The 112,370-nt window shown below is 71.2% G+C and carries 109 protein-coding genes, 1 pseudogene and 1 riboswitch (2 of these 111 cut by a window edge); of the genes and pseudogenes, 43 read left to right on the forward strand and 67 right to left on the reverse strand.

The window, feature by feature from the left end; all coding sequences use genetic code 11:
- The 3 genes in view from recC to recD are tightly spaced (at most 14 nt apart) and all read left to right on the forward strand, a layout consistent with a single transcriptional unit that may run on beyond the window.
- Positions 1-3,068, forward strand: partial view of an exodeoxyribonuclease V subunit gamma gene (recC, locus tag V3C34_RS01425; RefSeq protein ID WP_346007860.1) — the 3' portion only. It extends 427 nt beyond the left edge of the window; the window shows 3,068 of its 3,495 coding nt (coding positions 428-3,495); the start codon falls outside the window, past its left edge; the stop codon is at positions 3,066-3,068.
- A 14-nt stretch (positions 3,069-3,082) separates the two neighbouring features.
- The gene (locus tag V3C34_RS01430; protein ID WP_338539198.1) at positions 3,083-6,433 is read left to right on the forward strand and encodes a UvrD-helicase domain-containing protein; all 3,351 of its coding nucleotides are present in this window, start codon (positions 3,083-3,085) and stop codon (positions 6,431-6,433) included.
- Positions 6,430-8,205 (forward strand): exodeoxyribonuclease V subunit alpha, encoded by a 1,776-nt coding sequence (gene recD, locus V3C34_RS01435; RefSeq protein ID WP_338539197.1) that lies wholly within the window; start codon positions 6,430-6,432, stop codon positions 8,203-8,205. The genes V3C34_RS01430 and recD overlap by 4 nt, the downstream gene beginning before the upstream one ends.
- 27 nt (positions 8,206-8,232) lie before the next feature.
- On the opposite strand, the gene V3C34_RS01440 is transcribed toward recD, so the two are convergent.
- The 4 genes from V3C34_RS01440 to V3C34_RS01455 all read right to left on the reverse strand — a co-directional run bounded on the left by V3C34_RS01440 (position 8,233) and on the right by V3C34_RS01455 (position 11,725).
- Positions 8,233-8,727, reverse strand: a complete 495-nt coding sequence (locus V3C34_RS01440) for an ASCH domain-containing protein (RefSeq protein ID WP_068328089.1) — start codon at positions 8,725-8,727, stop codon at positions 8,233-8,235.
- Positions 8,728-8,753: 26 nt separating this feature from the next.
- On the reverse strand, positions 8,754-9,260 hold the full coding sequence (locus tag V3C34_RS01445; RefSeq protein WP_346007861.1) for a hypothetical protein: 507 nt from the start codon (positions 9,258-9,260) through the stop codon (positions 8,754-8,756).
- Between the two features lie 217 nt (positions 9,261-9,477).
- A complete protein-coding gene (locus V3C34_RS01450) occupies positions 9,478-10,275 on the reverse strand; it encodes a M57 family metalloprotease (protein ID WP_068328082.1) in 798 nt (265 codons plus the stop codon).
- A gap of 454 nt (positions 10,276-10,729) precedes the next feature.
- On the reverse strand, positions 10,730-11,725 hold the full coding sequence (locus tag V3C34_RS01455) for an LLM class flavin-dependent oxidoreductase (RefSeq protein ID WP_068329342.1): 996 nt from the start codon (positions 11,723-11,725) through the stop codon (positions 10,730-10,732).
- Between the two features lie 92 nt (positions 11,726-11,817).
- On the opposite strand from V3C34_RS01455, the gene V3C34_RS01460 reads away from it, so the two are divergent.
- The 3 genes from V3C34_RS01460 to V3C34_RS01470 all read left to right on the forward strand — a co-directional run bounded on the left by V3C34_RS01460 (position 11,818) and on the right by V3C34_RS01470 (position 13,440).
- Positions 11,818-12,336 carry a SprT-like domain-containing protein gene (locus V3C34_RS01460; RefSeq protein WP_346007862.1) on the forward strand — a complete coding sequence of 173 codons (519 nt, stop codon included), beginning with the start codon at positions 11,818-11,820 and terminating at the stop codon, positions 12,334-12,336.
- Between the two features lie 85 nt (positions 12,337-12,421).
- The gene (locus V3C34_RS01465) at positions 12,422-12,643 is read left to right on the forward strand and encodes a mycoredoxin (protein WP_068329341.1); all 222 of its coding nucleotides are present in this window, start codon (positions 12,422-12,424) and stop codon (positions 12,641-12,643) included.
- Between the two features lie 2 nt (positions 12,644-12,645).
- Positions 12,646-13,440, forward strand: a complete 795-nt coding sequence (locus V3C34_RS01470; protein ID WP_068328071.1) for a GTPase domain-containing protein — start codon at positions 12,646-12,648, stop codon at positions 13,438-13,440.
- Between the two features lie 12 nt (positions 13,441-13,452).
- On the opposite strand, the gene V3C34_RS01475 is transcribed toward V3C34_RS01470, so the two are convergent.
- Genes V3C34_RS01475 through V3C34_RS01495 form a run of 5 tightly spaced genes read right to left on the reverse strand, consistent with a single transcriptional unit; the run spans position 13,453 to position 19,316 of the window.
- Positions 13,453-14,721: a cyclopropane-fatty-acyl-phospholipid synthase family protein gene (locus V3C34_RS01475; protein WP_346007863.1), complete on the reverse strand. Its 1,269-nt coding sequence runs from the start codon at positions 14,719-14,721 to the stop codon at positions 13,453-13,455.
- Positions 14,718-16,100 (reverse strand): FAD-binding oxidoreductase, encoded by a 1,383-nt coding sequence (locus V3C34_RS01480; protein ID WP_346008543.1) that lies wholly within the window; start codon positions 16,098-16,100, stop codon positions 14,718-14,720. Before V3C34_RS01480 ends, V3C34_RS01475 begins: the two co-directional genes overlap by 4 nt.
- 12 nt (positions 16,101-16,112) lie before the next feature.
- On the reverse strand, positions 16,113-16,811 hold the full coding sequence (locus V3C34_RS01485; RefSeq protein WP_068426464.1) for an alpha/beta hydrolase: 699 nt from the start codon (positions 16,809-16,811) through the stop codon (positions 16,113-16,115).
- Positions 16,812-18,074, reverse strand: coding sequence for a glutaminase (locus V3C34_RS01490; RefSeq protein WP_346007864.1), 1,263 nt, complete (start codon positions 18,072-18,074; stop codon positions 16,812-16,814).
- 48 nt (positions 18,075-18,122) lie between these two features.
- A complete protein-coding gene (locus V3C34_RS01495; protein ID WP_346007865.1) occupies positions 18,123-19,316 on the reverse strand; it encodes a flavin reductase family protein in 1,194 nt (397 codons plus the stop codon).
- 174 nt (positions 19,317-19,490) lie between these two features.
- On the opposite strand from V3C34_RS01495, the gene V3C34_RS01500 reads away from it, so the two are divergent.
- Genes V3C34_RS01500 through V3C34_RS01510 form a run of 3 tightly spaced genes read left to right on the forward strand, consistent with a single transcriptional unit; the run spans position 19,491 to position 21,725 of the window.
- Entirely contained in the window at positions 19,491-20,798 is a 1,308-nt protein-coding gene (locus V3C34_RS01500) for an amidase (protein WP_346007866.1), read from the forward strand.
- A gap of 1 nt (position 20,799) precedes the next feature.
- Positions 20,800-21,072, forward strand: a complete 273-nt coding sequence (locus V3C34_RS01505; protein ID WP_346007867.1) for a hypothetical protein — start codon at positions 20,800-20,802, stop codon at positions 21,070-21,072.
- The gene (locus tag V3C34_RS01510) at positions 21,069-21,725 is read left to right on the forward strand and encodes a response regulator transcription factor (protein WP_346007868.1); all 657 of its coding nucleotides are present in this window, start codon (positions 21,069-21,071) and stop codon (positions 21,723-21,725) included. Before V3C34_RS01505 ends, V3C34_RS01510 begins: the two co-directional genes overlap by 4 nt.
- A 25-nt stretch (positions 21,726-21,750) precedes the next feature.
- On the opposite strand, the gene V3C34_RS01515 is transcribed toward V3C34_RS01510, so the two are convergent.
- The 6 genes from V3C34_RS01515 to V3C34_RS01540 are packed head-to-tail and all read right to left on the reverse strand — an operon-like array spanning position 21,751 to position 26,829.
- Positions 21,751-22,701 carry a PDR/VanB family oxidoreductase gene (locus tag V3C34_RS01515; RefSeq protein WP_346007869.1) on the reverse strand — a complete coding sequence of 317 codons (951 nt, stop codon included), beginning with the start codon at positions 22,699-22,701 and terminating at the stop codon, positions 21,751-21,753.
- A 26-nt stretch (positions 22,702-22,727) separates the two neighbouring features.
- On the reverse strand, positions 22,728-23,492 hold the full coding sequence (locus tag V3C34_RS01520) for an SDR family NAD(P)-dependent oxidoreductase (protein ID WP_346007870.1): 765 nt from the start codon (positions 23,490-23,492) through the stop codon (positions 22,728-22,730).
- A gap of 10 nt (positions 23,493-23,502) precedes the next feature.
- Entirely contained in the window at positions 23,503-23,994 is a 492-nt protein-coding gene (locus tag V3C34_RS01525; RefSeq protein ID WP_346007871.1) for an aromatic-ring-hydroxylating dioxygenase subunit beta, read from the reverse strand.
- Entirely contained in the window at positions 23,987-25,261 is a 1,275-nt protein-coding gene (locus tag V3C34_RS01530; RefSeq protein ID WP_346007872.1) for an aromatic ring-hydroxylating dioxygenase subunit alpha, read from the reverse strand. Before V3C34_RS01530 ends, V3C34_RS01525 begins: the two co-directional genes overlap by 8 nt.
- A 30-nt stretch (positions 25,262-25,291) precedes the next feature.
- Positions 25,292-25,648 (reverse strand): hypothetical protein, encoded by a 357-nt coding sequence (locus tag V3C34_RS01535; protein ID WP_346007873.1) that lies wholly within the window; start codon positions 25,646-25,648, stop codon positions 25,292-25,294.
- A 26-nt stretch (positions 25,649-25,674) separates the two neighbouring features.
- Positions 25,675-26,829, reverse strand: a complete 1,155-nt coding sequence (locus V3C34_RS01540) for an acyl-CoA dehydrogenase family protein (RefSeq protein WP_346007874.1) — start codon at positions 26,827-26,829, stop codon at positions 25,675-25,677.
- 164 nt (positions 26,830-26,993) lie between these two features.
- Between V3C34_RS01540 and V3C34_RS01545 the strand changes: the two genes are divergently transcribed.
- Positions 26,994-28,484, forward strand: coding sequence for a sensor histidine kinase (locus tag V3C34_RS01545; protein ID WP_346007875.1), 1,491 nt, complete (start codon positions 26,994-26,996; stop codon positions 28,482-28,484).
- Between the two features lie 46 nt (positions 28,485-28,530).
- On the opposite strand, the gene V3C34_RS01550 is transcribed toward V3C34_RS01545, so the two are convergent.
- From V3C34_RS01550 to V3C34_RS01590, 9 genes are all read right to left on the reverse strand, one after another.
- Complete coding sequence (locus V3C34_RS01550) at positions 28,531-29,106, reverse strand: nuclear transport factor 2 family protein (RefSeq protein WP_346007876.1); 576 nt, start codon at positions 29,104-29,106, stop codon at positions 28,531-28,533.
- Positions 29,106-30,425: a TRAP transporter large permease subunit gene (locus V3C34_RS01555; protein ID WP_346007877.1), complete on the reverse strand. Its 1,320-nt coding sequence runs from the start codon at positions 30,423-30,425 to the stop codon at positions 29,106-29,108. The genes V3C34_RS01550 and V3C34_RS01555 overlap by 1 nt, the downstream gene beginning before the upstream one ends.
- Entirely contained in the window at positions 30,425-31,021 is a 597-nt protein-coding gene (locus V3C34_RS01560) for a TRAP transporter small permease (protein WP_346007878.1), read from the reverse strand. The genes V3C34_RS01555 and V3C34_RS01560 overlap by 1 nt, the downstream gene beginning before the upstream one ends.
- A gap of 3 nt (positions 31,022-31,024) precedes the next feature.
- On the reverse strand, positions 31,025-32,083 hold the full coding sequence (dctP, locus tag V3C34_RS01565; protein ID WP_346007879.1) for a TRAP transporter substrate-binding protein DctP: 1,059 nt from the start codon (positions 32,081-32,083) through the stop codon (positions 31,025-31,027).
- A 134-nt stretch (positions 32,084-32,217) separates the two neighbouring features.
- Positions 32,218-33,216, reverse strand: coding sequence for a 3-hydroxyacyl-CoA dehydrogenase NAD-binding domain-containing protein (locus V3C34_RS01570; protein ID WP_346007880.1), 999 nt, complete (start codon positions 33,214-33,216; stop codon positions 32,218-32,220).
- Complete coding sequence (locus tag V3C34_RS01575) at positions 33,213-34,310, reverse strand: NAD/NADP-dependent octopine/nopaline dehydrogenase family protein (RefSeq protein ID WP_346007881.1); 1,098 nt, start codon at positions 34,308-34,310, stop codon at positions 33,213-33,215. Before V3C34_RS01575 ends, V3C34_RS01570 begins: the two co-directional genes overlap by 4 nt.
- A 177-nt stretch (positions 34,311-34,487) precedes the next feature.
- Complete coding sequence (locus V3C34_RS01580) at positions 34,488-35,663, reverse strand: endonuclease (protein WP_345913986.1); 1,176 nt, start codon at positions 35,661-35,663, stop codon at positions 34,488-34,490.
- A 118-nt stretch (positions 35,664-35,781) separates the two neighbouring features.
- A complete protein-coding gene (locus tag V3C34_RS01585) occupies positions 35,782-36,819 on the reverse strand; it encodes an NAD(P)-dependent alcohol dehydrogenase (protein ID WP_346007882.1) in 1,038 nt (345 codons plus the stop codon).
- Between the two features lie 39 nt (positions 36,820-36,858).
- Positions 36,859-37,356, reverse strand: coding sequence for a MarR family winged helix-turn-helix transcriptional regulator (locus tag V3C34_RS01590; RefSeq protein ID WP_345913984.1), 498 nt, complete (start codon positions 37,354-37,356; stop codon positions 36,859-36,861).
- A gap of 78 nt (positions 37,357-37,434) precedes the next feature.
- On the opposite strand from V3C34_RS01590, the gene V3C34_RS01595 reads away from it, so the two are divergent.
- Positions 37,435-38,070 (forward strand): maleylpyruvate isomerase family mycothiol-dependent enzyme, encoded by a 636-nt coding sequence (locus V3C34_RS01595; protein WP_068328030.1) that lies wholly within the window; start codon positions 37,435-37,437, stop codon positions 38,068-38,070.
- 27 nt (positions 38,071-38,097) lie between these two features.
- Here the strand turns inward: V3C34_RS01595 and V3C34_RS01600 are convergent, their stop codons facing one another.
- Positions 38,098-39,264 (reverse strand): amidohydrolase, encoded by a 1,167-nt coding sequence (locus tag V3C34_RS01600; protein WP_346007883.1) that lies wholly within the window; start codon positions 39,262-39,264, stop codon positions 38,098-38,100.
- Positions 39,261-40,280: a pyridoxal-phosphate dependent enzyme gene (locus V3C34_RS01605; RefSeq protein ID WP_338539178.1), complete on the reverse strand. Its 1,020-nt coding sequence runs from the start codon at positions 40,278-40,280 to the stop codon at positions 39,261-39,263. The genes V3C34_RS01600 and V3C34_RS01605 overlap by 4 nt, the downstream gene beginning before the upstream one ends.
- Before the next feature lie 91 nt (positions 40,281-40,371).
- On the opposite strand from V3C34_RS01605, the gene V3C34_RS01610 reads away from it, so the two are divergent.
- On the forward strand, positions 40,372-40,755 hold the full coding sequence (locus V3C34_RS01610) for a hypothetical protein (RefSeq protein WP_169702022.1): 384 nt from the start codon (positions 40,372-40,374) through the stop codon (positions 40,753-40,755).
- 15 nt (positions 40,756-40,770) lie between these two features.
- Here V3C34_RS01610 and V3C34_RS01615 read toward each other — a convergent pair whose 3' ends face one another.
- On the reverse strand, positions 40,771-41,178 hold the full coding sequence (locus V3C34_RS01615) for an NUDIX hydrolase (RefSeq protein WP_082807697.1): 408 nt from the start codon (positions 41,176-41,178) through the stop codon (positions 40,771-40,773).
- An 82-nt stretch (positions 41,179-41,260) separates the two neighbouring features.
- Here V3C34_RS01615 and V3C34_RS01620 point away from each other — a divergent pair, with 82 nt between their 5' ends.
- Both V3C34_RS01620 and V3C34_RS01625 read left to right on the forward strand, forming a co-directional pair.
- The gene (locus tag V3C34_RS01620) at positions 41,261-41,935 is read left to right on the forward strand and encodes a GTP pyrophosphokinase family protein (protein ID WP_346007884.1); all 675 of its coding nucleotides are present in this window, start codon (positions 41,261-41,263) and stop codon (positions 41,933-41,935) included.
- A gap of 87 nt (positions 41,936-42,022) precedes the next feature.
- A riboswitch (cyclic di-AMP (ydaO/yuaA leader) is annotated at positions 42,023-42,210 on the forward strand.
- A complete protein-coding gene (locus tag V3C34_RS01625; RefSeq protein ID WP_346007885.1) occupies positions 42,208-43,209 on the forward strand; it encodes a peptidoglycan-binding protein in 1,002 nt (333 codons plus the stop codon). Its footprint overlaps the riboswitch before it by 3 nt.
- A gap of 26 nt (positions 43,210-43,235) precedes the next feature.
- Here the strand turns inward: V3C34_RS01625 and V3C34_RS01630 are convergent, their stop codons facing one another.
- Together V3C34_RS01630 and V3C34_RS01635 are read right to left on the reverse strand one after the other, a co-directional pair.
- A complete protein-coding gene (locus V3C34_RS01630) occupies positions 43,236-43,895 on the reverse strand; it encodes a class F sortase (protein WP_346007886.1) in 660 nt (219 codons plus the stop codon).
- 53 nt (positions 43,896-43,948) lie between these two features.
- Positions 43,949-44,935 carry an excalibur calcium-binding domain-containing protein gene (locus V3C34_RS01635; RefSeq protein ID WP_346007887.1) on the reverse strand — a complete coding sequence of 329 codons (987 nt, stop codon included), beginning with the start codon at positions 44,933-44,935 and terminating at the stop codon, positions 43,949-43,951.
- Between the two features lie 144 nt (positions 44,936-45,079).
- Between V3C34_RS01635 and V3C34_RS01640 the strand changes: the two genes are divergently transcribed.
- From V3C34_RS01640 to V3C34_RS01665, 6 genes are all read left to right on the forward strand, one after another.
- The gene (locus tag V3C34_RS01640) at positions 45,080-46,126 is read left to right on the forward strand and encodes a DNA polymerase IV (RefSeq protein WP_346007888.1); all 1,047 of its coding nucleotides are present in this window, start codon (positions 45,080-45,082) and stop codon (positions 46,124-46,126) included.
- A 32-nt stretch (positions 46,127-46,158) separates the two neighbouring features.
- A complete protein-coding gene (locus tag V3C34_RS01645; protein WP_345913977.1) occupies positions 46,159-46,803 on the forward strand; it encodes a class I SAM-dependent DNA methyltransferase in 645 nt (214 codons plus the stop codon).
- Between the two features lies 1 nt (position 46,804).
- Entirely contained in the window at positions 46,805-47,611 is an 807-nt protein-coding gene (locus tag V3C34_RS01650) for a DNA glycosylase AlkZ-like family protein (RefSeq protein WP_346007889.1), read from the forward strand.
- A gap of 89 nt (positions 47,612-47,700) precedes the next feature.
- Positions 47,701-48,183, forward strand: coding sequence for an RNA polymerase sigma factor (locus V3C34_RS01655; protein WP_346007890.1), 483 nt, complete (start codon positions 47,701-47,703; stop codon positions 48,181-48,183).
- Positions 48,180-48,947 carry a hypothetical protein gene (locus tag V3C34_RS01660; RefSeq protein WP_346007891.1) on the forward strand — a complete coding sequence of 256 codons (768 nt, stop codon included), beginning with the start codon at positions 48,180-48,182 and terminating at the stop codon, positions 48,945-48,947. The genes V3C34_RS01655 and V3C34_RS01660 overlap by 4 nt, the downstream gene beginning before the upstream one ends.
- 632 nt (positions 48,948-49,579) lie before the next feature.
- A complete protein-coding gene (locus tag V3C34_RS01665) occupies positions 49,580-49,780 on the forward strand; it encodes a DUF2188 domain-containing protein (RefSeq protein ID WP_346007892.1) in 201 nt (66 codons plus the stop codon).
- A gap of 54 nt (positions 49,781-49,834) precedes the next feature.
- Here V3C34_RS01665 and V3C34_RS01670 read toward each other — a convergent pair whose 3' ends face one another.
- Complete coding sequence (locus V3C34_RS01670; protein WP_346007893.1) at positions 49,835-50,227, reverse strand: ANTAR domain-containing protein; 393 nt, start codon at positions 50,225-50,227, stop codon at positions 49,835-49,837.
- Between V3C34_RS01670 and V3C34_RS01675 the strand changes: the two genes are divergently transcribed.
- The 3 genes from V3C34_RS01675 to V3C34_RS01685 are packed head-to-tail and all read left to right on the forward strand — an operon-like array spanning position 50,226 to position 52,693.
- Positions 50,226-50,801: a DNA glycosylase AlkZ-like family protein gene (locus V3C34_RS01675; RefSeq protein ID WP_346007894.1), complete on the forward strand. Its 576-nt coding sequence runs from the start codon at positions 50,226-50,228 to the stop codon at positions 50,799-50,801. The genes V3C34_RS01670 and V3C34_RS01675 overlap by 2 nt on opposite strands.
- A gap of 23 nt (positions 50,802-50,824) precedes the next feature.
- Entirely contained in the window at positions 50,825-51,247 is a 423-nt protein-coding gene (locus V3C34_RS01680; RefSeq protein WP_346007895.1) for an ankyrin repeat domain-containing protein, read from the forward strand.
- Positions 51,248-51,277: 30 nt separating this feature from the next.
- Complete coding sequence (locus tag V3C34_RS01685; protein ID WP_346007896.1) at positions 51,278-52,693, forward strand: NAD(P)/FAD-dependent oxidoreductase; 1,416 nt, start codon at positions 51,278-51,280, stop codon at positions 52,691-52,693.
- 6 nt (positions 52,694-52,699) lie between these two features.
- On the opposite strand, the gene V3C34_RS01690 is transcribed toward V3C34_RS01685, so the two are convergent.
- Positions 52,700-53,470: a HEAT repeat domain-containing protein gene (locus V3C34_RS01690; protein ID WP_346007897.1), complete on the reverse strand. Its 771-nt coding sequence runs from the start codon at positions 53,468-53,470 to the stop codon at positions 52,700-52,702.
- A gap of 56 nt (positions 53,471-53,526) precedes the next feature.
- Between V3C34_RS01690 and V3C34_RS01695 the strand changes: the two genes are divergently transcribed.
- The gene (locus tag V3C34_RS01695) at positions 53,527-53,871 is read left to right on the forward strand and encodes a DUF2200 domain-containing protein (protein ID WP_346007898.1); all 345 of its coding nucleotides are present in this window, start codon (positions 53,527-53,529) and stop codon (positions 53,869-53,871) included.
- Between the two features lie 209 nt (positions 53,872-54,080).
- The gene (locus V3C34_RS01700) at positions 54,081-54,542 is read left to right on the forward strand and encodes a pyridoxamine 5'-phosphate oxidase family protein (RefSeq protein WP_346007899.1); all 462 of its coding nucleotides are present in this window, start codon (positions 54,081-54,083) and stop codon (positions 54,540-54,542) included.
- Positions 54,543-54,580: 38 nt separating this feature from the next.
- Here V3C34_RS01700 and V3C34_RS01705 read toward each other — a convergent pair whose 3' ends face one another.
- The 4 genes from V3C34_RS01705 to V3C34_RS01720 all read right to left on the reverse strand — a co-directional run bounded on the left by V3C34_RS01705 (position 54,581) and on the right by V3C34_RS01720 (position 62,338).
- A complete protein-coding gene (locus V3C34_RS01705) occupies positions 54,581-57,865 on the reverse strand; it encodes a DEAD/DEAH box helicase (protein WP_346007900.1) in 3,285 nt (1,094 codons plus the stop codon).
- 203 nt (positions 57,866-58,068) lie between these two features.
- Positions 58,069-59,445, reverse strand: coding sequence for an HNH endonuclease signature motif containing protein (locus V3C34_RS01710; RefSeq protein WP_346007901.1), 1,377 nt, complete (start codon positions 59,443-59,445; stop codon positions 58,069-58,071).
- Between the two features lie 122 nt (positions 59,446-59,567).
- Positions 59,568-60,983: an acyl-CoA synthetase gene (locus tag V3C34_RS01715; protein WP_068426521.1), complete on the reverse strand. Its 1,416-nt coding sequence runs from the start codon at positions 60,981-60,983 to the stop codon at positions 59,568-59,570.
- Positions 60,980-62,338: an SLC13 family permease gene (locus V3C34_RS01720; protein ID WP_068327989.1), complete on the reverse strand. Its 1,359-nt coding sequence runs from the start codon at positions 62,336-62,338 to the stop codon at positions 60,980-60,982. The genes V3C34_RS01715 and V3C34_RS01720 overlap by 4 nt, the downstream gene beginning before the upstream one ends.
- 89 nt (positions 62,339-62,427) lie before the next feature.
- Here V3C34_RS01720 and V3C34_RS01725 point away from each other — a divergent pair, with 89 nt between their 5' ends.
- The 3 genes from V3C34_RS01725 (at position 62,428) to V3C34_RS01735 (ending at position 67,429) form a co-directional block, all read left to right on the forward strand.
- A complete protein-coding gene (locus tag V3C34_RS01725; protein WP_346007902.1) occupies positions 62,428-63,180 on the forward strand; it encodes an IclR family transcriptional regulator in 753 nt (250 codons plus the stop codon).
- 155 nt (positions 63,181-63,335) lie between these two features.
- Positions 63,336-65,150, forward strand: coding sequence for a calcineurin-like phosphoesterase family protein (locus V3C34_RS01730; protein WP_346007903.1), 1,815 nt, complete (start codon positions 63,336-63,338; stop codon positions 65,148-65,150).
- Positions 65,151-65,335: 185 nt separating this feature from the next.
- On the forward strand, positions 65,336-67,429 hold the full coding sequence (locus V3C34_RS01735; RefSeq protein ID WP_346007904.1) for a heavy metal translocating P-type ATPase: 2,094 nt from the start codon (positions 65,336-65,338) through the stop codon (positions 67,427-67,429).
- Positions 67,430-67,441: 12 nt separating this feature from the next.
- On the opposite strand, the gene V3C34_RS01740 is transcribed toward V3C34_RS01735, so the two are convergent.
- The 8 genes from V3C34_RS01740 to V3C34_RS01775 form a co-directional block, all read right to left on the reverse strand.
- Positions 67,442-67,780 carry a TraR/DksA family transcriptional regulator gene (locus V3C34_RS01740; RefSeq protein WP_338539158.1) on the reverse strand — a complete coding sequence of 113 codons (339 nt, stop codon included), beginning with the start codon at positions 67,778-67,780 and terminating at the stop codon, positions 67,442-67,444.
- Positions 67,781-67,800: 20 nt separating this feature from the next.
- On the reverse strand, positions 67,801-68,190 hold the full coding sequence (locus tag V3C34_RS01745; protein ID WP_068426532.1) for a type II toxin-antitoxin system VapC family toxin: 390 nt from the start codon (positions 68,188-68,190) through the stop codon (positions 67,801-67,803).
- Entirely contained in the window at positions 68,187-68,456 is a 270-nt protein-coding gene (locus V3C34_RS01750; protein ID WP_346007905.1) for a type II toxin-antitoxin system VapB family antitoxin, read from the reverse strand. Before V3C34_RS01750 ends, V3C34_RS01745 begins: the two co-directional genes overlap by 4 nt.
- Before the next feature lie 33 nt (positions 68,457-68,489).
- Complete coding sequence (locus V3C34_RS01755; RefSeq protein ID WP_338539157.1) at positions 68,490-69,851, reverse strand: MBL fold metallo-hydrolase; 1,362 nt, start codon at positions 69,849-69,851, stop codon at positions 68,490-68,492.
- 24 nt (positions 69,852-69,875) lie between these two features.
- A complete protein-coding gene (locus tag V3C34_RS01760) occupies positions 69,876-70,466 on the reverse strand; it encodes a rhodanese-like domain-containing protein (RefSeq protein WP_346007906.1) in 591 nt (196 codons plus the stop codon).
- 24 nt (positions 70,467-70,490) lie between these two features.
- A complete protein-coding gene (locus tag V3C34_RS01765; RefSeq protein WP_338539156.1) occupies positions 70,491-71,300 on the reverse strand; it encodes a sulfite exporter TauE/SafE family protein in 810 nt (269 codons plus the stop codon).
- 70 nt (positions 71,301-71,370) lie between these two features.
- The gene (locus V3C34_RS01770) at positions 71,371-71,559 is read right to left on the reverse strand and encodes a hypothetical protein (protein ID WP_068426549.1); all 189 of its coding nucleotides are present in this window, start codon (positions 71,557-71,559) and stop codon (positions 71,371-71,373) included.
- A 34-nt stretch (positions 71,560-71,593) separates the two neighbouring features.
- Positions 71,594-72,970: an MBL fold metallo-hydrolase gene (locus V3C34_RS01775; RefSeq protein ID WP_346007907.1), complete on the reverse strand. Its 1,377-nt coding sequence runs from the start codon at positions 72,968-72,970 to the stop codon at positions 71,594-71,596.
- Between the two features lie 76 nt (positions 72,971-73,046).
- Between V3C34_RS01775 and V3C34_RS01780 the strand changes: the two genes are divergently transcribed.
- Positions 73,047-73,448: a DUF302 domain-containing protein gene (locus V3C34_RS01780; protein ID WP_346007908.1), complete on the forward strand. Its 402-nt coding sequence runs from the start codon at positions 73,047-73,049 to the stop codon at positions 73,446-73,448.
- A 31-nt stretch (positions 73,449-73,479) separates the two neighbouring features.
- Positions 73,480-73,746 carry a metal-sensitive transcriptional regulator gene (locus V3C34_RS01785; RefSeq protein WP_068327954.1) on the forward strand — a complete coding sequence of 89 codons (267 nt, stop codon included), beginning with the start codon at positions 73,480-73,482 and terminating at the stop codon, positions 73,744-73,746.
- Between the two features lie 13 nt (positions 73,747-73,759).
- Here the strand turns inward: V3C34_RS01785 and V3C34_RS01790 are convergent, their stop codons facing one another.
- Positions 73,760-73,960, reverse strand: a complete 201-nt coding sequence (locus V3C34_RS01790) for a hypothetical protein (RefSeq protein ID WP_346007909.1) — start codon at positions 73,958-73,960, stop codon at positions 73,760-73,762.
- A 118-nt stretch (positions 73,961-74,078) separates the two neighbouring features.
- On the opposite strand from V3C34_RS01790, the gene V3C34_RS01795 reads away from it, so the two are divergent.
- Positions 74,079-75,251, forward strand: coding sequence for a ScyD/ScyE family protein (locus tag V3C34_RS01795; protein WP_346007910.1), 1,173 nt, complete (start codon positions 74,079-74,081; stop codon positions 75,249-75,251).
- 22 nt (positions 75,252-75,273) lie between these two features.
- Here V3C34_RS01795 and V3C34_RS01800 read toward each other — a convergent pair whose 3' ends face one another.
- Together V3C34_RS01800 and trxA are read right to left on the reverse strand one after the other, a co-directional pair.
- Positions 75,274-75,633, reverse strand: coding sequence for a rhodanese-like domain-containing protein (locus tag V3C34_RS01800; RefSeq protein WP_346008544.1), 360 nt, complete (start codon positions 75,631-75,633; stop codon positions 75,274-75,276).
- A pseudogene (gene trxA / locus V3C34_RS01805) lies at positions 75,610-75,963 on the reverse strand (thioredoxin); the annotation flags it as partial. The gene V3C34_RS01800 and the pseudogene trxA, both read right to left, overlap by 24 nt.
- Before the next feature lie 154 nt (positions 75,964-76,117).
- Between trxA and V3C34_RS01810 the strand changes: the two are divergent.
- Entirely contained in the window at positions 76,118-76,336 is a 219-nt protein-coding gene (locus V3C34_RS01810) for a hypothetical protein (RefSeq protein WP_068327945.1), read from the forward strand.
- An 838-nt stretch (positions 76,337-77,174) separates the two neighbouring features.
- Here the strand turns inward: V3C34_RS01810 and V3C34_RS01815 are convergent.
- Positions 77,175-78,293 (reverse strand): TIR domain-containing protein, encoded by a 1,119-nt coding sequence (locus V3C34_RS01815; protein ID WP_346007911.1) that lies wholly within the window; start codon positions 78,291-78,293, stop codon positions 77,175-77,177.
- Positions 78,294-79,228: 935 nt separating this feature from the next.
- Between V3C34_RS01815 and V3C34_RS01820 the strand changes: the two genes are divergently transcribed.
- Together V3C34_RS01820 and V3C34_RS01825 are read left to right on the forward strand one after the other, a co-directional pair.
- On the forward strand, positions 79,229-83,521 hold the full coding sequence (locus tag V3C34_RS01820) for a hypothetical protein (RefSeq protein WP_346007912.1): 4,293 nt from the start codon (positions 79,229-79,231) through the stop codon (positions 83,519-83,521).
- A gap of 155 nt (positions 83,522-83,676) precedes the next feature.
- Positions 83,677-84,893 (forward strand): IS3 family transposase gene (locus V3C34_RS01825; RefSeq protein ID WP_346007913.1). Its coding sequence is split into 2 segments (ribosomal slippage): positions 83,677-83,961 and positions 83,964-84,893, totalling 1,215 coding nucleotides; the frame shifts between segments, so codons are not numbered across the junction.
- Here the strand turns inward: V3C34_RS01825 and V3C34_RS01830 are convergent.
- The 4 genes from V3C34_RS01830 to V3C34_RS01845 form a co-directional block, all read right to left on the reverse strand.
- Positions 84,881-85,975, reverse strand: a complete 1,095-nt coding sequence (locus V3C34_RS01830) for a hypothetical protein (protein WP_346007914.1) — start codon at positions 85,973-85,975, stop codon at positions 84,881-84,883. The two genes, V3C34_RS01825 and V3C34_RS01830, sit on opposite strands and share 13 nt — an antisense overlap.
- Complete coding sequence (locus tag V3C34_RS01835; protein WP_346008545.1) at positions 85,972-86,649, reverse strand: TnsA-like heteromeric transposase endonuclease subunit; 678 nt, start codon at positions 86,647-86,649, stop codon at positions 85,972-85,974. Before V3C34_RS01835 ends, V3C34_RS01830 begins: the two co-directional genes overlap by 4 nt.
- Before the next feature lie 624 nt (positions 86,650-87,273).
- A complete protein-coding gene (gene dnaB, locus V3C34_RS01840; RefSeq protein WP_338539287.1) occupies positions 87,274-88,650 on the reverse strand; it encodes a replicative DNA helicase in 1,377 nt (458 codons plus the stop codon).
- Between the two features lie 276 nt (positions 88,651-88,926).
- Positions 88,927-89,202: a DUF2277 domain-containing protein gene (locus V3C34_RS01845; protein ID WP_068327878.1), complete on the reverse strand. Its 276-nt coding sequence runs from the start codon at positions 89,200-89,202 to the stop codon at positions 88,927-88,929.
- Positions 89,203-89,256: 54 nt separating this feature from the next.
- Here V3C34_RS01845 and V3C34_RS01850 point away from each other — a divergent pair, with 54 nt between their 5' ends.
- Complete coding sequence (locus tag V3C34_RS01850; RefSeq protein WP_345913507.1) at positions 89,257-90,714, forward strand: DHA2 family efflux MFS transporter permease subunit; 1,458 nt, start codon at positions 89,257-89,259, stop codon at positions 90,712-90,714.
- A 49-nt stretch (positions 90,715-90,763) separates the two neighbouring features.
- Here V3C34_RS01850 and V3C34_RS01855 read toward each other — a convergent pair whose 3' ends face one another.
- From V3C34_RS01855 to V3C34_RS01865, 3 genes are read right to left on the reverse strand one after another with little or no spacing between them, the layout of a single operon-like run.
- Positions 90,764-91,975, reverse strand: coding sequence for an MFS transporter (locus V3C34_RS01855; protein ID WP_346007915.1), 1,212 nt, complete (start codon positions 91,973-91,975; stop codon positions 90,764-90,766).
- A complete protein-coding gene (locus V3C34_RS01860) occupies positions 91,972-93,018 on the reverse strand; it encodes a LacI family DNA-binding transcriptional regulator (protein WP_346007916.1) in 1,047 nt (348 codons plus the stop codon). The genes V3C34_RS01855 and V3C34_RS01860 overlap by 4 nt, the downstream gene beginning before the upstream one ends.
- A gap of 1 nt (position 93,019) precedes the next feature.
- The gene (locus tag V3C34_RS01865) at positions 93,020-93,520 is read right to left on the reverse strand and encodes a lysoplasmalogenase family protein (RefSeq protein WP_346007917.1); all 501 of its coding nucleotides are present in this window, start codon (positions 93,518-93,520) and stop codon (positions 93,020-93,022) included.
- A gap of 35 nt (positions 93,521-93,555) precedes the next feature.
- Between V3C34_RS01865 and V3C34_RS01870 the strand changes: the two genes are divergently transcribed.
- Together V3C34_RS01870 and V3C34_RS01875 are read left to right on the forward strand one after the other, a co-directional pair.
- Positions 93,556-94,038: a glutathione peroxidase gene (locus V3C34_RS01870; RefSeq protein ID WP_346007918.1), complete on the forward strand. Its 483-nt coding sequence runs from the start codon at positions 93,556-93,558 to the stop codon at positions 94,036-94,038.
- A gap of 6 nt (positions 94,039-94,044) precedes the next feature.
- Positions 94,045-94,329: a sulfurtransferase TusA family protein gene (locus V3C34_RS01875; RefSeq protein WP_068426001.1), complete on the forward strand. Its 285-nt coding sequence runs from the start codon at positions 94,045-94,047 to the stop codon at positions 94,327-94,329.
- A gap of 109 nt (positions 94,330-94,438) precedes the next feature.
- Here V3C34_RS01875 and V3C34_RS01880 read toward each other — a convergent pair whose 3' ends face one another.
- The 4 genes from V3C34_RS01880 to V3C34_RS01895 form a co-directional block, all read right to left on the reverse strand.
- The gene (locus V3C34_RS01880) at positions 94,439-95,851 is read right to left on the reverse strand and encodes an alkaline phosphatase PhoX (protein ID WP_346007919.1); all 1,413 of its coding nucleotides are present in this window, start codon (positions 95,849-95,851) and stop codon (positions 94,439-94,441) included.
- Between the two features lie 113 nt (positions 95,852-95,964).
- Positions 95,965-96,450: an SRPBCC domain-containing protein gene (locus V3C34_RS01885; RefSeq protein WP_346007920.1), complete on the reverse strand. Its 486-nt coding sequence runs from the start codon at positions 96,448-96,450 to the stop codon at positions 95,965-95,967.
- A gap of 29 nt (positions 96,451-96,479) precedes the next feature.
- The gene (locus V3C34_RS01890; protein WP_346007921.1) at positions 96,480-96,812 is read right to left on the reverse strand and encodes a metalloregulator ArsR/SmtB family transcription factor; all 333 of its coding nucleotides are present in this window, start codon (positions 96,810-96,812) and stop codon (positions 96,480-96,482) included.
- Positions 96,813-96,862: 50 nt separating this feature from the next.
- Positions 96,863-97,255: a YciI family protein gene (locus V3C34_RS01895; RefSeq protein ID WP_068327843.1), complete on the reverse strand. Its 393-nt coding sequence runs from the start codon at positions 97,253-97,255 to the stop codon at positions 96,863-96,865.
- A 52-nt stretch (positions 97,256-97,307) separates the two neighbouring features.
- Here V3C34_RS01895 and V3C34_RS01900 point away from each other — a divergent pair, with 52 nt between their 5' ends.
- From V3C34_RS01900 to V3C34_RS01915, 4 genes are all read left to right on the forward strand, one after another.
- Complete coding sequence (locus V3C34_RS01900; RefSeq protein ID WP_346007922.1) at positions 97,308-97,922, forward strand: DUF5701 family protein; 615 nt, start codon at positions 97,308-97,310, stop codon at positions 97,920-97,922.
- Positions 97,923-98,057: 135 nt separating this feature from the next.
- On the forward strand, positions 98,058-99,230 hold the full coding sequence (locus tag V3C34_RS01905; protein WP_346007923.1) for a phytanoyl-CoA dioxygenase family protein: 1,173 nt from the start codon (positions 98,058-98,060) through the stop codon (positions 99,228-99,230).
- The gene (locus V3C34_RS01910) at positions 99,230-100,000 is read left to right on the forward strand and encodes an SDR family oxidoreductase (RefSeq protein WP_346007924.1); all 771 of its coding nucleotides are present in this window, start codon (positions 99,230-99,232) and stop codon (positions 99,998-100,000) included. The genes V3C34_RS01905 and V3C34_RS01910 overlap by 1 nt, the downstream gene beginning before the upstream one ends.
- 1 nt (position 100,001) lies before the next feature.
- Positions 100,002-101,027: a Gfo/Idh/MocA family protein gene (locus V3C34_RS01915; protein WP_346007925.1), complete on the forward strand. Its 1,026-nt coding sequence runs from the start codon at positions 100,002-100,004 to the stop codon at positions 101,025-101,027.
- 1 nt (position 101,028) lies between these two features.
- Here V3C34_RS01915 and V3C34_RS01920 read toward each other — a convergent pair whose 3' ends face one another.
- Complete coding sequence (locus tag V3C34_RS01920) at positions 101,029-102,252, reverse strand: NAD(P)/FAD-dependent oxidoreductase (RefSeq protein WP_346007926.1); 1,224 nt, start codon at positions 102,250-102,252, stop codon at positions 101,029-101,031.
- 121 nt (positions 102,253-102,373) lie between these two features.
- On the opposite strand from V3C34_RS01920, the gene V3C34_RS01925 reads away from it, so the two are divergent.
- A complete protein-coding gene (locus V3C34_RS01925; RefSeq protein WP_068425976.1) occupies positions 102,374-103,183 on the forward strand; it encodes an alpha/beta hydrolase in 810 nt (269 codons plus the stop codon).
- A gap of 127 nt (positions 103,184-103,310) precedes the next feature.
- Here V3C34_RS01925 and V3C34_RS01930 read toward each other — a convergent pair whose 3' ends face one another.
- The 4 genes from V3C34_RS01930 to V3C34_RS01945 form a co-directional block, all read right to left on the reverse strand.
- On the reverse strand, positions 103,311-104,822 hold the full coding sequence (locus V3C34_RS01930) for a CoA-acylating methylmalonate-semialdehyde dehydrogenase (protein WP_346007927.1): 1,512 nt from the start codon (positions 104,820-104,822) through the stop codon (positions 103,311-103,313).
- A gap of 65 nt (positions 104,823-104,887) precedes the next feature.
- Positions 104,888-106,315, reverse strand: a complete 1,428-nt coding sequence (locus tag V3C34_RS01935) for an MFS transporter (protein ID WP_346007928.1) — start codon at positions 106,313-106,315, stop codon at positions 104,888-104,890.
- Entirely contained in the window at positions 106,312-107,202 is an 891-nt protein-coding gene (locus V3C34_RS01940; RefSeq protein WP_346007929.1) for a carbohydrate kinase family protein, read from the reverse strand. Before V3C34_RS01940 ends, V3C34_RS01935 begins: the two co-directional genes overlap by 4 nt.
- 6 nt (positions 107,203-107,208) lie before the next feature.
- Positions 107,209-108,120 carry a pseudouridine-5'-phosphate glycosidase gene (locus V3C34_RS01945; RefSeq protein ID WP_068425964.1) on the reverse strand — a complete coding sequence of 304 codons (912 nt, stop codon included), beginning with the start codon at positions 108,118-108,120 and terminating at the stop codon, positions 107,209-107,211.
- A 103-nt stretch (positions 108,121-108,223) separates the two neighbouring features.
- Here V3C34_RS01945 and V3C34_RS01950 point away from each other — a divergent pair, with 103 nt between their 5' ends.
- Entirely contained in the window at positions 108,224-109,111 is an 888-nt protein-coding gene (locus V3C34_RS01950) for a LysR family transcriptional regulator (RefSeq protein WP_346007930.1), read from the forward strand.
- Here V3C34_RS01950 and V3C34_RS01955 read toward each other — a convergent pair.
- The 4 genes in view from V3C34_RS01955 to V3C34_RS01970 are tightly spaced (at most 4 nt apart) and all read right to left on the reverse strand, a layout consistent with a single transcriptional unit that may run on beyond the window.
- On the reverse strand, positions 109,108-110,130 hold the full coding sequence (locus V3C34_RS01955; protein ID WP_346007931.1) for a Gfo/Idh/MocA family oxidoreductase: 1,023 nt from the start codon (positions 110,128-110,130) through the stop codon (positions 109,108-109,110). The genes V3C34_RS01950 and V3C34_RS01955 overlap by 4 nt on opposite strands.
- Positions 110,127-111,017 (reverse strand): ATP-binding cassette domain-containing protein, encoded by an 891-nt coding sequence (locus tag V3C34_RS01960; protein WP_068327809.1) that lies wholly within the window; start codon positions 111,015-111,017, stop codon positions 110,127-110,129. The genes V3C34_RS01955 and V3C34_RS01960 overlap by 4 nt, the downstream gene beginning before the upstream one ends.
- Positions 111,014-112,054, reverse strand: coding sequence for an ABC transporter permease (locus V3C34_RS01965; protein WP_346007932.1), 1,041 nt, complete (start codon positions 112,052-112,054; stop codon positions 111,014-111,016). Before V3C34_RS01965 ends, V3C34_RS01960 begins: the two co-directional genes overlap by 4 nt.
- 4 nt (positions 112,055-112,058) lie before the next feature.
- Positions 112,059-112,370, reverse strand: partial view of a substrate-binding domain-containing protein gene (locus tag V3C34_RS01970; protein ID WP_068425954.1) — the end only. It continues 660 nt past the right edge of the window; 312 of the gene's 972 nt are visible here — the last part of the coding sequence; the start codon falls outside the window, past its right edge; the stop codon is at positions 112,059-112,061.

Consider the following 112,370-nt stretch of genomic DNA (forward strand, 5'->3'; position numbering starts at 1 on the left):
TCCTCCACCGCTACGCGCAGAGCCGACCGACGATGCTCACCGACTGGCGCGAGGGGCGGGACACCGACGGCGCCGGCGCCGCCCTGGACACCGACCTGGCGTGGCAGGCCGAGCTGTGGCGCCGCCTCGTCGCGCGGGTCGACGCTCCCCCGCCGGACGTGCGCCACGCCGAGACGGTGGCGTCCCTTCGAGACGGCGCTGGCGCGCCTCCTCAGGGAGCGGATGGAGACGGCGCTGGCGCGCCTCCTCAGGGAGCGGACGGAGATGGGCTCGAGCTGCCGGAGCGGCTCTCGCTCTTCGGCCACACGCGCTTGGCGGTCACCGACGTCGAGCTCCTCCGGGCGCTCGCCCTCTCCCGCGACGTGCACCTGTGGCTGCCGCAGCCCTCGCCCGACCTGTGGGAGCGGCTCGCCCCCTTCGCCGACGAGGGCGTCGTGGACCGCGCGGACGACCGCACGAGCGACCTCGTGCGCCACCCCCTCCTGGCCTCGCTCGGGCGGGACTCGCGCGAGCTGGTGCGGGTGCTGGGGAGCAGCGGGAGCCCGGCCGCCCTTCGAGACGGCGCTGGCGCGCCTCCTCAGGGAGCGCGTGACGGGACGCCTCCTCAGGGAGCGGGTGACGGCGCGCCTCCTCAGGGGGCGGGTGACGGGGTGCCGGCGCCGCCGAGGAGCGTGCTCGAGTGGCTCCAGGCCGACATCCGCGAGGACCACGTGCCCGACGAGGACGAGCGGGCGGCGCGGCAGGTGCCCGTCGACGACCGGTCGATCCAGGTGCACTCGTGCCACGGCCCGGCGCGGCAGGTAGAGGTGCTGCGCGAGGTGCTCGTCGGCCTGCTCGAGGACGACCCGGGCCTCGAGCCCCGGGACGTGCTCGTCATGTGCCCCGACGTCGAGACCTATGCGCCGCTCATCGGGGCGGCCTTCGGTCTCGGTGACCACGGGACCGACGCCGAGGGCGTCGACACCCACCCCGCCCACCGTCTGCGCGTCCGTCTCGCCGACCGCTCGTTGCGCGCGACCAACCCCCTGCTGGACGTCGCCCACCGCGTCGTGGCCCTCGCCGGTGGTCGCCTGACCGCGAGCGAGGTCCTCGACCTGGCGGCGAGCGACGCGGTGCGGCGCCGCTTCCGCCTCGACGACGACGACCTCGCCACCATGACCCGCTGGGTCACCGACTCCGGGATCCGGTGGGGCTACGACCAGGCGCGGCGGGCCCCCTTCGCCATGGAGGTGGAGCACCAGGGGACGTGGCGGTTCGGACTCGACCGGCTCCTGCTCGGCGTCACGGTCTCCGCCGACGGGCCGCTCGAGATCGGCGGGGTCATGCCGCTCGACGACGTCGGCAGCGGCTCCGTCGACCTCGTCGGCCGGGTCACCGAGATGCTCGGGCGCATCGGCGCAGGGCTCGACACCCTCGAGGGCGCCGGTACGGCCGAGCAGTGGATGACCGGGCTCACCGAGACCGTCCTGTCGCTCACCGACGTGCCCACCCGCGACCAGTGGCAGGTGGGCGACCTGCGGCGCACCCTCTCCTCGGCCGCCCGGCATGCCGGGGACGACGTGCCGCTGCGCCTCGCCGACGTCCGCGTGCTGCTGCGCGACCAGCTGGCCGGGCGGCCGAGCCGCGCGAGCTTCCGCACCGGCGGCCTCACCGTGTGCACGATGACACCGATGCGCTCGGTCCCCCACCGCGTCGTGTGCCTGCTCGGGATGGACGACGACTCCTTCCCGCGGCAGCAGACGGTCGACGGTGACGACGTGCTCGCCCGCACCCCGCTCACCGGCGAGCGCGACGCCCGCAGCGAGGACCGGCAGCTCCTCCTCGACGCCGTCCTCGCCGCCCGGGACCGCCTCGTCATCACCTACACCGGCGCCGACGAGCACAGCGGCGAGCCCTGCCCGCCCGCCGTCCCCCTCGGCGAGCTCATCGACGCCGCCCGCGAGACGACCACCGCGCTCGTGCCGGTCCGCCAGCACCCGCTGCAGCCCTTCGACGCGCGCAACCTCTCGGGCGGGCAGGGTGACGACGGACCGTTCAGCTTCGACCGGGCCGCGCTGCAGGCCGCCCGGGCCAGTCTGGGCGAGCGCACCCCGCCCGGACGATTGCTCACCTCGCCGTTGCCCGCCCGCGCCGTCGACGACATCTCGCTCGCCGAACTGATCTCCTTCTACGACAACCCGGCCCGCGGCTTCGTGCGCGAGCGGCTCGGCGTCGGTGTCTCCCGAGAGGTCGACGAGGTGAGCGACCGGTTGCCGATCGACCTCGACGGCCTCCAGAAGTGGGCCATCGGCGACCGCGCCCTGCGCGCCCGGATCGCCGGGCACGACCCCCACGCGATCTACCAAGCCGAGCTGCTCCGCGGCGAGCTGCCGCCCGCCGGCCTCGGCCACCTCGCGCTCGAGGAGATCGGGCGGGCGGTCGAGGGACTCATGGCCCAGGTGGCGCAGGGGCCGGCCGAGGAGCCGCGCTCGGTCGACATCGAGGTCGCCCTCCCCGGCGACCGACGGCTCACCGGCACCGTCGACGGTGTGCGCGGTCACCACCTCGTCGACGTCACCTTCTCGCGCCTGGCCCCCAAGCACCAGCTCGCCTCGTGGATCCGTCTGCTCGCCCTCACCGCCGCCGGGTCGGACGACGAAGGGTGGCAGGCCAGTGCCCTCGGCAAGGGCAGTCGGGGCTCCGTGGCCCGCACGACCCGCGGGCCCCTGCCGCAGGCTGCCGCCCGCTCGCACCTCGCGGCCCTCGTCGACCTGTACGCGCTCGGATTGACCGCGCCCTTGCCGCTGCCGGTCAAGACCGCCTTCGCGTGGGCGGAGGTGGTGCAGCGCAACGGCTCCCGGCGCACCGCTGCGACGAAGAAGGCCGAGGCGGACTGGTCCGCCAGCCACCTCAAGAACGGCACGGTCATCCCCGGCGAGCGGGACGATGCGTGGTGGCGGCTCGTCCACGGGAGCGAGGCTCCCTTCGCCGTGCTCCTGGAGGACGTCGCCGGCCCCGGGACCGACCTGGCCACCCTCGCCCCCACGGTCTGGGGCCCCGCCATCGACAACATCGAGAGCACCGCATGACCGAGGTGACGGGCATGAGCACGCTGACCCCCTTCGACATCACAGCGGACCTGCCGACGGGCACGGTCCTGCTGGAGGCGAGCGCCGGCACCGGCAAGACGTGGACGATCGGCGCCCTCGTCGCCCGCTACGTCGCCGAGGGGCAGGTGCGGCTCGAGGACATGCTCGTCATCACCTTCGGCCGCGCGGCCTCCCGGGAGATGCGCGAGCGCGTCCGCGAGCACCTCCGACACGTCCACCGGCACGTCGCCGACCCGAGGATCGCGAGCGAGGACCCGGTCGTCGCGCTGCTGCGGACCGGGTCCGAGCACGAGGTCGCCGAGCGGGCGCGGCGACTGCGTGACGCACTGACCCACTTCGACGCCGCGACGATCGCGACGACCCACCAGTTCTGCCAGATCGTGCTGCGCAGCCTGGGTGTCGCGGGCGACTCCGACGCCCACGCGCGCCTCGTCGACGACCTGTCGGACCTGCGCGAGGAGGTCGTCGACGACCTCTACGTGCGCGGCTTCGCGGGCGGCGGCGAGCCGGCCTTCAGCCGGCAGCGCGCCGGCGAGATCGCCCGCGCCGTCACCGAGAACCCGCATGCCGTGCTCGATCCCGGCGAGCTCGAGGGGCAGGGCGCCGACGCGCGGGCCCTGCGCTTCGCGCACCTCGTGCGACGTGAGATGGACCGGCGCAAGCGGCGGCTCGGGGTGCTCGGCTACGACGACCTGCTCTCCCACCTCGCCGACGCCCTCGAGGACGAGGACTCGCCGGCCCGCGAGCGGATGCGGCACCGGTGGCGCGTCGTGCTGGTCGACGAGTTCCAGGACACCGACCCGGTGCAGTGGCAGGTGCTCGACCGGGCCTTCTCCGGACACAGCACGCTCGTGCTCATCGGCGACCCCAAGCAGGCGATCTACGGGTTCCGCGGCGGCGACGTCGACACCTACCTCGCCGCCTCCGCCACCGCGACGACCCGGCACACCCTCGACGTCAACCACCGCTCCGACGGCCCGCTCGTGCGCAGCCTCGGGGTGCTGCTCGGAGGTGCCCAGCTCGGCGACCCGCAGATCGTCGTCCACCCGGTGAGCGCGGCCACGCAGGAGTCCCGTCTCGGGACCTCCGGCGGCGTCGCACCGGACGGCCTCCTCGACCCGGTGCGCCTACGGGTCGTGCCGACCGAGCTCGTGCAGCCGCCCGGCGAGCGGTCCGTGGCCATCGCCGCGGTGCGACCGCTCGTCGCGCGCGACTGCGCCGCCGAGATCACCCGGCTGCTGGCGCGGGGCACGACCTTCGTGGGGAAACCGCTGCGCGCCGGTGACGTCGCGGTCCTCGCCCACACCCGCAAGCAGCTCGACGAGGTGCGCAGCGCCCTCACCGAGGTGGGCCTGCGCTCGGTCATCGTCTCCAGCGACAGCATCTACGACTCCCCCGCCGCCGCGCACTGGCTCACCCTGCTCGAGGCGATGGAGCTGACGCACCGCACCGAGCGGGTACGCGCGGCGGCGCTGACCCCCTTCGTCGGGGCGAGCGCGACCGACCTCGACGAGCAGGGCGACGACCTCACCGAGGAGGTCGCCCACCGGCTGCGGACCTGGGCCGCGCTGCTCGGTCGCCGAGGCGTCGCCGCCGTGCTCGCCGCCGCCTCCGCCGACGGGCTCGACGCGCGGGTGCTGCGCCGCACCGACGGCGAGCGCCTCCTCACCGACCTGCGACACGTCGGCGAGACCCTGCACCAGCGCGTCGTCACCGAGGGTGAGGGGCTCGCCTCCCTCACCGCGTGGCTGCGCGAACGCATCGCCGCCGCCCGCAAGGAGGAGCGCGCCCGCCGCCTCGACAGCGACGCCGACGCGGTGCACCTGGCGACGATCCACGCGAGCAAGGGGCTGCAGTACCCGATCGTCATGCTGCCCTTCCTCGCCGACCGGTGGCTGCCCACGCCCGACGTGCTGCACTTCCACCGCGAGGACCGCACCCGCGCGCTCGACATCGGCATCACCTCCGACGACGGCCGCCGCGAGCGCCTCGACCGGGCCGCCGCGGAGGAGAGCGGCGAGTCGCTGCGCCTGCTCTACGTCGCGATGACCCGCGCCCAGAGCCAGGTCGTCGCCTGGTGGTTCCCCTCCGCCCGCAACACCGCGCCGTCCCCCCTGCACCGGATGCTCCTCGGGCGCAGCGCAGGCGAGGGGCCGGTCCCCGTGACGCACCCCGTCCCCGGGGACGAGCACCTGCGCAGCCAGGTCGAGGCCTGGGAGGCCCGCGGGGGTCTGCGGGTCGAGGTCGTCGAGGCCCGGCCCGTCGCCGAGACCGTGGCCCGGCCCGCGCCGGTCGGCGACCTCTCGGTGCGGGAGTTCACCCGCACGATCGACGAGGAGTGGCGACGCACCTCGTACACCGCGCTCACCCGTCCCCTCGACGAGGCGCACCGCCCCGCGACCGAGGAGCTCGTGGCGAGCGAGGCCGAGGACGTCGGGCACCAGGACGACGAGGGGAGCACCCCGCTGCCCGTCGTGGCGGGCTCCGGACCGGGTGCGGGTCACCTCCCGTCGCCCATGGCCGAGCTGCCGGTGGGCGCGGGCTTCGGCTCCCTCGTGCACGCCGTGCTCGAGGAGGCCGACGCGCAGGCGGACGACCTGCTCGTCGAGCTGCGCACACACGTCGAGGAGCAGGTCGTGCGCTGGCCCGTGCCCGACCTCGACCGCGACGGCCTCGCCGAGGCGCTGGTCCGGGTCATCGACAGCCCGCTCGGGCCACTCGCCCCGGGCACGACGCTGCGGGACGTCGGGGCGCGGGACCGGCTGTGCGAGATGGACTTCGAGCTGCCGCTGGGCGGCGGGGACGCAGCAGCCGGCAGCGCCGCGGTGCTCGGCGACCTGGCCGCGCTCATGCGCGAGCACCTGCCGGCCGACGACCCGGTGCTGCCCTTCGCCGACGTCCTCGACGACCCGGTGCTCGGCGACCAGGCGCTGCGCGGGTACCTCACCGGCTCCGTCGACATCGTCCTGCGGGTCGGCGGACGGCACCTCGTGGTCGACTACAAGACCAACTGGCTGGGTCCCGTCGACACCCCCCTGACGACCGAGCACTACGGTCCGGACGCGCTGCGCGCGGCGATGAACCACTCCTCCTACCCGCTCCAGGCGATCCTCTACGGGGTCGTGCTGCACCGGTTCCTGCGGTGGCGGCAGCCGGGGTACGACCCGCACGAGCACTTCGGCGGCGTGCTCTACCTCTACCTGCGCGGGATGGCCGGCCCCGAGACGCCCGTCGTCGACGGGCACCCGAGCGGGGTCTTCTCCTGGCAGCCGCCCATCGCGCTCATCGAGGGCGTGTCCGACCTGCTCGACGGGCGCCGCCCGGGCCCGAAGGGAGCCGCATGACCACCGTGGCCACCGACCCGTACGACCGCCGGCTCGCACTCGCCGCGACGGGTGACCTCGCCGGCCTCAACGCCGCGGGGGTCATCGAGGCGGCCGACGTCCACGTCGCCGTGCGGCTCACCGAGCTCGTCGAGGAGAGCGACCCGCTCGCCCGGCTGACGCTCGCGCTCGTCGTGCGCGCCGCCCGCGAGGGCTCCACCAGCCTGGACCTCGAGCACGCGCGCGCCCTGCTCGAGCCCGTGGACCAGGTGGACCCGCCCACCTCGACCCCGCTGCCGGCGCCGCAGGAGTGGCTCGAGAGCGTCCGCGCGAGCGCGCTCGCCACCGCCGGGGTGCTGCGCGTCGAGCACGGCCTGGTCTACCTCGACCGCTACCACCGCGAAGAGGTCCAGGTCGCCGCGGACCTCGCCCGGCGGGCGGCCGCCGCGCCTCCTGCGGTCGACGAGCCCGTGCTCGAGGCCGGCCTGGCGCGCGTCTTCCCCGGGCAGACGTGGGCCGAGCAGCGCGCGGCCGTGCACGCGGCCGCCCACCGACTGACCACGGTGCTGGCCGGCGGCCCGGGGACGGGCAAGACCTCGACCGTCGCCGGGCTGCTGACCCTCCTGCTCGAGCAGGCCGAAGCGAGTGGCCACCGCCCGCGCATCGCCCTCGCCGCGCCGACCGGCAAGGCCGCTGCCCGCCTGCGCGAGTCGGTGCTCGGGGCCCTCGGCGACCTGCCCGCGGTCGACCGGGAGCGGCTCGGCACCGACATCGAGGCCGTCACCGTGCACCGTCTGCTCGGCTGGCGCCCCGACAGCGGCAACCGGTTCAGACGGGACCGGGGCAACCCCCTTCCGCACGACGTGGTCGTGGTCGACGAGGCGTCCATGCTGTCGCTCACCCTCACCGCGCGCCTGCTCGAGGCCCTGCGCCCGGGCAGCCGGCTGCTGCTGGTCGGCGACCCCGACCAGCTGGCGTCCGTGGAGGCCGGCGCGGTCCTCGCGGACCTCGTCGCCGGGTACGCGGGCCGCGAGGACGGTCCGGTGGCGCGGCTGAGCACGTCGCACCGTTTCGGCCGGGAGATCGGTGCCCTCGCCGAGGCGGTGCGGGTGGGCGACGACGACCGGGTCGTCGAGCTGCTCGCCACGGCCGTCCCCGGTGGACCGGTCGAGCACCTGCCCGTCGACGACGTGCTCGGTGCCGACGCGGCGCTGCGGCCACGTCTGCTCGCCCACGCCCTGCGGCTGCGCGAGCTCGCGCTCGCGGGCGACCACGCGGGCGCCCTGCGCCAGGTCGCCGAGCACCGGCTGCTGTGCGCGCACCGTGACGGCCCGTGGGGCGTCGGGCCGTGGAACGACCGCGTCGAGCGCTGGCTCGGCGAGGCGACCGACTACTCGGGCCGCCAGGTCGTCGGGCGTCCCCTGCTCGTCACGACCAACGACCGCGGCCTCGGGCTGTACAACGGCGACACCGGCGTCATGTCGCTGCGCGCCGATCACCGGGTCGTGGGGGTCTTCGGCGAGCCGGGTACGCCCGTCGTCCACCCCGCGAGCACCCTCGGCGAGGTCGAGACCGCGCACGCGCTGACGATCCACAAGAGCCAGGGCAGCCAGGCCCGCGCCATCACGGTCGTCCTGCCCGACGAGGACTCGCGCCTGCTCACCCGCGAGCTGCTCTACACCGCGATCACCCGCGCGCAGGAGTCCGTGACGCTCGTCGGCTCCGAGGCCGCGATCCGCGCCGCGGTCCGCCGACCGACCCAGCGGGCCACCGGTCTGCGCCACCGCGTCTGACCCGCTGAGCAGGAGCTCTTCCTGCGACTACCGCGCCGGCTCGGCGTGCAGCACCCGCAGCTCCTCCAGCACCACCGGCATGTCCGGGGCGAAGCCGCGGTCGTGGCTCGCGTGCCGCGCGAAGAAGTCCTGGTGCACCGCCCGCCAGTGCTCCAGGGAGAGGTCGCCCTCCCCCTCCGCGCGGGCGTGCTCGGCGTCCACCTCGTCGAAGGGGACGACCCGCACCCGGGTCGTCACGACGAGGGCCCGCGGTGTGCCCGACCCGTCGACGACGATGCCGAGCGTCCCCTCCTCGGGGAGGTCCTCCCCTTCGGCCTCGTAGTCCCACAGCGCCGACGCGGTCGCGGTCTTGGTGCCCGCGAGCACGAGCCCGAGCAGCTCGTCCGCCTGCTCGGGCGTGGCGCCGAAGCCCCAGGCCGGCGGGCGCAGCACCGCCAGCGGGTTCACCCCGGTGTACGAGCTGACCTGCGCGAGGTCGGCGTGCTGCTGCGCCCGCTGCCAGAAGGCTTCGATGTCGTCCATCCGGCCAGTGTGCCCGCCGTCCGGGGTCAGAAGCGGCGGCACTGGCCTTCCTTGTTGCCCTGCACCTTGTTGCGAGCACCCTTGGGCGCCGGGTAGTTGCTCTTGCACTGGAGATTGCCGGCGACCCGGTTGTCGTAGATGTTCTTCGACCCACTGCGGTTGCTGAAGACCTGGATGTCACCGTCGACGTCGTTGGTGCGGATGCTCGCGCCGCCGCCCGCCTCGACCTGGATGTTGCCGTCGATCCGCACACCGCTGATGGCGATGGACCTGTGGCCCTGGGTCTGGATGTTGCCGTCGACGCTCAGCTTGTTGGCCTTGAGGAGGGCGCCGGAGTCGACCTTGATGTTGCCCTTGACCCGGGTGCCGTACATCGAGCACGTCGCGCCCCGCGGGACCAAGATGTCGTCGACGACGACCTTGCCGATGTAGCCGCGGCAGACCCGTTCGTCGGCGGAGGCGCCGGGGGCCACGGCTGCGGCGGCGGTGAGGATCAGACCGCTCACGGCGACGGAGGAGACAAGACGCTTCATGGTGGCGTGCCTTTCGACGTGGCCCGCCCCAGCGGCGCGCCTCACCGAGGAAGCTACGGAGTGTCGATGAGCTCTCGATGAGACGGACATGAGGATCTCCTCATCCGACGTCCGACCTCCCGGGCGCAGCGACCGGACGCGGGGCACGCCCTTCGTCACCGGCGGAGGAGTCCGGGACGAAGGGCGTGCCCCTCCCTGCGTGGTCCTGGGCCGGGGCTCAGGAACCGTAGACCGAGCGGATGCCCTCGCGATCCGCCGCGGTCATGCTCAGGTCGTCGCTCGAGCCGTTGCACTGCGGGTAGTGCATGATCGACGCCGAGTCGTACGGGGTCAGCGGGCGCCAGCTGTTGTCCTCGAAGCAGGTGCCGGCCTCGGGGCGGGTGTGCTCGTGGCGGAAGCCGAGGGCGTGGCCCAGCTCGTGGGCCATGATGTTGGAGGGCGTCCACGAGCCGGCGGTGAAGAGCTGGCTCGTGCTGACGAGGACGTTGCGGCTGCGCTTGGGTGTGCTGGGGAAGAAGGCACGGGCGATGTAGCTCGTCGTGTTGGTCGGCTCCACGGAGAAGACGATGTTGTTGTTGCGGGTGGTGCACTTGCCGTCCTGCGACGAGACGTAGGTGAAGTCGACGCCGGAGCTCGCGGCCTCCCACTGGTTGCCGCCGTCCTGCATGGCCTGCACGACCCTGGCGTGGTCGGTGCCGAACCTGGTGCTCACGCAGTAGGTGAGGTTCTTGGCCTGCGTGGCGCTCCACACGTCGTCCTTGCCGTAAACCGTGTTGACGATCAGGGCGGAGTCGTTGCCGGGGTTGACCAGCTCGTCGTAGAACTCGCGCAGCTGCTTCTCGCCGGACAGGGGGATGTCCCCGTTGACGATGTACTGCTTGTCGGTGTCCTGGACAGTCTGCGACCGGAAGTCGGTGTAGCTCGGGTCGTCAGCGGTCCCCGCGGCGTGGCCGACGCTCGAGGCGCCGAAGGAGACGGTGGCGGCGAGCGCCAGGACGGTTGCGGCACGCTTCATGCGATTCACCCTTCGATGAGGTCCCGTGACGCGGTCGCGCCGACCGGGTGAAGGGAATGTATGACCGTGGAGCGGCCCGCTCGGCCGGGATCTCGTCAGGGTTCGGGAGGCATCGGCCTCTTCTTTGGTCAGCGCCCTGCCAGCCCGTCGACCTCCGGCCGTGGGAGCGCGGCGAGGCACTGCCCCCGGACGCAGGACACCCCCTCCGCGCCGGGGGAGGAGTGGCGCGAAGGGGGGTGTCCCTTCCCAGGGTGGTCACGAACCGGGGGGAGCGGTTCGACGACCGGGACCGAGCGATCCCCTCATGATCGGACTCGGCCACGTCCAGCGGGAGCCGGGGCTCCTGACGTCCACGCTAGGTGGCGCCCGCCCCACGACTCCACCCCCGGGACGTCAGGGTTTCGTCAGTGTCGACGAAGGCAGTGTCGACGACATCACTGCCGGCGAAGGGAGGTCAGCTCGCGTCCTCGCGCAGCCCGGCGAGGATCTCGAGCGTGCGGATCCGCAGGTCCAGCTCGGGCGCCGGGTTGGTGAGGATCAGCTCGTCGGCGTCGGCGAGGGAGGCGAAGTCGCGCAGGCCGGCGGCAACCTCGGCCGCGTCACCGGCGATGGTGTGGGTGAGCATGTGCCGGGCTTGGGCCCCGATGGCGGTGTCCATGAGCGAGTCGACCATCGCGTCGTCGATGTCGCCGCCGCCGACCCGGCCGGCGAGCATCCGCACCCGGGCGCGCAGCACGCGCTGCCGCGCGTCATGGGCCGTCGCGGAGTCGTCGGCGGCGATGACATTGGCCGCGGCGATGACGTGCGGCTCGGCCAGCTGCTCGCTCGGGGTGAACCGCTCGCGGTAGACCCGCACCGCCTGCTCGAGGGCGTCGGGCGCGAAGTGGCTCGCGAAGGCGTACGGGAGGCCGTAGGCGGCGGCGAGCTGGGCCCCGAAGAGCGAGGACCCGAGGATGTACAGCGGCACCCGGGTGCCGCGCCCGGGGTAGGCGTGGATGCCCTCGACGAGGGACTCGTCGGCGAGGTAGCCCTGCAGCTCGCGCACGTCCTGGGGGAAGGACTCGGCCGCCCTCGGGTCCGTGCGCAGCGCGCGCATCGTCTGGCCGTCGGTGCCGGGGGCCCGCCCGAGGCCGAGGTCGATGCGGCCGGGGTGGAGCTCGGCGAGGGTGCCGAACTGCTCCGCGATGACGAGCGGCGAGTGGTTGGGCAGCATGACGCCGCCGGACCCGACGCGGATGCGCTCGGTGCGCGCGGCCACGTGGGCGATGAGCACGGAGGTCGCCGCGGAGGCGATGCGCCCCATGTTGTGGTGCTCGGCGAACCACAACCTCTCGAAGGCGCCGAGCTCGTCCGCGCGTTGCGCGAGGGTGACGGTGTCGGCGAGCGCCTCGCTCACGGGCTGGTTGCGGCCGACGGTGGCCAGGTCGAGGAGTGAGAGCTGTGGGTGCACGTCCTCCACAACCCCGCACTCCCGCACCGGTATTCCACAACGCAGCGGGACGAAGGGGGAGATGTCACCCCCTTCGCCTAATCTCGCCTGCCATGGACCTCGGGGAAGCGCGCACGATGGCGCGGGCACTCATGGACGAGCACGGGTTGGCGGACTGGCAGCTCGTCCTCGACCGCGCCAAGAAGCGGGCGGGCGTGTGCCGCGCCTCGACGTCGACGATCGGGCTGAGCGCCCCGCTCACCCTCCTGCACACCCGGGAGCAGGTGCGCGACACCGTCCTGCACGAGATCGCCCACGCCCTCGTCGGTCCGCGGGCGGGCCACGGGCCGCGCTGGCGGGCGATGGCGGTGCGGGTCGGCGCCCAGCCCGACCGCTGCCTGCCGGAGGATGCCCCGACGATCCCCGGGGCCTGGGTCGGGACCTGCCCCGCGGGGCACCGCGTCGAGCGCCACCGCCGGCCGAGTCGGGTCCTGTCCTGCCGTGAGTGCAGCCGCCGCTTCGACCCGGGAGCGGTCTTCACATGGACCCACCGGGGTCGCCCGACCCCGATGCTGGCCACCTACGTGAGGGAGCTCGCGGCCATCAAGGGCCGTGCCCGAGGGAAGGGTTGAGGACGAAACGTGGTTGGCTGGAGTCGTGAACGTGCGCGAGATCCTGCCCCCCGGAGTCGACCTGCCCACTGACGGCACGGTCACGATGTTCTCGACCTCGTGGTGCGGCTACTGCCGCCGCCTGAAGTCCCAGCTGGACCGCGAGGGCATCGGCTACACCGAGATCAACATCGAGGACACGCCCGGCACCGCCGAGCTCGTCGAGACGATCAACGCCGGCAACCAGACGGTGCCGACGGTGCTCTACCCCGATGGCTCGTCGGCGACCAACCCCTCGCTGGCCGACGTCAAGAAGGCGCTCGGCTGACCATGGCGCGCCTCTCCTCCGCGACCCGCACGGCCGTCGGCACGAGCCTCGCCGGGGGCGCCCTCACCGCACTCTCCGGGGCCCCGCACCAGCTGGGCCACCTCCTGCGCGGCCGCTTCCCGACCGTCGCGGTCACCGGCATGACCGGTGTCGGCAAGACGCGCCTGGCCGACCGGCTCGCCCGGCGCGCCTCCGCCCAGAGCACCGTGGAGGTCGGCTCCGCGACGATGGAGCGCCGCACCCGCCGCTCGGCCAAGGGTCGTGGGTTCCGCTTCCGCGTCGTCCCCGGGGACAACGCCGCGACCCGGCTCGGTGCCCTCGACGACGTCTTCCACGACGACCCGGTCGACGGGGTCATGCACGTCGTCGCCAACGGCTACGCCACCCCGCGCCGCACGGCCGGCACGAGCGGCAGCGCGCTCGCCACGCGCGAGGAGCAGCTCGCGGCCGAGCTCGAGGACTGGGTCATCACCGCCCACCGCATCGCCTCGATGGCGCTGCGCCGCGACAAGCCGGTGTGGCTGATCATCGTCGTCACCAAGACCGACCTCTACCCCGATGACGTCGACGAGGCGGTGCGCTACTACTCCCCCGGCAGCGGGTCCCCCTTCGCCGACAAGCTCGACGAGCTGCGCTCGCTCGCCGGCGGCGCCCGGCTCTCCGTCGACGTGCTGCCGATGTGCAGCGAGCCGGACCAGTCCGGCAGCAAGGCCGCGCGCAAGGACGACACCAGGCGTTGCTCCGCCCTGCTCACTGCCCTCGAGGCGCGCATGGCCCAGCTCGCCGGTCACCTCTGACCGGACGCGGCCTCACCAGTCCGGACGCAGCGGGTAGTCGCTCGCCCCACGATCTGCGACCTTGGTCGCGAGCACGTGGTCGAGCTGGACGTCGTAGCGCTCGAAGCCCACCCGCGAGCCGGCCATGTACAGCCCCCACAGCCGGGCGGTGTCCTCGCCGACCTCGGCGACGGCCTCGTCCCAGTGCGCGACGAGGTTGGCGTTCCACGCGGCGAGTGTCCTGGCGTAGTGCAGGCGGAAGTTCTCGGCGTGCTGCACCTCGAGGCCGACGTCCTGCACGGCCGCGACGATCGTGCCGACCCCGGCGAGCTCGCCGTCGGGGAAGACGTAGCGGTCGATGAAGGCGCCGGTGCGCACGGGGCGGTTGTGCGGGCGGGTGATGCAGTGGTTGAGCAGGCGCCCGCCCGGCCGGAGCCGGTCCCGCAGGAAGCCGAAGTAGGCGGGGTAGTTGGCGATGCCGACGTGCTCGGTCAGGCCGATCGAGCTCACCGCGTCGAAGTCGCGCGCGGAGACGTCCCGGTAGTCCATGTGTCGCACCTCGGCGAGGTCACCGAGCCCCTCGCGCTCGATGGCCGCGCGCGCCCAGTCCGCCTGCTCGCGCGAGAGCGTCACCCCGAGGACGCGCACGCCGTGCTCGCGCGCCGCGTGCAGCACCATGCCGCCCCAGCCGCAGCCGACGTCGAGCAGCCGCGACCCGGGCCGCAGCGCGAGCTTGCGCGCGACGAGCTCGTACTTGGCGTGCTGGGCCTCCTCGAGCGTCGCGTCGGGGGTCGGGTACACCGCGCAGGTGTAGGTCATCGACGGCCCGAGGACCAGCTGGTAGAAGCGGTTGGACACGTCGTAGTGGTGGTGGATCACCTCGGCGTCGCGGGTCCGGCTGTGCCGCACCCCCTCGACGGCCCGCCGCCAGCGCGGCAGGTGCTCCTGCGGCGGGGGCGGCGGCGGGGCGAGGCGTCGGACCCCGAGGCCGCGGACGAGCTCGACGGCCTGCCGCGGGCCCGGGGTGCGCCAGCGTGCGGTGCTCGACATGAGGTCGAGGACAGGGTACGGGTCGCCGGGGTGGCAACCGGTCACCGCGAGGTCGCCGGTGATGTACGCGCGGGCGACACCCAGGTCGCCGGGCGCCGTCATGAGGTAGGCCAGCCCCCGCTCGGTCCGCAGCTCGATGTGGAAGGGGGCGTCCGCCGGTCCCGCCGCGCTGCCGTCGTACGCGGTGAAGCGGACCGGTATCCCCTCGGGCAGGTAGCCGGCGAGGGCGTCGGCGATCCTCATCGCGCTCATCTGCGGTGCACCACCTTGTCGTACAGGGCGACCAGGCGGTCGTCCGGGTCGTAGCGTGCCTTGACCCGCGCGAGGTCGTCACCGCCGTACAGCCGGTCGAACTCGTCGCGGGAGTAGTAGGCCTCGGAGTAGAGCGACTTGTGGCCGCCGAGCCGGCCGAGCTCGGCCTCGACGGCCCGGTTGGTCGGTCCCTGCGGCGCGTCGTCGCCGACCGGCACGGTCCCCCAGAACCCGACGTTGACGTACGTCGTGCGCGGCTGGAGCGGGTAGGACGGCCACGTGCGGGCGCCGTCGGGTCCCTCGCGCAGACGAAGGGGGCACAGCCAGACCGGTCGCATGCCCACATCGGCGTCGAACCACCGCAGGAAGTCGGCCAGCCGGTCGACGGTCACCTCGACGTCCTGGATGACCCGCTCCCGCTGGGGCCGCCCGGCCCACCGGTCGAGCCGGTCGACGAGACCCAGGCGCCGGTCCCAGGCGACCAGCCGGTGGTAGACGTCGGAGCGGCGCCGGCGCCGCGGCCACAGCCGGCGCACGAGCGGGTGCTGCGCGCCGAAGGCTCGCGAGCACCAGAACCAGTCGGTGTCCCACCGCCACAGGTAGTCGTGCATCGTCAGCAGGTCGGTGGAGCGCTCCCGCAGCGAGCGGTAGTAGATGCGCTGCCCGGTGTAGTCGCTCGTCGGCCCCGCGTCCTGGGTCCACGTCGCGACGGTGAGGTAGAGCTCGTCGGGCGCGAAGGCGACCCCGTCGAGCCCGTCGACCCGCACCCCGTCGTGCTCGCGCTCGGTGACGATGCCCTCCAGCGCCTCGGCGAGCGCGTCCACGTCGCCGAAGCGCAGGTGCCGCAGGGCGACCCTCGCGGGGACCGGCTCGAGCTCGATCTGCAGCCGGGTGGCGTAGCCGAGCGAGCCGTAGGAGTTGGGGAAGGCCGCGAAGAGGTCGGCGTGCTCGCCGTCGGGCCGTGCGGCGACGACCTCGCCGGAGCCGGTGAGCACATCCATCTCGAGGACCGACTCGTGCGGGAGGCCGTTGCGAAAGCTCGTCGACTCGATGCCCAGGCCGGTGACCGCACCACCGAGGGTGATCGTGCGCAGCTGCGGGACGACCAAGGGGGTGAGCCCGTGCGGCAGCGTCGCGGCCACGAGGTCCTCGTAGGTGCACATGCCCTGGACCTGCGCGGTGCGCCCGTCGGCATCGATCTCGATGACCCCGGTCAGGCCCGAGACGTCGAGACCTGGGGCGCCGGTCTCGGCTCGAGGACGGAAGAGGTTGGACGTCTGCTTCGCCAGGCGCACGGACGACCCGGTCGGGATCCCGGCATGCGAACGGACGAGCCGCTGGACGGCTGCCTCGTGGGCGGGCCAACCGGTGACCTGCATCACGCCGACATCCTAGACCCGGGCGAAGTCCGCGACGAGGTCGAGGCACTCGCTCGGCGCCTCCCACAGGTCGTTGTGCGTCCGTCCGGGGACCACCACCCGGCGCACCTCGCCGATCGACCCGGCGAGCGCCTCGCTCATCGCCGGCGGGACGAGCGTGTCCCGCTCCCCGTGGACGAGGAGGGTCGGGACACCGATGCGCCCGACGACGGCGTCGGTCTCCCAGCGGTCCGGCACGAGCTGGCGGGGGAAGACCCGCACCACACGACGCACCATGGCGACCATCGAGGTGAACGGCGAGACGAGCACGAGGCGACCGGTGCCCGCCGCGTCGTCCAGGACGCCGTCGGCCGCGAGGTGGGCCGCGACGGAGGACCCGAGCGACTCGCCGACGAGCACGGTGCGCTCGGCCGGCAGGGCCAGGTGGGCCAGCCCGTCGTGGGCCGCTGCGAGGATCGCGCGCTGGCTGGTCCGGGTCCCGGCGGCCGGCCCGTAGCCGGGGTACTCCACCGCCGCGAAGCCCAGGTGGTACCGGGCGAAGAGGCCCGCGAGCGGCGCGACGGAGGCGAGGTCGGAGCCGTTGCCGTGCAGGTAGACGATCGTGCGACCCCCTTCCGGCGCGGGGCGATGGAGGAGGTGGGTGCCACCCTTCGTCGTCTCGTGGTCGGTGGCCGTGTACGGCGGGACCGGGTAGATCAGGCGCCGGAGCATCTACAGCTCCGCGGGGAGCTGCTCGAGCAGGCGCCCGTCGCCCGGGTCTGCGTCGGGCAGCACGCCCTCGGTGTCGATGAGGTAGACCTCGTGGCCGTCGAGACGCAGGCGACGGATCGCCTCGAGGAGCATGACGCGGGCGGGGCCCTCCAGGGAGTGCACCCCACCGAGGTCGACGGCGACGAGCCGCTCGGCCGGCGAGTCCTCGGCGAGCTGGCGCAGCACGCGCTCGGCGCCGGTGAACCCGATCGTGCCGGACAGCTCGAAGACGCGCACCGCGTCCTCGCCGCTGCCGACCACCCGGGTCGCGTGGACGACCGAGCGGGCGGGCGGCGCGACCTCCATGAGGTGCAGGCCCATGTCGCGCGAGAGGCGCTCGAAGACCTCGACGCCGCGCACGCTGTTGCCGTGCGCGTCGAGCCGCGGGGAGAACGTCGCGATGCCGACCTGGCCGGGCAGGGCCCCGATGATGCCGCCGCCGACACCGCTCTTGGCGGGGATGCCGACGGAGGAGACCCAGTCACCGGCCGAGTCGTACATGCCGCAGGTGAGCATCACAGACAGGAGGTGGCGCACCTGGCCGCCGCCGAAGACCCGCTTGCCGGTCACCGGCTGCACGCCGGCGTTGGCCAGGGTCGCGGCCATCATCGCGAGGTCCTCGGCCGTGACGAGCACCGAGCACTGGCGGGCGTAGGCGGAGACGACGTCCTCGGGCGAGTCGGTGATGATGTCGTGGCTGCGCAGGAGGTGGGCGATCGCCAGGTTGCGGTGGGCGGTGTCCATCTCGGAGCGCCACACGTCGTCGTCGACGGCGAGCTCGCGCCCGGCGAGGTCGCACAGCAGCCCGTGGATCGCCTCGAAGCGCCCCATCGGGCTGGCGTCCGGCCCGCCGACGAGCGCGTGGGTCGTGATCGCGCCGGCGTTGATCATCGGGTTGCGCGGTCGCCCGGTCGTGGGCTCGAGCGAGAGCTCGTCGAAGGGGTCACCGGACGGCTCGACGTCGACCTTCGCCAGCACCGCCTCGAACCCCAGCTCGCGCACGGCCAGCCCGTAGACGAAGGCCTTGGAGATCGACTGGATCGTGAACTCCCGCCGGGCGTCGCCCACGGAGTAGAGCGTCCCGTCGACGGTGGCCATGGCGACGCCGAAGAGGTCGGGGTCGACGGTGGCGAGCTCAGGGATGTACGTGGCGGGCTCGCCCGTGCGGGTCGCGGAGCACGCCTGCGCGACCTCGGTCAGGTAGTCGGGCACGGGGGAGTGCATGTCCCGATCCTCTCAGGCTGCCGACGAGCCGGCAGCCCGGGCACAGTGTCAACGGGTCCTGGCCTCCTCGTCGAAGAGCAACCCCTCGAGCTCGCTGACCGCCGCCTTGAGGTCGGCGATCCACCCGAGCACGACCTCGCCGGAGGCACCGCGGGGCAGCTGAGCCAGACGCAGCATCCGTACGGGCCGTCCCTCCGGGTCATGGATCGTCGCGACGAGCATGCCGACGTCGTAGACCTCGTCGACGTCGATGTCGCGCATCTGGTAGCTCACGGTGACGTCGGCGATGGACTGGCGGATCTCCCGCTGCGTCGTCGGGGTGACGCGATCGCCTGCGTACCGCTGGGTCGCGGCGTTGAGCTGGCGGTAGGGGTCGAGCTGACCGGCGGGCAGGAAGGACATGAGGTAGCCGTGCTCACGAGCGAAGCCGAGACGGTCCTCGAAGGTGGCTCGAGCCTCCTCGTCAGCGGCGCCACGATCCAGCCACTCCTGCTGAGCCTCGGGGGACAGCTCCGCGACCCACACGTCGGCGATGGGCGGGATGATCGGCACGCGCGTGCCCAGGCCGTCACCGGGGTTGATGCCTTCGCCCACCGCGGTCGCGATGGCCGCGAGCTCGACCTGGTCGATGACGGTGAGCAGGGTGGCCTCGCACCGATGCCTGGTTGCGAGGGAGGCGAGCAGGTCGCGCGCGTAACTGGCCTGCTGCACCGCCCCGATGATGTCATTGTCGATGCGGGCGAGGAGCGAGGGCACCGCGAAACCGCCGTACCCGCCCTGGAAGAAGATCAACGGCGCCTTGGGGTTGTTGACCGCCATGTCGTCGATGGCGCACAGCGCGATGAGGTGGTCTCCGGCCTCGATGATCTGGTCGACGTGGACGTCCAGCCAGGCGAGCGAACCGTGGAGCATGGGGGCACCGGACGAGCACGGTGACCAGTCGATGCCCTCGAGCTTGTCCTCGGAGCGACTGGCGATGGTGCGCCCCAGGGCCTCCTGCCCGTCGGTGAGGACGTTGATGCACAGGCTCTCGCACTCGCTGAGCCGCTGGAAGGTGCGCGAGGACCGCATCGGCAGGAAGGCGACGAGCGGCGGCTCCATCGACGCCGAGGTGAAGGTCCCGACGATCATCGCCAGTGCTTCCCCGTCGGGGTGCGCACCGGTGACGACGACCACCCCTGTCGGGTAGTGCCCCATCACCTCGCGGAAGGTCGTGGGATCGAATGATGTGGCTGTCGCCATGAGCTGCTGCCTCCCTGTCGCCGGGCGCCGTTACCTCGCCCGCAGTCCGGTTCGACGCGGTGGATCGCCCAGAAGCTAGGCAACAAAAGATTGCGGTGGCAGTAGGGAAACCTTTACTTGATCGGCTCCCGGACAGGCGGCAACCTGATGGCGAGCGATAAGGAGGGTCCTGCGGTGGGCCGTGGTGAGGCAGTGGTCGGTGGGTTGTTCGACGACCTGGACGAGGTCCACTCAGGACGAAGGGGGGCGAGCGACCTCGTCGCGGCCGCGCGAGAACGCGTCGACGCGCAGGAGGCGGACCTGCGGGCCTGGGTCGAGCTCTCGGAAACGGCTCCGCAGACCGCTGCCGAGCTCGACGCCCGCGGGGTGACCCTGCCGCTACGTGGGGCCGTGGTCGGGGTCAAGGACATCATCGACGTCGCCGGCCTGCCGACCCGCTGCGGTTCCCCCGCGACGACCTCCCCCAACCCCGCCGTCACGAGCGCCACGATCGTGCGTCGCCTCGAGGCCCTCGGCGCGGTCTGCCTCGGCAAGACGGAGACGACGGAGTACGGTTACTTCGCCCCCGCGCCCACGGTGAACCCGGTTGCGCCGGAGCGCACCCCGGGTGGGTCCTCGAGCGGGTCGGCGGCTGCCGTTGCCGCTGGCATGGTGCCCCTCGCGCTCGGGACACAGACCGCCGGTTCGACGACGCGGCCGGCGTCTTACTGCGGGGTCGTCGGCATGGTCCTCGCGCACGGCACCGTCGACCTGCACGGGATCACCGGGCTGAGTCCCTCTCTCGACTCCCTGGGCCTGCTCACGCGCACCGTCGCCGATGTCGCCCACGTTCACCAGCTGTTGACGCGGTCATCCAGCGTCGCCCTCCTGCCCGACCGGATCCCGATCCACGTCTGGCGAGGCCACGACTTGGCCGTCGGTGCGTCGATGTCCGCGGCCGTCGAGGCCGCGGCCGCCGGCCTGTCCGACGCAGGCCACCCCGTCGACGAGCTCGAGTGGGACGACCACGTGTTCACCCTCCTCAGGGACCACCCGGTGATCATGGCCCGGGAGGCTGCGGTCTGCCGCGGGGGGCTCCTCGATCGTCGGGAGGACATCAGCAGCCAGCTGGCTCAGCTACTCGAGCAGGGTCTGGCGACCGGCGAGGAGGCCTACCACCAGGCGCTCGTGCGCTGCGCGACCTCCCGTACCCGCCTCGAGCAGTTCCTCGATGGCACCGGCGGGGTCATCATTGGGCCCGCCGCCCAGGGACCGGCCCCCGAGAGGTCTACCGGCACCGGGTCGCCCGAGCTCAGCCGACCTTGGCAGGCGATGGGCCTCCCCGTTGTCACCGTGCCGGGAGCCCGCACTGCAGAAGGCCTGCCCTTGGGCATCCAGGTCATGGGTGTCCCCGGCCACGAGGTGCGGGTCTTCGCGGTGGCGCAGGCTCTCGAGCGCGTGCTCGGCCAGGACCAGACGACTTCCCCGACAGCAAGGGTGTGACATGGAGACGCTCATCGACAACGACCACATGTTCCTCATGTGCTACGAGGACACCTTCGGCTACGGCTGGCACCACGTCGACCTCTTCGTCCACGACGAGGAGGGCCGCGAGGTCAACTGGGTGCACTGGACCGTCGACGCCGATGGCCCGGAGGCCGCCGACGTGTCCATCGCCCGGGTCGAGCCGCTGCTGCGGCGCACGACCGACTGGCAGCACGCGGTGAGCGCGTCCGGGATGAATTACTGGACCGCCGACGCCGCCTGGACGACATGACCGAGGGCGGCTCGATCGACCCCGACGACCGCTTCGACGGCGCGCCGGAGACGGTCGTCTACGTCATCGACGACGACGTCGCCGTGTGCGAGTCGGTTTCGTGGCTCCTCGGGAGCATCGACATCACCCCACGGATCCACCACCGGGCCGACAGCTTCCTCGAGGAGTACGACGGGTCGCACCCGGCGTGCCTGGTCCTCGACATGCGGATGCCGCGCATGAGCGGTGCCCGGCTGCAGGCGGAGCTCAACGACAGCGCCCCACACGCGGCGATTATCTTCGTCTCGGCGCACGGCGACATCAGGATGTCGGTGACCGCGATGCAGGAGGGCGCGCTGCACTTCCTCGAGAAGCCCTATGAGCCCCAGCAGCTTCTCGACCTGGTGCAGCAGGGCTGCGTCGTCGCGCGTGAACGCTTCATCGACCACTCGACCCGTCTCGACGTGCAGCGCCGCGTCGACTCCCTCACCCCCCGGGAGAAGGAGATCCTGCGCTCGGTCATCGAGGGCCTGCCCAGCCAGAACATCGCCCGGCAGCTCGGCATGAGCGTCAAGACCGTCGACGTCCACAGAGCCCGGATCAAGTCGAAGACCAGGGCTGGCAGCATCAACACGCTGATCCGGGACGTGCTGCGCTACCAAGCCACCGTCTGACGGCAGCGCGGCCCGGTTCCCTGGCTCAGTAGTAGTCGAGACGCAGCAGCGGCGAGGTGCAGCGCGAGACGCAGACGGTGATCAGCTCACCGGACTCCTTCTCGGACTTGGTGAGCACGCTATCGCGGTGGTCGATGTCCCCGTCGAGAACCTGCATCACGCAGGTGCCGCAGATGCCCTCCTGGCAGGAGGTGTCGACGTCGACACCTCCTGCCCGCAGGACCTCGACGATCGTGCGGTCCGCCGGGACGTGGAAGGTCTCACCCTCGAGCTCCACGTCGAACTCCGTGTCCGGACCGTCGGACTGCGTCTCGGCCGGGCGGAAGTTCTCCTTGTGGATCGACTCCTCGTCGAGGTACTCGATAGCCACCTCGGTCACCATGTCCATGAAGGGCTCGGGCCCGCACATGTACAGGTGGGTGCCCTCGGGCAGGTCCGCGAGCATCTCCCGCAGCAGGACGTCGTGCTCCTCGAGCGGAGTGCCGAGGTGCGGGTGCAGCTTCTCGGGGCACTTCTCCTGGAGCAGCCCGAGGAAGGCGGCGTCCTCCGTGCTGCGCGCGAAGTAGTGCAGGTCGAAGTCACCGTCGTGGACGTCGAGGTATCGGGCGATGCTCAGCATCGGGGTGATCCCGATCCCCGCGGCCATGAGCACGTGATGCCGGGCCTCCGGCACGATCTGCAGCAGGTTGCGAGGGCTGCTGATCTGGATGACGTCACCCACCTGCAGCGCGTGCAGGGCCTCTGACCCCCCGCGGGAGTGCGGCTCACGCTTGACCGCGACGACGTACGACTCGGGGTCGTCTGGGCGGCTGCACAGCGAGTACTGCCGGGTGATCGCCGTCGGTCCAACGACGTCGACGTGCGCGCCGGCCTCGTACACACCGAGCGGCTGGCCGTCGACGCGGACCAGACGCAGCGATTTCACGTGCGTCGACTCGTCGATGATCTCCGCGACGCGGACGTCGATCAGGCTCATGCCACTTCCTTCCTGGAGACCTGCGCTCAGCGCAGGTACAGCCCACCGTTGATGTCCCAGACCGCACCGGTGACGAAACCGGCGTTGTCCTGCACGAGCAGAGATACCGTGTCCGCGATGAAGGCCGGGTCGCCCAGGTGCCCGACCGGGATCGTCGAGACCACGGCCGCGAGCTTGTCCTCCGGGACGGTCAGGTGCACGACCGGCAGGTCGTGCGGCCCCGGGGAGATTGCGTTGACCGTGACCCCCGAGCCAGCCAACTGCCGCGCGAAGACCTTGGTGAGGGTGATGATCCCGCCCTTGGACGTCGCGTAGTGCGCGCCGGTTGCCGTGCCGCCGTTCTCGCCCGCGAGCGAGGCCATGTTGACGATCCGGCCATAGCCGGCCTCCGCCATCGCCGCGCCGAAGACCTGGCAACCCCAGAAGACGCTGCCGCTGTTGACCGACAACACGTCGAGGAACTCGTCCGCGTCGAGGGTCATCGTGTCGGCCGCGCGGGTGAGCGCCGCGTTGTTGACGAGCACGCTCGGCTCGCCCCACCCGGCACGCAGGTGCGCCAGGGTCTCCTCGAAGTCCGCCTTGCGGGAGACGTCCAGGCGGTGGAAGGTGCACGACGACCCGTCGGGCGAGAGCTCCTGCGCCAACCGTGCTCCGGCGGCCTCGTCGAGGTCGGTGACGAGCACGCGGAACCCGTCACGGTGCAGGCGACGGCTGATCGCTTCGCCCATCCCGCCGGCCGCCCCCGTGACGACGGCGACCGGCTCCCCCTTCGCTCCTGCTGCCTGGCTCATCGTCACCACCTCAGAGAAGGAATCCGGCGGCGGGAACGTGCTCGTCGCTGTTGAGCAGTCGCACGACCTTCTGCGCGATCCGGTCACCGGAGTCGGACAGGGCGATGCGGTGGGTGACGTTGGCGCCGAGCGTCAACGTGTGGCCCCGCTTGTAGGCGACGAGGATCTGCGCCGAGCGCAGTGCGACCTCGGTGTCGGAGACGTCGCTGACGCTGAAGCGCGAGAGGGTGCGCACGGTGCGGGCGGCCGCGACGGCCGATGGCGCGTAGCCCTGGACCATGCGCTCCACGCGCATCGAGCGCATCCGCGAGTCGTCGTAGACCATGTTGAGCGAGGACGCGAAGTCGTCGCCCTCCTGGTCGATCGGGATGACGTACATCGCGTCGTCGGTGTACAGCTTTCTCCAGGTCTCGTACTGCTTGTCGTCGAGCAGCTCGGCCTCGTGCCAGACCAGCTCGATCGCCCGGGCGACCCGGGAGTCCGTGAGCACGAGCTCAGTCATCGCTCATCATCTTCTTCCACATCGCGTAGGCACCGCGCATGCCGGTCTCATCCGTCACGTGCGACGTCAGGTGTCCGTCGACCTCGGTCTCGCGCTCGAGGCCCCGGTTGAGCAGGATCGGCATGTCTGGGTCGCCAGCGGCGCCCATCTGTACCCGCTCCCAGCCCTCGGAGTCGTCCGGGCTGCCGAAGCCGAAGGGCCCCTGGAAGTGCTCGTGGATGCGCAGTCGTTCCTGGTTGACGATCTCGGGGCCACCGTCCATGCCGAGCGACAGGTGCCAGATCTCGGTCTCGTCGACGGAGATCGGCACGAGCACCCGCAGGAAGGAGATCGACATCGAGACATTGGGGAAGGTGTTGAGGTTGAACCCCGCACCGTGGATCGAGCGCACGAAGCGCCGGATCTGCTCCTCCGTGTACTCGCCGCTCTCGCGCAGGTCGGCGACGACGTGGTCGAAGCGCGGCTGCAGCGGGGCGCCGTCGTCGATGTCGAGGTCGGAGTTACCGGGTGCCATGATCGCGACCGCGTGGCCGTTGCCGAGGTCTTGCGTCACGGCCTCCGGGTCGTTCATGAACGACATCATGTTCGCCGTCTCCTCGTCCACGGACGCCATCCACGACTTGTGCACCATCGGGAAGTGGTAGCCGTCGGTGGTGTTCTCCAACTGGATCTTCCAGTTCCCCTTGAAGCGGAACTTGTGGATCCCCGTGACCTTCGTCGGGTAGCCGTTGCTCTGCTTGAAGAACCGCTCCATCCACGGCATCGCGTCGCCGAGGAACTCCTCGAGCGGCTTCGCGTCGTGGTTGAAGGTCGCCCAGATCATCCCGAGGTGGCTCTCGGTGCGCAGCCGGTGCAGCGGGAAGTCGCCCTTGTCGACGACGCCCTCGTAGCCCTCGGGGTAGGGGATGCCGCGCAGTCGCCCGTCAAGCGCGTAGGACCAGTTGTGGTAAGGGCAGGTGAAACCGTTGGCCTTGCCGTTCGGCTGGTCGCACACGGTCGCACCGCGGTGGCGGCAGCGGTTGACGAGCGTGTGGAACTGGTCCTTGCGGTCGCGCGAGACGATGACCGGCTGCTGTCCGACCTGGGTGGTCTTGAAGGACCCCTTTTCCGGCAGCTCGCTCTCGTGCGCCACCCACACCCAGGTGCGGTAGAAGATCTTCTCCATCTCCTCGGCGAAGATCTGCGGGTCCGTGTAGGCACGACCGGCGATGCGGTCCCCTTCGAGCAGACTCGCGTAGTCCGCCTTGGCGGGCTCGACGATGGTCATCAGTTCACACTCCTTGTGTACGGCACCGGGTCAGACGTCGTCGCGGATCGTGAGCGCTCGACCCATCCGGGCCTCGATCTTTGCGTAGCGCCACAGGGCGTGCTCCTCGTCGACCATCGTCGTGCGGAAGAGGTTGCAGGCGGCTTTGACGGTCTCCTGGTCGCGGACGTCGGCGAGGACGTAGCACGTCCACGGCCAACCGTCGCTCGGCCCGACGACGTGGGAGTCGTCGTCCATGTTGCCCAGGACGGTCACGCCGTCCATGTCCTCCATCCCGCGCAGCATCCCGGCGAAGGCGGTCCATACCGTGCCGATCTGCGCCTTGGGCAGGTCGAAGAAGTTCTGGTTGATACCCATGCAGAAGAGCACGCGCAGCGGGTCAGCCATGGTCAGTCCTTTCGGTCGTTCATGGGTCAGGGGAAACTCGGGATGCCGGCCTCGGCACCGAGGAGCATGGCGCCGGAGGCCTCGTAGGTGCCGCCGGCGAGCATCGCGTGCTGCGGCGGCACGAGGGCGTCCTGCACGAAGCGCTGCAGCGGGTGCTTGGTGTAGATGGCGCCGGTACCGGCGAGGTCGAAGGCCGCCATGACGACGGCGCGGCTCTCGTGTGCGGCGTGCGACGTCGCGAGGCGCAGCAGCACCTTCTGCTCGTAGCTCACCTCGTCGCCGGCGAGCACGGTCTGCCAGACCTCGTCGGTCGCCTCGTAGAACCAGGCGCGCGCTGAGCGCAGCCTTGCCTCGGCCCTGGCGACGCCGATCTGGAAGGTGCCGGTCGTGCCCCGTCGGTTGCCGCCGGTGATGCTCGTGCGCTGGCTGCCGACCTCGCGGACGTAGTCGAGCGCGCCACGGGCGGCCCCCACCCCGGTCACCGCGAGGACCTGCGCCGCGTAGGCGAGGGCCGGGTAGTGGTAGAGGGGCTCGTCGACGGTGGACGCGCCGCCACGGATGAAGGTGCGTTCGTGCGGGACGAAGACCCCGTCGAGCTTGATGTCGTTGGACCCCGTCGCGCGCATCCCGGCGACGTCCCAGTTCTCGATGACCTCGGCGTCGGCGGGGTCGATGATGGCATTGCGCGGGCGTGGGTCGGTCGGGTCCTTCAGACCCACGCCGAGGATGTCGGCGCCGGCCGAGCCGCTCGCGAACTGCCAGCGCCCGGTGCAGCGGAAGCCGCCCTCGATGACCTCGGGCTCGTGCATGGGGAAGAGCGCGCCGGCGTAGACGATGTCGGGGCCCTGCGCGTAGAGCTGCTCCTGGACCTCGAGCGGCAGCGCGGTGAGGTAGGTGAGCGAGGACCCAAAACTCGCGACCCAGCCCGTGGCCGGGTCGACGGCAGAGATCCGCTCGATGCGGTCGAGGAAGTCGGTCGGCGCCATCGGCTCCCCGCCGAACCTCTGCGGGGTGGAGGCCCGGTAGATCCCCGCCCGCTTGAGCAGCTGGAGGAAGTCCCGGGGCACGTGCCCCTGGGCTGCGAACTCGTCCCGGCGGTCCCGCAAGGCGTCGAGCGCCTCCTCGAAGGCCTTTTCCCGCGCCGGGCCGGCAGGCTCGGCGAGCTCGTACTTTGCGGCCACCAGCGTCTCCGTTTCGTGTGCGTCTTCCAGCGAACACGTTCAACCTAGGAGTGCCCGGACCTGCCTCGCCATTGGTACTTCCTCGGCCCCGGGTAAGGGAATCACCTAGGGGAACGGCGGCGGTTTCGGTGGGACGATGGATGTCGAAGAGTGAGGAGCGACGAGTGTTTCCGACCGGCAAGGACTTCGCGCAGATGACGCTCCACACCTCGACGGGCGTCCTCATCCACGAGGCGGTCTCGAAGAACATCCTGTGGGCCAACCCGGCGGCGTGCCGGATGTTCGACTTCACCCTCGAAGAGCTCAAGCCACTCAAGGCCCACCACATGAGCGGCCAGGAGAAGCAGTACCGCCGCGCCGTCGGCGTGGCCTGGCTCGAGGACGCCGTCGTGCATGGCCGGAGCCACCGGCAATGGATGTACCGCCGCCGCGACGGGCATGAGTTCCTCACCGACGCCGTAGCCGTGCGGATCGAGCTCGAGGACGGCCCGGCCGTCATGGTTCAGTTCCGCGAGATCGCCGAGGAGGTGGGGATCCGCGAGGAGCTCGAGCGCGCCACGGGGTACCTCCAGCGGATCCTCACATATGCCTCCGCTGGAGTCATCCTCCTGGACGAGGACACGCACATCGTCGATACCTCGCCGCTCGTTGCCCGGTTGTTCGGCGCCCCCAAGGAGGCGGTCCTCGGGTGCCGCCTCGACGAGGTCGTGACCGTGGACCCGCCTCTGGACGACCCGGCCGTCCGCGCCGCACTGACCGAGCGGTCGCGCACGGTCGAACTGCGACTGCAGCCACGCTCCAGTGACAACCCGCCGTGGCTGTCCGGTCAGCTCGAGACCGTCGCCCATGACGGCATCGAGTCCCGGATCCTCGCGGTCCGCGACATCACCGGCAAGGTCGCGCTGGAGGAGGCGGCGGCCCACCGCGACGCGGAGCTGCAGCGCGTGAGCCGGGAGAACGCCATGGGCGACATGGCGATGACGATCGCCCACGAGCTCGGTCAGCCGCTCGCCGCGAGCAACAACTTCCTCAGGGGGGTCGTCGCGCGCATGGACGCCCCGAACCCGCGGGAGGCAGCGGTCCGGTACGGGATCGACAACGCGCTGCAGCAGCTGGCCCGAGCGTCGGAGATCGTCGCCAGCGTCAAGCGCTATGTCCAGCGCACCGAGACGCCCTCCTCGCCGGCGGACCTCACCGACATCGTCCGCGACAGCCTGTACTTCGCCGGGATCTCCGCGGCCGAGCAGAGCGTCGTCCTTGATACGCACCTCGCCGCCAGCCCGTTGCGTGTCACGGGGGAGAGCGTGCTCCTCGGCCAGGTCGTGCTCAACCTGCTCACCAATGCCATCCGGGAGGTCACGCCGCTGTCGGCGGACCGCCGGTGCATCCAGGTGCGCACCTTCGAGGAGGACGGACGAGCCTGCTGCTCCGTCGTCGACGAAGGGAGGGGTATGCCTGCCGGTCCGGACGGTGCCACGCCGAGCGGCTTCGTCCGCAGCACCGGCGGCGGCGCCGGGATCGGCCTGATGCTGTGCGAGCGCATCGTCGAGCGCCACGGGGGCGAGCTCGAGATCACACCGAACCATCCCTTCGGCCCGGAGCGCGAGCCTCGCGGCACTCGGGCCACCGTGCGGATCCCGCTCGACCTCGCGTAGCCCGAGAGGTCGAGCGGGACCGGGGTGTGGCGCGGCTGTGGACGCATCAGGGGTCCATGAGGACCGACGCCGAGGGCATGTCGTGGACGAGTCCCTGCGGGAGGTCGGCGATGAGGACGTTCTCCGTGCGGGTGCGGGTGATGAGCCAGCGCTCCCCTTCGCGACGGAAGGCGTTGTTGAGCCGGCTCGAACGCACCCGGGTCGTGCCGTCGGCGAAGACCCACGGCTGCATGTGGATCCACTGGCCGTCGGCCTCGTCTCCGCGAACGTGGATCTGCTCGGCGGTGAGGTAGTGGGCGTTGAGGACCAAGGTGGGGTCCTGCTTCTCGCCCCAGAAGCGCGCGAAGTGCGCCCGGATCTGCGTGGCGCCCTCCGCCCGACCGAACTGGCCCTGGTAGTACTCGCCGACGCCCTCCCAGACGGCATCGTCTGCGTAGAGGTCCATGATCAGGTCGATCCGGTGGGCGTCGTCGACGACTCCCGGCTCGGGGCACGGCGTGTCGCACAGGAACATGTAGCGCGCCTGCACCCGACGGATCTCGGCCTCGGCCTCGAGACCCGTGACCCGATGCTCGAGGGCCGCGAGCCGCTGGGCCAGCTCGTCCGGGGTCGCGGCGGCCACTACGACATCATCCCGGGCAGGAAGAGCACGATGCTCGGGAAGATCGCGAGGATCGTGATGACGACGAGGTCGGAGACGATCCACGGCAGCACCGACCGGTAGAGCAGGGACATCTTCAGGTGCGGCGCCACCCCCTTCATCACGAACAGGCTCATCCCGAACGGCGGGGTGGTGTTGGCGATCTGCAGGTTGATGAGAAGCAGGATGCTGAACCACACCGGGTCCCAGCCGAAAGCACCGACGATCGGCATGAAGAGCGGGGCCGTCACGAGCATGATCGAGACCTGGTCGATGAAGGCACCGAGCACGAGCAGCACCGCCATGATGACGAGCAGCATGAGGACGGTGCCCGACACGGCGCTCGTCACGGCGTCGACGAGCCCGCTCGTCGCGCCGGAAAAGCTCATCAGCTGCGCGTAAAGGGTCGAGCCGAGGACGATCGCGAAGATCATCGTCGTCGTGCGCACGGTCCCGACGCACGAGTCGTAGAGACCGCGCCAGGTGAGCTTGCGCATGCCGACGCCGAGCACGAGCGAGGCCACGGCACCGATGGCTGCCGCCTCGGTCGGGGTGGCGATGCCGAAGAAGATCGTGCCGAGGACGGCGACGACGATGACGCCGGGACCAGCGGCCCGCTTGAGGCCGGAGCTCAGGGCCTCGGCGAAGCTGCGCCGGCGCGCCGCCACCTCCTCACCGTCGGCGCCGCGTCGGCTCCACACGAGGATGATGAAGACGTAGCCGAGGGTCATCATCAGGCCGGGCACGATGCCCGCGATGAGCAGCGGACCGATCGGGACCTGCGCGACGCCACCCCAGAGGATGGCCAGGGCGCTCGGCGGCAGGATCATCGCGAGACCACCGGCGGCGAGGATCGAGCCGACGGCCAGACGGGGGTCGTAGCCGCGCTTCTCCATGTCGGGTAGCAGGGTGCGGCCGAAGAGCGCGGTGTTGGCCAAGGTAGATCCGGAGAGCAGACCGAAGGCCGCTCCACCACCGACCGCCACCATCGCCAGGCGGCCCGGCATGCGTCTCATGGCGATCGAGAGCTCGTCGAGGGCCTCCTGTGCCACCGAGCTTCGGAACATCAGCTCACCCATGAGGATGAAGAGCGGGATCGCCGTGAAGGTGAAGGTCGTGACACTGCTGAGGATGCTCAGTCCGATCTGGTTCAGCGCGGAGTTGACGTCGCCGTAGACGACGAGCGCCCCGAGCGCGCCGGTCCCGAGCATGGCGAAGGCCACGGGGACACGCAGGATCAGCAGGAGCAGCAGGATGGCGAGGAAGGAGCCCAGGAAGGCAAACCACGACATGTCGAGCATCAGTCATTGCCCCTTCGGATGACACGCAGGTCGACGACGATCTTGCGGATGAGGACGACAAGGACGAGCACGAAGCAGATGACCGCCACGCCACTCACCCACTTGCGGGGGATCGCGAGCTCACCACTCAGCGTGGTCCCGGTCAGCAGATCGGACCGTAAGACCTCGGACAGCGCGTAGATGACGACGGCCGTGACGAGGATCTGGACGACGTCGACGAAGATCTCCAGTCGCTGGATCCCCCTCCTGCCGACCGCGGTGTCGATGATCTCGAGGCGCACGTGCTCGTCCCGGTAGGACAAACCCGCTGCCCCGAGCACGACGACGACGAGCATCGACAGGGAGGCCAGCTCGATGAGCCCCAAGACCCCGTGGCCGGCGTAGCGCAGGAGCACTCCGCCGCCCACGCCGACCATGAGGAGGAAGACCACGAGCGCTCCGACGGCCTCCGGGATCTTGGCGGGGAGCCAGTCTGGGTGCGCGATCGCGTCCTGCTCAGCCTCCGAGTGGTGCAGGTGGGAGGTCGCGAGGAGGTCATCGGGAGCGGGCTCCCATTCCACCTCGCGCCCCGGGTCACTGCGTCCAGAGTCGGTCATGGGTCACTTCTCGGGCTCGATGATCGTGCCACCGGGCACGACGCTGCTGAGGTCCTCGCCGTAGCCGGCCTTGAACTTCTCCCGCATCTGCTCGGCCTCGGGGCCCTTGGAGGAAATACGCTTCCAGTCCAGCGCCTCCCAGGCGTCGACGTAGGCGATTTTGAGGATCTTCTGCGAGTCCTCGCCCGTGAACTTGATGGGCTTGACGCCGGTGGCCTGCCAGTCGGCGGTCTCCTTGGCGGCAACGTCGCCGAAGTGCTCGAAGATCTTCGGCTCGAGCTCGACCATCGTGTCGGTGATGGCCTGCTGGGTCTCCTCGTCGAGCGACTTCCACTTCGTGTCGTTGATGACGGTGTTGGCCAAGGAGTCGTAGAAGCGTGGCTGGATGTAGAACTTCGCGACCTTGGAGATGCCGAGGTCTTGGGCGCCGACGGACGTCCAGGCGGAGCCGTCGATGACCCCGCGCTCGAGGGCCGTGTAGATCTCCCCGCCGGGGAGGTCGACCGGCGTGCCGCCGAGAGCCTTGACCATGTTGGAGGTCGCGGACGAGGTGCGGATCGACTTGCCCTTGAAACTCGGGCTGTCCACCTTCTCGTTGAGGAAGATCACCTGGGGGATCCCCGAGATGCTGTGCCCGACGTAGTGCAAGCCGGCGTCCTCGTGGATCTTCTCCCATAGGTCGGAGACACCTTCCTTGCGCTCCTCCTGCGGGCTGAAGGGGGAGAAGCGCGCCAGCTCCAGGGCCGGCACCTGCTGGACGTAGTAGTCACCGGGCAGGGCCGCGCCGTCGATGGCGCCGGACTGCACCCCTTCGATCATCTGGGAGGGGTCCATCGTCTCCGGGCCACCCTTGTACTTCACGGTGATCCACGGAGCCTTCTTCTCCAGCTCCTCGCTGAACATGAAGAAGCCCTTGTTGAGCGGGTGGTCCTTGGCGAAGGACGTGACGAACGACAGCTCGACGTTCTTGTGCCCGTCCGTGGTGCCGCCGCCCGAATCACCACACGCGGCGGTGGCTGTGGCGAGAGCGGCAATCATCGTGGCCGCAAAGATCCTCTTCATGAGATACTCCTTTGTTCCCATTCGTGCGGGAGGGGGCATTCCCGAAATGCATCGGCGTGCAGAGACGCGAGATAATGACGCTGTGACTTCGGGAGGTTATCGACTGGTAGGTTTCCCTGGTATTGGGGATTCCTTTAGTGCTGGACCGTGGATTGCGCGGTCCGCTCCGGTGCCGCGCCCAGCAGTTCCTGCGCGCGCAGCAGGCGGGTGAGGACGTCGGCTCGGTAGGCCTCCTGCTCCTGCGCCGGGTACTCGTGGAAGCCGACGCCATCGCGCAGACCGTTACGCCCATCCATATGACGCTCGACGATGTCCGGCACCGCGTACCGGTGCTCGTCGACGTGCTCGGCCAGGTAGCGGCCCGCGTGAAAGAGGGTGTCGTTACCGCCGTAGTCGATGAACTCGAGCACCCCCATGCTCGCGAAGCGGAAGCCGAGCCCGTAGCGGGTGGCGGTGTCGACGTCCTGAGGGTTCGCGACGCCCTCGTCGACGAGGCGGGCCGCCTCGTTCATGATGAGCGCCTGCAGGCGGGGGACGATGTAGCCCGGGGTCGGGCCGCAGACCACGGGCACCTTGCCGATGGCCTCCAGGTGCGCCCGGACCGCGGCGACGATCTCAGGGTCGGTGCCGGGGTGGACGCTCAGCTCGACGAGCGGCACGACGAAGGCGGGGTTGAGCCAGTGCGTGTTGAGGAAGCGCCCGGGGTGGGTCACCTGCCCGGCGAGCTCGGTCACGAGCATGGCCGAGGTCGTCGACCCGACTGGGGTGCCCGCGGCGACGTGCTCGCTGATCAGGGCGAAGGCCGCGCGCTTGGCCTCCTCGGTCTCGGGGACCGCCTCGTACACGAGGCCGGCGGCGGCGAGGACCTGTGCCGTCTCGTCGGGCCGGGCCACGCCGACCAGCGCGGCGCAGCGCTGGGACCGCTCCGGGGCGAGGGCGCCGAGCCCCACGAGGCGCTCGAGGTCACCGCGCACGTCGGCGTGCACGGCCTCGGCGAAGGCCGCGGCGCCGGCGGCGTCGCGCTCCTTGACGTCCAGGAGGGTGACGGGGATGTCGCCCAGCACGTGGGCGACTGCGATGCCGCGGCCCATCCGCCCACCGCCGACGCAGACGACGGGACCGAGGACGCTCATCGTCGAGCCTCCGTGAGCAGGGCAGTCATCTCGTTGCGGGACAGGCCGGCCAGCCCCAGGGTGGGGAGGCTCCGCTCCCCGTCGCGCAGGTCCTCGCCGACGACCGCGCCGGCAAGCGCGAGCAGGCCCGCGGCCACGGGGACATCGACGCCGGCCCAGTCGGCGACGGAGACGAGGAAGGCCAGGCCGAGCGCAGTGTCCTCGCGCATGTAGCGGTGCTCGTGCAGGTCGATCTTCTCCCGCCAGTCACCGCTGTCGACGAGCTTGGCGTGGGAGGAGGTGTCGCCGTACATCCACTGGTCGTTCTCGTAGTGGTCCGCGAGCGGGAAGTGCGGCGCGGCGTAGCCGAGCGCCTCGCGCACCCGGATCCGCTCGTGGTCGAGTGCGGTCGTCACGGCCCGCACCGACGGCTGCGTGCCCTCGTTGTGGATGTCCCAGGCGGGAAAGTGCTCCAGCGGACCGGCGTTCATGAGGATGAGCGGCGGGTGGATGATCGGTCCTGCGTTCATCAGCGCACCGGACAGTGCGTCCTCGCACCGCTCGACCGAGGGGAAGGCAGCACCGATGACCTCGAGCGCCCGGTCGGTGTCCGCGGCCGGGTAGACACCCGTTGGCAGGCGGGTTGCTCGCGCCGAGATGTTGATGACCGCGTCGCCGTGCTTGCGGGCGAGCCACGGCAGGGTGCCTGTCTCGGCCCAGCTGACGCGGGCGGTGCTGCCCTGCTCGCGCACGATCTCGCTCATGATCCAGGCGCCGAAGGTGCCGGGCGGCAGGAAGACGACCTGGCCGTCTTCGAGGTGGGGCGCCATGGCGACGGCGATGTCCCGCTGGGCCACGCCCGGGACCGGGACGACGACCAGCTCGGCACCTCTGACCGCCTCGCCGATGTCGGTCGACACTCGTGCGATCTGCACCTCCCGCGACCCCCGCTCGTCCTTGAGCGTGATCACGCGTCGCTCCAGGATGGGAGCCAGCTGCTGCGCGTCGCGGCGCCACAAGCGCACCTCATGCCCCTGCTCACTCAGGTCCGCTGCGGCTGCATAACAGCCGTGCCCCCCACCCAGTACCGCAATTCTCACGCCTACTCCGATCATGGGAACCAGAAGAAACAAACTCTGGCTCGACCCTAGGAGTGCTTTAACTGGGACTCAACGGAAAAGGCATAACGAGGTCCTTCAGGAAGATAGGGAATTCCCTTATCTGCGGAACCCCGAGGATCGACCGCGTGCGCCCAGGGCGAGGAGTCACGCCACTGCGCGGCGCATGATGCGTCACCAGATCGACTCGACCCACTCCGGGTGGTCGATGAAGGGGTTGCGGTTGCCCTGCCAGTTGGCGTGGATCCGCTCGTTGCGGCGCTGCTCGAAGGCGTCCGGCGGGTCCTGCTGGCTCCACTGCTTGAGCACCGAGACGCGCCCCATGTACGGGGTGGAGCCGTTGCCCACGCGGTCGTTGACCTCGAGGTCGACCACGTCGCCGACCTCGTAGCGCACCGACATGTAGAAGATCATCCGGGCGACGTCACCCTTGACCGCGTCCCGCGGCTCCCAGGAGTCGCCGTCCGAGTAATTGCCGGGCGCCTCGGTGCTCTCGCTGCCGCCGTCGTCGAAGTCGAGGTTGCCGCGGGCGCTGTTGACCGTCACGTCCGTCGGACGCAGGTGGTGCAGGTCCGTGCCGGGTCCGGCGGTCGTGCCGAAGTCGCCGTGGCTCTTGGCCCACACGTGCTCACGGTTCCAGTTGTCCACTCCCCCACCGTTGTTCGACTTCGGTGAGCTCGTGCCCTTGTAGAGCAGGACGACGTTGTTGGTGTTGCGCGGGTCCTCGTCGACGTCCTTGATGCCGTCCCAGACCTGGTCGTAGGACAGGACCCGGTTGTTGCTGATGATCTGGTGCAGCCGCGCCTCCAGCTGGCTGCCGGTGAGGCCGGCGGTCCCGTCGTAGTAGCTGCCCGGGTCGGTCGGCTCGCCGGGGTCGGTCGGGTCGCCGGGGTCGCTCGCGCCCGCGGGCGAGATCGCGCTCGTGCTCTTCATCCCCGGGTGCGAGAAGTACGCCGACAGCGCACCGGTCGCGTCGATCTGGTCGCCCATGCGGTCGGGGTTGGACGCCAGCCCCCACTGCGAGCGCAGCGCGCTCGGCAGCTGCACGTAGAGCATCCGCGCGGTGTCGGTCTCGGACGGGCTGGCCGCGATGGCCAGGGCGTAGTCGTTGGGGAAGCCGCTGCGCACGACGGTGCTGGTCGCCGTGGGCTGCCCGACGACGTACCCGCGCACGGTCTGGGTCGACCCGTCCTGCCGGCCGATCGCGTCGGCGACGGTGAGCGGGGTGGTCGCGACGGCCACGGCCGAGGTGGGTGCAGCCGGGGTGACGGCCTGCGAAGGGAGGGACGGGACGGCGACGAGCAGCGCGGCGGCGCCGACACCGGCCAGCCGAGCGAGCATGCGGGACATGGGTGGACCTCACGGGTGGGGGCTGGGGTGTGCCCAGCCTCACCGCCCGTGAGGTCCGGTGGGTGAACTCCTGGTCAGGGACGGGTCGAGGTTCTCCCCCTTCGTCCCCGGCGCGGGATCAGATCGTCGCCGCGTCGATGACGAAGCGGTAGCGCACGTCCGAGGCGACGACCCGCTCCCAGGCCTCGTTGACCTGGTCGGCGGAGATGACCTCGATCTTGGCGCCGATGCCCTGCTCCGCGCAGAAGTCGAGCATCTCCTGGGTCTCGGGGATGCCTCCGATGTTGGAGCCGGCGAGCGAGCGGCCGCCCACGATGAGCGAGAAGGCCGGGACCTCGAAGGGCTCGACCGGGCCGCCGACGTTGACGAGCGTGCCCTCGGGCGCGAGCAGGCCGAGGTACCGCTTGATCGGCAGCTGCGCGCTCACGGTGTTGAGGATGAGGTCGAAGTGCCCCGCCAGGTCCTCGAAGGTCGACGCGTCGCTCGTCGCGCGGTAGTCCGTGGCGCCGAGCGCGAGGCCGTCCTCCTGCTTCTTCAGCGACTGGGACAGCACGGTGACGTCGGCGCCGAGCGCGACGGCCAGCTGCACGCCCATGTGGCCGAGGCCGCCGAGACCGACGACGGCGACCTTCGAGCCCTCGCCGACGCCCCAGCGGCGCAGCGGCGACCACGTCGTGATGCCCGCGCACAGCAGCGGCGCGGCGACGTCGAGGTCCAGACCCTCGGGGATCTTCAGCGCGAAGTCTTCCGTGACGACGACGTGCGTCGAGTAGCCGCCCTGGGTGATGGTGCCGTCACGGTCGGTCGCGTTGTACGTGCCGATCGACTGCGGGCAGTACTGCTCCTTGCCGGCCCTGCAGGCATCGCACTCGCGGCACGAGTTGACCAGGCAGCCGACGCCGACGCGGTCACCGACCCGGTGCTTGGTGACGTCGGAGCCGACCTCGGCGACGGTGCCGGCGATCTCGTGGCCGACGACGAGCGGGTACGGGGCCTGGCCCCACTCGCTGCGCGCGGTGTGGATGTCGCTGTGGCAGATGCCGGCGTAGGCGATCTCGATGAGGACGTCGTCGGGCCCGACGTCACGTCGCTCGATGGTGGTGGCGGACAGGGGGGCGGTGGCGGACGTGGCCGCCCATGCCTTCACGGTGCGCACGGGGGTTCCTCTCGGACGACGAAGGGGGGACCCGCCCAGTCAACTCCTGCCCTCCCCCTGCGACCAAACGACCGCTCCCGACCCGGCACTGCCCCGGGGCAGTGCGGACTCGGGGTCGACGACGTCGCGGAGGTCGTCGAGGGCGGCGCGCAGGGCGCGAGCACGGCGGGCACCGAGGACGGCGGTCCACTCGTCATCGGTCTCGGCCTCCGCGCGGCGGGCGTGCGGGATGAGCCCGCGACCACGCTCGGTGAGCACGACGAGGCGGGCGCGTCCGTCGCTCGGGTCGAGCTCGCGCGTGACGTACCCCGCTCGCTCGAGGCGGTCCACGAGCGCGACGGCGGTCTGCTTGGCGACCCGGGCGCGCTCGGCGAGGACGACGAGGCGGGTCCCCCCTTCGTCCATGCCGGCGAGCAGGCGCCCCTGCGCGCGGGTGATGTCGTCGTGCCCGGCCTCGGCGAGGCGCGCGAAGACCCGGTCCTCGGCCGCACGGTGGGCGAGGAACATCAGCATGCCGAGCGGCAGCTCACGGGGCACGGGCACCTCCTGGTGGGTCTCCTCAGGGACCAGATGTAGTCCTATGATCGTACTATCACGTCGCGAGAGGGGACGGCCATGGACACCGAGAGCATGTGGAGGGCCGTCGACGAGGGCCGGACCCGGCTCGCGGGCCTGGTGCGGCCGCTCACCGCACCCCAGTGGGCCACGGGCTCGCTGTGCACGGGCTGGACCGTCCGGGACGTCCTCGCGCACGTGACCATGCCGCTCATGGGCAACGGGGCCCTGGCCGCGATGGCGCTGCGGCACCCGGGCGGGATCAACCGGCTGATCCGAGAGGGCTCCCGGGAGATCGCGCGGCGCCACACCCCGGAGCAGCTCGTGGACCGCCTGGAGCAGCTCGTGGGCAACCGCCGCACCTTCCCCGGGCTCAGCGTGCGCGAGGTCCACCTCGACCTCCTCGCCCACACGCTCGACATCGCGCTGCCGCTGGCGCTGGACCCCGACCTTCCCGTCGACCACCTCCGGGTGGCCGCCGACCACGCCCTGCACCTGGCCGGGGGCAGGAAGGGCAAGGTCTTCGAGCACCTGCCTCTCGACCGGGTGCGCCTGCAGGCGACCGACACCGACTGGTCCCACGGCAGCGGCCCCGAGGTCACCGGCGCGATGTCCGACCTCTACCTCCTCGTCACGGGCCGGCGGGCGGGCCTCGGACGGGTCACCGGACCCGGGGTCGCGGCGCTCAGTCCCTGAGCCTCCCCGAAGAGCGTCCCCGTCGCGTCACGGCGCCTGCCGCAGCTCCTCGAGCGCGACCGCGACGAGGTAGCGCACGCCGTCGGCGAGGATGTCGTCGTTGATGTCGTAGTCGCTGCTGTGCAACGGGGTCCCCCCACGGCCGGGCTGTGTCCCGTTGCCGAGGAAGACGAAGCACGCGGGGACGTGCCGGGCGAAGACGCCGAAGTCCTCGCTGGGCATGGCCGGGTCGCAGTCGCCGTCCACCCGCTCGGCGCCGAGGACCGCACGGGCCGCCGCCACCGCCCGCGCGGCGGCTGCCGGGTCGTTGAGCGTCGGCGCGAACTCGTGCGTGTACGTCACCTCGGCTCTCGCCCCGTGCGCGGCGGCGATGCCCGTCGCGAGGTCGTGGATGCGCCGCTCGAGCAGCTCCTGCACCGCGGGGTCGAAGCTGCGCGTGTCCCCGCTGATCCGCACGGTCGTCGGGATCGCGTTGCGGGCCCCGTCGGTGACGAACCCCGTGCAGGACAGCACTGCTGGTGCCGCCGGGTCGATGCTGCGTGCGACGACCGTCTGGAGCGCGAGCACGATCTCGGCGCCCACGACGAGCGGGTCGACGACTGCGTGGGGCCGGGCGGCGTGGCCGCCGCGGCCGGTGACGACGATCTCGAAGTCGTCCTCGCTCGCCATGAACCCACCCGCCCGCGTGTGCAGGTGACCGGCCGGGATCCCCGGCATGTTGTGCAGCCCGTACATCGCGTCGACGGGAAAGCGCTCGAAGAGTCGGTCGTCGACCATCGACTGCGCGCCCCGGCCGGGTTCCTCCGCGGGCTGGAAGACCATCCGCACCGTCCCGTCGAAGTCCTGGGAGGCGAGCGCCGCCGCAGCCCCCAGCACCATCGACATGTGCCCGTCGTGCCCGCAGGCGTGCATGCGACCGGTGGTGGCGGACCCGTGCTCGCGGCCGGCGACCTCGGTGATCGGCAACCCGTCCATGTCGGCCCGCAGCCCGACGGCCCGCGGCGATTCCCCCTTCGTCAGGGAGGCGACGAGACCGGTCCCGCCCAGGCCCCGCACGACGTCGTAGCCGAGGTCGGCGAGGACGGCGGCCACGCTGTCGGAGGTGACGGCCTCCTCGAAGGCCGTCTCGGGGTGGCGGTGCAGGTGGTGGCGCCACGCCCGCAGCTGCTCCTCGTCCACGCGAAGGGGGTTCACGCCGGCATCCCCTCGGTGCTGAGCAGGACGATGGTCGCGTCCTCCGGCAGGTCGAGCTCGGCGCGCCGACCGGGGTCGAGGAGCGCTGCGCGCACCCCGGCGAGCGTCGACGACCCGGAGGGGCCCGACGAGATCCCGAGCGCGGCCAGGTCCCGCGAGGCCGCGAGCGCGGCCTCGTCGGTCACGGTCACCGCGGCATCGCACCCGTCGCGCAGCACCGGCCACGCGAGCGTGGAGACCGTGCCGCAGTTGAGGCCGGCCATGACCGTGCTGCCCGTCTCGACGGAGACCGGCGCCCCCGCCTCCAAGCTGGCGAGGACGCACGCCGCCGTGTCCGGCTCGACGCTGAGCACCCGGACCGACGAGCCGCGCCGGTAGTGCGCGACGACGGCCTGGATGAGCGACCCCACGCCCACCCCGACGGCGACGAGGTCGGGCTCGCCACCCAGCTGCTCGTCGATCTCGAGCAGCAGCGTGTCGTACCCGTCGACGATCCACCCGGGCACGTCCTCGTAGCCCGGCCAGGCCGTGTCCTGGACGAGCTCACGCCGGGGGTCCTCGGCGGCGTACCGCGCCGCCACCCGGACCGTCTCGTCGTAGTCCGCGTCCACCCGGACCACCTCGGCGCCCTGGTCCACGATGCGCTGCTCGGCCCCCGCTGTCATGACCGCCGGGACGAAGACCGTCGAGGACGTCCCGAGCAGCCGCGCCAGCCAGGCCACGGCCCGACCGTGGTTGCCGTCGGTCGCGGTGACGAGCTGTGCTCCGGGTGTCCTGTCGAGCACCTGGTGGCAGGCCCACGAGGCGCCGAGCACCTTGAAGGCGGCGAGCTCGAGCCGCTGCGACTCGTCCTTGACGAGGACACGTGCGACCCCGAGCTCCGCGGCGAGCGCCGGCAGGTCGACGAGGGGCGTCGGCGCGTAGCCGGGCAGGGTGCGGTGGAACGCGCGCGCGCCCTCGTGGACGACACCGCCCGTCCACTCACGGGCGGCGGGGTTGCTCCTCCAGGTGCTCATGCCGCCAGCATCGACCGCACCCGATCACCACGTCCAGCGCGGCTCGCCCGGCCACCACCCGCTCGCCCGGTCCACGGCCTACGCTCTGCGGGTGCCCGATGACCCCGAGACCGCCCGGCTCACCCTCTTCGTGTGGGCGGCCTGGGGCTTCGCCGCCCTCGTGGTCCTCCTCCTGCTGACCCTGCTCGCCGGGGGCTGGTGGGTGACCTCGCGGCGGGTCCTCGTCGACTTCGCGCGGGCCCGCGCGGCGGGCGACCTCTGGGCCCCGCTCATGCGCGACGAAGGGGGCGAGTGGGGGCGCATCGTGCGCAGCCAGAAGCAGTCGGTCTTCCGCGCCGAGAGCCGCGGCGATGCCCGTGACCTGTGGCTGCGGTGGGGCCCGCTCCTCGTCCTGCACGGCCTGCTGACGCTCGTCGTCGTGGGCGCCATCGTGTGGATCCCGCTCGCCCTGGCCCGGGTCGCCCTGTCGCTCTAGCGGATCGTCGGGACGTCACCGACGCGCCTCGACCACGAGGTGCAGCAGCGGCGCCGAGTCGTCCGGCAGGGGTTGCGTCGGGTCCACCCAGCGCACCTCCTCGATCTCCGCGGCCGGGGTGATCCGCGGACGGCGAAGGGAGGTCAGGTGCGGGTGCCGGAAGACGGTCGCGACGAGCGCCCGGCCGGGCTCGTTGGCGGCATCGGTGTGGTGGACGGCGACGAGCTCGAGGTCCGCGGGGTCGAGCGCCAGCCCGAGCTCCTCGGCGACCTCACGGATCGCGCAGTCGGCCGCGGACTCGCCCTCCTCGGGCTTGCCGCCAGGGTGCATGAAGGAGGTCGTGCCGCGCTTGCGGACGGTGAGGACGCTCCCTTCCGCATCCTGCAGCTCCACCGCGCTCACGACGATCGGGCCCTGGTCCACGCCGTCACCCTACGGCCGTCCCGGCCGACGCTCAGGCTGGGTCCCTACCCTGTCCGCGATCCCGGACGCCAGGAGGAGGGACATGACCAGCCCGGTCGACCTGCCCGCCGATGCGGTGCAGCGCTTCGCCCGCATCCGCGAGGACTTCACCCGCATGATGCTCGGCTACCGATTCGGCATGGAGCTCGTCGCGACGCGGCTGGAGATCCTGCGCGAGGAGTTCGCCGAGCTGCACCGCGACAACCCGATCGAGCACATCTCGACCCGCGTCAAGAGTCCCGAGAGCATCATCGACAAGGCCGCCCGGCAGGGTGTCGAGCTCGAGATCTCCGCGCTGCGCGAGCACATCACCGACATCGCGGGGGTGCGGGTCATCTGCTCCTTCGTCGCCGACGTCTACCGGCTCGTCGACTCGCTCACCGCGCAGGCGGACATCACCGTGCGCGTCGTCAAGGACTACATCGCCCACCCCAAGCCCAACGGCTACCGCTCGGTCCACGTGATCCTCGAGATCCCCGTCTTCCTCTCCTCCGGGCCGGTGCAGGTCCCTGTGGAGGTGCAGTTCCGAACCGTCGCGATGGACTTCTGGGCGAGCACGGAGCACAAGATCTTCTACAAGTACGAAGGGGACGTCCCGCCCCACCTGCGGCAGCGGATCGCCGACGCCGCGGTTACCGCGGCGCGCATGGACGAGGAGATGGCCGAGCTGCACCGGGCGGTGCACGGGCAGCCGGACAGGTCGCCACATGGCGCGTAGGGGGCGAGCGGAAAGTTTCCACAGGCACCGTGACCATTTCGTGTCCTGATGGCCTAGTCTTCTCGCGACCCCACCACACGAGGGGTCGCTCACGGGTCGCCGAGTCCTGCCAGCCCGTGAGTCCCTGAGGAGGAGTGGCAGGAGCGGGGGACCCACCAGATCCACGGCCCCAGTGCCTCGGGGTGAAGTCCTCGGCGGTCGAACCAGACCGCCAGGGCGGGGTGATCTCCACTCCAACCCGACAGCTAACTCCGCAGGCGTAGGAGAGTTCGATGTCGAAGTTCTACGCCGGGCGTCACCGCGCCCCCAGGACCACCAACCCCCTCGCGCGCCACACGGGCGCCGCCCTCGCCGTCGCCGCCATCGGGCTCGGCACCACCACGGTCGGCGCCTCGTCCGCCACCGCCGCCCCCTCCGTCCAGTCGGCCGGGGCCACCGCGACCTTCACGGGCACCCTCTGGCAGGGTCACCGCGGCGGGCTGGTCAAGCAGGTCCAGCGCGTCGTCGGCGTCACCGCCGACGGCGTCTACGGCCCCGCGACCAAGGCCGCCGTCAAGCGCTGGCAGGCCCGCCACGGCCTGACCGCGGACGGCATCGTCGGCGCACGCACCGGCACCAAGATGCGTCTGGGCTCGACCGCCCGTTCCACACGCACCTCGACCCGCACGAGGGCGGCGGCCGCCCCCGCCCGGTCCCGCTTCACCGGCACCCTCTGGCAGGGTCACCGCGGCGGGCTGGTCAAGCAGGTCCAGCGCGTCGTCGGCGTCACCGCCGACGGTGTCTACGGCGCCGGGACCAAGGCGGCCGTCAAGCGCTGGCAGGCCCGCCACGGCCTGACCGCCGACGGAGTCGTCGGTCCCCGCACCGGGTCCGCCATGGGCATCAAGCGCACGAGCACCCCGCAGCGCACCTCGCGCACCTCGGCGCGCACCCCGATCTCGAGCGGCAACGTCCTCGGCACCGCCTCGCGCCTCGTCGGCACCCCCTACCGGATGGGCGGCACGAGCCCCTCGTCCGGCTTCGACTGCTCGGGGTTCACCAGCTACGTCTTCCGCCAGCACGGCACCTCCCTGCCGCGCACGGCCGAGCAGCAGCGCCAGTCGACGACCCGTGTCTCCTCGCCGAAGCCCGGGGACCTCGTCTTCTTCGGCACCCCGGCCTGGCACGTGGGCATCTACGCGGGCAACGGCAAGATGTACGACGCCGGCAACTCGCGCGTCGACACCACGCACCGCCCGATCTGGACGAGCGCCGTCTCGTACGGCCGCGCCTGATCGGCCGCGCCCGCCGGGTCGGCCCCTCAGGCGGACGGCAGCGCGGTGAGCACGACGTTGTCGCGGTAGTGCCGCTCCCCGTCGATGGTGATCACCGGTCCGCCGCAGGTCACGACGACGAGCTGCCGCGGCCCGTCCACCGCGAAGATCGAGCGCGGCAGCGCGACCTTGGAGTACCGCTGCAGGCTCGAGGTGACGAAGGTGCGGCGCACCCCTTCGCCGTCCGTGACGTAGACGAGCGCTCCCGGCTCGGCCTCGGCGAGCCGCGCCAGGGCCCCGGGGGTGCCCGACAGGTCCACGTGGCCGGCGAGCAGCGTCGTGCCCGACGACGAGGTCAGCGGGGCGGAGTCGATGTCGAGGCCGACCCGCCAGGGCTCCCTCGGGATCGTCAGGCTGCCTCCGCTGAACCGCACCGAGGACAGGCCCGCGTACACCCCGAGCGAGGGGACGTAGACGCGGTCCGAGCCCATGCTGCCCGGCGACATGACGACCTCGCTCGACGCGCTGGCCGCGCTCGTCGTGCTCGGCCTGCTCGTCGGGGTGTCGTCGGGGATCGGGGCGACGGTCGCCGTCCGGGTGCCGTCAGGCGTCGGGCGCGCGACCGCGAAGGTCTGCCGTGGGACGGGCGCGGCGACCGGCTCCTCCCCTGACGTCGACCACCAGATGAGCCCGCCCCCGGCCAGCACGAGGAGTGCGGCGAGGACGAGGAGGACGGCGCGGCGCAGCGCGGGTCCCGGGATCAGTGGAGCCGGCGGGCGCGCACCGCGACGCCCGCACCGGCGAGGACGAGCGCGAGACCGCCCACGAGGCCGAGGGCGCTGGGGCCGGCGACGTCCGGCACGCCGGCGTTGATCGTGCGGGCCTCGTCGCGGTTGGGCGCGGCGTCGTCACCGGCGAAGTGGCTCTCGCAGGCGATCCCGTCGTCGTCGGCGTCGAGACGGTGCGGGTCGGTGGCCGGACCGCCGTTGGTGGTGAAGAAGGTCTGGGCCGCCGCCTGCGTCGGGAAGTCGGCGCAGTCCCTGTCCACGAGGTCCGCGCGGTCCACGGAGTCCGCGGCCCCCTTCGCCTCGGCGGTGGCCGGAGCTGCGGGAGCGGCGATCGCGGGAGCGGCGATCTCGGGCGCGGCGACCTCGGGGGCAGCGGGCGCGGCCTGGGGTACGACGACCTTCGGCGCCGCGGGAGCCGCCTGCGGGAACGCGACCTCGGGAGCGGCGGGCGCGCTCTGCGGGACGACGACCTCGGGGGCGGCAGGCGCAGCCACCGGAGCGGCAGGCGCCGGCGGGGCGGGCTCCGGCGCTGCCTCCACGACGGGCGCGGGCTCCGCGGCGCCGCACGAGGCGTCGAGCAGTGCGTTGACCGGGGTGGCGCCGTCGGTCCACAGGGCCGGCGCCCAGTCGTCGTCGAGCGTCGTCGCGGGGTCGAGCTCACCGGAGGTGAGCGCGACGGCCATGACCGATGCGTCACCGCCTGCGGTGACCTCGCTGGCAGGGGCGATGGTCGCGCTCAGGTCCGGCTCGTCCGCGGCGACCAGACCGCGAGCGGTCAGCGCGTCGCGCACCGACCCGACGAGCACGGGATCCACGCCGTCGGCGGCCGTGACGGAGAAGGTCGTGCCGGGAGCGCACAGGTCGGTCGGCACGGCCGCCTGCGCCGGCGCGGTGAAGGTCAGGGCCAGGCCCCCGCTCATGGCGAGTCCGGCGATGATGGTCCTGGTCGTGTGGCGCACGGTGATCTCCCCTGGTGGCTCGTCACGTTCCCCCGGCCCCGGCGGGCCGACGAGCATGGCGCTGTTATACCAGTGCCACCCCCCGGCGGGGAAGGCTCCGGCCGCAGACCCACCGCTGTCACCCCGAGGCGTCACCATGGGGACATGACGCGCTGGGTGCTGCACGTCGACATGGACCAGTTCCTCGCGGCCGTCGAGGTGCTGCGCCGGCCCGAGCTCGCGGGCCTGCCGGTCATCGTCGGCGGGCGCGGCGACCCGACCGAGCGGGCCGTCGTCTCGACGGCGTCGTACGAGGCGCGCGAGCTCGGCGTCCGGTCCGGCATGGCGCTGAAGATCGCCGTGCGCAAGTGCCCGGACGCGGTCTTCCTCCCCGTCGACTTCCCCGTGTACGAGGCCGCGTCGCAGAGGGTGATGGACACCCTTCGCGCCGTGCCGGGTGCCGTCGTCGAGGTGCTCGGCTGGGACGAGGCCTTCGTCGGGATCGAGACGGATGACCCCGAGGCGGTCGCCCGGGAGATCCACGACGCGGTCCTCGCCGCGACCGGCCTGCACTGCTCGGTCGGGATCGGCGACACCCGCGTACGGGCCAAGACCGCGACCGACTTCGGCAAGCCGCGGGGCATCTTCCGGCTCACCCGCGGGAACTGGCTCGAGGTCATGGGGGCACGACCCACGACCGCGCTCTGGGGTGTCGGCCCGCGGACCGGGACGCGCCTGGCGGGCCTCGGGCTGCGGACCGTCGCCGAGCTCGCCGCCGCGGACGTGGACGGGCTCGTCGCCGAGCTCGGTCCGCGCACCGGGCCGCACGTGCTCGCTCTCGGCCGCGGCGAGGGCAGCTCGCAGGTCGACGACACCCCGTGGGTCGCCCGCGCGCATGGCCACGAGATGACCTACCAGCAGGACCTCGTCGGCCCCGAGACGATCGAGGCCGCCCTGCGCGCCCTCGCGGAGCAGGTCGTCACGGACCTGCAGGGCGAAGGGAGGGCCTGCGCCCGCGTCCACCTCAAGGTGCGTTTCGCCCCCTTCTTCACGGTCGTGCGGGTGCGCAAGCTGGCCGAGCCGACCTTCGACCCCGCGGTCGTCGCGGGGACGGCGATGGACCTCTACCGGGCACTCGACGACGACCGGCCGGTGCGGCTGCTCGGCGTGCGCGGCGAGATGGTGCCGCCGGAGGGCGGCTACGACCGGTGACGGCTGTCCCCGGTCGGTGGCAGGGTGGTCCCATGGGCCACGACGCGCGACACGACCACCCCGGCAGCAGGCGCTTCGACGACAAGGCGGCGACCTGGGACGACGACCCGGACAAGATCCGGCAGTCCGGTGAGGTGGCTGCCGCCATCGCCGAGGCCGTCCCGCTCGCACCCCGCACCAAGCTCCTCGAGTACGGCGCCGGCACCGGCCTGGTGACCATCGCGCTGCTCGAGTCCCTCACCGAGCCGACGATCACCCTCGCCGACAACTCCTCGGGGATGCGCCAGGTCCTCGCCGACAAGGTCGCGGACGGGGTCCTCCCCTCGCCGACCCGGGTGTGGGACCTCGACCTGGAAGCCCATCCCGTGCCGTCCGAGCGCTTCGACCTCGTCGTCACCTCCAACGTCATGCACCACGTGCACGACCTCGACCGCGTCCTCGCCGCCTTCGCCGAGATGCTCGAGCCCGGGGGCCACCTGTGCCTCGCCGACCTCGACCGCGAGGACGGCAGCTTCCACGACGGCGACTTCGACGGCCACCACGGCTTCTCCCGCGAGGACCTCGCCACCCGGCTCGGCGCCGCCGGCCTCACCGAGGTGCGGGTCGGCGACGCCGGCACCGTGCTCAAGCAGGGCCGCGACTACCCGGTCTTCCTCGCGGTCGCCCGCAAGGCCTGAGGTGCGGCTGGTCGACGACCGCGAGCGGCGCGCGCGGCTCGCGACCCGGCACGGGCTGCACCCCGCCCACCGGACGAGCGACCCCGTCACCGCGGCCCGGTCCGTCGTCTGCCTGCACGCGACCGAGGCGGCGACCGTCCACCTCGCGGTCGGCGCGCGGACGTCGGGGGTGACCCCCTTCGCCGTGGACGAGGCCATGTACACCGAGCGCAGCCTCGTCAAGCAGCTGGCGATGCGCCGCACCCTCTTCGCCTTCCCCCGCGACCTGCTGCCCGCGGCTCTCGGGGTCGCCGTCGGACGCATCGCGCCCGAGCAGCGCCGCCTGGTCTCCCGAGACGCCGCGAGGCACGGGGTCGCCGACGACGGGGACGCCTGGCTCGACGCAGCGGGCGCGGCGGTCCTCGCCCAACTCTCCGGCGGCGGAGCGATGAGCGCCAAGGAGCTGCGCGAGGCACTGCCCGAGCTCGCCGGGGCCATCACGGTCAACGAGGACAAGCGGTACGGCGGCACCTTCAACCTCGCGCCGCGCGTCCTCGGCTGGCTCGGGGCGGAGGGCAAGATCACCCGCGGGCCCAACGCCGGCCACTGGCTCCGCGTGCAGCCGCGCCAAGGGCGGGCGCTACCGCGCCCGCCCAAAGGGAAGGGGCCGCTCCGCGGCCCCCCGCTCAGGCGAGCTCGAGCTGGGGGCCTTGCCTCCACTGCTTCGTCGCCTCTTTCGCCCAGGTCCCTGTTTTGGAAATGGTGCCGCAGTGCCAATCGTCACTTTGCGCACCTCGGCCCCTCGTCATTGCGCACCCCGTCACGATGAGCGTTGAGGGGCCAGCCCCGTCAAGGTGGGAAGACAAAGAAAGGTAGTGGCCTGATGGAACCAACGGCCCGTCTCAGCGTCATAAGGACATGAAGTTGCACGATCGCGAGGGCTTGGAGGAGTTGTACTCCGCCTTCTACCCCCGCCTGGTGGGCGAGCTGACAGTCGTGGCGGGCTCACGCACCTCAGCCGAGGACTGCGCCAACGAGGCGTTCACCCGGCTGATCTTGCACTGGAACAAGGTCTCCAGGTACGACAGCCCCATCGCGTGGCTACGCACCGTGGGGTATCGCCTCGCCGTCGACGAACACCGACGATCACGACGTCACCCGCCGCTGAGCGATCACCAGTCCCCAACGACGACCAGAAACGATCACCCGCACAGCCACGAGATCTGGCAAGCGATCCGCGAATTGCCCGCCATCCAGCGGGAGGTCGTGGTGCGCCGCGCCGTGCACGACCTCAGCGACGCGGAAATCGCCGAGGACCTCGCCGTGCCCATCGGGACCGTCAAGTCGCGTCTCTCCCGAGCGCGCACCAGCCTTCGTTCTCGACTAGGAGAGCCATCATGACCCACCCCGACCTCGATGCCGTGCGCACCCTGATCGACGACGAAGCGGACCGCGCGCGCCAAGACATGCCACCCCTGGACGTGCTGATCGCGACCGCAAACGCCCGCCGACGGCACCGCCGAGGAGCAGCACTTGGAGCAGTCCTCGGGGCAACCATGGTCGCCGGGGCGGTGGGCCTGACCTTCGCCTGGAACGATCAACCACCGAGCGTCGACATCGCCTCGACGAGCTCGTCGTCGTCCTTCCAGTCCGCCGGCGACGACCTTCCCGCGCACCCCCGCCCCGACCAGGTCGCAGAACGGTTGGCCGAGATCCTCAACGCCCAGGGCCGCGACGGCGGCGGGACGTGGATCTCCGAAGAGAAGACACTCAACATCTACGTCGCCGGGCCCGCCGCCGGCAAAGACGCCACGGTCGACGAGATCCAGACCTTGGCCGACGACCTGACCAGCGCCGTCGACTTCACCGTCGAAGTACACGCTGGGGGGCTGCGGACCGAGGCGCAACTGGTCTCGACGATGGACGCCGTCGCCGACACCAAGAGCTACGACCCGGACGGGGCAGTGAGAATCCGTGCGATGCGGATCGACCACAAGACCGGCCAGGTCGAGGTGGACGTGACCAGCCAAGCCGCAGCTGACATCGTCGAGAAGACCTTCGGGGCCGCGGTCCGGACCCAGGTCAAAGCCCCCCGCACCCAAGAAGAAATCGACGAGATGTTTCAAGGGGGGAACCCGCCCTCGCCGACCCCTGCTCGCAACTGATCCAACGACACCCTCGACGCGCGACATACACGTCGGGAAACACAGCGACCCTCGTGAAGATCACCGCGAGAAGCAGGTCTTGTAGTCGAGGTACGCCTTCTGGAAATAGTCGTTGTGGTACTTGATAAGCGGCGAATCACCGTAATTAGTGGTGTAAAGGTAGTCAACGTTGACCCAACTCTCGCCCACGGATAGTGAATGGATCTCATTGCCCTGGTACGCGTACCCGACGCGTTCGCTATTCGTGCTCCACGTGTCATAGATTCCAGCTGTTTGTACAACCTCGTATACCCAAACGTTGCACCCAGCATTGGTTCTGGCGTGCTCGTGCTGCGTCAAAGACGCGAACGCCGACACCGCGTACTTGCCGAATCGATCGGGCAAGCGTAGACATGTGCCGGAACAGAAATGACACGGCAGATAGCCATCTAAGAATGTCTCCCTGGCTGGATGCGCGATGTTCAGGTTGTAACAACGTGAACACCACACCACGTGCTGCTCACTCCCCATCCTGACAGTGTCCCGGATGGCTCGACCCTTCCATTACCCGCGTACCGAGGGGTGAGACTCCATCGACTGGCTGAACCGATGAAAGGGAATACTCCGATGGCGAAGAAGAAGAACATCACACAGTGCCGACCAGCGGTGGATGGGCGAATCGTCGCGAGGGCGCGCAGCGTGCATCGAGCACGCACGCCACGAAGGCCGAGGCGCAAGCGGTCGGCCGCGCGGCGGCCAAGAAGGACGGCGTCGAGCACCTGGTGCACAAGAAGGACGGCACGATCGGTGAACGCAACTCGTATGGCAACGACCCCAACCCGCCGAAGGGCTGAGCCGAGGGCCTCGTCTTCAGGCTCGTTCACGTCTCCCTTTGCCGGGCAGCCGAGTCACGAGTCGCGCCCGGGACCGTTGAGGAGGAGCCCGTATGTGGCATTGGCGGTGTCGATGAGTTCCTGAGCCAGGTCACGCATCTTGATGTTGCTCGTGGTAAAGACCCGCACGAGGAACTGGAAGGCGTGGTCCTCGGTGATCTGGTAGCGCTCCATGACCAGCCCGATGGCTTGGCCGATCGCCTTGCGGGTGGCCAAGGCTTCGTTGAGCTGATCCTCACGTCGAGCATGTCCCAGCGCCGTGGCCGCGTGCGCCGCGAACAACTCTGCGGTGTGAACAACATCAGGATCGATGTGATCCGTCGTGGTGGCATAGACATTGAGCCCGCCAAGCGTCTCTTCCGCCATGTACAGCCGCAGACCGCTGTCGAAGCCCGCGTGGACCCTCATGGACGCCTGGCTCGGCGGGCCGGTCGCGCCGCTGCCGCTCGACGCGCCCTACGCGGAGCTCGTGCGGCGGTGGCTGGCGCGGTTCGGGCCGGGCACGCTGGAGGACGTCCAGTGGTGGCTCGGCGCGACGAAGGGGTCGACCCGCACCGCCCTGACGGCGGTCGGCGCGGTCGAGGTCGCGCTGGAGCGCGCCCGCACCGGGTGGGTGCTGGCCGACGACGTCGAGCCCGCCCCGGAGGTCGGGCTGTGGGCGGCCCTGCTGCCGACGCTCGACCCGACGACGATGGGGTGGAAGGAACGCGACCACCACCTCGACCCGGACCACCGGCGGTGGCTCTTCGACAGCAACGGCAACGGCGGCACGACCGCCTGGTGGGACGGCCGGGTCGTCGGCGCGTGGGTGCAGGACGAGGACGGTGTCGTGTCGGTCGTCGAGTGCCCGGGGGTCGACCCAGGGAGCGAGGCGCGTGCGGCGCTGGCGCTCGAGGCCGAGCGCCTGACGGCCTGGCTCGACGGCGTGCGGATCGCCAACGTCTACGCCTCGGCACTGATGAAGGGCGAACCCCTCCCTTGACCTTCACCCGGCAGACTGGGCGCATGAGCGACGAGATCGACGACGCGTACGCGGCAGCGACCGGGGCCGACCAGCCCCGCAACGAGGTGGTCGAGCTGGCCCACCGTCTCCTCGACCTGGCCCGGTCCGGCGACGCCGCCGGACTCGTGCCCTACCTCGACGCGGGCGCCCCCGTGGACCTCGCCGACGAGGCGGGCAACACGATGCTCATGCTCGCGGCCTACCACGGGCACGCCCCGCTGGTGCGCGAGCTCGCCGACCGGGGTGCCGACGTCGACCGCGTCAACGGCCGCGGCCAGTCGCCCCTGGCCGGTGCCGTCTTCAAGGCCGAGCCCGAGGTGGTCGCCGCCCTCCTCGAGCACGGCGCCGACCCCGATGCAGGCACCCCCTCCGCGCGCGCCACCGCGCAGATGTTCGACCGGGCCGACCTGCTGCCGCCGGTCTGACCCCCTTCCACGACGAGCCAAGGAGCCCACGTGCCCGAGGTCCACGAGTACGACGTCGTCGTCATCGGCGCCGGCCCCGTCGGTGAGAACGCCGCGCAGTACGCCATCGAGGACACCGACCTCACCGCGGCCCTCGTCGAGGGCGAGCTCTTCGGCGGTGAGTGCTCGTACTGGGCGTGCATCCCGAGCAAGGCGCTGCTGCGGCCGGTCGCCGTCGCCGACGCGACCGCCCACCTCGAGGGGGTGGGCACCGCCGAGGTCGAGCCCGCGGGCCTGCTCGCCCGCCGCGACACCTGGGTCGGCGGCCGCGACGACAGCGGGCAGGTGACCTGGGCCGAGGGACTCGGCATCACGACCGTCCGCGGCCACGCGCGCCTCGTCGCCGAGCGCGAGGTGGAGGTCGACGGCGTCGACGGCACCCAGCGACTGCGCGCTCGGCGCGCAGTCGTCATCGCCACCGGGAGCGCGCCGGTGGTCCCGGCCCCCTTCGCCGACGTCCGCCCGTGGGGGTCGCGCGACGCGACCGCCGTGACCGAGGTCCCCGACCGCCTCGTCATCATCGGCGGCGGGGTCGTCGCCTGCGAGGCCGCGACCTGGCTGACCGCGCTCGGGAGCCGGGTGACCCTCGTCGTCCGCGGCGCCGGCCTGCTCGAGGGCCAGGAGCCCTTCGCCGGCCCCATGATCGCGGCGGCCCTGCGGGCGAAGGGGGTCGACCTGCGGCTGTCGACATCGGTCACCGCGTGCCACCGCGCGGACGCGAGGGACACGGGCGTCGGGCGCGTTCACGGTGGCCCGGTCACGGTCGTGACGGACCAAGGGTCCATCGAGGCGGACGAGGTGCTCGTCGCGACGGGCCGCCGCCCACGCCTGGATGACCTCGGCCTGGACGCGGTCGGGCTCGGCCCCGACGACGTCCTCGACGGGCGCCTGCCGGACTGGCTGCACGCGGTCGGCGACGCCAGCGGGGAAGCCCCCCTCACCCACTGGGGCAAGTACCGCGCCCGCGTCCTCGGCGACCGCATCGCGTCGACCGCGCGGGGGGTCGACCCCGGGCCCGTGCCCGAGGACGTGCCGGTGCCGCAGGTCGTCTTCACCGACCCGCAGGTGGCGCGGGTCGGCCTGACGAGGGCCGAGGCGGTCGAGGCCGGCCACGACGTGGTCGTCGCGAAGGTCCCCTTCGACCAGGTCGCCGGCGCGGCGTTGCTGCGCGACGACGCACCGGGCGCGGCGCAACTCGTCGTCGACCGGGACAGCCGGCTCGTGCTCGGCGCGACCTTCGTGGGCACGGACGCCGGCCAGCTCCTGCACGCGGCGACGGTCGCGATCACCGGCCGGGTGCCGGTCCACGTGCTGCGGCACGCGGTCCCGAGCTTTCCGGACGCCAGCGAGGTCTGGCTGCGGCTGCTCGAGGAGCTGCCGCACGAGCTGCGACGGCCTGCCGGCTGACCCGGCTCAGGCCCGGTCGGCACGGTCGGCGCGGTCGGCGAGCAGCCAGCCGGCCGTGATCGACAGCCAGGCGTCATCACCGTCGCGCAGTCCCTGCAGGGTCGCGTCGACGTCGGGCAGGTCCAGCTCGGCGAGGGCCTCGATCGCCGGGAGCACGACCTCCTTGTCGTCGTGCTCGATGACGTGGAAGAGGGCCGAGGCGGCCGGACGGGCTGCCGGCTCGCCGATGCCGAGCAGCGCCTCGGCGGCGTGGCGCCGCACCGACGGGACGGGGTCCTCGCGGAGTCGCTGGGCGAGCCCCTCGACGGCTGCCCCTCCGGCCTGCTCGAGGGCGCGGGTCAGCTCGCGCCGACGGAACGTGTCCTCCACACCGAGGTGCCCGATGAGCGTCGCCACCGCTCCCGGGGTGCCGATACGTCCGAGCGCCCACCATGCCTTGGCGGCCACCGCGTCGTCCTCGTCGTCGGTGAGCGGCAGGATCGCGGCGACGGACTGCGGGTTGCGGATCTTGCTCAACGCGTGGAGCACCTGCACGCGGGCGGGTCCGTCACCGTCGAGCTCGACGAGGAGCAACGGGTACGTCGCCTCGGCGCGGGTGACGACGGCCCAGGTGAGCGTCTCGCGGACGTAGAAGTCCGCCTCGCGCACGAGCAGCTCCACGAGCTCGGCGGCGATCGAGGCGTCGCCGTACGTGCCGAGGTGGAGCGCGGCCTGCTGGCGGACCGACGCGTCCCCGTGACGTGCGGCCCGCAGGGCCCGCTCGATGCTGCTGCTCATGGCCGTCGACGCTACCGGGCGACGGCGAGAGGCAGGCGGCGACCTAGGCTCGACCCGTGAGCCACCGGATCTTCACCACGCCCGTCGCCTCGGTCTACCCGCACTACGTGACCAAGGTGGAGAAGAAGGGGCGCACCGTCGCCGAGCTCGACGAGGTCATCCGCTGGCTCACCGGATACGACCAAGCGAGCCTGCAGCGGCACCTCGACGACGAGACGACCTTCGAGGACTTCTTCGGTGCGGCGACGCTCAACCCGAACTCCGCGCTCATCACCGGGTCGGTGTGCGGGGTGAAGGTGCAGGAGGTCGAGGACCCGCTGATGCGCCGGATCCGCTACCTCGACAAGCTCGTCGACGAGCTCGCCAGGGGCAAGGCCATGGCCAAGGTCCTGCGCGGCTGACCCGCTCCGAGGGTCTGCCCTCCCTCGGTGCCGTCGGAGAGAGCGGCGCGGGCGCCCCCTTCGTCCTCCTCGAAGGAGGCGAGCGGTGAGGGGCGCTGCTGCGTGCGCGTGCACGGAGGCTGACCCGGGCGCCCCGCCCTGCCCACCCACCCGGCTGGGACGGCCCGATCCTGCGCTAACCTCGAGATGTCCCCCAGGAGGCGGTGCAGATGGTCCCCACGACCCCGGTCGAAGTCCTCACCCACGACACCTGCTGGTCGCTGCTGCGCACGACCACGGTGGGCCGCCTGGCGGTCCTGGTCGAGGACCATCCCGACCTCTTCCCGATCAACTTCGGCGTCGACCACGGCACCGTCGTCTTCCGCTCGGGTGAGGGGACCAAGCTCTTCGCGGCCCTGTCCACCGCGCGGGTCGCCTTCGAGGCCGACGGCTTCGACCCCGAGACCGGTCGCGCCTGGAGCGTCGTCGTCAAGGGTGCTGCGCGCCCCATCAGCGAGATCGACGAGCTGACGGACACCGTGGACCTGCCGATCTTCCCGTGGCAGGCCGGCGACAAGGGCCACTTCGTGCGGATCACCCCGAGCGAGGTGACCGGCCGACGGTTCACCGTCGCCGACCCGGACGTCTGGCGCACGCCGGCGACCCGGGCCCCGCGCAGCGCCACCGAGTGAGCGCCGCCGAGTGAGCGCCGCCGAGTGAGCGCCGGAGTTCACTCGACGTCGAGCAGCGCCCGGATGTCCTCGTTCGTGATCGCGCCGGACAGCGCGCCTCCGTCGTCGACGACCCGCTGGAAGAGGTCGCGCTTGCGTTCCTGCAGGGCGAGCACCTTTTCCTCGATCGTGCCGGTCGACACGAGCCGGTAGACCATCACCGGTCGCTCCTGACCGATGCGGTGGGCCCGGTCGATCGCCTGCGCCTCGGCCGCGGGGTTCCACCACGGGTCGAGCACGAAGACGTAGTCCGCCTCGGTGAGCGTCAGACCGACGCCGCCCGCCTTGAGCGAGATCAGGAAGGCCGTGGAGTCACCGGTCCGGAACTCGTCGATGACCCCGGCGCGGTCGGTCGTGGCGCCGTCGAGGTAGCTGGTCGTGATGCCCTCGGCGTCGAGCCGCTCACGGACGAGTCGCAGGTAGCTCGTGAACTGGCTGAAGACGAGCGCCCGGTGGCCCTCGTCGCCGAGCTCGCGCAGCTGCTCGACGAGCAGCTCGATCTTCGCCGACGTCACCTGGCCGCGGTGCTCGTCGTCGACGAGCCCGGGGTCCAAGCTCAGCTGTCGCAGCCGGGTGATCGAGGCGAGGATCGCGACCCTGTTGGCCTCGGGGTCGGCGAGCAGGCCGAGCACCCGCTTGCGCTCGCGCTGCAGGTGCCTGTCGTAGAGCCGCCGATGGCCGGGCGTGAGGTCGACCGGCAGCACCTGCACCTGCTTGGGCGGCAGGTCGAGCGCCACCTGCTCCTTGGTGCGGCGGAGCATGAGCGGCCGGACCCGGCGACGCATCCGGTCGAGCAGCTCGGGACGCTCCCCCGACTCGATCGGCTTGCGGTAGTCCCGGACGAACCGCTCCCGGTGCGGGTACAGCCCGGGCGCGGCCAGTGCGAGCAGGGACCAGAGGTCCATCAGCGAGTTCTCCAGGGGCGTGCCCGTCACTGCGAGGACGAAGGGGGTCGACAGCCGCCTGATCGCCTGGTGGGCCTTGGCCCGGTCGTTCTTGACGAACTGGGCCTCGTCGATGACCACGCCGCGCCAGTCGACGGCGGCGAACTCGTCCGCGTCGATGCGCAGGACGGCGTAGGAGGTCACGACGAGCTGTGCCCCGGCGACCGCCTCGGCGACGTCCTGGCCGCGGGTGCGGCTCGTCCGGCCGAGGGCGCGCACCTCGAGATCGGGGACGAAGGTGTGCGCCTCGCTCGCCCACGTCCCGACGACGCTCGTGGGCGCGATGACGAGGACCGGCCGGTCGAGCTCGCCGGCTGCCGCGGCCCGGGCGAGCAGGGCCAGGGTCTGGACGGTCTTGCCCAGGCCCATGTCGTCGGCGAGCACCCCGCCGAGCCCGGCGTCCCACAGCGTGGTGAGCCAGTGGTAGCCCTCCAGCTGGTACGGCCGCAGGGTCGCCCGCAGGCCATCGGGGACCGGCGGCGGCTCGGTGGTGTCGAGGTCCCGCAGGGCCTCGACGCGGGCCCGCCAGTCGTGCTCGCGGGGCACCGCGACGTCGGCGATGCCGGAGAGGTCGTCCCAGAGGCCGACCTGGTAGCGACTGAGGCGCAGCTCGCCCGCCTCGGGCTCGGTGATCTCGCCGGCCTCCTCGATGAGGGCGCGCAGGTCCGTGAGCACCGGGTGGTCGAGACGGAACCACTCACCGGACTCCAGCAGCATGATCTCCTCACCCCGCACGAGGGCGGCGAAGAGCGGCTCGAAGGGCACCGCCACCTCGCCGACGGTCACGCTGACCCGCAGGTCGAGCCAGTCGGAGCCGGCGGCCTCGCCCGCCTCGTGCACGGCGATGACGGGTTCCTCGTCGAGGTGCTCGTACGCCGGCACGTCCTCCCCGTGCTCGACGACGACCCGCTCGTCGACCTCGAGCGCGGGCAGGACCTCGGTGACGACGGCGATCGCGGTGGCGCCGCGCAGCAGGACCTGCGGCACGAGGCGGCGCTGGGTGCTGCCGGTGGCGCGGACGACCGCCCCGGGGACCTCGCGGAGGTCGCCGAGCGCGGTCAGCAGCGCCTGCTCCCCCTTCGCGTCCCGCGGGACGGCTCCGCCGGCAGCCGCCGGGACGACGTGCTCCTGGCTGCCCGCCGCGTAGACGAACCCGAGGTCGAGGCGCAGGGCCTCCCTTTCGCCCCCGACGCGGATGTGCAGGCGAGGCGGGGTCGGCTCGGGCAGGTCCACGCTGCCGTCCGACGAGATGACCGTGACCTGCTCGCGAAGCCGACCGAGGTACATCGCGAGGAAGCGGTCGACGTCCGCCGCGGGGACGAGCACCTCGCCGCCGCGCAGCAGGTCGGTGGTGCCCGTCCCCAACGTCGCGGCGAAGGGGGCGAGGACCAGCTCCCCGTCCACGCTCGCCGAGAGCCCGTGGACGGGGTCACCGAGGAGGTGGACGTCGTCGGGCTCGATCGTGGGGTCGGGCCACACGATCTTCGGCGTCAGGCACACACCGTCCGCGTCGCGGGTGACGTCGACGACCGCCTCGACGGGCTCGGCCAGGAGGCGCGCCGGGTCCCCGTCGTCGCTGGCGAGGAGAGCGATACCGGCCTGCTCGGCCCGACGCAGAGCGATCCAGACCTCCCCGCCGAAGGCGTCGAGGTGGACGGCCGGTTCCTTGACCGCGTAGGACCGGGCCCTGGCGGCGGCCGGGTGCTGCAGGGCGAGCAGGAACCGCACCGCCCGTCGATGGCTCCGCTTGATGGCGACGGCGTTGTAGGACTCGCTGTCGGCCTCCGCCCAGGAGAACTTCTTGGCCCACCGGCCCAGTCGCGTCCACCGCGTGGGCCGGACGAGGAGCTTGCGGGAGTCGGCCGCCCCCCTCCCCCGCCCGGGTTCGATGACCGGCTCGAAGACCAGCGCCAGCACGTCGCCGTCGCGCAGGGGCTCGACCGGCGCGGGCGCCGACAGCCGCTCGAGGGTCGCCTCCCACGGGGCGGCGGGGGCGGTGTCGATCCCCGTGGGGCCCCCGAGGACGTCGCGGACGGTGAGGAGGACGGCCACCGCATGCTTGCAGCGCGCGCCGACCGGGCAGCTGCACCGGGAGCTCCACTCGGTGCGGGGAGCCCGGGAGTCGCCCTCGAGGGAGACGATCGTCTGGTAGGACTCGTGGCCGGACCCCAGCACCGTGGCGACGAGGACGCGACCCCGGTTGAGGGCCGCGGCCTGGGTGACCATCTCGTCCTCGGCGTAGCCATACCCCCGGTCGAAGGTGCCCTCGTCCGTGGCCGCCTCGATGTCGTCGTCCGTCAACGACAGCACCCAGTCGGCGGACTCGACCTTCCAGACCACGTCGTTGCTCCCTTCGCCCTCTGTGCCTGCAACCCACCCTAGGCAGGCCGTCCGTCAACGCTCGGCCCGACCGCTCCGTGTGGACGAAGGGGGTGTGCCGCCGGGTCTGGGGACGGCGCGGCATGTCTGTGGCCGGTCCCGTGGGGGCCGGGTCCGGAGCCCTTCGAGGCTCCTTCGTCGCACCTCAGGACAGCGCGTGGCAGCTAGGTGTGCCAGGTGACGCCGCAGGGGGTGGTGGTGGCGGTGAGGTCGTGTTGGTGGACGTGGGTGTGGTGGCGTTCGCAGAGGAGGGCGGCGTTGGACAGGTCGGTGGCCCCGCCGTGGGCCCAGTGGGTGATGTGGTGGGCGTCGGTCCATTGCGGGGGCATGGTGCAGCCGGGGTAGGTGCAGCCGCCGTCGCGCAACCACAGGGCTTTGCGTTGGCCGGGGGTGAACAGTCGGGTGGTGCGGCCGAGCTCGAGGGGTTCGTGGTTGGTACCCAAGATCGCGGGGATGATCCCGGCGGTGCAGGCCAGCTTGCGGACGGTGGTGGGGGTGAGGACCTGCCCGGTGGCGGTCAGGCCACCGGCGTGGCCCCCGCTGGGAGGGTCGAAGGCTGCCCCGCCGAACATTTGGCCGGTGGCGTCGGGGGCGTGGCCGGACAGGTCCTGCCCGCAGGCGACGCACCGGCCGTGCGCTGAGGAGAGGGCGTGGAGGCTGATGGTCACCAGGATCTGGGCCTTGTCGGCCCGTGGGACGCCTTCGGGCGCGGCGACGCCGCGGCTGATGATCGACAGCAGCGCGTCGGCGCGGCGCCGGGCCGGGGTCCGCTCGTCCGGGGCGCCGTCGGGTCCCTTGACCGGTGCGGACAACGCGGCCAGCGCGGCGTCGAGGATCGCGGCGCCCTCGGGGTCGAGGTCGACGCGGTAGCGGGTCATCCCGCACGGGCCGGGGGCCTTGGTCAACGAGCGGGAGGCCTTGGCTGCGGCGTCCTCGTCGTCCAGGTCCTGCTCCGGGCGCAGCATCCGCCCGGTCTGGGTGATCGCGGCCGCGAGCTTCTTCTCGTCCAACCCGCCGACCCGGTCGGTGACCCGGGCCCCGTCGGGCGAGGTCAGCACCTCGTCCCGGGCGGCCCGGGTCAGGACTGCCAGGTCCTCCTCGAGGAGGTCCGGGTCGGCGACCCGGCGCACCGACTCGTGGAAGCGCACCAGCTGGTCGGCCTTGCCCAACGGCAGGTCACCGGCCTCGAAGGCCTGCGTGATCTCACCCGTCGCCCCTGCAGCGCCGGCGACCCGCACCACCCGCGCGACGTGCTGGGCCGAGGGGCGGGGCGCGCGGCGCCCTTCGTTGACCCCGACCCAGTCGTGCGCCGACCACGACCCCTGGCCCGGCAGGCCCCGCGAGATCCCTTCGCGCACCAGCTGCACCTCGGCGACCTCCAGCAGCTGCCGGGCCCGACCGATCAACGCCAGCCCGTCTGCGACGTCCGGGTCGGGCAGCTGCCAGGCCGTGCCCGGGTCGGAGTACACCAACGAGCGCAGCGCGTCCCGCAGGCCACCCATGAGGCCTGTGTCGCGGTACTGCAGCGGCGTCGCTGTCATGATTCGATCATATGTTCGATGATGTGCATCACACGGGACCGACACGCCGTGTGGACAAGAACCCGCAATCACGGGGTCTGTGGACCCGGCCCGGCGCCCTACGCGGCAGTCACGGGCCGGAGCTAGACCACGCCGTCCAGCTGCTTCTTCTGGATCTTGCCCATCGCGTTGCGCGGCAACGAGTCCGTGAAGCGCACCTCACGCGGACGCTTGTGCCACGCGAGCTCCTCGGCGACGTGCGCGACGAGGGTCGCGGCGACGGCGTCGTCGGCCCGACCGCTCGGCACGACCCAGGCCACGATCCGCTGGCCGAGGTCGGGGTCGGGCACGCCCGCGACAGCGACCTCGGCGACCTCCGGGCGACCGAGCAGCGAGGCCTCGATCTCGCCGGCGCCGACGCGGTAGCCACCGGACTTGATGAGGTCGACGGACTCGCGGCCGACGATGCGATGGAACCCGCCGTCGTCCCACGCGGCCATGTCGCCGGTGACGAACCACCCGTCCTGCGTGAAGGACGCCGCCGTCGCGTCGTCCCTGTTGAGGTAGCGGTCGAAGAGCATGGAGCCCCGCACCTCGAGCCGGCCGATCGTCTCCCCATCGGCCGGGACCGCACGTCCGTCGTCGGTCCGGATGCGGGTCTCGGCGTCACCGACCGGCAGACCGACCCAGCCGCGGCGACGCTCACCATCGGCGCGTGTGCTCAGGGTGATCATGGTCTCCGTCATGCCGTACCGCTCGATCGGCGCCTGCCCCGTGAGCTCACGGATCGCGTCGAAGACCGGCACGGGCAGCGGCGCGCTCCCCGACACGAGGAGGCGCGCGCTGGACAGCGCCCGGGCGGAGGTCGGGTCGGCGGCCACCCGCGACCAGACCGTGGGCACGCCGAAGTACATCGAACCGCGGGCGGCGGCGTAGCGCTCCGGGCGCGGCCGACCCGTGTGGTGCAGCCGGCCGCCGAGGCGCAGCGGACCGAGCATGCCGAGGATCAACCCGTGGGTGTGGAAGAGCGGCAGACCGTGGACGAGCAGGTCGTCGGCGGTCCACTCCCAGGCCTCGGCGAGGCCGTCGAGGCCGGAGGCCATGGCCGCCTGGCTGAGGGTCACGCCCTTGGGGGCCCCGGTCGTGCCGGAGGTGTAGAGGATGATCCCGGTCCGGTCGGGGCCGGGCGTCGGGGGCAGCCCGGGCGATCGCCCGCCCGTGACGTCCACCGGGAGCGAAGGGAGCGACACCCCCTCTTGCGCCGCCCCGACCCAGGCGGTCGCGGCCGAGTCGCGGAGCACGTGCTGCACCTCGCCGGCACCGGCGTCCGGTGGGACGGGGACGGCCGGCACGCCGGCGAGCAGGCAGCCGATGACCGCGACCGCGGTCTCGACGCGGGGCTCGGCGCGCACCGCGACCGGGCCGTCGTCGGGCAGCGACGCGGCGAACCGCGCTGCGGCGTCGACGAGCTGGTGGCTGCCGAGGGTCGTGCCGTCGACGGTCAGGGCGTCGGGTCGGTCCGGTCCGTCGAGCAGGCCCTGGATTAGGGAGGAGGTCATGCGATCACCTTGCCGGGGAGGATGAGCAGGAGCGTCAGGGCGATGGGGCCGACGGCGACCATCGCGAGCCCCCACCGGGTGAGCAGGGAGGTCAGCCGGGGCCGGTCCTCCGCCTCGGCGGTCGCCACGTACGTCGCGCCGACGGTCGAGAAGGGTGAGACGTCCACGATCGACGCACACACGCCGATGGCGCAGATGAGCGCCCACCCGGGGACTCCCCCTTCGCTGATGAGGGGGAGGGAGAGCGGCACGAGCGCCGCCAGCATGCCGGTCGTCGACGCGAAGGCGGAGATGAGCCCGGCGACGACGCACAGGAGGAAGGCGGCGAGGATCGGGGTGCCCAGGGCGGCGGCGCTCTCGCCGAGCATGTCGAGCACGCCCATCTCCTTGAGCACGCCGACGTAGGTGATGATGCCGCCGACCAGCAGCACGGAGCCCCAGTCGATGCGGGTCATGGCTCGCTTGCCGGCCGCCGGGTCGATGACGGCGAGCAGGGCACCGAGCGCGAAGCCGAGGACACCGATGTCCGGCTCGCCACCCGTGACGGCGATGACGACCACGCTGATGACGAGGGCGGCCATCGCCACGAGGGTCACGACCTGCAGGGTGGTCGGCGGGGCGACGGTGCCGTCGGTGACGGCCTCGCGGACGGCCGTGGCCTGCGTCTTGAGCTGGAGCGAGGACTGGCCGTAGCCACCGATCTCGCGCCCGGTCCCGGAGCCTCCGGTCGGGCCGGCGACGGCAGGCTCCTCGGTCACCGGGCGAGGACGACGCCCGAACATCAGGTGGGCCACGGCGAGGAGCACGAGGTTCATCGCGAGCGCCAGGCCGAAGAGCAGCATGGGGTTGAGATCGATCCCGGCACTGTCGGCCGTGCCCCAGGTGATGATGCCGAAGAGGCTCGTCGGGGCGAAGGCACCCGCGGACAGGCCGGTACCCATGGCCAGCGCCATGAGCATCGGGTCGAGACCGCGCCGCGCGGCGACGGTCATGCCCACGGGTGCCATGACGAGGCCGCCGAGCGGGGCGCCCATCGCGGAGATCGCGGCGGTGAGCAGGAAGAAGACGAGAGGGAAGAGCCCGTCCCGGCCTCCGACGCGGCTGATGACGGCGTCGATGAGCCACTCGATCGTGCCGTTGCTGTGCGCGATGCCGAAGAAGTACGTGACGCCGACGAGCAGGACGAGGATCGAGAGCGGGAACCCGCCGATGACGTCCTCGAGGGCCATGTCGGCCAGCCCGAGGCCGACGGCCGCGGCGAAGGGGAACATCACCAGCCCGATGTTGACGTTGCGGATCGCCGCGAGGGCGAAGACGGCGACGAAGGTCGCCAGGGCGAGTAGCTGCACGAGCATGGGCACTCCTTTGTGGTCCACTGTGCGGTCCGTTGGTCTATTGTTTGGACCAGACGCACCGTACTGCCCAGCACGCCGAGGAGCAACACATGTCCGGTAACCAGCCCACCCACAGCGTCGTCAGCGCCTTCCGGGTGCTCGAGACGGTCGCCGACCTGCAGCCGGTCGGGCTGTCCGAGCTCGCCCGAGAGGTCGGCCTGCCGAAGAGCACCACCCAGCGCATGCTCACCACGCTCGCGGAGATCGGGTGGCTGCGGGCCACCCAGGAGTCGCCGACCCGGTGGGGCCTGACCTACCGGGCGCTCCGGCTCAGCCGCAGTGTCGACGGCCGCTCGGGGCTGCGCGATGTCGCGCTGCCGGTGATGAGCGAGCTGCAGCTCGCGACGACCGAGACGATCCACCTCGCCGTCCCGGACGGTGATGCGCTGGTCCTGCTCGAGCGCCTCGACACCTCGCACCGCCTCCGGGCCTTCCTGGCGCTGGGCACCCGCATCCCCTTCCATGCGTCCGCCACCGGCCTCGCCTACCTGTCGGCCTCGAGCGATGCGGAGATCGACGACCGCCTCCGCGCGGACCTGGCGCCGCAGACCCGCGACACCCTCGTCGACCCCGACGCGGTGCGCGCGGCCATCGCCGAGGTCCGGGCTCGCGGTTGGTCCATCAACCCGGGTGGGCTGTCCGAGGGGATCACCGCCGTGGGTGCGCCGATCGTCGACCGCACCGGCCACCCGGTCGGCGCGATGTCGGTCTCGGGACCGAGCAGCCGGATCACCCCGGACCGTTTCGACGGGCTCGGGGCCCAGGTGGCGGCGGCCGCCGGCCGCATCGGCCGCGCCCTCTGAGCCGAGCGCTGACCATTTCCTGGCCGGGAGTTCACCGGCCGTGGCCCGAGGGGCCGCCGGGACTCGTCCCGGACGTCAGGGACGGTTCACCCGGGCGCGGGAGCGTCGAGTCGGCCGCCACGAACGGTCATCCCCCCACCAAGGAGCCCCGCACCATGCCCCTGCACACGCCACGCATCCTCCCGCCCGCCGTCACCGGCGCCCTCGCACTCTGCCTGACCGCCGCCATCGCGGCCCCCCTCGCGACCACCGCGACGGCCTCCCCTTCGTCCGCCGCCGAGCGCCCCGCGAGCGCCTGGTCCGAGACCGCCTACCGCGGCGCGGTCGAGGTCGTGCCCGGCACGGACGAGGCCAAGGACACGATCGACGGCGTCGTCTTCGACGACCGCGACAAGGACTCGACCCAGGACCGCGGCGAGCGCGGCATCAAGGGCGTCACGGTCTCCAACGGCCGCGAGGTCGTCACGACCGACGCCAAGGGTCGCTACGAGCTGCCCGTCGACGACAACACCAATGTCTTCGTCACCCAGCCCGCTGGCTACGAGGTCCCCGTCGACGAGGACAACATCGCCCAGTTCTCCTACGTCCACCTGCCGAAGGGCTCGCCGGAGCTGAAGTACGGCGGCATCGAGGCGACCGGCCCGGCCCCGGAGGCCGTGAACTTCCCCCTCGCGCAGTCCACCGCGACGAAGAAGCCCCAGCAGGACTGCATCATGGGCGGCGACATCCAGACGTACAACCAGACGCAGGTCGAGTACGCGCGCAAGGGCGCGTTCGCCGACCTCGCCGCCCGCGACGACTACACCTCGTGCGGCGCGCTCTTCCTCGGCGACATCGTCGGTGACGACCTCTCGCTGTACGCGCAGACGCGTGAGCTCACCGGCATGATCAACGGTCCCGCCCGCCTGCTCCCCGGCAACCACGACCTCGACTTCGACGCGGCGGACAGCCAGAACCGCTTCGACACCTACCGCTCGCAGTTCGGCGCCGACTACTACTCCTACGACGTCGGCGACCTGCACATCGTCGCGCTCGACTCGGTCCAGTACCGCGCGGGCCAGTCCTACACCGGCGGCCTCGGCGAGGAGCAGCTCGAGTGGCTGCGCAACGACATCGCGGCGACCCCGAAGGACAAGACGGTCGTCCTCGCGGCCCACATCCCGCTCCTCAACTACCACGACCAGGGCCAGACGCGGCACCAGGTCAAGGAGATCAAGGAGATCCACGAGCTCATCGGCGAGCGCGACGCGGTCGGCTTCGGCGGCCACAGCCACACGACCGAGGTCATGCGCGCCGGCGACTCCACCGAGGGCTGGGCAAAGACGTGGGGCGTCGAGGAGCTTCCCTTCGACCACATCACCGCGGGCGCGATCTCCGGTGACTGGTACTCCGGTCGCGTCACCGACGCGGGCTTCCCCACGGCGATCCAGAAGGACGGCGCCCGCCCCGGCGTCCTCACGCTCGAGTCGCGTCCCGACCAGCTCAGTGAGCGCTTCACGGTGACCGGCGGCGACGAGTCCGAGCAGATGGCGGTGGGCGTCAACTCGCCCCGCTACCGCGAGTGGTTCGCCGCCAACCGCGCCAACCGCGGCAAGGCGCCCGCCTTCGAGCGGCCCACCGAGGTCTCCGCGGCCGACCTCGCCGGCGGCACGTACCTCACCACAGACGTCTTCGCGGGGTCGACCGGCACCGACGTCACCGTCGCGATCGATGGCGGCGAGGCGAAGGGGGCCACCCGCACCCAGGAGATGGCCGGCGAGGCCAAGCGGGTCGGTGCCCTCTGGTCCGACCCGGTCGCGGTCCAGGAGCAGCTCGTCCACGGTGGCAGCGTCGCCGAGAGCGGCATGCACCTGTGGCGCCTGGAGCTGCCGGGTGACCTCGAGGCCGGCAAGCACACGGCGACCGTCACGAGCACCGACCGCTACGGCCGCGTGAGCACCGAGACGATCGACTTCACGGTCACCGACTGAGGCCCGACCAGCAGGTGACGGCGCCCGGGGCTGGTTGCTCCGGGCGTCGTCGCGCTGCTCGTCACCCGGCTACCGCGCAGGACCGCCGACGGTCCCCTCCCTCACGGCCAGCTCCAGCCCGTCGAGGAAGAGCCTCAGCGCCACCTTTCGGGAAGATACCCCCGAGGGGTATGGTTGGACACACTATGAGCAGCTCACCCGGCCCCCACCACGCCACCGTCGAGCACCGCGCGGACCCCCACGCCGGTCACGAGCACCACGACGAGCACGCGGGTCACGGAGGTCACGCCGGCCACGGTGACCACGTCGGGCAGTTCCGCCGGCTCTTCTGGATCATGCTCGCGCTGGCCGTGCCGGTCGTCGGGTTCAACGACATGTTCGCCGACCTCATCGGCTACGCCCTGCCGCACGGCGGGTGGGCGCGCTGGGTCTCCCCGGTGCTCGGCACGGTCATGTACGCCTGGGGCGGGTCCCCCTTCCTCACGGGGGCCGTGAGCGAGATCCGCGCCCGCAAGCCCGGGATGATGCTGCTCATCGGTCTCGCGATCACCGTGGCCTTCATCGCGTCCTGGGGCGCGAGCGTCGGCATCCTCGACCACGCGCTGAACTTCTGGTGGGAGCTCGCGCTCCTCGTCGTCATCATGCTGCTCGGTCACTGGATCGAGATGCGTTCGCTCGCCCAGACGACCTCCGCGCTCGACTCGCTCGCCGCACTGCTGCCCGACGAGGCCGAGCGCGTGGAGGGAGACGAGGTCGTGACGGTCCCCCCTTCGTCCCTCGCAGTCGGTGACGTCGTCGTCGTCCGGCCCGGCGCCTCCGTCCCCGCCGACGGCCGGGTCGTCGAGGGCTCGGCGAGCATGGACGAGTCGATGATCACGGGCGAGTCCGCCACGGTCCGCCGCTCCGCGGGCGACGCGGTCGTGGCGGGCACCGTCGCGACCGACTCCGGTCTGCGGGTCGAGGTCACCGCGACCGGTGACGACACCTCGCTCGCCGGGATCCAGCGGCTCGTCTCCGACGCGCAGTCGTCCTCCTCCCGCGCCCAGCGGATCGCCGACACCGCGGCGGGCTGGCTCTTCTGGTTCGCCCTCGGCGCCGCCGTCATCACGGCGATCGTGTGGTCCCTCCTCGGCCTGCCCGACGACGCGGTCATCCGCACGATCACCGTCCTCGTCATCGCCTGCCCCCACGCCCTCGGCCTGGCGATCCCGCTCGTCGTCTCCATCGCGACCGAGCGCTCCGCCCGCGGCGGCGTCCTCGTCAAGGACCGACTGGCGCTGGAGTCGATGCGCACGGTCGACACCGTCCTCTTCGACAAGACCGGCACGCTCACCCTCGGCGAGCCGACCGTCACCGCCATCGAGACGGCCGGCGACCGGACCCGCGACGACGTGCTGGCCCTCGCCGCCGCGGCCGAGTCCGACAGCGAGCACCCGCTGGCCCGCGCCGTCGTCACCGCCGCGCGGCACCGAGAGCTCACCGTCCAGCGGGCCGGCGACTTCTCCTCGTCGCCGGCCGTCGGCGTGCGGGCCGTCGTCGACGGCACCGCCGTGGAGGTCGGCGGGCCGTACCTGCTCGAGCAGCACGGCCTGGCCGAGCTGCCGGTCGCGGAGACGTGGCGCAGCGAGGGCGCGATCATCCTCCACGTCGTCGCGGACGGCGACGTCATCGGCGCGCTGCGCCTGGCCGACGAGATCCGGTCGGAGTCGCGCGATGCCGTCGCCGCGCTCCACGCCGTCGGCGTCCAGGTCGTCATGATCACCGGCGACGCCCGCGCGGTTGCCGAGGCCGTCGCGGCAGAGCTCGGGATCGACCGGGTCTTCGCCGGGGTGCGTCCAGAGGACAAGGCCGCCAAGGTCGCCGAGCTGCAGGGCGAAGGGAGGAGGGTCGCCATGGTCGGCGACGGCGTCAACGACGCACCCGCCCTCGCCCAGGCGGACGTCGGGCTCGCGATCGGCGCAGGCACGGACGTCGCGATCGGGTCGGCCGGCGTCGTGCTCGCCAGCTCGGACCCGCGCTCGGTCCTGTCGGTCATCGACCTCTCCCGCGAGGCCTACCGCAAGATGAAGCAGAACCTCTGGTGGGCCGCCGGCTACAACCTGCTGTCGGTGCCCCTGGCCGCGGGAGTGCTCGCGCCGGTCGGCGTCGTCCTGCCGATGAGCGTCGGCGCGATCCTCATGTCGGCCTCGACGGTCGTCGTCGCGCTCAACGCGCAACTGCTGCGTCGCCTGGACCTGCGGCCGGAGGCGAGCACGGCGAAGCTGCGGGAGTCCGCCTGAGGGCTACCGCGGTCAGCCCGCGGCGCAGACGATGCAGGTGCGGGCCGTCGGCCGGGCCTCGAGGCGGCCCGGCGCGATGGGACCGCCGCACCGCTCGCACGTGCCATAGGTGCCGTCCTCGAGACGCTCCGTCGCCGCCTCGATCTCGACGAGCGCCGCCCGGGCCTGACCGATCAGGGCGTCGAGCTGCGAGCGCTCGAAGGCGATCGTCGCCCCCTCAGGGTCGTGCTCGTCGTCGGCGTTGCTCCCTTCGCTCGCCTCCACCAGGGACGTGAAGTCCCCGGTGAGGGTCGTGAGGCGGGCGAGGGTCTCCCTTCGCTCCGAGTCCAGGCGCGCACGCACGTCGTCCATCGGGCCATCGTGGCACTGCATCACGACACCGCCGGGACCACGTCCGTGTGGGTGAAGTCGTCGCCGACGAAGAGCAGGGGCTCCCCTGCGACGACGGACAGCGCATAGGCGAAGCAGTCACCGAAGTTCAGCCGCGCCCGCGAGCCCGACCCGCGCCCATAGCGCTGGTACGCGCGGCGGGCAATCTCCCCTTCGCGCTCGGTCACGGGCTGGACCTCGATGTCGAGGGCCTCGACGAGCTCGTCCAGGCGTGCACCATGGGCCGCGGACCGTGCATCAGCGACGATCGACGCCTCGAGCCGGGTGGCGACGGACATCCGGCACGGCCCGACGAGGGCCGCCTCGACGAGGGCGCCCGCACCGGGCTCGTCCTCGAGGATCGCCATGAGGGCGGAGGAGTCGACGATCACCGCGGCAGGCCCGTCCGGCCGTCGAAGAGGTCCTCGACCCGCTCGATCTGACGATCAGGATCGGCAGGCGTGCCCAGGTAGGCACGCACGATGCCTTGGACGATGTCGACCTTCGCCGCACGACGCCGCCGCTCGGGGTCCTCGCCGTAGTCCTCGAGGAGGCGCCTCAGCGCCTCCTCGACGGCCCCGGTCTGCGACAGGCCGGTAGCCGCGGCCGCCTGCCTGGCCAGCTCATGGACCCGCTCGTTCTTGATGTTCAGCCCCATGGGACCAATCTACCCACGACGCGCGGTAGACGTCTACCGTGCCGACCAGGCCGCGTAGCCTCCCACGAGATCGCACACCTCGTCGTGCCCCCGCGCGCGCAGCAGGCTCGCCGCGACCGACGAGCGCCAGCCCCCGGCGCAGTGCACGAGCACCGGCCGGTCCGTCGGGAGGTCCTCGTGACGGCGGGCGAGCTCGGCCAGCGGGATGTGGACGGCACCGGGGATGACCTGGTCACCCTCGCGCTCACCGGCGTTGCGCACGTCGAGCACGAGGGTCCCATCGGCGACGTCGTCCCACTGGGTGACCTCCACGCGCTCGACCGAGGTGACGAGGTCGGGCAGCTGCGCGAGGACGGCCGGGCCACCTTCGACGTGGCCGACGACGGCGTCGAAGCCGATGCGTGCGAGTCGGAGCGCCGCCTCCTCGTGCCGGCCGGGCTCGGCGAGGACGAGGATCTCGTCACCGTGGTCGAGGACCATCCCGGCCGTCTCGGCGAAGCGTCCGTCGAGCCCCACGTTGAGCGAGCCCACGAGGTGGCCGGCGGCGAAGTCCTCCGGGGAGCGGGTGTCGACGACGACGGCCCCACCCGCCATCGCCGCGCGCACCTCGGCGGGCGTGAAGGGGACGACGGTCTCGTCCGGGTCGAGCAGCTCGCGCGTGCGCAGGTTGAGGGCCGCGTCGACCTGGAAGTACGGCGGCGCCGACGGCTGGCCGGTGGTGACCATGCCGACGAACTCGTCCACCGGCATCGTCGCGGCGAAGGGGTTGGTCGTCCGCTGCGCCCCGATGTTCGACTCGAGCTCGTCGGACAGGCCGCGGCCGCAGGAGGAGCCGGCACCGTGGGCAGGCATGACCTTCGTCGCGTCGGGCAGCTTCAGGAGCACGTCGTGCAGGGTGCTGTACATGGCCGTTGCCAAGGACTGCGGCGTGGACCCGTCGGAGACGACGAGGTCGGGGCGGCCGACGCCGCCGATGAAGAGGGAGTCACCGGTGAGCACCGCGTGCGGGTTCCCCTGCTCGAGCACGAGGACGCTGATCGACTCCCAGGTGTGGCCGGGGGTCTCGAGGATCTCGAGCGTCACCTCGTCGCCCAGCTCGATGCGGTCACCCTGCGCGAGGGTGCGCACCTCGAACTCGGCCCGCTCGGCGGCGGTCGGCCCGTAGCCGATCCACGCGCCGGTCGCGGCGGCCAGCTCGAGGTGACCCGCGACGAAGTCGGCGTGCACGTGCGTGTTGATGACGCCGACGATGTCGAGGTCGTGCTCCCGCGCATCGGTGAGGTAGTCGCTGATGTCCCGTCGTGGGTCGACGACGACGGCCTTGCGGGTGCCCTCGTCGGCGATGAGGTACGAGCCGTGCGAGAGGCAGCTGAGGTAGTACTGGGTGAGGATCATCGGGGGTTCTCCTTCTGGGGGGCGTCAGGCGCGGTCGGCGCGCAGCTGCGCGAAGACGGTCTCGGGGTCGGGCATGTCGCGACGGTTGTGGGGCAGCTTGGACAGCAGCATCCCCATGGCGCAGGTGTCGGTCAGGGCAGCGCCGGTCAGGCCGGCGCCGATCCCGGCCGCGACCCACTTCGCCGGGGGCAGGACGGCGCTCACGAGCACGCCGGTGAGGACGATCGAGCCGGCCACGAGGCGCACCTGGCGCTCGAGGTCCCACGTCCCCTCGCCGCGGACGACGTCACCGCCGGCGCTCTCCCACGCGGTGATGCCACCGTCGAGCACGTGCAGGTTGGGCAGGCCTGCACCGGCCAGGGCACCTTCCGCGCGACAGGCGCGGGCCCCGGAGCGGCAGACGAGGACGACGTCCTCGTCGAGGTGCTCGGCCAGCTCACGGCCGTGCTCCTCGAGGAGCTCCAGCGGCACGTTGTAGGAGCCGGGGATGTGCACGTCGGCGAACTCGCCCGGCGTGCGGACGTCGACGATGCGGGGGCCGGTGGGTCCGGCCATCCACTCGCGCACCTGCGCGGCATCGAGGGTGGCGGGCCGGGTGGTGGTGCTGGTGGTCATGGGGTCCTTCCGGAAGGGGGGTGGTCAGGTGAGGAGGGCCGGCACGGACTGCACGGCGGTGAAGGCGGCGATGACGAGCACGAGGACAGCGAAGGCCTGCGACAGCGCCCGGGCCGGGATCCGGTCGGCGACGCGGGTGCCGACCAGGCTGCCCACGACGGCCACGCCCGCGAAGCCGAGGATGAGCGGCCAGTCGAGGTCACCGACGCCCTGCTGCGTCCGGGCCGCGAGCGCCGTGGCGCTGTTGACGGCGATGACGAGCAGCGAGGTGCCGACGGCCACGGGCATGGTGAAGCCGAGGACCAGGACGAGGACGGGGACGAGCACGAAGCCGCCGCCGACCCCGAGGAAGCCGGTGAGCAGCCCGACGAGCGTGGCGGCGGTCAGCAGCTTCAGCAGGCGTGGGCAGGCACAGGTCAGGGGGTGGAGGGTGAGGATCGGCTCGTCGGGATCACCCTCGGTCGCCGCGGCGGAGCCGCGGCGACTGCGTCGCAGCATGAGGGTGCCGACCACGACCATGAGGACGGCAAAGGCGGTCATCAGCAGCTCCGGGGGAACCAGCCGTGAGGCGGCCGACCCCGCGATCGCCCCGGCCGTGCCGAGGAGGCCGAAGGTCAGTCCCTGCCCGAGCCTCACCCGTCCGCCGCGGTGGTGCGCCGGCAGGGAGAGGAGGGAGGTGATGCCGACGATGATCAGCGAGCTGGTCGTCGCGGTGACGGGGTCCTGCCCCAGGACGTGCACGAGGGCGGGGACGGCGAGGATGGACCCCCCGCCGCCGAGTGCGCCGAGGGCGAGGCCGATGGCCAGACCGAGGGGGATGACTGCAAGGGGCACGTGAGGACTCCGGGTAGGACCGTCGGGGACGGGGCAGGGGGGAACCCGCCCCCGACGGCGTCTGGGTGGCTCAGCCGCGCCCGATGAGGCGGGAGAGCAGGTTGGGCGAGGAGCCGGGGGCGCCGGCTCCCTTCGCCGGGGTGGCGTGGCCGGGGCAGCGCTGGCTGCCGGGCACGCCCCGCATCACCTGGTCGACGTGCTGGCCGCAGCCGGCCCAGGTGGTCTTGCCGCACTGACGGCAGGTGGTTTGACGGCACATGGTGGGTCTCCTCGTGTGGATTGGGGAAGGGGGGTCAGGCGGGGGTGGTCATGGGCAGACCCGCGGGGGCGGCGTTGTCGAAGTCGTCGTCGACGACGACGACCCGGCGCCCACGGGCGGCGAGGACGGAGGCCGCGATCGACGCGCGGTAACCGCTCGCGCAGTGGACCCACAGCTCGCGCTCGGGGATCTCGTCGAGCCGGTCGAGCACCTCACCGATCGGGACGTTCTGCGCGTCCTCGACGTGACCGTCGGCGTACTCGCCGGCCAGTCGGACGTCGAGCACGTGCACCGGGCGGTGGTGGCGCACCTGTGACAGGTCGGCGAAGGTCGCCCGCTCCAGGGTGCCGAGGGGACCGTCGGTCCAGTCGGCGGGTCCACCGGTGGCGGCGCCGGCGATCCGGTCGAGGCCGATGCGCGTCATCTCGCGCTGGGCCTCGGCCACCTCGTCGGAGCTCTCGCCGAGCAGGGTCACGGACGCGTCCCACGGGATGAGCCAGCCGAGGTAGGTCGAGAACTGGCCGTCGAGACCGAAGTTGAGCGTGCCGGTCACGTGGCCGGCGGCGAAGGCGGTCCGGGTGCGCAGGTCGACGACCCACTCGCCGGCGTCGACGCGCGCGGCCAGGGTCTGCTTGTCGGCGCGCTCGGGGGCCCGCAGGTCGGCTTCGGCGGGTCCGGCGGCATTGACCGGGTTCATGTGGACGTAGTACGCGGGGTACGCGTCGAGGCCGGCGAGCGTGTCGGCGACCCACTGCTCCTCGTCCTGCGTGAGCGCCGGGTTGAGCCGACGCTCCCGGCCGATGGTCGACTCGGTGGCGCCACCGGTCGACCCGGAGGAGCAGAAGGAGCCGAATCCGTGGGTCGGCAGCACGTCGGCCTGCTCCGGCAGCTCGTCCGCCAGACGGTGGATCGAGGCGTACTGGTGGTGGACGAGTGCGCTCGTGTGCTCCTCCCCGAGGAGGTCCGGCCGGCCCGTGGCGCCGAAGAGCAGCGACCCGCCGGTGAAGACCGCCGTGGTCGTGGCCTGGTCGCCGTCGCCGGTCTCCAGCGCGTAGGAGAGGTGGGTGAAGGTGTGTCCGGGTGTGGCGATGGCACGCATGCGCATCGCGTCGGACACCTCCACGACGTCACCGTCGCGGATCGGCTCACGGTCGAAGGAGACCTCGTCCGCGGCGTTGACGTGGTAGCGGGCGCCCAGGCGGCGGGCCAGTGCGAGGCCGCCGGTCACGTAGTCGTTGTGCAGGTGGGTCTCGAAGACGTCCGTGATGCGAACGCCCGCCTCGTCGGCCACCTCCAGGACGCGGTCGATGTCGCGCTGCGGGTCGATGACGACGGCGAGCTCGCCGTCGTGCGCGAGGTACGAGCGGTCCCCGAGGCTCGGGGTCTCGATGGTCATGATCGTCGGCTCCATGGGTAGCAAATTAATACCCCCAGGGGTATGCTGTCAACATGCGGTCGGAGAGATCGCACGACGAAGGGAGATCGACATGCAGTACGCCATGACCACCACGGTGGACGCCTCGTTCGACGAGATGCTGGCCGCCACCCGGGACGCGCTGTCCGAGCAGGGGTTCGGTGTCCTCACCGAGATCGACCTGGCCGCGACGCTCAAGGCCAAGGTCGGTGCCGACATCGAGCCGCACGTGATCCTCGGCGCCTGCCGGCCGCAGCTGGCGGAGCGAGCCGTCGCCATCGAGCCCTCGATCGGGCTGCTGCTCCCGTGCAACGTCGTCGTCCGCGCCGTCGGCGAGGGCCGCACCGTCGTCGAGGCGGTCGACCCCGACATGATGGTCGGCGTGACGGACAATGAGCAGCTGAAGGATGTGGCTGCCGAGGCCCGCACCCGGCTCGACGCCGCCCTGGCAGCACTGCCCGGCCGCGTCGGCTGACGCAGCCGATCACGAGGAGAGAGACACACACATGGTCACGTTGGACATGGAGGACATGGGCCCGGTCATCAACCGGCTGCGCCGCGCCCAGGGTCAGATCGGCGGGGTGATCCGCCTCATCGAGGAGGGTCGTGACTGCAAGGACGTCGTGACCCAGCTGGCCGCGGCCAGCCGGGCGCTCGATCGCGCCGGCTTCGCCATCGTCGCGTCCGGGCTGCAGGAGTGCCTCACCTCGCCCGACGGGGTCAACGAGGACGACAAGGCCGCGATGGAGAAGCTCTTCCTGACCCTCGCCTGATGCGACGCCGACGTCACTCCTGCGGCTTGCGGTAGATCACCTGGCCCTCGGTCGCGCCGACGTCGGCACTCTCGTACCGGACGTCCTTGAAGGCGTCCCGGTAGGGAGCCGACCCTGCCCCCGCGTCGAGCACGAGGAAGTCGGGTCCCGAGGCGCGAACCGCGGCGCGCTCGGCGAACTGGCGGGCATACACACGGGAGGGGTTGACGGCCATGGGTAGACCCTGCCATCCACGAGCCCCGTCGCCCCTTGGCAGGGCCCCCTTCCGGTGGAACTCTGGAGGCGCGGGTCGCCCGCCCAGGGGCGACTCGACCCCTTGAAATGAGAACAGCATGACAACGTCGTCAATAGGTTCTTCCCGGCGCCCACGCCGGTTCATCCTCCCGACCCTGAGCAGCGCGGCACTCGTCGCTGCTCTGGTCGCTGTCCCGGGAGCCGCCACCGCGGACCCGGGCTACCGGGTCGTCGCCAGCGGCCTGGACAACCCTCGCCACCTGTCGGTCGGCCCGGGTCACGACCTCTTCGTCGCCGAGGCGGGCACCGGCGGAGCCGGTCCCTGCCTGGTGGGCCCCGAGGGCGGGGTCTGCTACGGCAGGACCGGAGCGGTCACCCGGGTCGACGTCAAGCACCGCACCCAGAAGCGCGTCCTCACCGGCCTGCCGTCCCTCGGGTCGGCTCCGTCCACCGACCCCGAGGCTCCGCCGCCCGGCTCCCAGGCCATCGGGCCCGGTGACGTCGTGCCCCGGGGCTCCAAGCGCCTCGTCGTGACGATCGGCCTCGGCAACGACCCGGCCATCCGGACGCAGTACCCCGCACTTCGCGACATGGGGACGCTGCGCACCGGCAAGATCGGTTCGTCCCGGACCCATCTCCTCGCCGACCTCGCCGGCCACGAGGCCGCGACCAACCCGGCCCCTCCGGCGGATGCGCCGGACAGCAACCCGGGCGGTTTCACCAAGGTCGGATCGGGCTACGTCGTCGCCGATGCCGGCGGTAACGACCTCGTCGAGGTCTCCAAGAGCGGAGGCATGAAGACCCGGGCGATCTTCCCCGAGCAGATGGCCACCGCGCCGGACTTCCTCGGGCTGCCGCCCGGGACCAAGATCCCGGCCCAGGCCGTGCCGACGTCGGTGGTCTCCGGCCCGGACGGGGCGTTGTACGTCAGCCAGCTGACCGGCTTCCCCTTCGAAAAGGGCCTGGCGAAGATCTACAGGGTCGACAGGCAGGGTCGGGTGAGCGTCTACGCGAGTGGCCTGACCAATGTCACCGACCTCGCCTTCGGGCCGGGTGGCCACCTGTACGCCGTGCAGATCTCCTCCGAGGGCCTCCTCACCGGACCGATCGGTTCCGTCGTCCGGATCCCGAAGGGGGGCGGACACGCGAGTGTCGTCGCCGGGGGTCTCTTCGCTCCGTACGGCATCGCGATCACGGGCAGGACCGGATACGTCACGACCGGCAGCGTGGCTCCCGGTGGCGGGCAGGTGATCGCCCTCCACCTGCGCTGACCCGGTCACGAGCGGACCGGGGTCACCTCGGCAGCTCGCCCGCAGAGACCTCCCGGCCGCTCGCCTGCCAGCCGGTCGTCCCGCCCGCGACGGAGTAGGCCTCGATGCCGGCTCGCCGCAGCGCGTCAGCAGCTGACGCGCTGCGGCCGCCGGTGGCGCACACGACGTAGACGGCGCCACCTGCAGGGAGCTCGTCGAGCGCGCCCTCGAGCGACCCCAGCGGGACGGGGCGGGCTCCGGGGACGTGTCCGCTGGCGTACTCGTCCGGCTCGCGCACGTCGAGGACGGTGGCGCCGGCCGCGAGCGCGGTGGCGAAGGTCTCCAGGTCGACCTCCCGAGGCAGGTCGAGCAGCTCGCGCTGCCGGGCGACCTCCTGCCGGATGTCGGTCATGTCCAGACCCTTGATCCCCTCGATGACCTGCTCCAGGGCGGTGGCGGGCAGGGCTCCCGGCTGCGAGAAGACGAGGATCCCCTCGCGGAAGCCCATGAGGGTGGGGATCGAGCTGATGCCCGCGGCGCCGGCGATCTCCTGCTCGGCCTCCGTGTCGAGCTTGCCGAAGACGACGTCCGGGTGCTGCTCGGAGGCCGCCTCGTAGACGGGCGCGAACGAGCGGCACGGGCCACACCAGGCCGCCCAGTAGTCGACGAGCACGATGTCGTTGTCGAGGATGGTCGATTCGAAGTCGCTGCGGGTCAGGTCCTTGGTCGTCATGAGCTCATCCTATCAATACCCTGGGGGGTATCGTGCAGCCACGCCCCAAGGGCGGTGCGGGTGCCGATGCAGACTGAGGGCCGGCGCATCGACCCGGGCGGTCCCCTTCGCTAGCCTCGGGGCACGTGGACCGACCACGGGAGAGAGGCACCAGATGAGCACCCGGACACCCGACCCCGATGCGGGAGACCTGCCCGACGACGTCCCCGAGGCCGATGCCCTCGACCAGCAGAGGCCGGTCGGCACGGACGACGAGGTGGGCGTGGACCTGCCCGACGAGCCGGTTGGTCAGGTCCAGGACGCCGACCCGGCCGATGTCTGGGAGCAGTCGCAGATGATCCCGGACGGTGAGGACGAGCGGGACCAGGGGTGAGCCAGATGGGACCGCGAGAGGGAGGTTCCTCCCGTTACGTAGCGTCACGCACCGTGCATCTCGACATCAGATGTCGAGGTCAAGTCCAGACTGCACACGACACGCTGCCTACTTTGCATAGTTCGGCCCACAGGTGCCATCGTTCAAAGAAGGCCTCGCGGGCCTGAGGACCCGGATACGACCCACTCGTCCGCTGCAGTAGCTGCCGACTTTCACCTATTCGAGCAGCAGTCCCCAAACACTGCCCGGAGCCGCTTATACAAACTAGGACCCCTCGCTACATTTGAATGTCGAGATGCAGCGAAGACTGCACACGACACGCGGCCACTTTGCACTGATGTCGCGTTGACGAGTGCGCCATGCAAAGTACACGCGTCAGGTCCTGCACGTGCCGCTACGTTGCCGCATCCGCTGCATCGGGCCGTTCCGGAAGAGCATCCGCTTCTGACGGAATGGATCAGAGCATCGAGCGCAGGGCTCCCCCGTATGACAGTCATACGCGGCGAAAAGACGCGGGTGGAATGCGCGCTGTCCGCGGCTGGTCAGCGCACAGGGGCGGGATATCGGCGGGCCCTCAACCCCGAGACCGGGTGTTCTCGACCCGGGGGAAGACCCGTGCCTGTGTTGGGAAGCGGGCAGCGTGGTGGCCCGCTACGCCTCTTAGAAGCAGAGGCGCTTGGGACGATGTCTTCCATCGACTCTTGGTCAGGTCACGGTTGCGACTGTCGTGCGCAAGAGCTTGAAGCCCCGGGCCCTCCGGGCCACCACACGCTCGGCTCGACGTGTGCACGCTGCGGGCGAAGCCGCCGAAGCTGTAGAGACCAGCAAGAGGCGGTGATTAGAGGACGCCCTCGCGCTGTAGAACCTCGCGAATCTCTTCGAACGCTGACTTGATGTTGCCCTTGGGGTACCGGATTTGGCCGACGCCTTCGATGTTGGAGAACTCTTCGCAGCCCTCTTCGAGAAGGATGATTGCTTTCATCCAGCCCAACCGACCCTGAAACAGCCCTACCTCGTGGATCACGTTCGCCCGGGCGTTCATCATGCCCTCGGCATCTTCGTCCTCGGGAGTCATGAGCAGAAATGCAATCTGCGCGTTGCCGAGCATCTCGAGGAGCCGCTCTTTGGTGCTCATGCCGGCAGTGGGCTTCCGGTCGAATACTTCCCAGTCCAGGCCGAGATCGCCGAGCCATACTCCCAGCTTCAGATACTCGGCCGATGCGCCACCGTGTCCGATGAAGACCTTGCTGCCCAACTGAATGACAGCCTTCTCCGCGAGGGGGTCCTCACCCTCCAGGTGCCTGCCCAGGCGCTCGCAAACTTTCGCCAGACTACGAGCCACCCCGTACGGCGACTTGATGTGCATGACATTGGCAATGGCGATCTGGTGACCGGCTGCCTGAGCACCGCCCTCGATCGCTTGGGCATCGCGAGTCATGATCTGTCCTGTCACGCCGCGCATCTGAACGCGCGCCAGCAGTCCGACGTCCGGCAGGATGATGTGCTGCAGCTGCTCGACGTGTTCCTTGACGTAGTCGTCGTGCGGGGCCGGGATCTTGGCGGCAACCGACCGCGCCTGCTGAACCAGGTCCTCGACCTCGGGTCGGATCGCGTCTGACTGGGCTCGCGGTCCACTCAGATCGGGGTGTCCCGCCTTCTCCTCGATGTAGGTCGTGACCTGTTCGACCTGGTGGACCTCCCAGTCGCCGGTGGTGCCCTGGAACATCCCCTGGAAACCCCACTCGCGGCTGAACATCGCGCCGGGTGGCGGCACTTGGTAGTTCTGGTAGTAGACGTTCGCCTGATAGCCCAGGTTGGACTGGGACCATGAGCGTCCTACGTCTTCGGCCGCAGCTTCGAGAGCATCCAGGGGGGCCGTGTCGAGCTCACCCTCGCGGTCAGCCAGGGCGGATGCCCGCTCGGCGATGGCGATGAACTCCACGCTGCGATCTGTCATGGCCGCAAGATTACGGTCGACCGCCGACAACCAAGGTCATTCAGCGCGTGGGACAGCGAGCGGCTCAGACAAGTGCCGCAACCCGTCACCCGGACATCGGCAGTCTCAACGCGCCCTGGTGCGGCGGTATGACGCGCCTGGATCGCGGCCGGTCCGGTTCATACAGCGTTACCGCAGTCGGAGTCTGCTTATCGTCACTACCTCGACAACCTTGTGACCTTCGTTTCGGGTAGGAACCGTCGAATTCGGCAGTGGTGCCAGCACGCAAGAGACTTCGACTCTTGAGCCGATCCGCTCGCGGATCGAAGGAAGCAAACTCCTGGCCATGCGCAGACGCGCGAGTGAGCGCGCCCGACTGGCGGCGTCGCACTCGTCGCGGCGGATCCGGACGTCCCGGTGCGAACCGCTTAAGAGGTCGCCGCTTTCGTGAGACCTTTCGCCATCGCACGAGATGTGCCTGGTGACAGGACGCATTTCGTGTCCTTTGGGGGCTTCGAGTGGTGGCCAATCGGGCTCCGTTCGGATCAGTCGGAGCATGATGGAGCCGTCTGCGCCATGCACCCTCCCACCGCTCTGCTGATAGAGGGACCGTTCGCCTCCGACACCCCGGACCAGATCAGCACCAAGGTGGAACGATCGGCGGACACCGTGACCATCGTCAAGTACGTCTCAGCCACGCCCTAAGGTCTGCCGCCACGCAGACGCGTTCGAGGCACTGGAGCTGAAGGTCCGCTGCACGGACGGTGGGTGACACGGCATGGACGCATCACACTGCACCCTCACCTTCGAGGAGCTCACCGACCGGGCTTGCTCACCGCGTAGCCCGCTAGGACCTCCTCAGCACGACGGAACCGGTCAAGCCGGTGGTGTGAGCGGCGTGTCGGTCCGGTACGGAAGACTGGTGGCCTCTGCCGGCCCGGGACGTGGTGAGATCGATGATGAACGAGGACGAGTACGCGAGCTACATCGCGCTCGGTCAGAAGAACGCCCGCATCATCGACCTGGCGACTAACCACTGCCAGAGCATGCGTTTCATCCAGTCAGGCGGGCAGGGCATGCTCGAAGAGACGACCGGCCTCCCGCTGAACTCCCGCCGGATCGAGTGCGAGGTCGCCATCGGCGACACCTCTGGGATGCAGCTGGAACACATCGCGTTCGACTTCTACACCGACCACTGCATCGGGTGCGCTCAACGTAACCCGAACGGACGGTTGCCGAACCTGGAGACTGAGTACCAGGAAAGTCGAGCCGAAGCCGAGGCACAAGAAGCCGAAGCTGCCCAACGGCGTCACGACCTCGGGGTGCTCCGAACGGCTCGGGTGGAAAAGCGCCGAAGCCTTCGCGCGACGGCGGACCCTGCCGCAGCCAACATTCTGGACGACCTCAACATCCTCGACACCGACCCCGAAGCCGACCCGGACTTTGAGGAGCAGGAGAAGGCCCGGCAGCGCCTGACCGCGGTCGCTAGCCGGGCACATGAACGGTTCGACGACGGCATCGTCGACGAACTCTTCGACGCCGTCGAGACGGGTGGCATCGTCGAGGTCCTCGAACCGTTGCGGCACCTGAGCGCCAAACGACCCGACCTCGCCGAACGGCTGGTAACGACCGCAGTTGAGGTCCTCAGGAACCGCGCGAGCCTGGAGGCCGGCCGGTGCCTGACCGACCACCCCACTAAGGTAACCGGCGACCTCATCGACGGGGACGTCATCCGCAACACAGCGGTCATCGCCGGTTCCAAGACACCCGACGACCACCACTTCTCCGGGCCCAACCCCGTCATCTCAGCTAACGATCCCGGGCCCATTCGAGTCCTCGCCGACCTGGCTCCCGACCTGATCCAGGACACGTTGGCCGCGATGCTTCCCAGACCCCAAAACACGGGTCTCATCCTTGCCCCGAACATCGAACGGCCCCGCGCATCCGACTTCAACCGCCGAGCCGCAGCCGGCGCTATCGAGCACCTCGCAGCAACCCACCTCGACCTAGCGGTCGCCCTGCTTCCCAACCTCGCGACCTCACTCGGCGTGCCTCCCAGCGACAGCTACGACACCGGCACCATGGGTTCAGCCGAACGGACCTTGGCCCGCATCCTCATCGAAGACCCGGCCCGCGTCGCCCCGCTGTTCGAGCAGGCCGGCCAGTACGCCTCCGAAGACATCCGCAAAGGCCTCATCGGATCAGCACGTCACGCCATCGACATGGTCGACCCCGACAACAGGTTCCGTCGACCCCAGGACCCGGTCCTCGACGAGTCCGCGTCACAAGCGGCCATCGACACCGCCTTCGCGTTCCTCATCGCACACACAGACGAGTCATGGGGCCACGACGTCACCTTCGAGGCATGCGAAGCCATCGATAACATCAGCCACCGCTCCAACAACGCCCTCCAACCCCACATCGACACGACCCTCGGTGCGTTCATCGCACTGACCCGTCACCGACTCGAAGCACCCACCCAACGCCTGGAAACGACCGCCGAACCAGACCTACTCGCCGGGCTCAACGCCTACGGCCGCCTCAACAGCCTCTACCAAGGTTCCCGCCGCCTCCTTCGTGCGGTCGAGAACGCCGCAGTGACCGACCCAGTCGCCGTGTGCGCCACCATCTGCACCGTCATCACCGCCGAACGCGACAACAACTTCGGGGTCGAAGTCGTGATGCCACTCCTGGAGACCCTCGGAGACATCGGCCGCAGATACGGCGACGAACCCGACGTCCTCCAAGCAATCCTCCCGACCCTGCACACCTACCTCGTAGACGCCGACCAAGGGCTCAGGTCCTCCGCGGTCGAGGCATGGACAGAAATCGGGTCACGTCACCCGGTCCCCTCGACCGTCTCCGACCTCCTACCTGCACTCGTCACTGACCCGTACATGGTCATGGTCGATGCAGTCCTCAAGGCAGCCACACGGCTCACCTGGACCCGGGAGGAAGACAAGGTCCAGCTCGCGGTCTACGCCAGCCACCTGGCAGCCAACCTCGAACTGCCCGACCGCCTCGAACTCGTCCTCACCGCGCTCTCCGCGCTACGCCGGCACGTCCCCAACCTCGACGCTCTTGCCACGCTCGAGAAAGCAGCACTCGCCCGGATACCTGACCTCGAATGGCACCAAGCCAGCAAAGTCATTGAACAACGCTGGCAACCTGACGCCCGCGTCACCACCGACCTCGCTCGCCAATGGCTCACCGACGCACCCCGCCACACCTACGGCATGCGGCAACACGACGAAGCCGAAGAAGCTCTCAACGGCCTCCTCGACTGCGGCATCGGCCTCCTCGGCATCACCGACAAGCTCATCGACGTCGGCGCCCGCCACTCACCCGAGTCTCACTACGGAGCCCTCGAGTACGCCGAAGTTCTCGCCCGAGTCGAAAGCCGCGACGCCGCCGTCAAGCTCCTCCAAGACGCCTACGACAACAACCCCGACAACCAAGCGCACGCCTCCCAACGAGCGCTCACCAACCTCGCCCTCACCACCGCAAGGCTCCACACCGCCCTCACCAGCCGCGATACCAACAACAACCCCACCAACGACCCCGCCGTCGTAACCGCAGCACTCGACGACCTCGCGACCGCCCTCCAGTTCAGCCAAGCCCTTACCGGCGACGACAAGAAGTGGCTTCAACCGTTCGAGCACGCGACCGCAACCCGTGCCGCAACCGTCTGCGACCTCCTTAACCTGCCCTACCCGGACGCCGTCGCCGCCGCCCTGGCCAGCCAAAACGTCACGGCGTCTGACCCCGCCGAACAGCTCACCAACCGAGCCAACCGCCTGCGCGAACACGCCAAAGCGCTACGCAACGCACCCAAGTCGAGCGGCACCGCCACCCACCGTGGCCTCAACGTCACCACCAAACTCCTCGAAGCCGTCGCCCACCACCTTGAAGCCGAAGCCGCAGACCTCAACGCCGACCTCGCTCAAGCCCAAGCACACCGCACCGCCGCACAACGCCGAGCCGCCGCGATCGACCTGACCGACTTCCGGCTCGACGACCCCCTGCTGATGCGGGCACGCGAACTCCACGAAACCCTCGCCGCCAGCAACGACCCCCTCGAAATCGCGACCATCACCAACCAAGCCGCACAGCTCCCCACCCCGCTGCTGTTCATCCGTTCAAGCGAGCACACGCGCACCCGCGGCCGCCCCTGGATACCCCCAGCCGACCCCGAACCCGAAAGCCCAAACGTCGCCGTCGCACTCGTCTCCATCGACGACAAGCTCCTCACCGGACCAGCCATCATCGACCCGAACCTCACCCACACCCTCACCCTCAACGTCCAAACAGACCCCTGGCCAGACTGGGCCACACGCCTCGACGCCGAACTCATCAGCACCCTGAACCACGCCGAACTCGAACGCCCAGCGCTGACCTGGACCCGCAACGAACACACCGGCGACCCCCAAACCTTCGAGGGCACCGGCTCACTCCACGTCCGCTACTCCGTCCCCACCCCGCAACACGCACCGCCCGTCCTCATCCGCCTCACCTGGCGCGGCACCGACACCGACGGCAACCCCGTCAGCCAAGACCTAGACGTCGCCGGCCACCGCGAAATCCGCATTCGCCCCTACGACCACGCCCGCGACGCCACCACCGAGTACGAAGTGTTCGACGAACGCCTTCACGCCATCTACGAAAACCTCGCCGCCGCCGGATACCCCCACGGACACCTCCAAGCGTTCGCCCGACTCCTCAACGCCATCTCCCGCATCGGGCTCGCCATGACCTGGAACAAGAAGTACCGCCGCGGCCAGTACATCCGCGAACGCGACTTCCACAACGACCTCCACACCGCGCTCCTCGCCGACCCCACCCTCGAAGGCCGCGTCGAACGAGGCACACCACTCGCCCTCGGGTTTCTCGACACTCGCCACGACGGCATCACAGCCGAACTCAAAGTCGCCCGCGACCAACCGGTCACACCCGAAACCGCACCCAAGTACATCGGCCAACCCACCCAGTACGCAGCCGCCGACGGCACCCGCCTCTCCATCCTCGTCATCCTCGACATGAGCCGAAAAGTGCTCCCCATCGGCACCCCAGAGAACTACCTCTTCGTTCTCAACCCCCAACAACACGGCATGACCGAACCCCACTCCCCATCAGTCGTCGTCACCCTCGTCGTCAACGGCAATCTCCCCGTCCCCAGCAGCTGGTCCCGCCACAAAACACCCACAGTCGAAACCAGCCCTTCGGGGCCAGAAGGCCCGGCGACCGACTGAGGCTGACCGCAAACGCTTCCGGCTGAGACCCAACTGGGGCTGATCGACGGCACGAAGAGCCGACCCACTCGGTCAAGACTGCGAGGGGGACTGCTGCACGATCAGGTGACATCTGATCTGTGGTGCCCAAGGGTGCTGCTGGAAGGATGTGCACTGTGCCGAAGCCATACCCCAAGGAGTTCCGCGACGATGTGGTTCGTGTCGCGAGGAACCGTGAGCCGGGCGTTCATCTGAAGCAGATCGCTGCCGACTTCGGCATCAGCGAGTCGTGCCTGACGAACTGGATGAAGACCGCCGATGTCGAGGACGGTGTGAAGCCGGGAACGACAGCGAGTGAGAACGCCGAGCTGCGTGAGGCGAAGAAGCGGATCCGCCTCTTGGAGCAGGAGAACGAGGTCCTACGCCGCGCGGCCGCATACCTGTCGCAGGCGAACCTGCCGGGAAAATGATGTACCCGCTCGTCCGCGAGCTGGCCGCCAAGGACGCGCCCATCAGGGTGCCCGTGACGGTGACGTGCCGGGTGCTCAAGATCGCGCGCCGGCCCTATTACCGCTGGCTCGCCAACCCGGTCACCGACGCCGAGCTCGAGCAGGCCTACCGCGCCAACGCCCTGTTCGACGCCCACCGCGACGATCCCGAGTTCGGTTACCGGTTCCTGGTCGACGAGGCGCGCGAAGCCGGTGAGCCGATGGCCGAGCGGACCGCATGGCGGATCTGCTCGCAGCTGGGCTGGTGGTCAGCGTTCGGCAAGCCCAAGCGAGGCAAGGCCAAGAAGCCCGGCCCGCCGGTCCACGACGACCTGTGCGCCGTGGTCGACGACAAGGGTCGGGTTCGGCACGAGTTCAACGCCGATGCCCCGAACAGGCTCTGGCTCACTGACATCACCGAGCACCGCACAGCAGAGGGCAAGCTCTACCTCTGCGCGATCAAGGACGTCCACTCCAACCGGATCGTCGGCTACTCCGTCAGCGACCGGATGAAGTCCCGCCTCGCAGTGACAGCGCTCAACAACGCTGTCGCCAGGCGGCAACTGGAAGGGGGCGATGTCGCCGGCTGCGCGATCCACAGCGACCGCGGCAGCCAGTTCCGTAGCCGGAAGTACGTCCACGCGCTCAACCGTCACGGCATGGTCGGATCGATGGGCCGAGTCGGCGCGGCCGGCGACAACGCAGCCATGGAGAGCTTCTTCAGCCTGCTCCAGAAGAACGTCCTCAACCGGCAGCACTGGACCACCCGCGAGGAGCTGCGGATCGCCATCGTCACCTGGATCGAGCGGACCTATCACCGTCGTCGTCGACAGACCACTCTCGGGCGGTTGACCCCCATCGAGTTCGAGACCATCATGACCGCGCCAGCCACTCAGGCTGCGTGACCCAACCTGTCACCTGATCGTGCAGCAGTCCCGAAGTCGTCGATCTGTGTCCCCTCGACCGCCATGGAGAAGGGACGCACCGCGTCGTAGAGCGCCAGCCCGACCTCGACTGCGTTCGCTGACCGCGGTACGACGCGACAGGCCACGATGACGCGCGTGGGCACCGAGATCACCGTGATGATCTCAACCGAGAACGGCCGTCCGTGGAGCTCGTCCCAGACCAGACCGTCTGCTCTGGTGACGTCAACTGCCAGATGTCCGGGATGCGTGTCTGGGTAACTCGACCTTCCGCGCCGCCGACGCATGACGCTTCCCTTGTGAGCCCGCGTTGATGCCCCGAGCCCGGCATACCGCTTCGAGAGGTACTGCTGCACGAGGCGTCTCGGCAGCTCGGCATCTGTCAGGCCCTCCTGCTTGAGTCCCACCTGGACGCGTCGTTCTAGCTCTTGAAGGTTCACCCTGCTGGCCGAGCCATCGAACCGGGCCATCTCGGCGTCGACGATTCGGATCAGTCGGGGATCGAGCACCTCGAATCCTCGACGGCCTTTGGTTCGTCGGCCATCGACCAGCCCACGCACTCCCGAAGTGCGCCACGCGGCAACCCAGTTCCAGATGGTCGCCTCCGAGGGATTGCGCCGACGGGCCAACTGCTCATCGTCACTAGCCCGGCGCGTGTCGAACGCATCCTGCAGGCCCCTGGACATGGCTGCCACGCGCTGCCGCATCGTCACGCCGTACCCAGGACCAAAGGGGTGGGCGGGCTCACCGGGTTCGGCGAGCTCGGGAAGACCTTGGCGGTAGCCCGTCAGGATCTCCAGGACCACTTCCAGCCTGAACAGCGCTTCCTCCCGAGCCGCGTGGTCGAGACTGCTCCACCATGGCTCCATTGATTGATGGACGGGCTGAACCTTCCCGTCGGCAAATTCCTGAAGGGAGAGATCGCTCCAAGAGCAGCTGCGCTCCTCGCCATTGGCGTCACGAGCGGTGACGCCGTGCCGCTCGATCGCGGTCACCACCACCGGGCCAGCGGTCATCAGAACCCGGTCCCCCACCGAAACCTCGACCTTTCCGCTGCCACTCACGTCGGCATCTCTCGATCGCGCCACGTCAGGGTGGTGTCCGGCCTCATGGGCAAGTTCAAGTCACAGTCGATCAGTCCGCGCCGAATGGCGAACCAGATCGCTGACAGCAGATGTCCCGCCCCACCATCTGCCTGAAGGACAGCCCGCAGTTCGAATCGATCAGCCTCACCAGGCACCGAAGTGAACTCCTCGAGCGCCCCCCGGTACCACGGCATCTCCCGTCGATATCCGTCCAACCACATCAGATTGGTCCGTCGAACGGTGCTCATGCCGCCGAAGAGCTCATAGCCCCAACCAAGTGCTCGACAGGCCTCCTTGCTTGCCTCGGCGACCTCCCAGAACGCGTCGTCGCGTCGGCCTGTGGGGCGCACGTCCCACACCGTCACCTGGCCATCGTCGGCAACACTCAAGAGATCTGGCACGTGCCAGACTCGCTTCTCCCCCTCGCGCACCACTCTGATCTTGGCAGGCTGAGCCACTAGCCACATGACGTCAGGACGTCGGTCAAGTTCGCGAACCAAGTCGTGCTCGAGCCCGGACTCCAACCTCAGATGAGCTCCAACGGTGACGGAGTACGCGAAGGTCGGCACGTGTCCCGCCCCGCGGCGGCTCGGGATCCCACGAATCTGTTGAAGTGCTGTGACGTCTGGTGCGGTCGCCCCAGCCCACGGCATGGCTCCGTGACCGTGGTCAAACTCCCAGAGAGCGGTTCCGGGCGAACTTCCACCGGAAACCGTCGAGGAATTCGACACTATTCGTCCTTCCCAGGCCAATCTTTGGACAATGAAAGGTTATTGGCGACCAATGCTCCAGACAAGAACTCGAGGCGCCCTTTCTGCAATCAATTTGTTGGGATTCGCTCGAATGGAACATAAATGACCACATTGACCACATGGATCAGTTAGACCAACAAAACCAACAAATACGTCACGCGGCCTCAAATCGATCGAGCGTGACTAGATTCGGCGACCTACCGCCTCAACCCTGTGCGCGTGGAACGACTTGCCACCTCGGCATCGGCATCTCCGGTGACGTCCTGGAGCCTCGGACGAGAGCCGGTGGCGAGGGACGCGATTCAGGGGACGAGTCCAGATCCACGCCGTCGAGAAGCTGCCCGCTTGCGACTCATCGCAGAGACCATGTGTCGTCCGGCGTGGTCGCATCGCGCGTACGTAGCGACCTTCATGTCCGGAAGTCGCCGAGCCCACAAGACGCTACCGAGGCGCCCGCCGGTGGATTCGGTGACTTCGTATCTTAGATAGAAGTCGAGTTGCTCTAATTTAGAGCGCTTCTCGACATCAGAAGCCGCCAGAGTCCTTCGCCAGGTTCGAGAACCGCGCGTAGTGCCCCTGGAAGCCCAGCACGATGTCGGCCGTCGGGCCGTTGCGGTGCTTGGCGACGATGACGTCGGCCTCCCCTTCACGCTCCGACCCTGGGTCGCGGTCACGGTGGAGCAGGATGACGAGGTCGGCGTCCTGCTCGATCGAGCCGGACTCACGCAGGTCGCTCATGGCGGGCCGCTTGTCGGTGCGCTGCTCGGGGCCACGGTTCAGCTGACTGATCGCGATGACCGGGACCTGCAGCTCCTTGGCCAGGAGCTTGAGCGCACGGGAGAACTCCGAGACCTCCTGCTGACGGGACTCGACCTTCTTGCCCGAGCTCATCAGCTGCAGGTAGTCGATGACGATGAGCTTGAGGTTGTGCTGCTGCTTCAGCCGGCGGGCCTTGGCGCGGATCTCCATGAGCGACAGGTTGGGCGAGTCGTCGATGTAGAGCGGGCTGTCGCTGATGCGGCCGACGACCCGGGAGAGCTTGCGCCAGTCGGGGTCGCTCATCTTGCCGCGCCGCAGGTGCTGCAGCTGGATGCTGGCCTCCGCCGCGAGGACACGCATGGTGATCTCGCTGCGGCTCATCTCGAGGGAGAAGATCGCGCTGGCCATCCCGTGGTGGATCGCCGCCGCGCGGGCGATGTCCACTCCCAGCGTAGATTTTCCAATAGCCGGCCTCGCCGCGATGACCACCATCTGCCCGGGGTGCAGACCGTGCGTCAGCTCGTCGAGATCGGTGAAGCCCGTGGGCACACCGGTCATCTCGTCGGTGCGCCCGGCGGCGACCTCGATCTCGGTCATCGTCTCGTTGAGGGTGTCCCACAGCGGCGCGTAGTCCTCGCCACCGCGCTTCTCCGCGACCGTGTAGACCTCGGCCTGCGCGGCGTTGACGATCTCCTCGACGTCGCCACCGCCCTGGGCGTAGCCCATCTGGACGATCTTGGTGCCGGCCTCGACGAGGCGGCGCAGCACGGCGCGCTCGGCGACGATCTGGGCGTAGTAGCCGGCGTTGGCGGCCGTGGGGACGGACTGGATGAGGTCGTGCAGGTACGCCTGGCCGCCGGCGCGCTGCAGGTCGCCGCGCTTGCTCAGCTCGTCGGCGATCGTGATCGCGTCGGCCGGCTCGCCGCGGCTGTACAGGTCGATGATCGCGTCGAAGATCAACTCGTGCGCGGGCTTGTAGAAGTCGTGCCCCCGCACCGCCTCACCGACGTCGGCGATCGCGTCCTTGGACAGGAGCATGCCGCCGAGCACGGACTGCTCCGCGCCCAGATCCTGGGGCGGCAGACGGTCCGGCGGCGGAGCGGAGGAGTACGGGCCCGTGTCCCCGAAGACCCTCGTGTCCATCTCGCTCGTCGTCACCGCGTAACAGTCGCACCCAGCACCGACAACACCAAACGACTCTGTGGACAGACCTGTGGACGGTGTGTGGACGACGCGCCATGTGACTGTGCACAGCCCGTGGAGAACCCTGTGGATCTCGCTGTCCCCCAGGTCACAACACCGGGTCTGACCTGCGGAAACGTCCGCTCACACGTGTGGACCCAGAAAAGATTCACCATCCGCCATCCACAGGCGGCGACACGCCCGAGGCCACACTCACCCCCCTTCGCGCAAGTCGGATCAGCCGGTGCGGCCGTACCTGACCCGGGCCCGCTCGCGGGCCTTGTCCGCCTCCACGTCACGGTCCTTGGGCGGGGCGCTCGTCACGAGGTGGTCCAGCAGGTGTTGAGTGACCTGGGCGATCTCCTCGACGGCCTCGTCGAAGGCCGCCTGGTTGGCCTGGCTCGGCTTCGTCGACCCGCTCACCTTGCGCACGTACTGCAGCGCGGCGGCCCGCACCTCGTCGCTCGTGGCCGGGGGCTCGAAGTTGTGCAGCTGTCGGATGTTTCGGCACATGCCTCCAGTGTCCTCCCGTTTGGTCCACTCGTTGCGGTACCGGACCATGGACGCATGCCCCTCACCGCGGCCCCGCCGCACCCCGTGACCACGCCTGCCCGGACGACCCTGGTCCTGCGCGTGCTCACCGTCGCCACCTTCGTCGTGATCCTCAACGAGACGATCATGAACAACGCGATCCCGCGCCTCATGGACGCCTTCGCCATCCCGGAGACGTCGGCGCAGTGGTTGACCACGGCCTTCATGCTGACGATGGCCGTCGTCATCCCCATGACCGGGTGGATCCTGCGACGCCTCGCCACCCGTCGCACCTTCGCGCTGGCCATGGGCCTGTTCACGATCGGGACGGCCCTCGCCGCGGCGGCGCCGACCTTCGAGGTCCTCGTGGCCGCCCGGGTCGTCCAGGCGAGCGGCACCGCGGTGATGATCCCGCTGCTGATGACGACGCTGATGGACCTCGTGCCGGTCGGCGACCGCGGCCGCACGATGGGCAACGTCTCGCTCGTCATCGCCGTCGCCCCGGCCATGGGCCCGGCGGTCTCCGGCGTGCTGCTCGAGCTCGGCTCGTGGCGCCTGATCTTCCTCGCGGTGCTCCCGATCGCCGCGGTCGCGCTCTGGCTCGGCCTGCGGCAGCTGCCCGACGTCGGCGAGCGCGGGCCGAGCCGCCTCGACCTGCCGAGCGTCGCGCTGGCCACGGTCGGCTTCGGCGGTCTCGTCTACGGCCTCTCGGGGCTCGGCGGCGGCCACGGGGGCGAAGGGGGCACCCCGGCCGCACCGCTCGTCCCGCCTGCTCCGGCGGCCGGCCTGGCAGTCGTCGCACTCGTCGTCTTCGCCCTCCGCCAGCGTGCCCTCGCCCGCAGCGGCGACCCGCTGATGGACCTGCGCGCGTTCCGCCACCGCAGCTTCACCGGGGCCTTCGTCACCATGTGCCTCGGCTTCGCCGCGCTCATCAGCTCCGTCATCCTGCTCCCGATCCACCTGCAGAAGGGCCTCGGGCTCACCACCCTCGAGACCGGCCTGCTCCTCATCCCGGGCGGGCTCGCCATGGGTCTGCTCGGGCCGGTGATCGGCCGGCTCTACGACCGCATCGGCGCGCGCCCGCTCGTCGTGCCCGGCGCCGTCGGCATGACGGTGTCGCTCGGGCTCTTCGCGGTCCTGCTGCCGCATGTCGGGCAGTGGACGGTCCTCGTGCTGCACGTCCTGCTCAGCCTGTCGCTGGCGCTGCTCTTCACACCGCTCTTCACCGCGGGCCTCGGGTCCTTGCCCACTTCCCTGTACGCCCACGGGTCGGCGCTGCTCGGCTCCTCGCAGCAGGTCTTCGGCGCGGCCGCCACGGCGACGAGCATCGCCGTCATGTCACTCGTCGCGGGCACCGACCCGACGACGGCCGAGCGCACGGGCGGGGTGCAGGCGGCCTTCGTCATGCTCGCCGTCGCTGCCGCGCTGAGCATCGCGACCTGCTTGATGGTGCAGACGCCCGGGCAGGCCGAGGAGCCCACGAGCAACGAGTGACCCGCGCGGACCCCTTCGTCGTCCTCGGGGCGTCTGACCACGAGCGGGCTCACCACCGACCCGGCACCAGCGAGGGCGTCCGGTGGAGCACCCGGATCAGCACGGCGGTGACGACCAGCAGCGTGATCGCGAGCGCGACGACCCCGTTCCACCCGCCGTGCGTCCAGGCGAGGCCCGAGGCCGAGCCGAAGACCGAGGACCCGAGGTAGTACGTGAAGAGGTAGAGCGAGGCGGCCTGACCGGCGCTCGTCCCACCGGCGACCGCCCGGATCGGCACCCAGCCGCTCGCGATGCCGTGCAGGCCGAAGAACCCGACGATGAGCACCGCGAGGCCCAGCACGATGAGCGGCAGGTGGTCCGGGATGGTGATGAGCACGCCCGCGATCGCGATGACGACGGCCGCGGGGATGACCGGTCGTCGTCCCCGCAGGTCGACCGCGCGGCCGAACCACGCGGAGCTGAGCGTGCCGAGCGGGTAGACGAGGAAGACCATGCTCGCGGCGCCGAGCCCGAGCGAGAAGGGCTCGTCGGTGAGCCGGAAGCCCACGGCGTTGAAGATCGCGACGAGCGCGCCGAGGCTGCAGCCACCGATCGCGTACAGCGCGAGCAGCCCCCGGTCCGACAGCGCCCTGCGGGTCATCGCGAGCAGCGCCCGCGGGTTGCCGGGCGAGGCCCTGAACCCCCGCGAGGCCGGCAGCGCGATCCGCACGACCAGCGCGCACACCAGCGCGACGACCACGGTCGCCCCGATCCCCCAGCGCCAGCCGCCGAGCTCGGCCCCGAGGCCGGCGACGAGCCGCCCGGACATCCCCCCGAAGGCCGTGCCCCCGACGTACAGGCCCACCGCCCGGCCCTGGCTCTCCCGGTGCAGCTCCTCGCGCAGGTACGCGGTCGCGACCGCAGGGAGACCGGCGAGCACGACGCCGGCCACGAAGCGCAGCACGAGCAGGGCCGGCCACGTCGGGGCGAGCGCGGACGCGATGCCCGCGACGACCGAGGCGGCGAGCGACAGGTGGATCAGCCGGGTGCGCCCGACGACGTCGGAGACCGGACCGGCGACGAGCAGCCCCGCGCCGATCCCGAGCGTCGTGAGCGAGATGCTCAGCGTCGAGGCCTCGGCGGAGACGCCGAACTGCTCGCGCAGGTCCGGCAGCAGCGCCTGCGTCGAGTACAGCAGGGTGAAGGTCGCCAGGCCCGCCGCGAAGAGCGACGCCACGACCCGCCGGTACTCCGCGCTGCCGTGCCGGTAGCCCGCGCTCACGTGCCTCCCCCCGGCAGCAGCCGCGCAGGGATGTTGTGCCGCGTCACGACCTGCACCCCGGAGGCGACCGACAGCGGCGCGCCGGGCACGAGCCCGTGGTGCTGCAGCACCGCCCGCACCGCCGAGCGCGCGTCCTCGCGCAGGTCGTGGTGGAGGACGAGGTCGATCTCGCCGGCGCGCAGCAGCGCGAGGTTGTCCGCGTCGAGGTCGTGCCCGACGTGGGCGAACGGGGTGACCCCCTTCGCCCGCAGCGCCGAGATGATCGCCCGGTTGGCTCCCCCGACGGAGTAGACCCCGACGGGTCCGGTGAGGTCGTCGAGCTCACCCGCGACGACGGCCCCGGTCGAGGCGTCGAGCCCGTCGGCGTCCCGCACGCGGCGCACCTCGAGACCTGGGGCCTCCGCGGCGAGCTGTCGCACGAAGGCCTCGACCCGGGTGCGCTCCCCGAAGAAGCTGGCCCGGCTGAGGGTGACGAGGACGGTGCCGCGGTCGGTGGCGCCCCACCGCTGCACGAGGTGCGCGGCGGTCCGGCCGGCCGACTCGTGGTCGGGCCCGGCGTAGGCGATGCGGCGCGAGCCGTGGACGTCGGTGACGAGGGTGACCGACGGGATGCCGCGGCCGGCGAGGTCGTCGATCGCCGCCGCCACGCGCGGGTCGTCGGGGACCTTGAGCAGCGCGCCGTGGCTGGTGCGCCCCCTTCGTCCGATGCCGTCCAGGATGGCGACGACGTCCTCGACGGTCCCCGACTCGCGCAGGTGGAACCGGGCGCGCACGGAGGCCGGGCGCAGGCCGGTGAGCTGGGACTCGAGGGCTTCGCGCACGGCTCCGGAGAACCGCTCGGGCGCCTGCATGACGACGTCGAGCACGAGCGAGCGCGCCCCGAGCCGCAGCGCGCCGGCCTGTCGGTCGAGCTCGGCGACGGCCTGCTCGACGGCCCGGACCGCGCGTGGGCTGGCCCCGGCGCGCCCGTGCAGCACGCGGTCCACGGTGGCACGGGAGAGCCCGGCCTGCTCGGCGACGTCGGAGATGCGGTGGCTGCGCACCTCAGGCGGCCTCGGGGCGCGCCCGGTCCTGGTGCGCGATCGCCGCGACGAGCAGGGCCTGCCCGAGGACGTAGGCGAGCATCACCCACACGGCGTGCAACGGCAGCTCGACGTCGGCGAGGGCCCGCAGCGCGACGAGCACGTCGAAGACGACGAGGGCGACGACACCACTGCTCGCAACACGGTCCAGACCGGTGCCGCGCAGGACCACGGCGTAGACGACCTGGGCGAGGAGGTAGCAGCCGAGCATGAGCGCGAGACCCGTGGTGCTCCCTTCGTCCGCGAAGCGCGGCAGGGTGTCGCCGAGCCACGACAGGCCGAGCGCGAGGAGCGCCAGCCGCACCGGGCGCGAGGGCGGCGCGGGCGTGGTCGCGACCAGGAACCACGCGAGCACCGGCACGAGCAGGACCTGCGTGAGGTCCGCGAGCACCCCGCCCGGGGCCGTCGCCTGCGCCCCGAGGTGAATGAGCGTGACCACGACGAAGGCGATGGCGGCGGGCATGTCGGCAGCCTAGTCAGGGCCCGTATCGTCGACCCATGAGCATCCTCGACGCCCCCCTCGCCCGACTCGACGGCACGCCCGGCACCCTGCGTGATCTCACCGGTGGGCGCCCCGCGCTCCTGGTCAACGTCGCCAGCAAGTGCGGCTTGACCCCTCAGTACGCCGCCCTCGAGGCCTTGCACGAGGAGCACCCGGACCTCGCCGTCGTCGGGCTGCCGTGCAACCAGTTCGGTGGGCAGGAGCCGGGCACGTCCGAGGAGATCGCGCAGTTCTGCTCCGCGACGTACGGCGTCGCCTTTCCCATGAGCGAGAAGGTCGAGGTCAACGGCAACGGTCGCCACGCCGTCTACGAGGGCCTCGTCGGGACGCACGACGAAGGGGGCGAGAGCGGCGACGTCCGGTGGAACTTCGAGAAGTTCGTCATCGACGCCGACGGCACCCCGGTCGCGCGGTTCAGCCCGCAGGTCACGCCGGACGACGAGCGGGTGCGCGACGCCCTTCGCTCCGTCCTCGCCTGACGCCGGGTGGAGGCACACGAGCGGCCCGTCGAGCGGATCGACGGGGGCGACCTCTCGTGCGCGCGGCTGCTCATCCTGCTGCGCGCCCGGGTCGCCGAGCTGGACGCGGGGTCGGTCGTGCACCTGAGCACGACCGACCCCGTCGCACCGATCGACCTGCCGGCGTGGTGCCGGATCACCGGCCACACCTACCTCGGCGTCGCCGACGCGGGACCGCCGCCCGTCTACGCGGTGCGGGTGAGCGGCTCGCCGGTCGCGACGCGGCCCGATCGGCCGTGGCACCCGGCGTGACGCCTCACCCGCCCCAGGTTTCTCGGGTCACCCGATAAACCTCGCCTTCGCAAGAGTTTGAAACTCCTGCGAAGGCGAGGTTTCTCTTGCTCAGCACGAAGGGAGCAGCTCAGGCCTTCGCGTTGGACGGACGACCCCACGGCCCGGTGATCGCGAAGGTGCGACCCGGGCTGCTCTGGATGTTGACGAAGAGGGTCGAGCCGTCCGCGCTGAAGCACGGGCCGGCCCACTCGCTGTCGCTGCTGAGGTTGCGCGCCAGCGGGTAGGCCTTGCCCTGGTCGGTGACGCCGACCAGGTGCGACGTGCCATTGCCGTCCTCGGCGAGGATCAGGCCGCCGTGGGGGGAGACGGTGATGTTGTCCGGCCCGTCGAACTCGTCACTGGTGTCCGGGTCGGAGTTGATGCCGAAGATCGTCGTGAGCGTGATCGTCTGCTTCTTCGGGTCGTAGAACCACACCTGGCCGTCATGCTCGTTGACCGAGCCGTCGGACAGGCGCGCGAAGGAGGAGACGACGTAGGCGCCGCCATCACCCCACCACATGCCCTCGAGCTTGCGGGCGCGGGTGACCTGGTCGTCGCCGAGCTGCTTGCGCACGGAGGTGGTGCGCGCGTCGCGGTCGGGGACCTCGACCCACGTCACGGTGTACTTCGTGTTCGGCTTGGTGGCGTAGGACAGGTCGGGCACGTGGCGGCCCTCGGAGTCGAAGGCCTTGAGCGCCTCGAAGGCACCGACCTCGACCGCGCCGTCCGCAGCGAGGGCGTGCAGCGAGCCCTTGCCCTGGACGTAGCCGGTCGGCGGGGTCCAGCGGTAGAAGAGGCCGTTCGGCTTGCCGGCGTCCTCCGTCAGGTAGATCTGGCCGACGGTCGGGTCGACCGCGGCGGCCTCGTGGGCGAAGCGGCCGAGGAACTTCAGCGGGATGTTGGCCTTGCCGAGGTTGGCGGCCTGGCTGGTCGGGTCGACCTCGAAGACGTAGCCGTGGTCCTTGGTGTAGCCACCGCTGCCTGCCATGGCCTCGGTCTCCTCGCAGGTCAGCCAGGTGCCCCACGGGGTGATGCCACCCGCGCAGTTGGTGGCCGTGCCGGCGACGGAGGTGTAGTGCTCCAGGACGTTGTCGTCCTTGTCGACGACGAGGGTGGAGGTACCGCCCTTCGCGCCCTCGTCGTAGACGAGGCCATCGACGTGGGGGACGGGGGTGGCGGAGGACCCGAGCTCGTGGTTGCACACGAGGGTCGAGCCGCCGGACGGACCGGCGAAGCAGCCCATCGCGTCCTGCTTGCCGGGGACGGCATACCCACCGCGGGTCGTGGTGCCGGCCTCGGCGAGGACCTTGTACGAGAAGCCCTCAGGCAGGGCCATGAGCTCGCCGGCCGTGCGCAGCGGGCCGTACCCGGCCGACATGCGGGTGATCTGGGCGGCGGAGGCGTGCGAGGCGAAGGGGGCGGCGCTGCCGGCGACGAGCAGGCCGAGGGCGCCGGCGGAACCGCCGAGCAGGGTGCGACGGTCGAGGGTGTGGTCGGACATGTCTCTCCTGGGGATCAGAGGATGAGGGGTGTCCTGCCACCCTTGGTCGCGCAGACGTCCGCCCGGGAGACCCGTGGGGGTCCTCCGGGCGAACTCTCGGTGAAGATCGGCGGCTACGCGGCGAGCAGCGCGTCGATCTGGCCGGCGGCCGAGCGGGAGCCCTCCTCCATGCCCATGTCGAGGACGGTCTGCAGCTCCTCGGCGGTCGCATAGGCCGAGGTCGTGACCATGCGGGCGCCCTCGGGCGTCTCGCTGAGCTCGACGGTCATCGTCGAGACGGGGGCGTCCTCGACCTTGTTGCCGTCGGCGTCGGCGAAGAAGTCGCGGGCCGTGAACCCGCGCGGCTCGTCGACGCTCGTGATCTCCCACCCACCGGGGTAGAGCTGCCCGTCGGGTCCGGTCATGTGGTACCTCACGGTGCCGCCGGGCGTGAGGTCGTGCTCGGTGACGGTGGCGGGGTGGGTCTCGGGGCCCCACCAGCGCTCGAGCTGGCGCGGGTCGGCCCAGACCTGCCAGAGCCGCTCGACGCTGACGGGGTACTCCGCCGTGATGACGAGGGCGTGGTTGTCGGTGTCCTTGGTGATGTCGGTGACGGGCATGGTGCCTGCTCCTTGTGTCGTGGTGCGTGTCAGTCGGTGGTGTCGGCCAGCAGGGCGTCGATCCCCGCGAACCGGCCGCGCCACACGTCCTCGAGCTCGGTGAGCATCGCGCCGACCGCTCGCACGGCCTCCACGTCTCCGCTCGCCAGGGACTCGCGTCCGCTGCGCCTCTTGGTGACCAGCCCTGCCCGCTCCAGCACGGCGACGTGCTTCTGCACGGCGGCGAAGCTCATCGGGTACTTCTCGGCCAGGGCCGACACCGAATGCTCCCCCGCCAGCACGCGACGCAGGATGTCCCGCCGTGTGCTGTCGGAGAGCGCGTGGAAGAAGGCATCTGCCCGCTCCTCGTCCATCGGTGCCATGACACCAACATACAACCGTTTGGTTGTACATTGTCAAGGGGCGCTGGTGGTCACTGCTCCTCACCATCGGACCGCATCACGGGCCGCAGCTCGATCGTCTCGCCGGGACCGGCGAAGTGGCGGGCGATCTCCTCCGCCCGCTCCCGGTCCACGACGTCGACGAGGAAGTACCCGGCGAGGTGCTCCTCGCCCTGCGCGTACGGGCCGTCGGAGGCGACCGGGTCACCGTCCGCCCAGCGGTGGAGTGTGGCCCTCGCCGGGTCACCGAGGGCCTCCGCGGTGACGAGCTCTCCCTTCTCCTGCATGTCGGTGAGGAGCCGCCCGAAGCGGGCGTCCATCTCGTCGCGCTGCTCCTGCGGCAGCGCCTGGTGCTCGGCGACGAAGTCCCCGGTCGGGTGACCCCACGGCTGGGGGCTGGAGTGGACGAGGATGACGAATTTCATGGTGGACATCCTGCCGGGAAGCACGCCGTCGTGCCGGACGTTGGGACCGGCGATGACTGCTGACGCCGCCGCCCAGACCGCCCGCCTCATCGACCTCGGGGCACACACGCTCGCCGGGCTCGACCCGACCGCCTTCGCCGAGCTCGTGCCCGACGCCCCGGAGGGCGAGGGCGTGCTCGTGGTCTCCCCCTCGCTCGTGCCGGCGGCGGACCTCGCGCCGCTCCTGGCGCTCGACGGCAGGCCGGGGTTCGTCGTCGAGGACATGACCGATCTGGCCGACTTCACCCCGATCGAGGGCGAGACCGTGCCCGACGCGCCGCTCTACTGGGTCACCGACGTCGAGCGCGGCGACGAGATGGCCAACTGGTCGCCCGACGAGGCGCTGCCGGCGATCCGCGCCCGCGGGCGCCACCCGCTCACCGTGAGCGAGGGCATCAGCTGGCTGCTGCAGGAGCCGGAGCGGCTCGAGCGCAACCGGTGCTTCATGGCCATCGCCTCGCGCAAGCCCAAGGCGAAGGGCCTCGACGCGCGCACCCCCGCCCTGTGGATCAGCAACGGCACCGGCCGCGACGGCGCGGCACGCAAGGGTGCGCCCAAGGTCGGCTGGTGCTGGGCGGGCAACCGGCACACGTGGCTCGGCTTCGCCTCGGCCGTCTCGCGGGTCTGAGGCCGCCGAGGGCTTCGAGGCTCCGGCCGGGGGCGACCGCTCGTCTGCATTGCCCTAGGGGAATGCAGCGTCCTGAGGCGTTTTTGAGGTCTTTCGACCTCCCATCCACCCGGCCGGGCAGTGGAGGCTGGAGGCATGACAGCGACGTCCACCCCCTTCGCCCGGCTGCGGCAGGCCGACTGCCGGGTCGAGGACCTGCGCGCCCTCCTGGAGGCCCAGCGCGACCCGGAGCTCGCCTTCACCGACCGGGTCGAGCAGCAGGTGCCCGTCTACGACGCGGCGGCCCTGCGCGAGGCGATCGCGACCGAGGCCGGCGTCGAGGCCGTCGAGGCCGAGCTGGCCGCGGTCCTCGCCGACGGGCCGGGGATCTTCGTCCTGGCCGGCGCCCTCGACCACGCGGTGGTCGACCGGGTCTCCGCGGCCTTCGAGGAGATCATCACGGCAGAGCGGGCGAAGGGGGGCGAGGTCGGCGACCACTTCGCGGCCGGCGGCGTCAACGACCGCATCTGGAATGCCCTGGAGAAGCTCGCGAGCGCCCACCCCGAGGACTTCGTCGACTACTACCGCGACGACCTCGTCGCCCTCGCCGCGCGCGCCTGGCTGGGACCCGGCTACCAGGTGACGAGCCAGGTCAACGTCGTCAACCCCGGCGGCGTCGGGCAGACCGTGCACCGCGACTACCACCTCGGCTTCGCCTCGCCCGAGGTCACCGAGCGCTACCCGCGGCACGTCCACGCACTCTCCCCCGTGCTCACCCTCCAGGGCGCGGTCGCGCACTGCGACATGCCCGTCGAGACCGGCCCGACCCTCTACCTGCCGCACTCGCAGAAGTACGCCCACGGCTACCTCGCCTACTGGCTCGACGAGTTCCAGGAGTACTTCCGCGACCACCACGTGCAGCTGCCGCTGGCGAAGGGGGACGCCGTGTTCTTCAACCCCGCGCTCTTCCACGCGGCCGGGTCCAACCACACCACCGACGTGCGCCGGATGGCCAACCTGCTCCAGATCTCCTCCGCCTTCGGCCGCGCGATGGAGTCCGTCGACCGCGAGCGCATCGTCACCGCGATCTACCCGGCGCTCCTCTCCCGCAAGGCCGCCGGGCACGACGTCGACCACGCAGTGGCGGCGGCTGCGGAGGGGTACGCCTTCCCGACCAACCTCGACCTGGACCAGCCCGTCGACGGCATGTCACCCCCTTCGCAGGCCGACATCGTCCGGCAGGCTCTCACCGAGGGAGCCTCCCCCGAGGAGCTCGCCACCCGGCTGCGTGACCACGCGGCCGCCCGACGTACCACCCAGGAGGACTGATGCAGGAGCTGCTCACCGACAAGGTCGTGCTCGTCGTCGGTGGCACCTCGGGTCTCGGGGCGGGCATCGCCCGCGCCGCGGCCCGGGAAGGTGCCACCGTCGTCGTGAGCGGTCGCCGGGCCGAGCCGGGCGAGGCCCTGGCCGCGGAGATCGGCGGGTCGGCCTCCGCCGTCACCGGCGATGTCTCAGTCGTCGAGGACGCGAAGGGGGTCGTCGCCCGGACGATCGAGCGCCACGGACGCGTCGACGCCCTCGTCAACTGCGCCGGCCTGACCGACCGCGGGTCGATCCTCGACACCGACCCGGAGCTTTTCGACCGGCACATCGCGACCAACCTGCGCGGGCCCTTCTTCACGATGCAGGCGGCGATCGCGGACATGACCGGGCGCGGGGCGGCGGGCACGATCGTCAACATCGCGAGCATCAGCGCGCTCGGCGGCCAGCCGTACCTGGCCCCCTACGTCGCGGCCAAGTCGGGCCTGCTCGGCCTGACGAAGAACGTCGCCCACGCGCACCGCTTCGACCGGGTCCGGGTCAACGCCCTCAACATCGGGTGGACGCAGACCGCGGGTGAGGACGCGACGCAGCGGCGCTTCCACGGCGCCGGCGACGACTGGGTGGAGCAGGCGAACGCCCGCCTGCCCATGGGCAAGCTCGGGCAGGTCGACGAGATCGCGGACGCGGTCGTCTTCCTGCTCTCCGACCGCAGCGGCGTCGTCACCGGCTCCGTCATCGACTGGGACCAGCAGGTCATCGGAGGACAGGACTGACATGCGCATCGGACTCATCGGCCTCGGGCGCATCGGCGCGTTCCACGCCGACACCTTCGCCGGGCTCGACCACGTCGACGAGCTCGTCGTCACCGACCCGGTCGCGGCAGCCGTCGAGGCCGTGACGGCCCGCACCGGCAAGGCGCGCGCGGTCGCCGACCCGGCCGCCGTCCTCGCCGACGGCGTCGACGGCGTCGTCATCGCCGCGGCGACCAACGCGCACGCCGAGCTCATCCGCGCGGCGGTCGACGCGGGCATCCCGACCTTCTGCGAGAAGCCGGTCGCCGGCACCATCGCCGAGTCCCTGGCCGTCGAGGCGGCGGTCGCCGGGAGCGACGTGCCGGTGCAGATCGGCTACCCGCGCCGCTTCGACCCGGCCTTCGTCGCCGCCCGTGCCGCCGTCCGATCGGGCGCGCTGGGGCGGATCACGACGGTCCGCTCGACGACCCTCGACCCCGCGCCCCCGCCGGCCGCCTACCTCGCGGTGAGCGGCGGGATCTTCCGCGACTGCTCCGTGCACGACTTCGACGCGGTGCGCTGGGTGACCGGCCAGGAGGTCGTCGAGGTCCACGCCGTCGGCTCGGTCGACCCCGACGCCGCCCCGGAGATGTACGCCGACAATGGCGACTTCTCGAGCGTCTCGGCGCTGCTCACCCTCTCCGACGGCACGATCGGCGTGGTGTCCGACACCCGCACCAACGGCGCCGGGTATGACGTCCGCCTCGAGGTGCACGGTGTCCGCGACGCGGTGGCCGCCGGTCTCGACGAGGGTCTGCCCCTGCGCTCGACCCAGCCGGGCATCTCCTGGCCGGGCGGCCCGGCGCACGGGTTCTTCATGGACCGCCTCGCGCAGGCCTTCCGCGTGGAGCTCGGCGTCTTCACCCAGGTCGTGGCCGGGGAGGTCGACAACCCGTGCACCGTCGCGGACGCGATGGGCACGGCGTGGACGGCCGAGGCGGCGACGCTGTCGGCCGCGCAGCGCCGGCCGGTGACGATCGCGGAGGTTCGCGCCGCCGCGGGCGCCTGAGTCACAGCAGCGAGCGAAGGGGGACCCCCGGGTCCTCGAGGTCGCTCACGTCGGGCCTCGCGCCCGCCGCGATGAGCTGCTCCGCGACGCGGATGTCCTTGGCCACCACCGGTCCTCGCCCCAGCGAGGTCGCATCGAGCACGCGCCCGTCGGCGGCCAGGCCGAGGTGGAGGAGCGAGCCGTCCTCGCGCGCGCGGACGACCTCGCGCTCCCCGGGGCCGGGCACCCCGGCGGTCTGCAGCATCTGGTCGTACTGGTCGGACCAGAACCACGCGACGGCTGCGTGCGGCTCGGTCTCGCCGAGCATCGCCGCGGCCGCGCTCACCGCCTGGTCGTGGGCGCTGCGCCAGGACTCGATCCGCACGCGCCGGCCGGTGCGCGGGTCGGGGTAGGACGCGCAGTCCCCCGCCGCCCAGACGTGCGGGTCGCTCGTGCGCAGCAGCTCGTCGACGACGATCCCGTCCTCGACGAGCAGGCCTGCGGCAGCGGCGATCTCGGTGACCGGCTCGGCGCCGACGCCCGCGACGACGGCGTCGGCCACCACGGTCTCCCCGGTGGAGAGGGTGGCCCGCAGATGGCTCCCTTCGTCCTGCACGGCGGTGACGGTCGTCCGGGTGCGGATCGTGACGCCGTGGTGGGCGTGGAGGGCGACGACACGCTCCGCGACGACCGCGGGGACGGCCCGGGCCAGGGCACGGTCGGCGGCCTCGATGACGGTGACCTCCATGCCCCGCTCGCACGCCCCGGCAGCGACCTCGAGCCCGACGAAACCCGCCCCGATGACGAGCAGGCGCCCACCCTCGCGGACGACGCCGCGCAGCGCGTCCGCGTCCTCGCGGGTGCGCAGGTAGTACAGGTGCTCGAGGTCGAGCCGGCGGGCGCGCGAGCCGAGCGCGAGGAGCAACCGGTCGTACGCGAGCGGTCCGACGTCGGTGACCACGGTCCGCGTCCCGAGGTCGATCGAGGTGACCTCCACCCCGAGGCGAAGGGAGATCCCCGCCCCCTCGAGCTCCTCGCGGGTCCATGGGTGGACGAGGTCCGAGGCCTCGGCGGCGAGCGAGGCCTTCGACAGCGGGGGACGCTCGTAGGCGTGCACCGTCTCCCGGCCGATGAGGGTGATGGGGCCGTCGAACCCCTTGTCCCGCAGGGTCATCGCCGCGCGGGTCCCGCACTCGCCGGCCCCGACGACGACGATGCCCGGCTCGTGGGGTGCGCGCTCGCTCATGTGCCGACCCTCGCACACGCACCGGATCCCGCGATCGTGCCCACCCGCCGGGACGCGCCTCCCCTTCGCCCGCCGGTCACTGCGAGACTGGGTAGGACACGGACGTCACCCAGGAGGACCCATGAGCCCCATCCCGCCCGAGGACATCGAGACCCAGGGCCACGCCGGCCTGCTCATCGGATCGCTGTGGAGCCCACCCGGCGACCCGACCTGGGTCGCGGTCATCGCCCACGGCTACGGCGAGCACATCGGTCGCTACCAGTGGGTGGCCGACCGCCTGACCGCGGACGGGGCCGTCGTCTACGCCCACGACCACGTCGGCCACGGGCGCAGCGAGGGTGAGCGGGTGCTCGTCGAGGACTTCGAGGCGGTGGTCGACGACCTCGACCTGCTCGTCCAGCGGGCCCGGGCGGAGAACCCGGGGCTGCCGGTCGTGCTCATCGGCCACTCGATGGGCGGCATGATCGCCGCGCGCTACACCCAGCGGTACGCCGACCGGCTCACCGCCACCGTGCTCTCCGGCCCGGTCCTGGGGTCGTGGGCGGCCACGGGCCTCGCCGACCTCGAGGAGATCCCGTCCACCCCCATCGACCCCACGACCCTCAGCCGGGACCCCGACGTGGGGCGTGCCTACGAGGAGGACGAGCTCGTCTGGCACGGCGACTTCAAGCGCCCGACGCTGCGCGCCCTCAAGGCCGAGCTCGAGGCGATCACGCTCGGTGGGCGCCTGACGGTCCCGACGATCTGGCTGCACGGCGAGGACGACCAGCTCGTCCCCATCGGTCCGAGCGACGAGGGCTGGGCACACATCGCGCCCGACCAGGCACCGTCCAAGCGCTACCCCGGCGCCCGGCACGAGATCTTCAACGAGGTCAACCGCGAGGAGGTCCTCGACGACGTCCTGGCCTTCGTGCACCAGCACATCCGCTGAGCGCGTCCCAACACCTCAGGGTGGTCCGCCGCCCCCTTCGTCCCTGACTCGTACTCGCGATCAAGATTCACAGGACGAGTCAGGGGCGAAGTCCGGCGGGGAGCACAGAGCGTGCCGCCGCCGGTCATCAGTCGTTCTGCGGGAACCCCAGGTTGAGCCCACCGTGGCTCGGGTCGAGCCACCGCTGGGTGACCGCCTTGGTCCGGGTGAAGAAGTGCACGCCCTCGATGCCGTGGGCGTGGGTGTCGCCGAAGAGGCTGTTCTTCCACCCGCCGAAGGAGTAGTACGCCATGGGTGTGGGGATCGGCACGTTGATGCCGACCATCCCGACCTCGACCTCGTGCTGGAAGCGCCGCGCGGCCCCGCCGTCGTTGGTGAAGATCGTCGTCCCGTTGCCGTACGGGTTGTCGTTGATCAGCTGCAGCCCCTCGTCGTACGAGCCGACGCGCACGACCGAGAGGACCGGCCCGAAGATCTCGTCGGTGTAGATCGTCATGTCCGGCATGACCCGGTCGAAGAGCGTCGGCGCCAGGAAGAAGCCCGAGCCCAGCTCGTCGGCGCCCTCGCGCCCGTCGATAACCAGCTCGGCACCCGCGGTGACGCCGGCCTCCACGTAGCCCGTCACCTTGTCGAGGTGGGCGCGGGTGACGAGCGGGCCCATGTCGGCCTCGCTCATGCCGTCGCCCGTGCGCAACGTGCGGGTGCGCTCGGCGATCTTGGCGACGAGCTCGTCCGCGATCACGTCGCTCGCGAGGACGACGGAGATCGCCATGCACCGCTCGCCGGCCGCGCCGTAGCCCGCCGAGACCGCCGCGTCGGCCGCGAGGTCGAGGTCGGCGTCGGGCAGGACGAGCATGTGGTTCTTCGCCCCGCCGAGCGCCTGGACGCGCTTGCCTGTCGCGACCCCGCGCTCGTAGACGTAGCGCGCGATCGGGGTCGACCCGACGAAGGAGATCGCCTTGACGTCCGGGTGGTCGAGCAGCGCGTCGACGGCCTCCTTGTCGCCGTGGACGACATTCATCACGCCGTCGGGCAGGCCGGCCTCGCGCCACAGGTCGGCGATGAGGTTGACGGCGGTCGGGTCCTTCTCGCTCGGCTTGATGACGACGGCGTTGCCCGTCGCCACGGCGACGGGCACGAACCACAACGGCACCATCGCCGGGAAGTTGAAAGGCGAGATGATCCCGACGACACCGAGCGGCTGCAGGATCGAGTAGGCGTCGATGTCGGTCGAGACGTTCTCCGAGAACCCGCCCTTGAGCAGGTGCGGGATCCCGCAGGCGAACTCGACGACCTCCTGGCCGCGGGAGATCTCCGCCTTGGCGTCCTCGTAGGTCTTCCCGTGCTCCGCGGTGATGGCCCGCGCGATCTCGTCCTTGTGCTGCTCGAGCAGCTGGCGGAAGGCGAAGAGCACCCGGACCCGGCGGGCCAGCGAGACGTGCCGCCACTCCTGCCACGCCCCCTTCGCCCGGGCCACGACCTCGTCGACGACGTCGGCGCTCGCGAGGTCGAGCGCCCCCGTGACCTCGCCCGTCGCGGGGTTGAAGACCTCCGACGTGCGCGCGGCCTCCCCCTCCCACGACGAGTGACCGACGAGGTGGGTGATGCGGCCGGGAGCGGTGCGGGTGGAGACGCTCATCTGTGCCCTCCTTTGGGCAAAGCGGGGTATTTGTCCTGACATGCTAACAAGACAACCCCGGCACGTCACCCCCCGTGGTGCGACTCCTCGTCGGGCCGGGGGATGAGGAAGGACAGCGCGAGCGCGAGGACGAGGAGCACCGCACCCGTGAGGATGCCGGCGCGGTACCCGGCCCCTGCGCCCGCTGCCGAGCCCACCGCGGTGTCGATCCCGAAGAGGAGCGCGAAGCTCAACCCGGCGCCGAGGTTGAAGGCACCGGAGTTCATCCCCGGCAGGTACCCCTGGTTGTCCTTGGGGCTGAGCACGACACCGAGGCCGTTGAGCATGATGTTGCACGTGCCCGCATAGCTGATGCCGACGAGGACGAAGACCGCCAGGAGCAGCGCCGGCGTCAACGACTCCGCGAGGAGCGCCGTCCCGACGAGCGCCCCGATGCTGACGCCGAGCCCGACGCGCAGCACCCGCGCGTATCCGAACCGCGCGGCGAGCTGCCCGGCGACCGGCCCCATGACGAAGCCCGCGAGCGCATACGGCGTGAGCGTCCACCAGGACACCTCGTCCGCCCCGAGGGCGATCCCGCCGTCGGGGTCCTGGGCGATGTTGGGCAGCAGGCCGTTCATCACCGCGAAGACGCCGGACATCGTGAGCAGGGTCGTCCCGAGCAGCGCCCAGGTGCGCCGTTGCCGCAGGTAGCGTGTCGTGACGAGCGGGTGCGCGACCCGCTGCTCGAGCTGCCAGAAGACGGCGAAGGCGACCGCCGCGACCCCGGTCAGGCCGATGACGAGGAGCCAGCTCGCGTCGGCGACCTTGCCCGCCTCGTCGAGGGCGAAGTACAGCGCCGCCAGGACGATGACGAGGGCGGTGACCCCCTTCCAGTCCATGGGCACCGAGCGCTCCGAGCGGGACTCGCGCGTCCCCAGCGCGATCGCCACGAGGGCCAGGACGCCCATGACGGCCATGACCCAGAAGACCGAGCGGAAGCCCCAGGTCGCCGCGAGCCACCCGCCGGCGAGCGCGTCGACGCCGGCGATGCCGCCGTTGACCGCGGTGAGCACCGCCATCAGCCGGGCGTACCGCCGTCCGTCCGGCACCTGCACGCGCAACATGATCAGGGCCATGGGCACGATCGGCCCGGAGATCCCCTGCACCACCCGGCCGACGCCGAGCGCCCCCACCGTCGGGGCGAGCGCGGAGACGACGGCGCCGACGGTGGTCACGGCGAGCATGCCGAGCATCAGCCGTTTGCGCCCGACGAGGTCGCCCCAGCGCGGCAGGAAGAGGGAGAAGAGCGCCGCCGACGCGAAGAAGGCCGTCTGGGTCAGGCCGACCTCGGCCGACGTCGCCCCGAGCTCGCGCTCCATCGTCGCGAGGACGGGCGAGAGCATCGACGCGCTGAGCTGGAAGGCGAAGATCGCCGACAGCAGCGCGGCCATGAGCCCCACCACACCGCTCACGGTCGTCGTGGGGCGGACGTCGGGCGGCATGGTGGTCATGCGGGGAGGGACTCCGGGCCCTCGCTCGCCCCCGGGTGGGCGAGCACGCGCCGGGACAGGGCGTGGCCGGACTCGACCGCCTCCTCCAGGCCTGCCCCGCGGAGCACGGCGGTGAGGAACCCGGCGTTGAAGGCGTCGCCGGCGCCGGTCATGTCACGGACGCCGTCGACGGGCTCGACGGGGACGGTCGCGACGACCTCGGGGCCGCGGATGATGCGGGTCGGGTCCTGGCCGGCGCGGGCCAGGACGACGGTGTCCGGCAGGTCGCGGGCGAGCGGACCCGCGCCGTCCCCCTCGACGAGCTGCAGGAGGGCGGTCTCGTCCTCGTTGGCCGAGATGAAGTCCGGCGCGAGGTCGCGGACGAGGTCGGCGAAGGCGTCCCGCCCGTGGAGCTCGATCATCCCCGTGGACGACAGGTCGATCGAGATGCGGCCACCGGCCGCGCGCACCCGCCGGGCCGCGTCGAGGACGCTCGACGCGGAGGGATCGCTCGCCAGCGAGTAGCCGGTGAGGTGCAGGATCTCCACGCCCTCGAGCCAGGCGTCGTCGACGGGAGCGATGCGGGCCGACTCGCCGCGGGAGGGAAACATCATCCGCTCGCCGCGGTCGTCGATGAGCACCACGATCATGCCGGTGATCTCGCCGACCTGGAGGCGCACGTCGACCCCGCGCTCCTGGAGCTCGCGGCGCACGGCGTCACCGCCGAGGTCGTCGCCGACCCGTCCGATGAACCGCGTCGGGTGCCGCGGCCCGGCGAAGGCGGCGACATTCGCCGCCGACCCGCCGCGCCGCGTGGTGATCTCGGAGAGGGTGTCCGTGGCGTGGCGCAGCGGCTCCTGCATCCACACCACGACGTCCTGCACGACGTCGCCGATGACGCCCAGCACGGCCGGTCAGCCCTGCGTCAGCGCGACGGCGATCTCGGACGCGAGCCGGACGTTGTTGCGGTAGAGCGCGACATTGGCGTCGAGGCTCGCGTCACCCGTCTCGCGGCGGATGAAGTCGAGGAGGAAGGGGGTGACCTGCTGGCCGGAGATGCCCTGCTCGTCGAGCGCGGCCCAGGCCTTCTCGATGACGCCGTCGAGCAGCGCGGGGTCGAGCTGCTCGTCGGCCGGGACGGGGTTGGCGACGAGGAGGGCGGTCGTCAGGTCGAGGGCGCGCTGGGTCGCGTAGATCTTCGCGGCATCCTGCGGGGTCTCGATGCGGTGCGGCACGGGGAACCCGGACTCGCTCGAGTAGAAGCCGGGGTAGGCGTTGGTGCGGTAGCCGACGATCGGCACGCTCAGGCTCTCGAAGCGCTCGAGGGTCGCGTGGACGTCGAGGACCGCCTTGGCGCCGGAGCTGACGAGCACGATCGGGTTGAGCGCGAGAGCGAGCAGGTCGGCGGACTCGTCGAAGTTGGTCGACGCACCGTGGTGCACGCCACCGAGGCCGCCGGTCGCGAAGACCTTGACGCCCGCACGGTGGGCCAGGAGGGAGGTCGCGGCGATGGTCGTGCCGGCGTTCTTGCCGTTGACCGCGCCGATCGGCAGCTCGCGGATGCCGGACTTGAGCACGTCGTCGTCCTGGCTGAGCTCGACGATCTCGTCACGGGTCAGGCCGACCACCGGCTCGCCGTGGACGACACCGATGGTGGCCGGTACGGCGCCCGCGTCACGGACGATCTGCTCGGCCTCCTCGGCGACCTCGACATTGCGCGGGCGGGGCAGTCCGTGGGTGAAGATCGTGGACTCGAGGGCGACGACGGGTGCGCCGGCGGAGACGGCCTCCTGCACCTCGGCGGCGACGCGGACGAAGGGGGTCATGGCTCTCCTGACGATGAGGACGAAGGGGGTCTGCCTCCCACGGTAGGAAGACCTGCCCCGGTGAACCAGACCCACGTCGGTATCGCGTCATAGGCTGGCGCCTATGCAGTTCACGCTCCGTCGGCTGACGGTCTTCGCGACGCTCGCGCGGACCGGGCACTTCGGGCGCGCCGCCGACGCCCTGGGGTTGGCCCAGCCGACGGTCAGCGGGGAGATCCGCGGCCTCGAGCGCACCCTCGGCGTCCGGCTCTTCGAGCGCTCGCGCGCCGGGACGACGCTCACCCCTGCGGGCCGGGAGCTGCTGCCCGCGGCGCAGGAGGTCCTCGACGCCGCGCACCGCTTCGATTCGGCCGTCGACCGGGTCTCCGCGACGCGCGAGGTCGTGCGCCTCGCCGCGTCCCCCAGCCTGGTCAACCGCGTCGTGCCGCAGGCCCTGCGGGCGGTCGGCGCGCTCGACGACGGCCCCCTCGTGGAGGTCGTCGAGGTGCTCACCGGCGGGGTCTCGGCCGCCCTGACCGCCGGCGAGGCCGAGGTCGGTATCGGGCACCTCGTCGACCGGGTGGCCGGCACGAAGCGCGCGACGCTCGGCGCGGACGAGCTGTGCGTGCTCGCCGCCCGGGGCCGCCTCCCCGCGGGCGAGCCCGCCGACCTCGGTGCGCTCGAGGACCTGCGGCTGCTCATCTGGCCGCGGGAGCAGAACCCCGCGTACTACGACCTCGTCCTGCGGGCCTGCGACGCCAACGGCGCCCACCCCCGGGTCGTCGAGTCGACGACCCGGTTCTCCGGGTCCTACTCGTACCTGCTGACCGACGGGCAGGCCTTCGCGCTCGTGCCCATCGACTACGCCCGGGAGGCCCCTGCCAGCCTGGCGTGGGCCCCCCTTCGTCGTCCGGCGCGGCTGCCGCTGCACGTGACCTGGCGCAACGACCCGACCCGCGGCGCGCAGGTGCTGCTCGAGGTCCTCTCGCGGACGAGCCGCGAGGGCGCCTAACCCGCGCCCAGCTCGACGTCGACGGCCCGCCCGCTCGTCAGGGACTCCATGCCGGCGGTGCACACGACCGTCGAGGCGTAGCCGTCCCAGCTCGTCGGACCGACCCGCTCGCCACGACGGCAGGCATCGACCCAGGCCTGGACCTCGAGGTCGTAGGCCCGCTCGAAGCGCACCCGGTAGTCGGGGTCGATCGGGCCGCCCCACGCGCCGGCGCCGCCGTCCGGGTCCGAGGAGGTCGTGTAGACGCCGCTGGAGGGACGTCCGATGACGGCGCTGCCGTCCTCGCCGACGGCCTCGACCCGCACCTCGTAGCCGGTCCGGCTGTTGACGAAGACCTCGTTGGTCACCACGGCCCCCGAGGCCATCTGGAAGATCGCGACCTGCGGGTCGAGCACCCCGGCGAGCGCGTGGCGCGTCGGCCTCGGGCCGAGCACCTGGATCGAGACGATCTCCTCGCCGAGCAGCCACCGGGCGCAGTCGACCTCGTGGACGAGGCTGTCACGCACGATCATCTCGGAGCGGAAGTCGGGGTTGGGCACGCTGAGGTTGCGGTGCGTCTGGTGCAGCAGAAGCGTGCGACCCATCCGGCCGGAGTCGAGCACGGCCTTCAGGTGCGCGTACTCCGGGTCGAAGCGCCTCATGAACCCCACCTGGACGAGCGGTCGGCCGCCGGCCCGCTCGGCCTCGATGACCCGCAGCGAGGACGCGCTGTCCATCGTCAGCGGCTTCTCGCAGAGCACCGGCAGCCCGCGCCCGATGCAGGCGAGCAGCTGCTCCTCGTGCACGGCCCCCGGAGAGGCGAGCAGCACCGCGTCCACGTCGTCGGCCGCGACGAGGTCGAGGGGGTCGGCGTGGACCGTGACACCGCCGAGCTCCTCGGCGAGGTCCGCCGCCCGCTCGACGTCCGGGTCGGCGACCGCCGCGAGGCTCGCGCCGGCGATCCGGGCCGCGAGCCGGTGGGCGTGGTCGGCCCCCATGAGCCCGACGCCGACCACCCCGACACGCAGCGTGGGGCTCACCCCTCGTCCCGGACCTGCGGCTTGCCGGGCCCGGCCAGCTGCACCTCCGGGTGGGCCGGGTCGACGGTCTTGTCGGGATCGACGTCGCCGAGCTCGTGCTTGAGCTCGGCGAGCTCCTGGCCACCGGCCATCTCCGCGGTCAGCTGGTCGAGGGTCAGCTCGTCGCGTGGTGCGTCGAGGGTGAGCCGACCGAGCTTGAGGATGATGAAGTGGTTGCCCACGAGGTAGGCGTGGTGCGGGTTGTGCGTGATGAAGACGACGCCGAGGCCGGCGTCGCGCGCCTTGGCGATGTACTTCAGCACCACTCCCGACTGCTTGACTCCGAGCGCGGCGGTCGGCTCGTCGAGGATGATCACCTTGGCCCCGAAGTAGATCGCCCGGGCGATGGCGATGCACTGCTTCTGCCCACCCGACAGGCCACCGACCGGACGGTCGAGGTCGCCGATCTGGATGCCCATCTTCTGCAGCTCCTGGTCGGCGATCGTCCTCATCCGCTGGGCGTCGAGGAAGGGCCCCTTGCGGATCTCGTTGCCCATGAAGAAGTTGCGCCACACGGACATGAGCGGCGTCAGGGCCAGGTCCTGGTAGACGGTCGCGATGCCCAGGGCCTGCGCGGCCCGGGGCGAGGCGAGATGGCGCTTGATGCCGTCGACCTCGAAGCTACCCGAGGTGTGCTCGTGCAGGCCCGCCATGATCTTGATCAGGGTGGACTTGCCGGCGCCGTTGTCGCCGAGGACGCAGGTCACCTCACCGGGGTAGACCTCGAGGTTGACCCCGCGCAGGGCGTGGACGTTGCCGTAGGACTTGCCGACGTCCCTCATGACGACGAGCGGCTCGATCCCCTCCGGCCGGGCGTGGCCGGTCCTGGTGCTGGTCACGGTGCTCATCGCGCATCCGCCTTCTTCTTCACGTAGAGGTTGACCAGGGTCGCGAGCAGGAGCATCACGCCGAGGAAGGTGTAGAACCAGTCGACGTTCCAGCCCGCGTAGTTGATGCCCAGACGGGTCATGCCGAAGATCAGGGCACCCAGGGCCGCACCCACGACGGAGCCGTAGCCACCCGTGAGCAGGCACCCACCGACGACCGCGGCGATGATGTAGATGAACTCGTTGCCGACGCCCTCTCCGGACTGCATGACGTTGTAGGAGAAGAGCAGGTGCATGCCGAGCATCCACGCGCAGAACCCGACCGTCATGAAGAGACCGATCTTCACCGCCTTGACCGGGACGCCGACGGCCCGGGCCGCGGCCGCGTCACCACCGACGGCGAAGATCCAGTTGCCGACGCGGGTCTTCTGCAGCACGAGCGCGCCGACGACCACCATGACGACCCAGTAGACGACGAGCGACTTGATGTTGACCGGGCCGACCTGGACGCTCCACGCGAAGACCGACTGCGCCGAGGTGAACCCGGACATGTCGGAGATCGCCGGCGTCGAGACGGTGCCGCCGACGAGGCGGGTCACGGCGAGGTTGGCGCCCTGCAGGACGAAGAAGGTCCCGAGGGTGACGAGGAAGCTCGGCAGCCCCGTCCGCATGAGCAGCCACCCGTTGAAGGCGCCGATGGCCAGCGAGACGACGAGCGCGACGAGCACGCCGACCCAGACGTTGACGCCGAAGTTCCACGCGGTGAGCGCGGCGACGATGCCCGAGCTCGTCGCGGCGACACCGGTCGAGAGGTCGAACTCGCCGCCGACCATGAGCAGCGAGACCCCGACGGCCATGATCCCGATGGCCGAGGCCGCGTAGAGGATCGTGCCGGTGTTGCCGAGGCTGCGGAAGGACGGCGCCACGGCCATGAAGAGGACCATGACGGCGAGGGCGCCGATGAGTGCGCCGACCTCGGGCCGGGCGAAGAGGAGTCCCATCCTCCCCTTCGCCGCGACCCGGTCGTCGACCTCGGCGGTGGACGTCTGCGCGGTCATGAGATCACTTCTTGAGCAGCAGGTCGACGTTCTTGTCGTCGACGAAGGCGGGCCCGGTGAACGTGGGCTGGCCACCACCGACGGAGGCACCCTTGTTGGCGCGCAGCCACAGCGCGTCGACGGCCATGTAGCCCTGGACGTAGGGCTGCTGGTCGACGGCCCACTCGATCTTGCCGTCCTTGATCTGCTGCAGGGCCTCGTCGTTGAGGTCGAAGGTCGCGACCTTGGCCTTGCTGCCGGCCTCGCCCACCGACTTCTGGGCGATGAGGGCGAAGGGGGCACCCAGCGTCAGGACGTGGGTGATCGCCGTGTCGTC

The sequence above is a fragment of the Janibacter terrae genome, from assembly GCF_039636765.1.
Lineage (GTDB): Bacteria > Actinomycetota > Actinomycetes > Actinomycetales > Dermatophilaceae > Janibacter > Janibacter terrae.

Coding starts and splice junctions, on each gene's coding strand:
- V3C34_RS01430 (WP_338539198.1), top strand. CDS start 3,083: ATGAGCACGCTGACCCCCTTCGACATCACAGCGGACCTGCCGACGGGC.
- recD (WP_338539197.1), top strand. CDS start 6,430: ATGACCACCGTGGCCACCGACCCGTACGACCGCCGGCTCGCACTCGCC.
- V3C34_RS01440 (WP_068328089.1), bottom strand. CDS start 8,727: ATGGACGACATCGAAGCCTTCTGGCAGCGGGCGCAGCAGCACGCCGAC.
- V3C34_RS01445 (WP_346007861.1), bottom strand. CDS start 9,260: ATGAAGCGTCTTGTCTCCTCCGTCGCCGTGAGCGGTCTGATCCTCACC.
- V3C34_RS01450 (WP_068328082.1), bottom strand. CDS start 10,275: ATGAAGCGTGCCGCAACCGTCCTGGCGCTCGCCGCCACCGTCTCCTTC.
- V3C34_RS01460 (WP_346007862.1), top strand. CDS start 11,818: ATGGACCTCGGGGAAGCGCGCACGATGGCGCGGGCACTCATGGACGAG.
- V3C34_RS01465 (WP_068329341.1), top strand. CDS start 12,422: ATGTTCTCGACCTCGTGGTGCGGCTACTGCCGCCGCCTGAAGTCCCAG.
- V3C34_RS01470 (WP_068328071.1), top strand. CDS start 12,646: ATGGCGCGCCTCTCCTCCGCGACCCGCACGGCCGTCGGCACGAGCCTC.
- V3C34_RS01475 (WP_346007863.1), bottom strand. CDS start 14,721: ATGAGCGCGATGAGGATCGCCGACGCCCTCGCCGGCTACCTGCCCGAG.
- V3C34_RS01480 (WP_346008543.1), bottom strand. CDS start 16,100: ATGCAGGTCACCGGTTGGCCCGCCCACGAGGCAGCCGTCCAGCGGCTC.
- V3C34_RS01485 (WP_068426464.1), bottom strand. CDS start 16,811: ATGCTCCGGCGCCTGATCTACCCGGTCCCGCCGTACACGGCCACCGAC.
- V3C34_RS01490 (WP_346007864.1), bottom strand. CDS start 18,074: ATGCACTCCCCCGTGCCCGACTACCTGACCGAGGTCGCGCAGGCGTGC.
- V3C34_RS01495 (WP_346007865.1), bottom strand. CDS start 19,316: ATGGCGACAGCCACATCATTCGATCCCACGACCTTCCGCGAGGTGATG.
- V3C34_RS01505 (WP_346007867.1), top strand. CDS start 20,800: ATGGAGACGCTCATCGACAACGACCACATGTTCCTCATGTGCTACGAG.
- V3C34_RS01510 (WP_346007868.1), top strand. CDS start 21,069: ATGACCGAGGGCGGCTCGATCGACCCCGACGACCGCTTCGACGGCGCG.
- V3C34_RS01515 (WP_346007869.1), bottom strand. CDS start 22,701: ATGAGCCTGATCGACGTCCGCGTCGCGGAGATCATCGACGAGTCGACG.
- V3C34_RS01520 (WP_346007870.1), bottom strand. CDS start 23,492: ATGAGCCAGGCAGCAGGAGCGAAGGGGGAGCCGGTCGCCGTCGTCACG.
- V3C34_RS01525 (WP_346007871.1), bottom strand. CDS start 23,994: ATGACTGAGCTCGTGCTCACGGACTCCCGGGTCGCCCGGGCGATCGAG.
- V3C34_RS01530 (WP_346007872.1), bottom strand. CDS start 25,261: ATGACCATCGTCGAGCCCGCCAAGGCGGACTACGCGAGTCTGCTCGAA.
- V3C34_RS01535 (WP_346007873.1), bottom strand. CDS start 25,648: ATGGCTGACCCGCTGCGCGTGCTCTTCTGCATGGGTATCAACCAGAAC.
- V3C34_RS01555 (WP_346007877.1), bottom strand. CDS start 30,425: ATGCTCGACATGTCGTGGTTTGCCTTCCTGGGCTCCTTCCTCGCCATC.
- V3C34_RS01560 (WP_346007878.1), bottom strand. CDS start 31,021: ATGACCGACTCTGGACGCAGTGACCCGGGGCGCGAGGTGGAATGGGAG.
- dctP (WP_346007879.1), bottom strand. CDS start 32,083: ATGAAGAGGATCTTTGCGGCCACGATGATTGCCGCTCTCGCCACAGCC.
- V3C34_RS01570 (WP_346007880.1), bottom strand. CDS start 33,216: ATGAGCGTCCTCGGTCCCGTCGTCTGCGTCGGCGGTGGGCGGATGGGC.
- V3C34_RS01575 (WP_346007881.1), bottom strand. CDS start 34,310: ATGATCGGAGTAGGCGTGAGAATTGCGGTACTGGGTGGGGGGCACGGC.
- V3C34_RS01580 (WP_345913986.1), bottom strand. CDS start 35,663: ATGTCCCGCATGCTCGCTCGGCTGGCCGGTGTCGGCGCCGCCGCGCTG.
- V3C34_RS01595 (WP_068328030.1), top strand. CDS start 37,435: ATGGACACCGAGAGCATGTGGAGGGCCGTCGACGAGGGCCGGACCCGG.
- V3C34_RS01605 (WP_338539178.1), bottom strand. CDS start 40,280: ATGAGCACCTGGAGGAGCAACCCCGCCGCCCGTGAGTGGACGGGCGGT.
- V3C34_RS01620 (WP_346007884.1), top strand. CDS start 41,261: ATGACCAGCCCGGTCGACCTGCCCGCCGATGCGGTGCAGCGCTTCGCC.
- V3C34_RS01625 (WP_346007885.1), top strand. CDS start 42,208: ATGTCGAAGTTCTACGCCGGGCGTCACCGCGCCCCCAGGACCACCAAC.
- V3C34_RS01640 (WP_346007888.1), top strand. CDS start 45,080: ATGACGCGCTGGGTGCTGCACGTCGACATGGACCAGTTCCTCGCGGCC.
- V3C34_RS01645 (WP_345913977.1), top strand. CDS start 46,159: ATGGGCCACGACGCGCGACACGACCACCCCGGCAGCAGGCGCTTCGAC.
- V3C34_RS01655 (WP_346007890.1), top strand. CDS start 47,701: ATGAAGTTGCACGATCGCGAGGGCTTGGAGGAGTTGTACTCCGCCTTC.
- V3C34_RS01660 (WP_346007891.1), top strand. CDS start 48,180: ATGACCCACCCCGACCTCGATGCCGTGCGCACCCTGATCGACGACGAA.
- V3C34_RS01675 (WP_346007894.1), top strand. CDS start 50,226: ATGGACGCCTGGCTCGGCGGGCCGGTCGCGCCGCTGCCGCTCGACGCG.
- V3C34_RS01670 (WP_346007893.1), bottom strand. CDS start 50,227: ATGAGGGTCCACGCGGGCTTCGACAGCGGTCTGCGGCTGTACATGGCG.
- V3C34_RS01680 (WP_346007895.1), top strand. CDS start 50,825: ATGAGCGACGAGATCGACGACGCGTACGCGGCAGCGACCGGGGCCGAC.
- V3C34_RS01690 (WP_346007897.1), bottom strand. CDS start 53,470: ATGAGCAGCAGCATCGAGCGGGCCCTGCGGGCCGCACGTCACGGGGAC.
- V3C34_RS01700 (WP_346007899.1), top strand. CDS start 54,081: ATGGTCCCCACGACCCCGGTCGAAGTCCTCACCCACGACACCTGCTGG.
- V3C34_RS01710 (WP_346007901.1), bottom strand. CDS start 59,445: ATGACAGCGACGCCGCTGCAGTACCGCGACACAGGCCTCATGGGTGGC.
- V3C34_RS01715 (WP_068426521.1), bottom strand. CDS start 60,983: ATGACCTCCTCCCTAATCCAGGGCCTGCTCGACGGACCGGACCGACCC.
- V3C34_RS01720 (WP_068327989.1), bottom strand. CDS start 62,338: ATGCTCGTGCAGCTACTCGCCCTGGCGACCTTCGTCGCCGTCTTCGCC.
- V3C34_RS01725 (WP_346007902.1), top strand. CDS start 62,428: ATGTCCGGTAACCAGCCCACCCACAGCGTCGTCAGCGCCTTCCGGGTG.
- V3C34_RS01730 (WP_346007903.1), top strand. CDS start 63,336: ATGCCCCTGCACACGCCACGCATCCTCCCGCCCGCCGTCACCGGCGCC.
- V3C34_RS01735 (WP_346007904.1), top strand. CDS start 65,336: ATGAGCAGCTCACCCGGCCCCCACCACGCCACCGTCGAGCACCGCGCG.
- V3C34_RS01740 (WP_338539158.1), bottom strand. CDS start 67,780: ATGGACGACGTGCGTGCGCGCCTGGACTCGGAGCGAAGGGAGACCCTC.
- V3C34_RS01750 (WP_346007905.1), bottom strand. CDS start 68,456: ATGGGGCTGAACATCAAGAACGAGCGGGTCCATGAGCTGGCCAGGCAG.
- V3C34_RS01755 (WP_338539157.1), bottom strand. CDS start 69,851: ATGATCCTCACCCAGTACTACCTCAGCTGCCTCTCGCACGGCTCGTAC.
- V3C34_RS01760 (WP_346007906.1), bottom strand. CDS start 70,466: ATGACCACCAGCACCACCACCCGGCCCGCCACCCTCGATGCCGCGCAG.
- V3C34_RS01770 (WP_068426549.1), bottom strand. CDS start 71,559: ATGTGCCGTCAAACCACCTGCCGTCAGTGCGGCAAGACCACCTGGGCC.
- V3C34_RS01775 (WP_346007907.1), bottom strand. CDS start 72,970: ATGGAGCCGACGATCATGACCATCGAGACCCCGAGCCTCGGGGACCGC.
- V3C34_RS01780 (WP_346007908.1), top strand. CDS start 73,047: ATGCAGTACGCCATGACCACCACGGTGGACGCCTCGTTCGACGAGATG.
- V3C34_RS01785 (WP_068327954.1), top strand. CDS start 73,480: ATGGTCACGTTGGACATGGAGGACATGGGCCCGGTCATCAACCGGCTG.
- V3C34_RS01790 (WP_346007909.1), bottom strand. CDS start 73,960: ATGGCCGTCAACCCCTCCCGTGTGTATGCCCGCCAGTTCGCCGAGCGC.
- V3C34_RS01795 (WP_346007910.1), top strand. CDS start 74,079: ATGACAACGTCGTCAATAGGTTCTTCCCGGCGCCCACGCCGGTTCATC.
- V3C34_RS01810 (WP_068327945.1), top strand. CDS start 76,118: ATGAGCACCCGGACACCCGACCCCGATGCGGGAGACCTGCCCGACGAC.
- V3C34_RS01815 (WP_346007911.1), bottom strand. CDS start 78,293: ATGACAGATCGCAGCGTGGAGTTCATCGCCATCGCCGAGCGGGCATCC.
- V3C34_RS01820 (WP_346007912.1), top strand. CDS start 79,229: ATGATGAACGAGGACGAGTACGCGAGCTACATCGCGCTCGGTCAGAAG.
- V3C34_RS01835 (WP_346008545.1), bottom strand. CDS start 86,649: ATGCCGTGGGCTGGGGCGACCGCACCAGACGTCACAGCACTTCAACAG.
- dnaB (WP_338539287.1), bottom strand. CDS start 88,650: ATGGACACGAGGGTCTTCGGGGACACGGGCCCGTACTCCTCCGCTCCG.
- V3C34_RS01845 (WP_068327878.1), bottom strand. CDS start 89,202: ATGTGCCGAAACATCCGACAGCTGCACAACTTCGAGCCCCCGGCCACG.
- V3C34_RS01850 (WP_345913507.1), top strand. CDS start 89,257: ATGCCCCTCACCGCGGCCCCGCCGCACCCCGTGACCACGCCTGCCCGG.
- V3C34_RS01865 (WP_346007917.1), bottom strand. CDS start 93,520: ATGCCCGCCGCCATCGCCTTCGTCGTGGTCACGCTCATTCACCTCGGG.
- V3C34_RS01870 (WP_346007918.1), top strand. CDS start 93,556: ATGAGCATCCTCGACGCCCCCCTCGCCCGACTCGACGGCACGCCCGGC.
- V3C34_RS01880 (WP_346007919.1), bottom strand. CDS start 95,851: ATGTCCGACCACACCCTCGACCGTCGCACCCTGCTCGGCGGTTCCGCC.
- V3C34_RS01885 (WP_346007920.1), bottom strand. CDS start 96,450: ATGCCCGTCACCGACATCACCAAGGACACCGACAACCACGCCCTCGTC.
- V3C34_RS01890 (WP_346007921.1), bottom strand. CDS start 96,812: ATGGCACCGATGGACGAGGAGCGGGCAGATGCCTTCTTCCACGCGCTC.
- V3C34_RS01895 (WP_068327843.1), bottom strand. CDS start 97,255: ATGAAATTCGTCATCCTCGTCCACTCCAGCCCCCAGCCGTGGGGTCAC.
- V3C34_RS01900 (WP_346007922.1), top strand. CDS start 97,308: ATGACTGCTGACGCCGCCGCCCAGACCGCCCGCCTCATCGACCTCGGG.
- V3C34_RS01905 (WP_346007923.1), top strand. CDS start 98,058: ATGACAGCGACGTCCACCCCCTTCGCCCGGCTGCGGCAGGCCGACTGC.
- V3C34_RS01910 (WP_346007924.1), top strand. CDS start 99,230: ATGCAGGAGCTGCTCACCGACAAGGTCGTGCTCGTCGTCGGTGGCACC.
- V3C34_RS01915 (WP_346007925.1), top strand. CDS start 100,002: ATGCGCATCGGACTCATCGGCCTCGGGCGCATCGGCGCGTTCCACGCC.
- V3C34_RS01920 (WP_346007926.1), bottom strand. CDS start 102,252: ATGAGCGAGCGCGCACCCCACGAGCCGGGCATCGTCGTCGTCGGGGCC.
- V3C34_RS01925 (WP_068425976.1), top strand. CDS start 102,374: ATGAGCCCCATCCCGCCCGAGGACATCGAGACCCAGGGCCACGCCGGC.
- V3C34_RS01930 (WP_346007927.1), bottom strand. CDS start 104,822: ATGAGCGTCTCCACCCGCACCGCTCCCGGCCGCATCACCCACCTCGTC.
- V3C34_RS01935 (WP_346007928.1), bottom strand. CDS start 106,315: ATGACCACCATGCCGCCCGACGTCCGCCCCACGACGACCGTGAGCGGT.
- V3C34_RS01945 (WP_068425964.1), bottom strand. CDS start 108,120: ATGACCCCCTTCGTCCGCGTCGCCGCCGAGGTGCAGGAGGCCGTCTCC.
- V3C34_RS01950 (WP_346007930.1), top strand. CDS start 108,224: ATGCAGTTCACGCTCCGTCGGCTGACGGTCTTCGCGACGCTCGCGCGG.
- V3C34_RS01960 (WP_068327809.1), bottom strand. CDS start 111,017: ATGAGCACCGTGACCAGCACCAGGACCGGCCACGCCCGGCCGGAGGGG.
- V3C34_RS01965 (WP_346007932.1), bottom strand. CDS start 112,054: ATGACCGCGCAGACGTCCACCGCCGAGGTCGACGACCGGGTCGCGGCG.